The organism is Devosia sp. P1_H9, assembly GCF_056405135.1.
The window spans coordinates 1-103,280 of record NZ_JBFUCQ010000015.1; the positions used below are offsets into that span (position 1 = coordinate 1).

The window sequence follows — 103,280 nt, forward strand, 5'->3', positions numbered from 1 at the left end:
TCCGCATCGAGCAACCCTCGCGTGATAGCGGCTTGACCGGCGAACCGGTCCTTGCCGTGATGGTTTCCGCCTGAACTGCAGCGACCCGCAGCCCACCCGGTCTCCACCGCACCAACCACTCGTCATGATCTCGCTTCGGTGCAGCGGACCAGCACAGATTCGCGCGGGTGGGGAGGTGGGGGGATAGATCGGTGCAAGATTCTCGCAACGCCTTGCCTGGCCTCATGATTGTGGCTCCGCTCACCCCCACCCAACCTCCCCCGTCAGAGGGGAGGTGCCGGCTGGTGCGGGTGGGACGATGGAGCTTCAGCCGCTGTCGATCAGACCCAGTCCGGCACGCTGTCGAGCGCGATCAGTTCGGCGATCGACTTGCGCGGGCGGATGACGTGCCACTTGCTGCCGTCGACCAGCACTTCGGGCACCAGCGGGCGCGAGTTGTAGGTCGAGGCCATTACCGCGCCATAGGCGCCGGCGGACATCACGGCAAGCAGGTCGCCTTCCTTGACGCCTTCCATCTTGCGGTCCTGGGCGATGAAATCGCCGGTCTCGCAGACGGGGCCGACCACGTCGGCGGTGATCTGCGGCAGGTTGGAATGGACCACCGGCTGGATGTCGTGATGCGCCTCATAGAGGGTGGGGCGGATCAGGTCGTTCATCGCGGCATCGACGATGACGAAGGTCTTGCCGCCTTCCTTCACGTACTCGACCTTGGTGACGAGGATGCCGGCATTGCCGACGATCAGCCGGCCGGGCTCCAGCACCAGCGAGACACCGAGCGGGCCGATGTGCTTGCGCACGATCTCGGCATAGGCGGGCGGTGCCGGCGGAGCGTCCTCGTCGTGGTGATAGGGGATGCCGAGGCCGCCGCCGACATCGGCGTGGCGGATGTCGTGGCCGGCGGCCTTCAGGTCACGCACCAGTTCTGCGAGCAGCGCGAAGGCGTTGTCGAACGGCGTCATGTCGGTAATCTGGCTGCCGATATGCATGTCGACGCCGACGGCGCGGACGCCGGGCAGCGCCGCGATGCGGGCATAGACCTCGCGGGCGCGGGCGAAGGGGATGCCGAACTTGTTCTCGGCCTTGCCGGTCGAGATCTTCTTATGGGTGCCGGCATCGACATCGGGGTTGATGCGTACCGAGACCGGCGCGGTCATGCCCATGGACACGGCGACATCGCTCAGCCGCTCGAGCTCGGGCTCGCTTTCGAGGTTGAAGCACTTGATGCCGATTTCGAGGGCCCGGCGCATTTCGGCGAAGGTCTTGCCGACGCCGGAGAAGACGATGCGGTTGGGCGGCACGCCCGCGGCGACGGCGCGCTCGAGTTCGCCGCCGGAGACCACGTCGGCGCCGGCGCCTTCGCTGGCGATGAGCTTGATAACCGCCTGGTTCGAGTTGGCCTTCATGGCGTAGGCGACGAGGGTGTCGATGCCCGTGAAGGCCTCGCGCATCACCCGCACGTGGCGGCGGAGCGTCGCGGCCGAATAGACGTAGAACGGCGTGCCCACCTTGCCGGCGAGTGCGGTCAGGTCGACGTCCTCGGCATAGAGCCGGTCGTCGCGATACTGGAAATGATGCACCAAGGTCGTTCGCCCCAAAAATCTGCGCCAAGCTCTAGGCGAATAGGGCCGAAAACGGAAGTCAGACTTCTCTATGGGCCGGATAGTGATGGTCTATGCGCTCGGCCACCAGTTGCTGCAGGGCCCAGAGGTTGCGGTCGTGAACGCCGTACTCCTCGAGCTTGGTCACGGTCGACAGCACGTACTCGGCCATCGAGCCTTTCCAGCCATGGGCCTGAGCCAGTCGGTCGGCACGCTCCGCCAGGGTGAGGCCGCCGACATAGCGCGTGCTTTTGCGGTTGATAGCAAAGGCCAGGGCGGTGAGCGGCCCCTCGGCGGTCGTCACCTTGATCCAGCGGCCGGGGAAGGCATTGGGCACCATGCTCATTTCGCGGCGGACCAGCTTGTCCATGTTGGCCTTGATGGTCCCCGCCGGGATGCGGTAGGCGACGCTGCGGCAGCTGCCGCCTCGATCGAGGCACATCATCAGGCCGGGCTGTTTGGGGTTGCCTCGCCAGCGCTGGTCGAACAGGCAAAAGCTGCGGTGCCAGCCGCTGGCGACAGCGATGCGCTGCTGGTCGAACTCGGTGGCAGGGTTCCAGATCAGGGAGCTGAGGGCGAAGATCCAGAACTCACCCTGGGGCGCCGAGTCCATGATGCGCGCGACTTCGGCCTCATAGTCCGCTTCGGTCGCTGGGCGGATGCCCGGGTAGGTCGGCTGACCCGGATCCTCGATCACCGGGATGCGGGCGACATGGTCGGCGGTGAGGTGCAGGGCACGGGGTTTGCGCGGCATGGCCGAAGCCTACTCCACCCCGCCGTCGCCGTGACCGCCGGATTTCTTCACGCTGACCGGCTCGGACTTCACGCCGGTGAGGATTTCCTTCCAGCGGGCGGCCTGGGCCGCGACGTTCTCCGGCGCCGTGCCGCCGTAGCTCTTCCTCGCGGCGACCGAGCTTTCGACGCTCAGCACCTTGTGGATGCGGCTGTCGATGCGGTGGTCGATGAACTTGAAGTCCTCGATGGTGAGGCCGTCGAGCGTCATGCCCTTCTGCTCGGCCAGCGCGACGATCTGGCCGGTGATGTGGTGGGCTTCGCGGAACGGGATGTTGGCCTGCTTCACCAGCCAATCGGCGATGTCGGTGGCGGTGGAGAAGCCGGCGTTGGCCGAGGCGCGCATCTTCTCGCGGTTGGCCTTCAGGTCTTCGACCATGCCGGTCATCGCGGCGAGCGAGAGCGACAGCGAGTCGAGCGCGTCGAAGGCGACTTCCTTGTCTTCCTGCATGTCCTTGGAATAGGCGAGCGGCAGGCCCTTCATGACGATCATCAACGAGGTCAACGCACCCATGATGCGGCCGACCTTGGCGCGGATCAGCTCGGCTGCGTCGGGGTTCCGCTTCTGCGGCATGATCGACGAGCCGGTGGTGAACTTGTCGCTGAGCTTGACGAAGCCGAACTGCGGCGACGACCAGATCACCAGTTCCTCGGCGAAGCGCGAGAGGTGCATGGCGCAGAGGCTGGCTGCCGATAGCGTCTCGAGGATGAAGTCACGATCCGAGACGGCGTCGAGTGAGTTGGCGGTCGGGCGGTCGAAGCCGAGCGCCTTGGCGGTCATGTCGCGATCGATCGGGTAGGGGGTGCCGGCGAGGGCGGCGGAGCCGAGCGGGCTTTCGTTGAGGCGCTTGCGCGCATCCTCGAAGCGGCCGTAGTCGCGGCCGAGCATTTCGACATAGGCAAGCAGGTGATGCCCGAAGGTCACCGGCTGAGCGTTCTGCAGGTGGGTGAAGCCGGGCATGATGGTTGCGACTTCTTCCTCGGCGCGCTTCACCAGAGCGAGTTGCAGTGTCTTCACCTGGGCGAGAAGCGTGTCGATGGCGTCGCGGACATAGAGCCGGAAGTCAGTGGCCACCTGGTCGTTGCGCGAGCGGGCGGTGTGGAGGCGGCCGGCGGCATCGCCGATCACTTCCTTCAGCCGGCTCTCGACGTTCATGTGGATGTCCTCGAGCGAGCGCGAGAACGTGAACTTGTTTGTCTCGATCTCGTCGAGCACGGTCTTTAGGCCGGTGATGATCGCGTCGCGGTCTGCCTGGGTCAGGATGCCCACTTCCGCCAGCATGGTGGCGTGTGCGATAGAGCCGGCGATGTCCTGCTTGTAGAGACGCTGATCGAAGCCGATGGAGGCGTTGATCTCTTCCATGATGGCGTCGGGCCCGGTCGCGAAACGGCCGCCCCACATGCGATTGCTCATCTCAACTCCAACGGTAGATTCATGACCGACCAAAGCCCCGCTCCGACCCGCAGACTGCAGCCCAAGCGGGTGCTGCTGATTGCCTTGGCCAGCGCGGCGGTAGCACTAGTCCTTACCCTCGTCATTGGCAACTTCATGCCGGCGCAGGCGACGCAGTGCGATCCGCAGGTGGTGAAGGGCCAGAAGATCGACGCCGCCGCAGTCGGCGCGCTGGCGGCACTCACCGGGACCGGCGAGGGGCGCGGCTATGCCGACATGGGGTTCATGGACGCGGCGGGTGCGCCCACGACGATCGGCAGCTTTGCCGGCAAGAAGCTGCTGGTGAACTTCTGGGCCAGCTGGTGCGTGCCGTGCCGGGCCGAAATGCCGGCGCTCGCTGCCCTGGCGACCAAGTACAATTCCGACAGCTTCATGGTGCTGCCGATCAATCTCGACGTGGGCGAAAGCGGCCTCGAGAAGGCGAAGAAATTCCTCGCCGACGAGGGGCTGACGAACCTGCCGCTTTATGCCGACTCGACCTTCGATGCATTCAAGCGGCTGCAGCAGCAGGCGGTGGCGATCGGGCTGCCGGCGACGCTGCTGCTCGACGAGAAGGGGTGCGAGCTGGCGGTGCTGCAGGGCCCGGCAGAGTGGGATACGCCTGACGGGCACAACGTCATCGACACGCTGATCGGCGCCTGACGCATGGGCAAGATCCTCTGCGTCGGTGCCCTGACGATGGACACCATCTTCCGGCTGGAGCAATTGCCGGCAGGGCCGGGCAAGGTCATTCCGCTCGACGCGGTTGAGGTGGCCGAAGGCATGGCCGCGGCGCAGGCGGCGAGCATTGTGCGGCTCGGTGGCGAGGCAGCGCTGTGGGCTTCGGCCGGTGACGACGCTACTGGCGACCGGCTGGTCAAGCAGATCTCGGGCGAGGGCGTCGATTGCTCGCGGGTGCGGCGGGTGGCGGGGTCGCGCTCGGGCTTCTCGTCGATCTTCATGGATCGCACCGGCAGTACGATGATCGTGCCGCGCTACGATCCGACGCTGATGGCGCCGGCGGAGGCCGCGCCGAAGCTTGGTGGGATCGATGCGGTGATGACCGATGTGCGCTGGCCGGGTGCCGCGGCGTTGGCGCTGGTCGCCGCGAAGGCCGCCGGCATTCCGGCGATCCTCGATGCCGACATGGCGGCGCGCGAGGTGCTGGACGGATTGCTGCCGCTGGCGACGCATGTGGTGGCGTCGGAGAGTGCGGCGAAGCTGGTGACCGGGGCGGCGACGGCGGAGCAGGCGGCCGGGTGGCTGGCGATGAGCCATAAGGGCTTCGTCGCGGTGACCGCCGGGGCTGATGGTTGTTGGTGGACCGAGGGCGGCGGCATCCGTCATTCGCCGGCGCCGAAGATCGAGGCGATCGACACGCTGGCGGCCGGCGATGTGTTTCACGCCGGATTCGCGGTGGGCCTGCTGGAAGGCTGGCCGATGCGCAACATCATCGCCTTTGCCTCGGCGGCGGCAGCGATCAAGTGCACGCGGTTCGGCGGCCGGCTCGGCGCGCCGTCGCGCGCCGAGGTCGAGGCGTTTCTCGTCCGTTAGGCTGCGTTGGCGGCTTGCCGGATCGGCTTGGCGTCGGCCTTGCGGATCACCCGGCATGGGTTGCCGGCGGCCAGTACGCCCGCGGGGATGTCGCGCGTTACGACGCTGCCGGCGCCGATCGTCGTGCCATCGCCGATGGTGACGCCGCCGACGATGATGGTGCCGGCGCCGATCCAGCAGTGCTTGCCGATGGTGATCGGCTTGTTGATGCACTGGGCACCGATCAGCTTGCCGGTCTTGGGATCGCGGCGCTCGCGCTCGTTCGGATCGACGGGGTGGCCGGCGGTGAGGAACATGACGCGCGGGGCAATGGCGGTGCCGTCGCCGATGCGGACTTCGGCGCCGTCGAGGAACACGCATTCGAAGTTGATGAACACGCCGTCGCCGATGTGGATGTGCTTGCCGTACTCCCAGGTGATGGGGCTCAGCACGAAGCTTTCGCCGAAGCTACCGAGCTGATCGCGGAACATCGCGGTGCGGTTGGGCATGTCCCAGCTGGGGACGGCGTTGAGACGATCGAGCTTCTTTTTGGCCTCGACCTGCATCTCGATCAGGTTCCAATCCGGCCCCTCGTAGAGCTCGCCGGATACCATCTTCTCGTAGCCCGTCTTCATGGGGCCGAACTCCTCTTCAGCGTTCCCCCCGCTGAAGTGTTCGCTTTTGCCGTCGCCGCGACTGCCGCGCAACGGCATTTTTGCTGAATCATATGATGAGTTGGCGCTGGTGTTCAGCGAGTGTTCAGGGATCGGGCGTCGCGGCCGGACGGCTCAGACCTGCTTGTCGATGATGCGGCCGACGAACTCGTCGGAGCGTCGCTCCATGTCGCTGAGGGCGCGTTCGAGGTCGGCGCCGGTGCTTTGCGAGCCTTCGTTCACCTGCTTGAGCAGCAGCTGATGCTCGAGATCGGCGCGCTTCTTGGCGACGAGCACCTGGGCGACGCCGAGCGTGTCGGCCTCTCGGAAGGCCATGCGATAGATCGACGTATCGAGGTTCATCACCCCTCCGGCTGGTCAGGCTACTTTGTCGACCTTCGTCCCCTGGCCGGGCGGTGGAGCGGAACGCGCCACGGCATCGACCATCTGGATCAGCGACATCTCCATCTCGTGCGACTTCTTCAGCACGGCCATGGCGATCGATTGCTGCGTCCCTGCGGAGCGCGCGGCAAGCAGTTGCGATGTCAGATCCATGTTCATCCCCGAGGTTTTATGACCGGGGCGTAAACGAAACCTTCCCTCGATTGTGCCGGAATGGCGCGATCGTGAATCAATCGTTTACGGATCAGCGGCCGCCGAACAGCAGCCGCTGCCCACTTTGACCTTGTCTATGCGTGTTCGCTAGCGACCGCCGAACAGCACGACGTCGCGTCGCTTCAGCGGCACGCAGAGGGCCGCGCCCGCGATCAGGCCGCCGATATGGGCCGACCAGGCCACCGGGCTGGTGTCGCCGACGACCAGATAGAACACCTGAACCACGGCCCAGGCGCCGAGCATCCACAGCGCCGGCAAGGGCAGGGGGATCGGGATAGCCAGCCCTAGCAGCACGTACACCCGGGCGTGCGGGTAGAGGACGATGTAGGCGCCCATCACCCCGGCCACGGCGCCCGAAGCTCCGATCAGCCAGGTGTAGGTGCCCATGGCGAAGAGGATGTAGGCGAGGCCCGAGAGCGCGGCGCAGGCAAGATAGAAGAGCGCAAACTTCACGTGGCCCAGCGCGTCCTCGATATTGTCGCCGAACACCCAGAGGAACAGCATGTTGCTGCCCAGGTGCAGCCAGTCGGCGTGGAAGAACGCGTAGGTGACGAGCGAGAAGCCGTCGGGCAGGAAGGGCAGCCGATCGGGGGCATTGGGCTGCAGGAAATAGGCCGGCACCGCGGCGTAGCTCAGCGCGAACTCGTCGAAGGCCAGTCCGCTGCCATGGGCGAGCTGGATCAGGAACACCAGCACGTTGAGCCCGATGATCCCGTAATTGACGTAGGCGAATTTGATGTGCCGGACCGGATTGCGGTCGTGAAGCGGGATGAACATCAGCCGCGCGAGGACGGATCGGCGCTGAACTTTCCAGGCGTCCACAGCACGTCGGTCTCGCCGTTGGCGTTCGCCACCCGCGCCATGACGAACATCAGGTCGGAGAGCCGGTTGAGATAGACGAGTACGGCGTTGTTGACGTCCGGCTCGGCGGCGATCAGCTCGACCACCAGCCGCTCGGCGCGGCGGGTTACGGTGCGCGCGAGGTGCAGCGCCACCGCGAGCGGCGTGCCGCCGGGGAGGACAAAGCTCGTCAGCGGCTTCAGCGCCTCGTTGTAGTGATCGATCTGCTGCTCGATCCACGCGGCCTGGGCCGGTGTGATCCGCAGTGATGGCGGCGCGCCGGCCGGATCGGCGCCAGGGGTCGCGAGATCGGAGCCGAGGTCGAACAGGTCGTTCTGGATGTGGGCGAGCAGCCGGTCCAGCTTGGGCATCGAGCCGGTATTGAGGCGCGCCATGCCGATGAAGCTGTTGGCCTCGTCAACGGTGCCGAAACACTCGACGCGGAGGTCGGCCTTGGAGCGGCGCGGACCGCGCACCAGCCCCGTGGTGCCGTCGTCGCCGGTGCGGGTGTAAATCTTGTTGATCTTGACCATGTCGTTCCGCCGCGAGTCAGAGGCGTGAAGCTAGCGCAGGTGGTGTGTCAGGGCGAAGCCATTTTCAGCGTGGCTTTCCGGCGCTCCTTTAGCTACCCCGCCCGAAGAAGAACAGCGCCGCGAGGATCACCACGATGGCCACTGCCTGCGCGATAACGCGGGCGCGCATCAGTTTCTGGCTGAGATTGGGGTCGCCGCCACGGAACATGTTCCACAGCCCCATGCCGAGGATGATGGCGACCGCGGCGAGCGCGACGATGGTGATAATGCCGGTGATGTTCATTGCGGGGTCCCTGCGAGGAAGCGGCTGAGGCCCTCGCCCAGTCGGTCATAGATGGCACGAATGCGACGGCTGGTGAACAGTTCGCGGTGGGTGGTCAACCACACTTCGAGCGGTGGCGGGCGGAAATCGGGCAGGAGCGGCACCATGCCGCGTGTCTGCTCGACGATCACCTGCTGCGCAAAGCCGATACCGAGACCGGCCTTCATCAGCTCCCAGATGTTGGTCTGGCTGTCGGTGCGGACGATGAAGTCGTTGCGGCTGAGCTCGAACCCCATGCGGCGGGCGGCGCTGGTCAACAGGTCCGAGCGATCGAAGCCGATGAGGTCGTGCTCGACCAGCTGTTCGGGGCGCTCGGGGCTGCCGCGCCTGATGATGTAGCTCTCGTGGGCGCAGGTGATGATCGGACTCTCGCCAAGCTTTTTGGTGATCAGCTCGAGCTGGGTGGGGCGAAACATACGGACCGCGATGTCGGCCTCGCGCAGCAGCAGGTTCTCCGCCGAGTCGGACGGCACGAGCTCGATCGCCACCTGCGGGAAGGCTTCGCGCAAATCGCGCAGGAACGGCGGCAGCACGTAATGGCACATCACTGTGCTCGAGGTTATGCGGACCGAACCGGTCAGCGCGGCGCTGGCTCCCTCAGCGATCAACGTCGCTTCGGCCAGCGCCTGTTGCGCGGCGAGCACCGGCTCGTAGAGCTTCAGCGCGGTGTCGGTGGCGCGGAGGCCAGTGAGGGTGCGCTCGAACAGGCTCATGCCGAGTGCTTGCTCAAGTGCCTCGACGTGGCGGCCGAGAGTGGGCTGGCTGAGGCCGAGGGCACGAGCGGCCGCCGAGAGCGAGCCGTGCTCGACGACCGCGCCGAAGCTGCGCCACAACGACCAGTCTGGATCGGGCATCGTTCAAGGCCTCCGTGCCATTCAATTATGTATGGAAAGTGAACGATCTTGTCCAATTCATCAACGCGGATGTTGCGCCTACCTTGTTCGTTACCAGCAAGGAGCAAGCAAATGACCGCGCAGAAAGTCATCGTCCTCGGGATCAACGGGCATGTCGGCCACCACATCGCCAAGGCGTTCGTCGCCGCAGGGTGGGAGGTTTCCGGGTTCGGCCGCTCGAACAAGCAACCAATCGCCGGCGTCCGCTTCATCAAGGGGGATGCAGAGGATCTCCAGGCGATGCGGGCGGCGATCGGCGAGATCGACGTCGTCGTCAACGCGCTGAACCTGCCCTACCACCAGTGGGACCAGGGCCGGATGGAAGCGCAGAACCAGCGGGTGATCGCGGCACTGGGTGCCAGCAGGAAGACGCTGCTGTTCCCGGGCAATATCTACAATTACGCCGCCACCGACCGGCTGGTGACGCCGGACCTCAAGCAGCACCCGCAGACGCCGCGTGGCGAGATCCGGGTGCGGGTCGAGGCGATGTACGAGGCGGCGGCGAAGCGCGGCGACATCCAGGCGATCATCCTTCGCGCCGGCGATTTCTACGGGCCGGAGAGCACGTTCGACTGGTTCGATCTCGCCATGCTGCGCGAGGCCAAGAAGGGCAAATTCGCCATGATGGGCGTGCCTGGCGTCGGCCACTCCTGGGCCTATCTGCCGGACCTGGGCCGGGCCTTCGAGAAGCTCGCCTGGCACCGCAAGGAGTTCGGCACCTTCGAGAATTTCCACTTTGCAGGCAACTACGTGACGCCGGAGCAGATGGCCGAGGCCGCTGTCGCCGCGGCTCCGGTGAAGCTCAAGGTCGGCGTGTTCCCGCGGGTGCTGTTCAATGTGGTCGGCCTGGTCGATCCGCTGATGCGGGCAGTCAGCAAGATGGCGTACCTGTGGGAGAACCAAATGGAGCTCAGGGATGCTCGGCTGGACGCGATCCTCGGCCCGGACTTCGCGACGCCGTTCGGCGAAGCAGTCGCCGAGACCGTGGCGCCGTTCTTCAAGGAGGAGAAGCTGGCGGCCTGAGGTCGGTCCGGTACGGGCCGACCCCCACCCCTGTCCCCTCCCCCTCAACAGGGGGAGGGAGACGCCTATTGAGGTGCTGATGTTTTGATCTCCCTCCCCATTCTTAGGGGAGGGGACAGGGGTGGGGGTCGGCTAGCTCCGGGTCAGCCGGCCTAGAACCCCAGCTCCCGCCGAACATCCTCCGGCGTCCGGCCCGCCTCGCGAAGGCTCCGCAGCGATGTGGAGCCTTTCGACTTTGCGAGCTTCTTGCCCTCGTCGTCGAGGATCAGCTTGTGGAAGGTGTAGATCGGCGAGGTGAGGCCGAGCAGCATCTGCAGCAGCACGTGGATATCGGTCGAGGCCTCCATATCGCGGCCTCGGGTGACATGGGTGACGCCCTGCGCGTCGTCGTCGATCACCACGCTCAGGTGATAGCTGGTCGGAATGCCCTTGCGCTGCAGCACGACATCGCCCCAGCGCTCGGGCCGGGCGTAGCGGATCTGCGGGCGATCGATCGGGGTCGGCGCGGCGACGGTGTAGGGCAGGATGCCGGTTAGCGCCATTGCCTCGTCGGTCTTCAGCCGCCATTGCACCTCGCGGCCCTCGGCGAAGCGCTGGCTCACCTCGTCGTGCGACAGGTGCCGGCAGGTGCCCGGATAGAGCGGCGCGCCGTCGGGGTCGACGCCGGCCGACACGGCGGCCATCTCCGTGCGTGAGCAGAAGCAGGGGTAGAGCAGGTCGCGGCGCTTCAGGCGGTCGGCCTGGGCCGCGTACTCATCGAAGCGCTCGGACTGGCGCATCACCGGCGTTTCCCACTCGAGGCCGAGCCAATGCAGGTCCTCGAAGATCGCGGCGGTGAATTCCGGCTTGCTTCGGGTTATGTCGGTGTCTTCGATGCGGACGAGAAACCGGCCACCGAGGTTCTCGGCCCATAGCGCCGTGAACAGCGCCGAATAGGCGTGCCCCAGATGCAGCAAACCGTTGGGGCTGGGGGCGAAGCGGAGGACGGGTTTGAGCATGGCAAAGTGCTAGCACGTAAGGATATTTCTTTGACAGACCGTCTCGATACGCCGGAGGCATTGCAGCGCAACCTCGGCGCCCTCATCCAGCTCGATCCTCGCCTTGCCGCCATTGCCGACAGGGCAGGGTCGTTCGAGATTCGCCGCTCGCCCGGCGGCTTCGAGGGGCTGGCGCGGATCGTCACCGGACAGCAGGTGTCGACTGCCAGCGCCGATGCGATCTGGTCGCGGTTCGCGCTGCTTGAGGGGGCGCTCGATCCGGTGGGGTATCTAAAGCTCAGCGAGGAGGCGGTTCGAGGCGCGGGGCAATCCGGTAGCAAGTACCGGACACTGCGGGGGTTGGCGGAGGCGATCGCCGCGGGCAGCGTCGACTTCGCGCATCTGGCCGAGCTGCCGGCCGACGACGCCATAGCTGCGCTCACCAAGCTCAAGGGCATCGGGCCGTGGACCGCCGAGATCTACCTGATGTTCTCGGCTGCCCACCCGGACATCTTTCCGGCCGGTGACGTGGCCTTGCAGCGGGCGGCGGAGTGGGCGTTCGGGCTTGACGGCAAGCCGCCGGTGAAGGACTTGATCGACATGGCGCGGCGCTGGTCGCCGCACCGCTCCACTGCCGCATTGCTGTTGTGGCGCTACTACCGCGCCGTGCGGAACAAGGAAGGATTGTCGATCTGATGGCCAAGCTCTCCGGCCCGATGCTGCCGCCCAAAAGCGGTGGCGCCCCGAAGCAGGCAGTGATCCTGCTGCACGGCTACTGCGCCGATGGCAGCGACCTGATCGGGCTCGGCCATCACTGGGGTCCGCTGCTGCCGGAGGCGCTGTTCATCGCGCCGAACGCGCCGACGCCGTGCGCCGGCAACCCGTTCGGCTTCGAGTGGTTTCCACTCAGCGTCGATCGCATCGCCGGCCGCATCGAGGGCGCGAAGAACGCCGCGCCTGTCATCATCGAGTTCCTTACCGACCTTTGGACGCAAACCGACATCAAGCCCGCCGACACATTCCTCATCGGCTTCTCGCAGGGGGCGATGATGGCGCTGCATATCGGCACGGCGTTGCCGCAGCCGGTTCGCGGTATCGTGTCGTTCTCCGGGGCGTTCGTTCCGGCCGAGAGCTTTCCCGCTGCCGACAAGCCGCCGGTGGCGCTGATCCATGGCGACATCGACCAGGTGGTCGATCCGGCGCTCAGCCGGCAGGCGGCGACCGAACTGACGGCGGCGGGCTACGATGTCGGGCTCCACATTTCGGCCGGCACGGCGCATGGGATTGCCCCCGATGGGCTGGATTTCGCCACGTCCTTCATGCTCGCGCAAAGCACCTGAATCGACTGATCGAATCGCGCTTCACAGCGCTGTCACAGTCGGCATAGAATATTGCTGATCATGACTGGCCGCGATTCCCGATCAGGGGGCGACAAGTGACGGTACATGTGTCGCTTGAGAATAGCCCCGCTCTGGTGCTGAATGCCGATTACAGGCCACTCAGCTACTATCCCTTGTCGCTTTGGTCCTGGCAGGACGCGGTCAAGGCGATCTTTCTTGATCGTGTCCACGTCGTCTCCAATTACGACCGGGTGATCAAGTCTCCGAGCTTCGAGATGCTGCTGCCCAGCGTCGTCTCGCTCAAGGACTACGTGCGCCCGGCGCGGCACCCCGCGTTCACCCGCTTCAACGTTTTCCTGCGCGACAAATTCCAATGCCAGTATTGCGGCACGCGCGATGACCTGACCTTCGATCACGTGATCCCGCGCTCGAAGGGCGGCCGCACCACCTGGGAGAACGTGGTCGCCGCCTGTGCGCCGTGCAACTTGCGCAAGGCCAACAGGCTGCCGCGCGAGATCAAGATGTTCCCGATGCAGGAGCCGTTCCAGCCGACCGTGCACGACCTGCACAATAACGGCCGCGCCTTCCCGCCCAACCACCTGCACCAGAGTTGGCTGGACTATCTCTACTGGGACATCGAGCTGGAGCCGTAAGGCTCAGGCGGCCTTCCGGCCCTTCGACAGCATTGCGCCGACCAGCATGGCGATTACCGCCACGAGGATCAACGCGTTGTAGCCGGCAAGGGTAATGCCGAACAGGCTGAACTGGATCTTGTCGCAGGGGACGACCTTGGCGGCGTTGATGTTCGTCAGGTCCGAGAAGCTGACGTCGACGCCCGTGCCGGTGCAGGCCGTGGGGCCGGGCCAGAAGCCGTACTCGACGCCGGCATGGTAGGTCGCCATGTAGAGGCCCCAGCCGAGGACGGCAATGACGATGCCCATCGCGGTGTAGAAGACCACCCGCGGCAAGCGGTGCCACAGGATAAGGATCAGCGCCAGCAGCGGCAGGCCCCAATAGTAGGCGAGGCGCTGCTCGAGGCAGAGTTCGCACGGGACAAGCCCGCCGAACAGCTGCGAGCCCCAGGCGCCGGCGATGGTGGCGAGCGCGAGGACGAAGGCGATCGTCGCCAGAAGGCGTGGACGATCCTGAGTGAGGCTAGTGGTCACGATGACGCTCCGGTGCGGATGCGCGCCATATTCTGGGGAGCGCGCCGCAAGTCAACTTAAGCCGGGTCACGAGATCGTCACTCACGTTTCAGTCCCCTGCCGGGCCCTTGAGGCCGAGCGTGGCCATCACCGCACGGGCGTTGTCCGGGGCGTGCTCCTTGTCGGTCGAAACGAAGAACGCGAACACGTCGCGCGGCGGGGGGCTTGCCTCGGCGCCGGTCACGTAGGAACCGTCGGCGACCGGCTTGCCCTCGGACCACGCCTTGAGCCAGCCGGCCCGGGTATCGCGCTCGGCGAGCGAATAGCTCTCTTTCCCCGGTGCGCCCTGCAGGCGCGCGTAGGAGAAGTCGGCGGTCTGGTCGATATAGGGCCAGTCCTCGGTGTCGGCGACGACGAGTGCGACGTCATGAGCGCGCAACTGCTCGATGAACCGGGGATCGGCGAAGCTCTTGTGGCGCACCTCAATGGCATGGCGAACTTTGCCGATGCCGGTGGCATCGAGGAAGGGTGGGTTCTTCAGCCCATCGGCCTTGGCGGCCAGCGCCAGCAGTGCGTCCGGGGTCCGAGGCAGGAGCGCGAGGAACGCCTCCATGCGCGCCGCGTCGTAGGCAACATTGCCCGGCAGTTGCCAGCAGAACGGGCCAAGCTTTGCGCCAAGCGCCATGACGCCCGAGGCGAAGAAGTTGGCCAGCGGCTGCTCGACATCCTTCAGCCGCTTGATGTGGGTCACCAGCTGGTGGCCTTTGACGCTGAACATGAAGCTGTCAGGGGTCTGGCCGGCCCAGTTCTCGAAGCTTGCGGCCTTCTGGTGCGAATAGAAGGTGGCGTTGATCTCGATGTTGCCGAGGCGCGCGCTCGAATATGCGAGCTCGTCCTTCTGCTTCAGGCCATCGGGATAGAAGCTCTTGCGCCAGGGCTCGAACACCCAACCGGCGGTGCCGAGCCTGATCGTTCCAGCCATCGAATCCTCCGTGACAAAGTGATCGCCACTCTGCGTTGCTCCCGATTGTCAGTCCAGAGCGGCCGGCCCTAGCATGGGCGAGGCGATCGGGCTGGTGATCTACCAAGTGATGGATGACGGCTCGATGCGAGGGCTGTGGACCATCGCAGGGTAGCCCGGCACGGGCACCGAGAACCTGACGCCGCAATAGCCAGCGGCGTGGCGGCTCACATCAGAAAAGATGATTGATTGGTGCCCCCGGTCGGACTCGAACCGACAAGCCTCGCGGCGGCGGATTTTGAGTCCGCTGCGTCTACCAATTCCACCACAGGGGCAACGGCATGCCCGTACCATTGTGCCGTTTGCCGTGCAACCCTCAGGCTTCGACAGCCGCAAGCATCCGGCCGAGAGGCGAGACCTGCTGTCGCGTCAGACGATTGGCGGGACGTAGGGATAGTCGTCGGCGCGGCGGGGCGGGCGAGGTTCGGCTTCGTCGAAGCCGGTCCAGCCTTCGGCTTCCAGCGACTGGCGCCCGACCGAGGGATCGACGCCTTCGGCGTAGCGCAGGATCGCGGCGGCCGGGCCGGCGTGGGCTTCGTCGACGCGGGCGCTGACGATGGCACCGCCGCGCTTGACGTTTTCGGCCAGCACCTGGGCTTCTCTCTCGGAGACGCCGGCGCTGGTCAGCGCGCCGACGAGGCCGCCGGTCGCGGCTCCAACCCCGGCGCCGGCGATGGCGCCGACGGCAGTGGCGAACAGCCAGCCGGCAGCGACCACGGGGCCGAGGCCGGGAATGGCGATGATGCCGAGGCCGGCGAGCAGGCCACCGGCCGCACCGAGCCCGGCGCCGACTTCGGCACCGGTGGTGGCGCCTTCGCCGACGTCGTCCGGTTCATAGTCGGGCGGGGTGTTGGCGACGAAGCTGATGTCGGTGTGCGAGATGCCGGCTTCGTGCAGGGCATGCACGGCGGCGGCGGCGTGCTCGTAGCTGTCGAACTGTCCGATGATCGTGTGCATGTGACCTCCTTGTTGTCGCTACAACGAGCCAGAAGGCTTGGCGTTCCTCAACCGCCCAGTGCGAGCCGCGCGAAGAATACCGCGCCTACCCCGGCCACCATGGCGACGAAGAGGCTGCGGCTGAGCACATAGGCCACGAGCGTCACTGCTGCGGCGATGCCCTCGGCGGGACCGCCGCCAGCAATGGCGGGCGCCACGAGCGAGGCCAGCACGGCTGCCGGGATGTGCTTCATCCAGCTCGCGACGAAGCCGGTGCGGGGCAGGCGGTCAGCCAGCAGCAGTCCACCGGCGCGGATCGCGAAGGTCACCGCCGTCATCCCCAGGATGGTGATCAGGGCCTCAAGCGAGATCGACATTGGTCCTGCCTTTGCGTGTTTCAACGATCGCGCCCGCGAGGCTGCCGAGCAGGCCGCCGATGATGATGTACCAGTTGCCCGGGATCAGTTTCGCCGAGACGATGGCGGCGAGCGCGGCCACCAGCCAGGGGATCAGATCGCCCTTGCCCTTCCACATACCGAGCAGCAGGGCGAGGAAGGTGGCGGTGAAGGCGAAATCGAGGCCGTACCTGGTCGGGTCGTCGACCACCGAGCCGAGCAGGCGGCCGGCCAGCGTCGAGCCCACCCAGGCGATCCACGAGCAGAAGCCGGAGCCGATCAGGAAGGCCACCGAACCGCGCCCCTTGGCGACTTCGCCCATGGTCATGGCCCAGTTCTCGTCGGCCACCAGATAGACCGAGAAGATGGCGCGGAGCGGCGAGAAATGGGTGGTTAGCGGTCGCAGCGTTGCCGTCATCAGCAGCATGCGGAGATTGACGATAGCGGTGGTGATGACGATGGCGAGGATGGGCAGATTGCCGGGCGTCCAACTATCGAGGGCGACGAACTGGCTGGCGCCGGCGAACACCAGCCCGCTCATCAGCAGTACCTCGAGCACGCTCATTCCCGCCTGGCCGGCGAGCACGCCCCACACCACGCCATAGGCGGCGATGGAGATGGCGACAGGAAAGAACATGCGGACGCCGAGCCAAAAGTGCGCGGGTCCGCTGTGGGGGGCGGGTGCATGCATGAGCGGAAACTACCTCAGATCGAGCGCTGCGCGCGATGACATCTGGTGATTGTCTCCATTCATCACGGTGATGCCGGTTAGAGCGCGCGGGTCATGCCGCCGTCGACGAGCAGGCTCTGGCCGGTGACGTAGGACGCGTCGTCGGAGAGGAGGAAGGCCACGACCTTGGCCACTTCCTGTAGCTCGCCGTAGCGGCCGACGGGGATCTTCTGGCGGCGGGCTTCGACGGTGTCGTAGTTGTCGAGAAAGCCCGGCAGCACGGCGTTCATACGGATGCCGTTGGAGCCGTAACGGTCGGCGTAGAGCTTGGTCCAGGCCTGGAGGGCGGGCCGCAAAGCAGACGACATGGGCATGGCGAGGTCGGGAGACTTGCCGGCAAAGCTCGAAATGTTCACCGCCGAGCCATGGTTATTTGCCAGGAAATGCGGTGTCACCAGCCGCATCAGGCGGACCGGGTTGAGGACGATCATATCGAAGCCGTCCTGCCAGGCATCGTCGGCCATGGTGCCGATGTCGCCGGTGGGGACGTGGCCGGCATTGTTCACCACGGCGTCGATGCGACCGTGGGTGGCGAGCGTGGTGGTGACGAGGCGCTCGAGGTCCGCGGGCTCGGTGAGCGAGCCTCGGACGGCGGTGGCGGAGAGTTCGGCCGCAACAGCTTCGACCTGCTCGGAACGGGCGAACAGCACCAGCTCGTAGTTGCGGGACGCGAGCTCGCGGGCGATGGCGGCGCCGATGCCCTGGCCGGCTCCGGTGACGATGGCGACAGGTTTGGTCATGGGCGGCAGGCTACACGAGGTGCAGCACTTCGGTGATGAGAGTTGTTGATCGCATCTATTCGCCGTGGTGATCGGGGAGCACGACTAGACCGGTCATCATTGTTCTTGCCTTGGTCGAGCAAGGCCGGCTTGACGAGCCCGGGCGTTGACCGACGGGCAGGGCGGGTCTAGAGAACCGCCCGTGCGTTCATACCCCATCGTGCTCCGACCCGCCTGCATCTTCAGCTGAGATGTGAAGTGGCCCGCCTCGCGACCCGGTCGACAGACCGGCCGCTGGTCATTTGGGGCCCAACGCCGTCGCATACTTTACGGGTTTCGGAGTTCATTCGATGAACAATCTCTCTAGGCCGCTCTGGCAGCGGTTCCTCGTCTTCCTCGTGCCGCTGATGCTCAGCAACATCCTGCAGTCGCTGTCGGGAACGATCAACAACATCTATATCGGGCAGATGATCGGGGTGGAGGCGCTGGCCGCTGTCTCGGTGTTCTTCCCGATCATGATCTTCCTCATCTCGTTCGTGATCGGGCTCGCCTCGGGCGCCTCGATCCTGATCGGGCAGGCATGGGGCGCCAAGAACATCCTCAAGATCAAGGAAGTCACCGGCACGACGCTGACCGTCGGCTTCCTGATGGGGCTCGTCGTCGCGGTGTTCGGTGGCCTCTTCGCGCAGAACCTGATGGAGTTGCTTGGCGCGCCGGCCGATATCGTGGCGCAGGCGACGGCCTATGGCCGGATCGTGCTTATCGGCATGCCGGGGTTCTTCATCTTCCTCCTCATCACCTCGATGCTGCGCGGCGTCGGCGACACGGTGACGCCGCTGCTGACGCTGATCTTTTCGATCGGCGTTGGGCTGTTCGTCACGCCGGCGCTGATCCAGGGCTGGTTCGGCCTGCCGCAGATCGGCGTCTTGGCGGCGGCTGTGGCGTTCATCGCCGGCTTCGTCGTGGTGCTGATCTTCCTCTACTTCTACCTCAACGCCCGGAAGAGCCCGATGGCGCCGGACGCCGAGCTGTTCCGGCACCTGAAGGTGGATTTCAAGCTCCTGGGGCTGATCCTCAAGCTTGGCATCCCTGCCGGCGTCTCCATGGTGGTGTCGTCGATGTCGGCCATTGTCATCGTCGGGATCATCAACCGCTTCGGCTCCAGCGCCACGGCGGCCTATGGCGCGGTCAACCAGGTGATGAGCTATGTGCAGTTCCCGGCCATGTCGATCGGCATTGCCGCCTCGATCTTTGCCGCACAGGCGATCGGGGCGCGGCGCTTCGACGATGTCGAGAAGGTGACGCGCACGGCGCTGCTGATGAACCTCATCGTCACCGGCGCGCTGGTGCTGATCGCGCACCTGTTCTCGCAGCACCTGGTGCGGCTGTTCATCACCGACGAAGAGGTGGTGCAGGTTGCCGAGCGGCTGCTGCACATTGTGCTGTGGAGCTGCCTCGTCTTCGGCTGGGGCTCGGTGTTCTCGGCGGTGATGCGGGCCTCAGGCGACGTGTGGATCCCGATGGCGCTGTCGCTGGCGGCGATCATCCTCGTCGAGGTGCCGGCGGCGCTGACGCTCAGTCACTTCTTCGGGCTCGACGGGGTGTGGTGGGGCTACTGCCTCAGCTTCACGGCGCTGCTCACCTTCCAGGCCACCTACTATTGCGGCTGGTGGCGGAAGAAGGAAATCACGGCGCTGGTCTAGCCACATTTATGCCCCTTGACTTAGAGCGCGCTCGAACTCCTAGCCTTGGGCGCGTCGTGGCAAGGAAGGCATTATGAAGATCGGTGAACTGGCCAGGCGTTCGGGACTTACGGCGCATACGATCCGCTACTACGAGCGGATCGGGCTCCTCCCCTACGCCGACCGGGACCAATCGAGGCAGCGCGACTACGACGCGTCGATCCTCAACTGGATCGAGTTTCTCGGCCGCCTGAAGGCGACCGGGATGCCGATCCGGGACATGCTGCACTATGCAGGCCTCCGGGAGCGCGGCGCCCCAACAGAAATGGAGCGCCGCGAGATGCTGGAAACGCATCGCGAGCGCGTTCGCGCCCGTCTCGCCGAACTCACCGATTGCCTTGCCATCCTCGACACCAAGATCGCCGGCTATGCCGGCACTACGAAGAGGATGAAGGAATATGACGCAGTACTCCCAGAGCGCCGAGAACGGCCTACAACTACGCGCCGGGCAAACGCCGGGCGGTGACAGTGGAGCCATCGACATGAAGTCGCGAAAACTCGGCGCGCACCTCACCGTTTCAGCAGTCGGGCTCGGCTGCATGGGGATGAGCCATGCCTATGGCGGGCAGGACGAAGCTGATGCGATCAGCACGCTGCACCGGGCGGTGGAACTTGGCGTGACGTTCTTCGATACGGCCGAGGTCTATGGCCCGTGCGAGAACGAGATCCTTGTCGGCAAGGCGCTGAAGCCATTTGGGGACAAGGTGGTGATCGCCACCAAGTTCGGCTTCCGCATCGACCCGGCCAAGACCGGTACGGATGCCATGGCGGGGGTCGATGGGCGGCCCGAGCATGCGCGTGAAGTGGCCGAAGCCTCGTTGAAGCGGCTCGGGGTCGAGGCGATCGACCTGTTCTACCTCCACCGCCTCGACCCGCAGGTGCCGATCGAGGACACGGTCGGCGCCATGGCGGAGCTGGTCCGTGAGGGCAAGGTGCGGGCGCTGGGCCTGTCGGAGGTGGGTGCCGATATCATCCGCCGGGCGCATGCCGTCCATCCTATCTCGGCGCTGCAGAGCGAATACTCGCTGTGGACCCGCGATCCGGAGGGCGACATTCTCGACGCCTGCCGTGAGCTTGGGATCGGCTTCGTGCCGTTCAGCCCGCTCGGTCGCGGCTTCCTCACCGGCAAGATCCAGAAGCCGGAGGATTTCGGCGACGGCGATTTCCGGCGCACACTGCCCCGCTTCAGCCCCGAGAACATGGCCGCCAACGCCTCGCTGGTGAAGCTGCTGGAGGAGATGGCTGCCGACAAGGGCGTGACGGCGGCGCAACTGGCGCTCGCCTGGGTCATCAACCAGGGCGATTTCATCGTCCCCATCCCTGGCGCGCGGCGGATTGCCCACCTCGAGCAGAACGTCGCTGCGGCCGGCATCGTGCTGTCGGCGGATGAGCTCATGACGCTCGGTGAACTGCTGTCGCCGGAGAAGTTCGCCGGCAAGCGATATGGCGATAGCGGCGCGTGGGTGGCCAAGCGCTAGGCTAGTGCGCCGGGCGAGCCAGTACGTCCCAGGCGGCCATGGCGCCGTCGATGACACGATCAAGGGCGGCGCCACCGGCGCCGTCCCGCGCCTGGAGGGCCAGGCCGTTCAGTACCGTAGTGTAGAACTGCGCCATGCCATCGGCATCGGCGCCCTCCGGCACATCGCCATCGATCATCCCCTTCCTGATCCGCGCTGCGAACGAGCCCGTCGAGGCGTTGCGCAGCATCGCCAGATGCGCTCGAACTTCGGCATTCTGCGGCGGACCGACGGCGGCCGCGAGCACGATCATGCAGCCCGAGGGGATGCTGGGATCGGTGTAGGTCTCGGCGTTGCTGCGCAGCAGGGACTCAATCGCGCCACGTGCGGTGGGCACGTCGCCGAGGGTCGGCCCGTAGGTGCGGATGTAGAGATCGAGTGCCTCGTAGAACAGCTGCTCCTTGTGGCCGAAGGCGGCGTAGAGGCTCGGCTTGCCGATGCCCAGGGCCTCGGCCAGGTCGCCGACCGAGGTGCCCTCGTAGCCGCGCTCCCAGAACAGGCGCATCGCCTTGTCCAAGGCGGCATCTCGATCGAACTCGCGGGGGCGGCCTGCCAAAATCGGGTTTCCGAATGATTGTCTACCGATCAGTATAAAATTCTTGACGCTGCATCGCAACCGTCATAGCCAATTGTGTACCGATCGGTAGAAAATGGAGATCCGATATGACTGACCTCGAACTGTCCGGCCGCGTGGCGCTCGTCACCGGCGGCAGCCGCGGCATCGGCGCGGCCACCGTGCTGGCGCTGGCCAAACAGGGCGCCGACGTCGCCTTCACCTTCCAGCGCAACGGCGAGAAGGCCGGCGAGATCGAGCAGCAGGTGACGGCGCTCGGCCGGCGTGTGCTCGCGATGCAGGTCGATTCGGCTGATCCGGACGCGGTGATCGCCGCCGTTGACCGGACCGTCGAGGCATTCGGGCGGATCGACATTCTCGTCAACAATGCCGGCACCGGCACCGGCGGGCCGTTCGGCGACGTTACGGTCGAGACCTTCGACCGGCTGTTCGCGATCCACGCTCGCGCGCCGTTCTTTGCGGCGCAGGCTGCGGCAAAGCATATGGGGGCGGGCGGGCGGATCATCTCGATCGGCACCAACATGGCGAGCCGCGTAGCCGGTCCGGGGCTCAGCCTCTATGTCGCCAGCAAATCGGCGCTGGGTGGCATGACGCGGGCGCTGGCGCGCGAGCTGGGGCCGCAGGGCATCACCGTCAACACGGTCGATCCGGGCTCGACCGATACCGACATGAACCCGGCCGATGGCCCGATGGCGCCGTCGCAGATGGGGCTCAACGCGCTCGGCCGCTTCGGCGCTGCGGAGGATATCGCCGCGGCCGTGGTGCACCTTGCCGGCCCGGGCGGGCGCAGCATCACGGGCACGTCGATCCTCGTCGACAGCGGCTTCAACGCCTAGCGGTTCGCCCCCAGCGTTCGAGCCAATCGACTGCGAACGCCACGATCTCATCGGCGGGGACGAGCACCGAGCTCGCCTCGCCGATCTTGCCGCGCTTGCCACGGCCGGTGGCGAGGAATTCCTCGACTATGCCGGCAAAATAGTCGTCGGCGAGGCCGTCGGGTGGGTCCGACGTGTCGAACTCCTCGAACCAGCGCCAGACTTTCTCGCCATCGACGAGGATCGGCGCCTCGTAGCGGAGGATGCGCTTGTTGGGGAAATCGGCCAGGTGCTCGGCGTGGTGCAGCAGCGTCATGGTGTCGAGCGGCGCGCCGAGCATCAGCACCTTGCCCTTGGCCTCGACCAGTTTGCCAAGCGGCGACCGCGGGCCATAGCCATAGTCGAGCGCGTGGTCGGCAGTGAACCATTCGGCCTCGCCGCCGATCGCCGCCATCGAAGCGCCGGGGCTCGCGCTGCGCAGCGCGCCTGGCGTGGTGCGGATCAGTTCAGGCCAGAAGCCGTTGTCGCGGATCGAGCGTGAGCGCAACGGATCGAATGCCGGGATATGCTCGCGCATCGCCGGATCGTCGCGGATCTCGTCCTCGAGTTGCCAGTCGGCATAGCCGAGTACGGTTCCGGCTGGGCCGATGACGTCGCGCATCGCGTCGAGGATGTCGTCGGGGCCGCCCACGATCTTACCGACCTTGCGGAGTGCGGCGTGCACCAGCACGGCGTCGCCGTCGGCAAGGCCGATGGCTCTCAGGTCCTCAGCGAGGCTCGAACGGGTCGAGACCCGGCTGCTCACCTGGCGGCGCCGGCGTAGCGCCGCTCCGGCGGGAGCTGCTCGGTGGCGCCTTCATGTATCGCGTCATATTCGTGGCGGGCGCTCTGCACCTCGCCCTGGTGCTCGGCGGCCCAGTTCCACAGCGCATCGAGCGGCTCGGTGAGGGTGCGCCCGAGATTGGTCAACTGGTATTCGACGCGCGGCGGGATTTCGGGGAACACCGTGCGGGTGACGAGGCCGTCGCGCTCGAGATTGCGCAGCGTCAGGGTCAGCATGCGCTGCGAAATGCCGCCGATGGCATGACGCAACTCGTTGAAACGCATGGTCTTGCGCGTCAAATAGCCGACGATCATGACGCTCCACTTGTCGCCGATGCGATTGAGGATATCGCCCATGGCGTTGCAGGTTTCGACTTTTTCCGGGGAACCGAGGGCCATCGGAGTGCCTTCCAGTTGAAATTGTTGGTTACCAATATAGACGCAGTTACCGTTTGTGCCTAGGGGTAGGCCCGGATGTAGCCGAGTGCGGGAGAAGCGTATGTCGTCACGGATCGAAACCCTGGCCGATGAACTGACGCTGGAGGAGCAGGTGAGCCTGCTCTCGGGCGAAGATTTCTGGTCGCTGCCGGCAATTGAGCGGCTGGGCATCGGCAAGCTGCGGGTCACCGACGGGCCGAACGGCGCCCGCGGTGGCGGTTCGCTGATCGGCGGGGTGAAATCGGCGGCGTTCCCGGTGGGGATCGCGCTTGGCGCCAGCTGGAATGTGCGGTTGCTCAATGAGATCGGCACTGCGCTGGCCGATGAAGTGAAGTCGAAGGGCGCGCATGTCAGCCTCGCGCCGACGGTGAACCTCCATCGCTCGGTCAGCAACGGTCGCAATTTCGAGTGTTACTCGGAAGATCCGATCCTCACCGCCAGCCTTGCAGTCGGCTACATCGAGGGCCTGCAGGGGCAGGGCGTCTCGGCGACGATCAAGCACTTCGTCGGCAACGAATCCGAGATCGAGCGCACCACCATCAGTTCCGAGATCGACGAGCGCGCGCTGCGCGAACTCTACCTCGTGCCGTTCGAGTGGGCGGTGAAGAAGGCCGGAACCTGGGGCATCATGAGCTCGTACAACAAGCTCAACGGCACCTACACCAGCGAGAACCCGTGGCTGCTCGACCAGGTGCTGCGCAAGGAGTGGCACTACGACGGCATCGTGATGTCGGACTGGTTCGGCTCGCACTCGACCGCCCCGACGGTCAATGCCGGGCTCAACCTCGAAATGCCTGGCCCGGCGCGCGATCGCGGGGCGAAGCTGGTGGCTGCGGTGGAAGCGGGCGAGGTATCTCGCGAGACGTTGCGGAGCCGCGTGCTCGATATTCTCAGGCTGATGGAGCGCACGGGTGCGCTCGACGATCACAGCGAATGGGTAGAACGGGCCGATGATCGCGCCGAGCATCGGGCGCTGATCCGGCGCGCCGGTGCCGAGGGCGCGGTGCTGCTGAAGAACGCGGGCGAGGTGTTGCCGCTCAGCGGCGAGGGCAAGATCGCGGTGATCGGGCCCAATGCCAAGGTGGCGCAGATCATGGGCGGCGGCAGCGCCCAGCTCAACCCGCACTACCGGGTGTCGCCGTGGGACGGACTGGTCGCGGCGATGGGCGAGGATCGCCTGAGCTATGCCGCGGGCGCTGGCAACAACCGCTTTGAGCCGCTCCTTCGCGGGGCGCTCGCGGTCGACTACTTCGCCAGCGAGGACCTGAGCGGCCCGGCCGTGTTTTCCGAGACGCTGGAGGAGGCGCAGACCTTCTGGATTGGCCGGGTGGCCGACGGCAAGGTCGATCCGCTGCATTTCTCGGCGCGGCTGACGGGGACGTTCACGCCCGAGGCCAGCGGCGAGCATCGCGTCGGCATCTACAGCGCCGGGTTCTCGCGCGTCTTCGTCGACGGCAAACTGGTGGCCGATGCGTGGACCAACTGGACCAAGGGCCGCACCTTCTTCGAAGAGGGCTGCGACGAGGTGGTGGGCACCATCCGGCTCGAAGCCGGCCGTTCCTATGACGTGGTGATCGAGTTTGCCACCAAGGCTTTCGCGACGCTGGGGCTCGCCGCCTTCGCCGCCGGCATCGGTCTGCCGCTTGGGGACGTGGCCATCGCTGAAGCCGTCGCCGCGGCGCGGGATGCCGAAACGGCGCTGGTGTTCGTGGGCCGCAATGGCGAGTGGGACACCGAGGGCAGCGATCTCGGCTCTATCGTGTTGCCGGGGCGACAGGATGAACTGATCGCGGCGGTGGCGGCGGTGAACCCGCGCACCATCGTCGTGCTGCAGACCGGCGGGCCGGTCGAGATGCCATGGCTCGGCGACGTCGCGGCGGTGCTCGAGGCCTGGTATCCGGGGCAGGAGGCGGGCAACGCCATCGCCGATGTGCTGACCGGCGCTGCAGAGCCCGGTGGCCGGCTGCCGCAGAGCTTCCCGGTCAAGTGGGCGGACAATCCGACCAACTCGCAGGATCGCGAGATCTATCCCGGCCTCGACGGCAAGGTGCGTTACGAGGAAGGCGTGTTCATCGGCTATCGCCACTACGACCGCCACGGCATCGCGCCGCTGTTCCCGTTTGGGTTCGGGCTTGGGTACACGAGCTTCGCGGTGTCGGATCTGGGGGTGGATGCGAGCCGGTTTGAGGCCGCCGGCAAGGTCAGCGTCTCGGTGACGGTGGAGAACACCGGCCGCCGTGCCGGCTCGCAGGTGGTGCAGGTCTATGTGTCGGCGCCCGACGCTTCGGTGGCGCGGCCGGAGAAGGAACTGAAGGCGTTCGAGAAGGTGCACCTCAGCCCCGGCGAGCGGCAGCGGGTGACGCTGGAACTCGATGACCGGGCCTTCGCGTACTATCGGACGGAGGCGCAGCACTGGCTGGTCGAGCCGGGGCGGTACGTGGTTCGGGTGGCGCGGAGCGCTGGAGATGCGGGGCTGTCGGCAGAGGTCGTGCGGCAGGACAGGATGTTGCTGCCGGTGTGAGGATCTCCCTCCCCATTCTTAGGGGGAGGGACAGGGGTGGGGGTCGGTTCGCGCCAGCCCCCGGTTCCCTCACGCCGCCTTGCCGTACTGTGCGGCGTGCATGCCGACATAGTATTGCAGGTTGTCGTCCGCCAATCCCAGCCCGTCCATCACCGCGACCATGAAGCTCACCGGCGACACGCCCGCCGCGGTTACCACCTTGCCGTCGGTCACCGCCGCCGGGGTGTCGCGGTACAGCGCCTTGCCCTTGTAGCCGGTGGCATCGAGATAGCCGTCGCCGTTGCTGGTGTGGCGGATGTGGTCGAGCAGCCCGGCCCTGGCGCCGGCCACCGTGCCGTCGCAGATCAGCCCGATCAGCTTGCCCTCAGCCTTGGCGGCAGTGAGCAGCGGCGCCATATCCGGAGCCTCGGGCGTCTGCCAGATGGCACCGCCGCAGACGATGACCGCGTCGTAGTCGGCGACGTCGACCGCTTCCAGCGCCAGCTGCGGCGTGACCGTCATGTTGCCCGACGAGGTCACGGGCTTGCCGCCGGGGGTCGCGTACTTGGTCTCCACCTTGTAGAAGCTGTGCGCCACGGCGTTGAGCAGCGTGGTCTCCCAATCGGCGAAGCCTTCGGTGAGGATGGTCAGGATGGTGGTCATGTCGTTTCTCCTTGTTCGATGCGAGAAGGCTAACGCCACGCGGCACCGGTTTTTGTCAGCAGCGGTCGGAAACTGAATGGCTAAGCGGTCCGAACGGTTGCTCAACCTGATGCAGGCGCTCCGCCGCCGGCGCCGTCCGGTGACGGGCGCGGTGCTGGCCGAGGAGATGGGCGTGTCGCTGCGCTCGGTCTATCGCGATATCGAGACGCTGAAGTCTATGGGAGCGGCGATCGACGGCGAGGCGGGCGTCGGCTTTCAGCTGCGGGCGGAGCATTTCCTGCCGCCGCTGATGTTCACCGACGAGGAGGTCGAAGCGCTGGTGCTTGGCCTGCGTGGGTTGATCTACGGTCCCGACAGCGAGATGGCGGCGACGGCGCGTGATGCCTCAAGTAAGATCGAGGCGGTGCTGCCGCCCACCAAGCGCGACGAGATGCTGTCGGTCGGGCTGTTCGTCATTCCACCGCGCGAGGTGGACGAGGCCAACCCGCTGGCGCGCCTGCGCCGGGCCCTGCGCGAGGAGAAGCAGGTCTGGCTCGGCTATCGCGACAAGAGCGGCGCGACCAGCGAGCGCACGGTCTATCCAGTGGCGCTGGGCTACTTCGAAGGGCACCAGACGCTGGTCGCCTGGTGCACACTGCGCAATGACTTCCGCAACTTTCGCGTCGACGGCATGACGGCGCTCGAACTCCTCGACGCCGGACTACCGGAACCGCGCCGAACCCTGTTCCATCGCTGGTCCAGCGCCCGAAATCTGCCGGATTTGACCTAGATGGGAAGCCGCCTTGCTTCAAAATCATTTGAGCAGCAGCCGGCGGCAGTTGAGCGGCGCAGAGCGCGTTGCTAGAACCCTGCCGACGCCGGGACCATTGCACTTCGGAGGCGCCTTGCTCGCGCAGTTTCGCCGGCGCATCGTCGCCAGCCTGTTGATCATCCTCGCCGTCCTCGGGACCACTCCCGCATGGGCCACTCCGCTGCTGCTCGTCGACGCCGACACCTTCGAGGTGCTGTACGCCGAGGATGCCGGCGTGCCGTGGCACCCGGCCTCGCTGACCAAGCTGATGACCGCCTATGTGGCCTTCGCCGCCATCAAGGCGGGCAAGGTGACGCTCGACACCAAGGTGAAGATCTCGAAGAACGCCTGGAACCAGGCGCCGAGCAAATCCGGGCTGAAGGTCGGCTCCTCGGTGACGATGAAGGACGCGCTCTATATCCTCGTGGTCAAGTCGGCCAACGATATGGCAGTGGCCGTCGCCGAGACCGTCTCGGGCTCGGTGCCGGCGTTCGTCGAGGAGATGAATGGCATGGCGGAGGCCATGGGCCTGTCGGCCACCCACTTCGTCAATCCGCATGGGCTGCACAACGAAGGCCAGGTGACCTCGGCGCGCGATCTCGCCATCCTGGCGCTGATCATCCGGCGCGATTTCCCGGAATATCTGCCGATGTTCGGCACCGAAGCGGTGCGGCTAGGCAAGGCCAAGCTCGAATCCAACAACGGCCTGCTCGAGCATTTCGCCGGCACCACCGGCATGAAGACCGGGTATGTCTGCTCCTCGGGCCTCAATATCGTGGCGACGGTGGAGCGCGGCGGCCGCTCGATGCTGGCCGTGGTGCTGGGCGGCTCGTCGGCGCGCGAGCGCAATGAGATGACCGCCGAGCTGTTCCTGCGCGGCCTGTCCGGCGCGATCAGCGGTACGGGGCAGAACGTCGTGCAGCTCAAGAACATCGCCTCGCCTCCGGTGGACATGCGGGCGCAGATCTGCGGCAAGAAAGCCAAGGCCTACGTGGCGGAGCGCCAGGCGGCGTTCCCGATGGGCCTCAAGGGCCATCCGAGCTATCTCACCGACAAGATCGACGGCGTGGTTTACTCCGCGACTGATCTCGGCATCATGGTCGACGATGTGCCGCTGCCGCGCCCGCGTCCGGCCTGGGCCCCGGCCGCCGTAGCGCTGGCCGACGACTGAGCGAACGCTCAGCCCTTCACGATCTCAAAGCGCATGATTTCGGCCTCGCTGCTCACCGAGCAGGCGTGGCCGTTCTGCCTGCAGAAGAGAGGGATATCGATCTTTGCCATCGGATCGGTGGCGAGCAAGACGAACGAAGCGCCCGTCGCCAGCTGCGACAGGCGCTTTTCCATTTTCAGCACCGGAAGCGGGCATTTCAGCCCGCGGCAGTCGATGGTCTCGATGTCAGTCGTCAAGCACCAGCACCCAGTAGACGCCGTGCGTCGAGTTCGGGTCGTAGGCGACGCCGAGCCCGGCGCGCTTGGCGGTCGGATCGGCGATCGCCCCCGCATCCGCCGGCACGGCGCGCCAGCCGGAGAAGACCTCGGCGAAGGTGGTGTAGCCGGCGCTGAGCCGCATCACCACGGCGCCGGGCGGTAGGGCCGGCTGGGCCCCGCTCTTGGCGTAGTTGGTGGCCAGTGTCTGCGCGGTGCCGTCGAGCACGGTGTCGCCGCGCACATCGGCAGCGCCCTGGGCGCGACGGAAATCGTTGAGCAGGAACAGCGCCTCGACCCGGTTGAGCTTGGCGCCCGGCTGGTTCATCGGCGCGGAAAGGCCCGGCGACAGCTGACCCCCGCCGCCACCCATCGAACAGGCCGCGAGACCCGCGGCGAGCACCGCGGCAAGCGCGATGCGGGGGAGGGTGGTGTGACCCTTCGTGATCATGGCGTCGGACTCCTTGCACGGCCGGAGAAGTCCGGCATGGCCTCATGCAGCTGGTGACCCCGATGAGATTCGAACTCATGGCCTCAGGATTAGGAATCCTGCGCTCTATCCTGCTGAGCTACGGGGTCGCCGCTTGCCACATAGCAAATGCCGGGCGCGGTGCAAACCACCGTTCCGGCGGAACAGGTCGGCACGGCATATTCCTCCCCATCCGCCAGCCGCCGGTGGGGCCGTTCGTCGCGTCTTGAAAGCGATGGCAGGCGTGCTACTCACGCCCGGCCTGCGATGGCCGCAGGGTTTCAGGATGCACCGATGAGCGACAAGATTTCTGCCGAACTGTTTCTGGCCGACGAGAAGAAGGCGTGGTTCAAGCACGACCGGTTCGGCATGTTCATCCATTGGGGCATCTATGCGCTCGCGGCCCGGCACGAGTGGGTGAAGAACCGCGAGGAAATCGACGACGCGGGCTACCAGAAGTACTTCGAGAACTTCGATCCCGATCTCTACGATCCGAAGGAATGGGCGCGCCGGGCCCGTGAGGCGGGGATGAAATACGTGGTGCTGACGGCCAAGCACCATGACGGGTTCTGCCTGTGGGACAGCCAGGCGACCGACTACAAGGCGACCAACACGCCTTACGGCAAGGACCTGCTCAAGCCGTTCGTCGAGGCGTTCCGGGCCGAGGGGTTGAAGATCGGCTTCTACTACTCGCTGCCCGACTGGCACCATCCCGACTTCACCATCGACATGTACCACCCGCTGCGCAACCGCGAGGATGCGGCTGAGCTGAACGCCGGCCGCGACATGACGCGCTATGCCGCCTATCTGCGCCAGCAGGTCACGGAGCTGCTCACCGGTTACGGCAAGATCGACATCATCTGGTTCGACTTCAGCTATCCGGGCCGCACCTACAAGGGATTGCCCGGCAAGGGCCGCGACGACTGGCAGAGCCTCGAGCTGTTGAAGCTGGTGCGAAAGCTGGCGCCCGACATCATCGTCAACAACCGGCTCGATCTCGAGACCGACGTGCCGGACATGATCACGCCCGAGCAGTACACGCCGCGCACCCCGCCGATGGTCAATGGGCGTGAGGTGACGTGGGAGATGTGCCAGACGTTCTCGGGCTCATGGGGCTACTACCGCGACGAGGAGACGTGGAAGAGCCCGGAGCAGCTGATCCAGATCCTGATCGACGGCGTGGCGCTGGGCGGGAACCTCTTGATGAATGTCGGGCCGACCGGGCGCGGCACGTTCGATCACCGCGCCATCGATGCGCTCGACGCCTATGCCGGCTGGATGAAGCTGCACAGCCGCGCCATCTACGGGGCCGGCCGTTCCAGCTACACGGCGCCAGATGGCTGCCGCTATACCCAGCGCGGCAACCGGCTCTATCTCCACATCTACAACTGGCCGAACCGCTACCTGCATCTCGACGAGCTGGCGGGCCGGGTCAAGTTCGCGCAGCTCCTCAATGATGCGAGCGAAGTGCAGTGGATCGGCGCCCACACCGATCCGCATTTCGTCCCGCCGGTCGGCCAGACCACGCTGACGCTCGACCTGCCGGTCAAGAAGCCCAACGTGGTGGTGCCGGTGGTGGAGCTGGTGCTGAAGGAGGACTGATCCGGGCGGAACTTCAGTTGGCCGCTGCAGTTCCTACAGTCCGGGCGCGACGGATGTGACCCAAGGAGAGCAAGATGAAGCGCACTGCCACTGCCAACTGGACCGGGACGCTCAGGGATGGGGCGGGGACCCTGGACGCGCCGAGCGGCGCATTCACGAGCCTGCCCTATACCTACAAGGGCCGCTTCGTCGATGAGTCGGCGCGGTCCGGCACCAATCCGGAGGAGCTGATTGCGGCGGCGCATGCGGGGTGCTTCGCCATGGAGTTCGCGCAGACGCTCGCCGACAACAACACTCCGGCGGAGAACCTCAAGGTCGAAGCGGCGGTGACGCTCATTCCCGGCACCGGCATCACCGGCAGCGCGCTGACGCTGGAGGGCAAGATCCCCGGGATCGACAACGCGACGTTCCAGGAACTGGCCGAGAAGGCCAAGGCGAACTGCCCGGTGTCGAAGGCGCTCGGCGCCATCAACGTCACGCTCGAGGCGCGGCTGGTCTGAGCCTCAGGCGTGGCGCCAGTCGGGCCACGCAGCGACCGAATGGACACGCCGGGTGGTGCGGCTTTCTTCGCCGAAGGGCGCGACCTCCCACTTCCAGCGCAACCCGCTGCGCGGCACCGGCCGGCCATGCAGCAGGTCGGCGCTGTCCAGCACCACGCCGTGGCGGTTGAACACCCGGTAGTCGAGGTCGGTGATCAAGGTGACCGGGCAGCGGAGGCCGGCCAGCCGGTCAAGGTGGCCGTCGACGATGGCCCGCTGCCGGCCATCGGCTGCGGCGCGCGCCAGCTGGCTGACGAGGCTGATCGAGATGACCCAGTCGAGATCGTCGATCGCATCGAGAAAGCCGAGCGCGTGGGCGTCGTGTTCGGTGGACAGATCGCGCCAGTCGCAGGTGACGTTCGGGTAGCGATCGGTGCGGGGGCGGATGGTCGAGAGGTGGGCCTGGTCCACCAGAACCACCCGCTCGAAGGTGCGCGCCAGGGATTCGACAGGCACATCGAAGAGCGGGCCGGAGCCGAGCACCACCACTGTCCGCCGCCGATCGAGATCGTCGATGGTGGTGTCGATCAGGCCGCGCGAGTTCGCGAGGTGCGGGGCCCAGGCGCGGGTCTGGCGCTGGCCGCGCGCCCACAGCCCGATGGCTTCCCCCAGATGGCGGCGGAACGCCGGAGGCGTCGCGCGGTAGCTCGCAGCATAGACCAAGAGTTCGGCGAGCATCGGGTCAGCGTCCGGCAGCAGAATCGGCGTGATCGTAAGGGGAAGTGGCGACGGTGCAACATTCGTTGTTGCTCTGCGACGTTGTGGAAGAATTTCGCCGCAATTTAGTGCAGTTTGCCTTGTCGTCGGATGGGGCCAAATTTGCTTGCTTGGAACGTGCTCAGAATTGCCGCGGCCGCGGTGCTTATCGCCATGCCGCTGAGCACCCTTGCCCTGGGCTGCGATGGGCTGGTCGATGGCCCCAAGGGTGTCGTCGCGTCGGTTACCGATGGCGATACCGTGGTGCTCGATACCGGCGTGGTGGTTCGCCTGATCGGCACGCAGGCGCCCAAGCTGCCGCTGGGTCGCGAGGATTTCGAGGCCTGGCCGAAGGCCGAGGAGTCCCGCGCGGCGCTGGAAAAGCTGACGCTGGGCAAAACGGTGCGGGTGCGCCACGGCGGCGAGCAGGTCGATCGGCATGGCCGGACGCTGGGCCAGCTGTTCGTGCTCGATACGCCGGAGCTGTGGGTGCAGCAGCGGATGATCGCCGATGGCTGGGCTCGGGTCTACTCGTTCCCCGACAATCGTGCATGTCTGCCACAGTTGCTGGCCGCCGAGGGTTCGGCGCGGCTGATGAAGCTTGGCATCTGGGCCGATCCCTACTATCTCGTGCGGCGGGCGGACCGGCCGGCAGATTTGGCCGGGCGCCTGGGCCACTATGAGCTGGTGGAAGGCCGGGTGCTGCTCGCCGATGAGGCACAAGGGCGCATCTACCTGAATTTCGGCCGATCGTGGAAAGAGGACTTCACCGCCGTGATCGACAGGGCGGCGGTCAAGCTCTTCTCGCGTGCCGGTCTCGACCCACTCAAGCTCGAGGGTGCCCTCGTGCGGATCAGAGGCTGGATGGACGACGTTGATGGCCCGCGGGTCGAAGTCACCCATCCCGAGCAGATAGAGGTTCTCCTCGCTCCATGAGCTCGCGTTCGATCATCAGGGTGTTTGGCGTTCCGCTCGCCGCGGTGTTGCTGGCGATTGTCGCGGCGTGCTCGAGCCTGCCCGGCGTCACGGTCAGCCGCACCGAGGGGCAGAACGCGCCGGTCGTCGCCTCGGATGATCCCGAGGAAGATGCGATCGGGGCGCGCGAGCATCCGCGTATCGTCGCCTCCTATGGCGGCATCTATTCGGACCGGCAAGCCGAGATCATGATCGCGCGGATCGTCGGGCGGCTGCTCGCCGCGGCCGATCAGCCGAACCAGAAGTTCACCGTCACCATCCTCGACACCGCCGAGGTCAACGCCTTCGCGCTGCCGGGCGGCTATGTCTATGTGACGCGCGGCATCCTGGCGCTCGCATCGGACACCTCGGAGATCGCGGCCGTGCTGTCGCACGAGATCGCGCACGTGACGCTGAAGCATGCCCGCGCCCGCACCAACCGGGCGCGCACCAACGAGATCGTCGACAAGGTGGTGACCGGCGTGTTCGGCGCCGATAGTGCCACCGACCAGGCTTCGAACCGCTCGAAGATGTCGCTCGCGGCGTTCAGCCAGCAGCAGGAACTGGCTGCCGACAAGGAGGGCATCCTGACCTCCGGCCGCGCCGGGTACGATCCGCATGCGGCGGCCCGCTTCCTCGGCGCCATGGGCCGGTTCGCGCATTTCTCGGCGGGCGACGCGGATCAGGAAGGCGACTTCCTTTCCTCGCACCCCTCGACCCCCGATCGCATCCAGAAGGCGATCGAGACGGCGCGCGCCTTCTTCGGCGCCCCGGGGCTCGGCGAAACCGATCGCGAGGGCTATATGGCCGGCATCGAAGGCCTCGCCTTTGGCGACAGCCCGGCACAGGGCGCGGTGGTCGGCCGCCGTTACATCAATCCGACGCTGAAATTCACCTTCGAAGTGCCGTCGAACTACACGCTGCAGATCTCGAAGGGCGCCGTGGTCGGCGTTGCCGGCGAAGGCGAGGCGGTGCGCTTTGACAGTGCCGAAGTGCCGGCATCGATGGGGCTCGAGGATTATCTCAAGTCGGGCTGGATCGCCGGGCTGCAGCCGACGACGGTGAAGCGCGAAAGCGCCAACGGTTTCGACATGGCGACCGGCGTGGCCGTCACCCCGCAATGGAACTTCCGTGTAGCGGTGGTGCGCAACGATGGCCGGGTCTATCGCTTCATCTTTGCCGCCAAGTTCGACAGCCCGGCCTTCACCCAAGCCGCCGAAGCGACGCTGAAGAGCTTCCGCGCCGCCACTGCCAAGGATCTCGGGCTGGTCAAGAAGCTGGTGGTCCGCACCATCACGGCCGGCAGCGTCGACACGGCGGACTCGCTGGCGCGAAAGATGAACGGCCTCGGCCGCGGCACCGACCTGTTCTACATCCTCAACAACCTCTATCCGGGCGATACCCTGGTCGCCGGACAGAAGTACAAGGTCGTGACCGTCGAATAGCTGCTGTCGCCAAGCCGGCGGCGCTCGCGGGAATCCTCCGGCACATCTTCCGGGTGGCCCGAGCCGATCGCCTAGATCAACCCGGCATCCCGTGCCGCGGCGCTGGCTTCGGTGCGGGAGTGGGCGCCGAGCTTGCCCAGCATCGCCGCAACGTGGTGGTCGACGGTCTTGGGCGAGATCGCCAGTTGCGCGGCGATGCGCTTGCTGGAGAGGCCGCGGTCGACCAGCAGCAGCACTTCCATCTCGCGCTGCGTCAGCCCCAGCCGGTTGTCGCGGGTCGACTGGCGCGGGCCCTTGCCGACATTGCTGATGCCGCTGCGCCGCATATGGCGACGGGCTTGCTCGGCAAACGGGTTGGCGCCCAGTTGCTCGAAGATCTGCAGCGCCTGCCGCTGCGCCGCCTCATCGCCGCCGAGCAGCGCCAGGGCCCGATCGAATGGTGCGCCGATCTCTGCCCAATAGTCGGCGGCGGCGGCCCAATCGCCCGAAATTTCGGCTCGGAACGGCGTCGCCAGCCCGGTGAGGTCGCCAAGCCGTGCATCGGGCTCGAGCCGCCAGCGCCACAGCAGCAGTTCGCCATGCACCGTGGGTGCCGAGGTCATGCCCAGCGCCTTGTCGAGCAGCGCGAGTGCCTCGGCGCGGTTGCCTCTGCCGAGCCAAGCGCGCTCGGCGAGAATTGCGGCGAAGGGCGCTAGCCGTTGCAGTTCCATATTGGTGTCGAGGAAGCGTCGTGCCTCCTCGAGCAGCGGATCGAGCGCCGGGTCGCCGCGTCTCATCCGCAGCCGCGCCAGTGCCAGCACAGCGGTGATCCGCATCAGCCCCTGCGCCTGCTCGTCGCCGATCACCGGCAGCGCCGCCTCGGCCGCCTCCTCCCACAAGCCCTGGCGCAGCAGCACCTCGGTGAGCCAGCCGCGCATGTAGTAGTGCCAGGTGTCGAGGTCGCGATCGGCGCAATAGACGATGCCGGCCTCGAGCACGCGGCGGGCATTGTCGTAGGCGAGCAGGTTGACCTCCATGCAGCCGAGGTTGGTGTAGGCCCGGGCGGCATGCTCCTGGTAGTTGTGCGCCAGCGCGATATCGAGGCTCTTTTCGAGGTCGGCGCGGCCGATCGCCGGCTCCTGCCAGATACGGGCGGAGCCCATGTTGTTGAGCGCGTGGGAGATGATGTCGGGGCGCCCCAACACCTGCCCGAGCGCGATGGCGGCACGCCCGTGGCGCAAGGCGCCGTCCAGTTCGTCCGCCAGCATGGCGAGGTGGGCGAGGTTGGAATAGGCCATCGCCAGCTCGGCACCGGGTGTCTCGGTTTCCAAGAGCGCGATGGCCTCATTGCCATAGGCATCGGCCGCGGTACGGTTGCCGGCGAGATAGCTCAACCGTGACAGCCAGCGCAGGCTGTCGCCTTCCATCAGCCGGTCGCCGAGCTGCCGATAGATGGCGCCGGCCTGCCGTTGCGCTGCGATAGCCTGCTGAATGCGGCCGATCAGCTGGCACTCGAAGGCGTAGCGCCCGTGAATCGCCGCTTGCTCCTCGAGGCTGAACCCGTCGATCAGCCCCATCATTTCCTCGTAGTGCGCCGCCGCCTCGCGATGCGCACCGCTGCGCGAAGCCTCGTGCGCCGCCTTGGGTGCCAGCTGGCGCAAGGCAGCTGCGTCGCGCGCCTGGGCGGCGTGGTGGGTGAGCCGGGCGCCCGGAATGTCGTCCCGGCCGCGCAGCAGCGCCAGCACGGCGGCATTGAGGCTTTCCCGCCGGTGCGTGGGGAGCGCCGCCTCGATGGCACGGCGGGCGATTTCGTGGCGGAAGGCGTAGCCATCGCCGCTGCCGTCGAGCATGCCGCCCTCGACGCATTCGGCCAGCGCCTCGCGTCCGCCCGGGCCGAGCAGGTCGACGAGAATTGCGGTCTCGGCGCGTCGAGGAAATACCGAGACGGCATCGAGCGCCTCGCGGGCGCCGATGCCCAGCCGCTCGGCGCGGGTGAGGGTGGCATCGCGGAGGCTGAGCGACAGCTCGCCACCGGCGCGCAGCAGCTCCGTGACGAAGAAGGCATTGCCGACCGTGGCGCGATAGATGGGGCCGGGTTCGAGCCCGGTATGCTCGGCCAGCGTCGCCACGGCGGTCTCGCTCAGCAGCGGCACGTCGATGCGGGTGATGTGGTCGGAAGCGATATCGCCGAGTGCGCGGCGCAGACGCCGCTGCCCTTCCACCGCTTCGTTGCGGGCGGTCAGCAGCATCAGGATCGGGCTGCCGGCGATGCGGCGGCCGAGATAGCGCACGAGGTCGAGCGTGGCGTCGTCGGCCCAGTGCAGGTCCTCGATGACGAGGATAGTCGGCTCCATGCCGAACAGCGCCAGTGCTTCGGAGAATAGCGGGACGCGTTCTCCCTGCTCGCCCAGCCGATCGAGCGGCCAGTGTGCATCGCGCGCGAGGTCGTAAAGCGGCGCGAGCGGGGCCGGTACCGTGAGGTCCTCGCAGGCGCCGCGCAGGATGCGCGCCGCGCCGCCCGCCGTTTCGATGAAGGCGTTCACGAGGGCGGTCTTTCCGGCACCGGCCTCGCCGACTGCGGCAACGACGCGGCCTCGTCCGGCCGCGGCTTCCGCCAATTGCAGCCGCAACGCAGCAAGCTGCGCATCACGTTCGAGCAGGATCATCCCTGTAATCCCTCCGGTCGCGATCTTACCCGAAGGGTAGAGTCGTCATACGTCGTATGAATAACACCGCCCGCGGTCAATTATTCCATCGCGTCGAAACGTGGGTAATTGGCGGCGCCAATCTGGGTAATCAAGCCGATAGAGCGATGCCCCGCATGGGGGCATGGTCCGCCACCGGCCGCCGAAGCGGGGGCCGAAACGTGAAGGACCATGAAATGCCGCGCTATGTCGTTGAACGCAGTTTTCCCGAAGGCCTGATCATCCCGATCGATGAATCAGGCGCCACCGCCATGGGCGGTGTGGTTTCCCGCAATGCCGAACGAGGCGTCACCTGGGTGCAGTCGTTCGTCTCGCCGGACAAGAAGCAGAGCTTCTGCATCTATGATGGCCCGTCGCCCGAGGCGATCCGGATGGTCGCGCAGAAGAACGCCCTGCCGGTCGATCGCATCACCGAAGTGCGGGTCCTCGACCCCTATTTCTATCGCTGACCGATGCCGGGCACGGAGTTCTCCGTGTCTCCGTGCCGGCGCCGCTCGGCGTGTCCTTGGAGCCGGTCTGGCATTCGCCCCCCGGCACATGACCGGCTCCGAGGAGCCAATCCCAACAGGAGCAAGCCGCCGACCGGCTCGACATGTGATGTCGGCCGCCGCCGCCGGTTTGGCCGCATCAGAAGAGACTCAACCATGAAGACATCAACCCTTCTCAAAGCCCTCGCCGTCACCACGGCGCTCTCGGTCGGCGGCGCCAATGCTCACCAGTCGGACGGCGGCGGGCTGCTCATCGGCTCGGCCATGGCACATGAAGCCGCGGCGCATGCCGACCTGCCCAACCCGCTCGCCGACAAGGTGCGCGCCGCCAACGAGCGGTTCCAGGATGTCGCGGTGGCCAAGGGCGAGGGCTACGCGCCGATTCCCTGCGTCAGCGGCATCGAGGGTGGTGCGATGGGCATCCACTTCGTGTCGGAAGCAGCGCTCAAGGACGACGCCATCGACATCGCCCATCCGGAGGCGGTGATGTACGAGCCGCAGGCCGATGGCACACTGAAGCTGATCGCCGTCGAGTACATCACCACCAAGGGGCCGGCCAATCTCGATGGGCACCTGTTCAGCTTCACCAATGCCCCCAATCGCTATGGCCTGCCGGCGTTCTACGAGCTGCACGTGTGGGCTTGGCGGCACAACCCGACCGGCACCACCGCCGACATGAACCCGGACGTCTCCTGCGACGCGGCGGCCGTGCAGTGAGGCAGGCGGGGAGGGCTGGCTGAGCCCTCCCCGCGACTCAAGCCGCTCAGCGGTCGATGCGCGCCGCGTTTTCCCCCGAGTAGCGAGCGCCCTGCAGGACGATCCCTGAGGTGGCACTCTCGATATCGGCCAGATCGGCGGCGCTCAGTTCGATCGATGCCGCGCCATTGTTCTCGACAAGCCGGTGGAGCTTGGTCGTCCCCGGGATCGGCGCGATCCACGGCTTCTGCGCCAGCAACCAGGCCAGTGCGATCTGCGCCGGTGTGACCTTCCTCGCCGCGGCAACCCGCACCACGGCATCCACCATGGCCTGGTTTGCGGCGCGGTTCTCGGCGTCGAAGCGGGGCACCGTGTTGCGGAAATCGGTGCTGTCGAACTTGGTGCTGGTGTCGATCGCGCCGGTGAGGAAGCCCTTCCCCAGGGGGCTGAACGGCACAAAGCCGATGCCCAGTTCCTCCAGCACCGGGATGATCGCCTCTTCAGGCTCCCGCCACCACAGCGAATATTCGCTTTGCAGCGCTGTCACCGGCTGCACCGCATGGGCACGGCGGATGTTCTTCACCCCCGCCTCGGAGAGGCCGAAGTGTTTCACCTTGCCCTCGGCGATCAAGTCCTTGACCGCACCGGCGACGTCCTCCATCGGCACCTCTGGATCGACGCGGTGCTGGTAGAACAGGTCGATGCGGTCGGTGCGCAGCCGCTTCAGCGAGGCCTCGGCGACCTCGCGGATATGCGCCGGCCGGCTGTTGAGGCCGCTGCCGCTACCCGTACCGTCGAGATCGAAGCCGAACTTGGTGGCAATCACCACCTGATCCCGGATCGGCTCCAGCGCCTCGCCGACCACCAGCTCGTTCTTTCGCCGCCCATAGACTTCGGCGGTATCGAAGAAGGTCACGCCCTGGTCGAACGCCGCCCGGATCAGCTTGATCGCGTCCGGCGTCTCCATCGGCTGGCCGTAGGACTGGCTGATGCCCATGCAGCCCAGCCCGATGGCCGAGACTTCGAGACCGGCATTTCCAAGTTTGCGCTTCTGCATTTCGTGCTCCTTGTTGCGGGGTTGGGTCAGACGCGCAGCAGCGTCTTGACGATGCGCCGCTCCTCTATGGCTGGCGGCGCGGCCATGGGGCTACTTCAGCTGATTGCCGCTGCTGCCTCGGCGTCAGCTTCGGCCTCAGCCTTGGTCTTGCGGTGCTGCAGATGCGAGTTGACTGCGACCGTCGCGCCCGCAGCGATTACCAGCGCCATGCCGACGAGGCTCCAACTCTCCGGCACGTGGCCGAAGACCAGCCACCCGAGCCCGCTCGCCCAGACCAGGTGCAGGTAGTTGACCGGCGCCAGCATCGAGGCCGGCGCTTGCTTGTAGGCGGCGGTGAACAGGAAGTGACCGAGCGTCATCAGTCCGCCCAGCAACACCATCAGCGCGATATCGAGAGCAGCAGGGCTGAACCCACGAATATCGGGCAGGGCCAGCACGCAGAACACCAGCGCGCCCACCCAGGTGGAATGGAACAACATCGAGATCGTCGTCTCGGTCCGGCTGAGATAGCGCGTGAGGAGGTGGTAGCTGGTCGCGAGGCCGGCATTGACCAGCGCCAACGCCACCCCGATCGGGTCGAGGCTGCCGCCGGGCCTGACGATCAGCAGTACGCCGAGAAAGCCGATGGCGGCGCCCATCCAGCCGATTGCGCTGACCCGCTCGCCGAGCAGCGGCACCGCCAACAGCATGACGGCAAACGGCGCCAGGTAGATGATCGCCACCGTTTCGCCGACCGGCATCAGCCGCAACGCCCAGCCCAGTGTCAGTGACGCAGCAGCAAGGCAGAGTCCGCGCAGCACGACCAGCCACAGGCGTTCAGCCTGCCACAGGCGCGTGCGAAGGCGGGGCCAGACGATGAGCGCGAGCAGTACGAGATTGACCAGGTACCGCATGGCCATGACCATCGGCACCGGATAGAGCATCGACAGGTGCTTGGTCACGACGTCGCCCACGCCGAATGCCAGGGTGGCGAGAGCCACGAGGCCAATCCCGACAAGCGGCCGTCCCGCAGTAGTAAGATCCGCCATGTGGCTGCCTCTCCATCGAGAGCCAACATTATCGCTTGAGCCGATAAGCGAAAAGCAGTCATTATTGGCATGATCCCATGAGTGGAACTCATCAATGCCGCGCGAAGACATCAGCGACCTGATCGCCTTCCTCGCCGTCGCGCGAGAGCTGAGCTTCACCAAGGCAGCGGCGAAGCTCGGGGTCTCGCAATCGGCGCTCAGCCACACTATCCGCAAACTCGAGACCCGGCTTGGGCTGCGGCTGTTGATGCGTACCACGCGCAGCGTTTCGCCGACCGAGGCCGGCCAGCGCCTGCTGCTCAACGTCGGCCCCCGGTTCGAGGAGATCGAGGGCGAACTCGCGGCCCTGAGCGAACTCAGAGAAAGGCCGGCGGGTACGATCCGCATCACCGCCGGCGAGCACGCCGTCAATTCGGTGCTCTGGCCCAAGCTCGCGGCGTTCCTGCCGGCCTACCCCGACATCAATGTCGAGGTCAGCACCGACAACAGCCTGATCGACATCGTCGCTCGCCGCTTCGACGCCGGCGTGCGGCTGGGCGAGTCGCTCGCCAAGGACATGATCGCGGTTCGCATCGGCCCCGACTGGCGCTTCGCCGTCGTGGCCGCGCCGTCCTACTTTGCGGGGCGCGCGCAGCCCGAGACGCCACAGGAGCTAACCGGACACCGTTGCATCAACCTCAGGCTCCAGACCCATGGCGGGCTCTATGCCTGGGAGTTCGAACGGGATGGGCACAAGCTCAGTGTTCGGGTCGAAGGACAGCTGGTGTTCAACAACACCACCCAGATCCTGCCGGTAGCGCTCGCGGGTCTTGGCCTCGCCTGCATTCCCGAGGACCTCGCCGCCCAGCATATTGCCGAGGGCCGGCTGGTGCGCGTGCTCGAAGACTGGTGTCCCTCATGGGGTGGCTACCACCTCTATTACCCGAGCCGCCGGCAGTCCTCGCCGGCCTTCGCGTTGCTTGTCGAGGCTTTGCGGCATCGCGGCTAGCCAGGCGCGCCGGCTCGCCGCCGCCGTGAATGTTGATCACCGGCCGCAGCCAATCGCATCTCGCAAGTCTTGCGGCGGCGCCTGTCGTCGCCTACCTGTTGAGTTACGACATCATGTTGGCTTGCAGTGCGCAGGTCGCCACGCCAACCTGTCGCAGCATACGGGACATCACCATGGATATTGATCCGATTCTGCCGTCGATCGTCGCGGTTCGCGCCACGATCCCTGACGATGCCTTCACCGCCGCCGGGCTGGGCACGCTCAGGGAAGGCAGTGGCGTGGTCATTCGCGAAAATGGGCTGGTGCTTACCATCGGCTACCTGATCACCGAGGCCGAAGAAGTCTGGCTGACCACGCAGGATGGGCGCGTCGTGCCCGCCCACGCGCTCGCCTATGACCAGGTAACGGGCTTCGGTCTGGTGCAGGCGCTGGGGCCGCTCAATCTGCCGGCGCTGGAACTGGGCGAGAGCGCCAAGGTGCATCTGGGCGACGCGGTGGTGTTTGCCGATGGCACCGGGCAGTCGATCCGCGCCAGCATCGTCGCCAAGCAGGAATTCGCGGGCTACTGGGAATATCTGCTGGACGAAGCGATCTTCACCTCGCCGGCGCACCCGTCATGGGGTGGGGCGGCGCTGATCGGGGCCGACGGCAAGCTCCTTGGTATCGGCTCTCTGCGGCTGCAGATGATGCGCAGCGGCGAGGCCGCCGAGATCAACATGATCGTGCCGATCGACCTCTTGCCGCCGATCCTCGACGACCTGCTCGCCCGCGGCCAGGCCGACCGGCCGCCGCGCCCATGGCTCGGCGTGTTCTCCGCCGAGGACGATGGCGACGTGGTGGTGATGAGCGTCGCCGAAGGTGGCCCGGCCGCCGAAGCGGGTATTCGCCGCGGCGACATCATCTCCGATGTGCGTGACAGCGAAGTCGAAGGCCTCGCCGACTTCTACCGCAAGCTGTGGAGCAGCGGCCCTGCCGGCGCGGAACTGCCGATGCGCGTCGTCCGCGACGGCCGCGAGACCTGGGTCCGGGTAAAATCCGCCGACCGCAACCTGTTCCTCAAGAAGCCACAGCTGCAGTAACCGGCGTCGAGACGCCAAGGCGGCCCTGGGAACGAAAAAGGCCGGTCGCGAGACCGGCCTTTTCCCATTCGATCTGCAGCTGCTGCTTAGGCGGCGGCTTCCTCGGCGTCGGCGGCGTCCGATTTCGGACCGCGGCGCGGCGACTTGGCGAGGTTCTTTTCGATCAGCTGCACGGCCTCGGTGAGGGTGAGCTTGTTGACGGCCGCCACTTCGCGGCTCATCCGGTCCATCGCCTGCTCGAACAACTGGCGCTCGGAATAGGACTGCTCGGGCTGGTCGTCGGAGCGGAACAGGTCGCGGACGACTTCCGAGATGGCGATCAGGTCGCCCGAATTGATCTTGGCTTCATATTCCTGGGCGCGGCGCGACCACATGGTGCGCTTGACGCGCGCACGGCCAGTGACGGTGTCCAGAGCCTTCTTGACCTCGTCCTCTTCGGCGAGCTTGCGCATGCCGACGGACTTGATCTTGGCGACGGGAACGCGAAGGGTGAGTTTGTCCTGCTCGAAAGAGATGACGAACAGCTCGAGGGTCATGCCCGCGACTTCCTGTTCCTCGATCGAGGTAATCAGACCGACGCCGTGCGCCGGATAGACGATATACTCGCTCGTCTTGAATCCAAGCCGCTGCTGAGGCTTCTTGGTGACCATAAAGGGATACTCCTATTAACGCCGCCGCCGGACTGCTCTTCGCGGAGAGGCTGTCCTGGTTGTTGCTCGTTCGCCCGTCCGAATAGTAAGCAAAGACCCTTCGCGCACTCTGCCGGTCCGCGCGACCGGTTGACTGCGCCCCCATAATTGCTGGTGTCAAAAAAAAGGGTGCCTAGCGGCACGCATTGGATGACGGGCAAGCTCCATTCGTTTGAGGAGCGTAGCACAAAATTTCAGCAAAATCAAAAGTTGCGAATCAAGGCTGCCGGAACCCGTTCAGGTTCGGCTCATAAGCCATTCATCGGCAGGGCAAACCCGGGGCGAAACGGCGGCCAATCGGCCTCGGCGGGCGGCGTTAGTCGCCCTCGCCGGGCTCTTCGGAGAAGTATTTCTCGAACTTGCCCTCGACCCCGTCCCATTCCTTGGCGTCGGCTGGCGCATCGCGCTTTTCAGTGATGTTGGGCCAGGCGGAGGCGTATTTGCTGTTGATCTCCAGCCACTTGTCGAGGCCGCCCTCGGTATCGGGCTTGATCGCCTCAGCCGGGCATTCGGGCTCACAGACGCCGCAGTCGATGCACTCGTCGGGGTGGATGACGAGCATGTTCTCGCCTTCATAGAAGCAGTCGACGGGACAAACCTCGACGCAGTCCATGTACTTGCACTTAATGCAGTTGTCCGTGACGATGTAGGTCATTCTTCGCGAGCGTTCCTGCTCAAGTTTCTAGGGCCGCTGGGTCTTTCAGCCGGGCGCGCGCGGCAGGCGCTACGCCTCGGGCCGTGCTAGCCCTTTTTGTCCGCTGCCGCAAGGGACAGGGCTGTCAGGCTTTGTCGGATCGGACGCCAAGCCATCACACTTATCCCCTCAACCGACGCCCCGTGGCATTCTGCCGCTGGCACGGTGGTGAGCAAGGGGCGGTCAAGTGTGGCAGATGGACGAGAAAACGGAACGAACTGAAATGACGCCGAAGTGAACGATCCGACATCGGAACGTTCAATCTGCGTCGTCCTCGTCGTCCCGTAGCCGATCGGTCTCGCGCCGTTCCTTCTTTGTAGGGCGGCCGCTGCCGGGCTCCCGCTCCGCATGTGTCGCCAGCTTTTCCTCGCGCGGTGTCGGCGGGGGCGAAAGGTCTTCGTAGAGCAGGGCGGCTTCTGGGGCTGGGCCGCGGCGAGTGCCGGGGTCGAGGATGCGCCAGACCAAGAGGCGGGCGTGGACCGTCATGGTCAGCACATCGCCGGCTCCGACCTTATGGTCGGAGCGGTCGGTGCGTTCGGAATTGACCCGGATGGCGCCGGTCTCGATCAGCTTCTGCGCCAGGGTGCGGGATTTCACCGCACGCGAGAAGAACAGCCACTTGTCGAGCCGTTGCTTGTCCAATGGCTATTCGGATTTGGGGTTCCGGAGCGCTGCAAGCGCGGCCCAGGGCGAGTTCGGATCCAGCACGGCGGGCTTACGGTCCTCGCGCGGCCGGTGTTCCTTCCAGTCCTCGCGGGGCTTGTCGAAGCGCTTGCCGCCGCCGCTGGGCTTGCCCTTGTTCTCGAACGGCTTGCTGCCATTGCCCGGACGCTGGCCGTCGCGGCGGCCCTCGAAGCGCGGACGGGCCGGCTTGTTGTCGCCTGGGGTAGCGGCGTCGCCACCCTGCGGACGGTCGGGACGGCGGAAGTTGCGCTGCGGGCGCTCAGCCTTCTCGGCACCTTCGGTCGAGGCTTCGGCACCGTCGGCGCGCTGGCCGCGCCGCGGTCCGGCGTGACGGGCATTGTCCGGCCGGCGGCCGGCCGGGAACCAGATCTCGTCGAATTCGGGCTCGGCGGGCTTGGCGTCTTCGGCCGGAGCCGGGGCGCCGAGATCGGCGGTTGCCGCCTCGACGGCTGCGACTTCGGCTGCGGGCGTGGCTTCGACCGTGGGGGCGCTGCCTTCCACGGCATCGACCGCGGCGGCATTGACCTCCGCATCCACGGCGTCGGCAGCGGCAGGATCGGCCTGCGCCGCGGTCGTGACAGCCTCGACCGTCTCGGACGTGGTTTCGGTGATCGTCTCGGTGGTCACCGCCTCAGGGGCAGGGGGCGCAACCTTCGGCGTACGGCGGACGCGATAGCCGAGCGAATTGAGAATCGACGCGAAATCCTCGCCGGCGGTACCGAGCAGCGAGGTCATCTCGACGGTGACGCGGAAGCCATTGCCCTCGGCGGCGCCCGGAGGCAGTTCGCCCTTGTGGGTGACCGGGTTCAGCGCGATCAGCGGCCGGATAATATCGGCGAGGCGCTCGAGGATATCGACGCGCACCGCGCGGCGCCCGGCGACCTTGAAGCCAGCGAGCTCATAGAGCTTGGTGTTCACTTCGGGGTCGATGAGGAACGAGGTACGGCCCGAAAGCACGATCTGCGGCAGGTCGGCTACGCCCGGCTGGCGCACGCCGCCATGCTTCAGCGCATAGAGGATCAGCGCCAGCTCGCGCGGAGCAGGCTTAAGGCTCTGCGGCACGTAGATGTGGTAGGCGCCGAACTTTACACCGAGCTTGCGTAGCTTGCCGCGCACGTCCTGGTCGAGGCCCTTGACCTCTTCGGCCACGGCGCTGCGCGGCAGGATGCCGAGGTTCTCGTAGAGCCGGTAGGCAACGCCGCGAGCCGCGCCCTCGAGGTCGGCCGGGGCTTCCAGCGACAGCACGCTTTCAAGCTGGGTGTTGATCAGGTGGCGGAGCCACAGGTTCAGCCGGTCCTGCACCCGCTCGAGGTCGGGGCCGGAGAGGCTCTCGTCGGCGAGGATGAGCAGCCGCGGGGCGAACAGGTTCTCGCCCTCGGCGAGGTTGGCGACCACCTGGCCGCGCCAGCGGACATAGCCGTCGGTCGCCAGCACGAACTCTTCGTTCGGGGCGCCGGCGACGCGCTCGGCGCGTTTGGCGATCTCGGGGGCCACGACCTGGGCGGCCGCACCGGCCACGCCCTTGGCGTCGCCGCCTTCGGACCGGGCGAGGGTAAAGCGGAAGCCTTCGATGGAGCCGATCAGGTGACCTTCGAGGCTCACTTCGCCGCGGTCGTTAATTTCAGGCGATACCATATGCTTGTCTCTCAGGTGGCGCATCAGCACCGAAGTGCGACGATCGACAAAACGCTGCGTCAGACGCTCGTGCAGGGCGTCGCTCAAGCGGTCCTCGATGTCCCGGGTCTTTTCGCGCCAATGTGCGGGGTCTTCAAGCCAGTTCTTGCGGTTCGCGACGAAGGTCCACGTGCGGATCTGCTTGATCCGGTTGCTCAGCGTGTCGATGTCGCCTGTCACATTGTCGCAGAACCGCACCTGCTCGGCAATCCAATCGGCGTCGACACGGCCGTGCCGCATCAGGTCGGAATAGATCCGGGTGATGATTTCTCCGTGCTGCGCCGGCGAAATATCGCGGTAATCCGGGATGCCGCAGCACTCCCACAGCAGCCGCACCGCCGCCTCGCCCTTGGCTGAGGCCCCCGCTTCGTTGCGGGCGACGAACTCCAGCGCGTGCTGGTCGGTGGCGATCGGTACCCGGGTCAGGGCCTTCAGCTTTGGCGTCTGGTCGAGGCTGGCACGCAGGTCCTCGATCGAGCGGAAATCCAGCTCGGCGTTGCGCCATTGCACCACTCGCACCGGCTCAAAGTCGTGTGTTTCGAGCCGCTTGACCAGTTCTTCGTCGAAATCCGGGGCATTGCCGGTGACGCCGAAGGTGCCGTTGTGCATGTGGCGGCCGGCGCGGCCGGCGATCTGGCCGAACTCGGCCGGGGTCAATTGGCGGGTCTGGTGGCCATCGAACTTGTGGTCATCGGCGAAGGCGACGTGGTGCACGTCGAGATTGAGCCCCATGCCGATGGCGTCGGTGGCGACGAGGAAATCGACATCGCCGTTCTGGTACATGTCGACCTGGGCATTGCGGGTGCGGGGGCTCAACGCCCCCATCACCACGGCGGCGCCGCCGCGCTCGCGCCGGATCAGCTCGGCGATGGCGTAGACCTGGGTGGCCGAGAAGGCGACGATGGCCGAGCGCTTGGGTTGGCGCGAGATCTTCTTCGAGCCGGCATAGAGCAGCTCGGAGAAGCGCGGCCGGTGGATGATCTCGGCATCGGGCAGCAGCGCGCGGATCAGCGGCGTCATGGTCGCGGCGCCGAGCAGCAGCGTTTCGTTGATGCCGCGGGCATGCAGCAGGCGGTTGGTGAAGACGTGGCCGCGGTCGAAGTCGGTCGCCACCTGGATCTCGTCGATCGCGACGCATTCGACCGGCACGTCGAGCGGCATGGCCTCGACCGTGCACACCCAATAGCGCGCCTTGGCAGGCACGATCCGCTCCTCGCCGGTCACCAGCGCCACGTGCTGGGCACCGATCCTGTCGACCACCTTGTGGTAGACCTCGCGAGCCAGCAGCCGCAGCGGCAGGCCGATCATCCCCGAGCGGTGCGCCAGCATCCGCTCGATGGCGAAGAAGGTCTTGCCAGTGTTGGTGGGCCCAAGGATCGCCTTGAGCGAGGAGGCGGAAGCGGGAGTCATTGCGCCCTATTTAGGTGATCGAACGCCAACAAACGAGTGTCTCGTGGCGGAACAATATCTCCATCCGGTCGCCCGGCACGTTAACCACTGGCACGAACAGGGAACAAACCGGAAAGGAATCGGTTGCGACTCGGAAATCCGCGTTTGTTCCCCACAGCATATGGTAGGTGTGGCATGGGCTGAACCGCTAGGAGCGCGGCTTTCGTATGGCAGTGGGCGATATCCCCGGAGATCCCGTTCAGGAAGGTTGCGAAAGCGTTAATTCCGACGGTTTTCGAGGCAGAATCAGCCAAGTGTGAACGGGGCGTAAAGCCCTAGGCCGCAAAGATTTTTTGCGGTTTCACAGGTCGGGGTCCGGAATGCCGGGGTGTGTCGCGCCGATCTTGGCAAAATAGCCGTTGACCGTGCCGGAATGACACGCAGATTTTGGTAACGCCCCGTTAACCATGATTTCCGCCGCCCGGCCGGCGACCCCGCTTGGAGGCGTGCCGGCACGAGGGACCACGGTCTGTTGCCGGTGGTCCGGGGCGCGGAAATAACGAGCCGTTGGAGGGAGAATGTGGCAACGCGATTGAACGCGTGCTGAGGCAAGGGTTTAGCTGCCGTTCATCGCCGGGGAGCGGCTTTTCGCCTACTCGGTGAGTTCGGTGAGAACCACCGACAGGTCGCCGGCTTCGGTGGTTACCAGTGCGCGGTAGGGGATGTAGTAGCCCGCGGTTTTCAGCGGCGCGAACCAGATGAGGATGCGCTCGTTCTTGGCCAGGTAGGTGGTGATCTCGTTGTTGGTGTAGTGGCCGGAGATCGGGGTGTAGTGGACGCTGCACAGCACCAGCGGACCTTGGTAGCCGGTGCGCTTGGAGGTCGCGCTGTCGTCCTTCACGTATTTCAGGCTGAGGTTGAACCGCTCGACGCCGGTGAAGATCGGCATCTGGCGATTGCACAGTTGCCCGTCGAGCGCCGCTCCTTTCAGCACGAACGGCGCCAGCATGTCGTTAGCGGTGGTGAGGTGTCTCCGCTCGATCGCCACCCGGTCGATATTGTTGACGATCGGCGGGGCGACAATGAACGAGGCGACGGTGCCGCCGGCATAGGTGATGGCGGAGGTGAAATCCTCGCCGCCGGCGCGGGTCAAGAGGTCGAACTTCTGTGACCGGAGGCCCTTGTCGCCAGAGCTGCCTGTCGAGGTGGCCTTGGCGGAGCCGCTCGCCACCAGCTGCGCCAACCCGGTAATCTTGGCGTCGAGCACCAGCGAATAGGCCGAGCCGTCATCGGTGAGGTTGATACGGACATTGGCGACATGCGTGCCGCCCATCGTTACCATATACTCGGCGCGCGCCTTGATCTCGGCGGCAGCGACGGGCAGGGACAGCAGCCCTAGACCGAGGGCGGCAAATCGCAATGCTTGGCGGAAACCGGCGCTCAACACGGGAACGGACCTCTGACGGCGTCGCCAACTAAAGCGAATCAATATCGCGGCCAAAATGCCGGGGGAACGCCGGACTGGCAAGGCGTTCGGCGTTCACAAGCTTGACGAGAGGGGCCCAGTTCTCTATGGAGGCCCCGCAATCAAGAACAGACTCCAGCCCGTTGCGAGGGGAATAATCCCCCGCCGAGGGCCTTTTGACAGGATAACACTATGGCTCGCCGCTGCGAACTCACCGGTAAGGGCGTGATGACCGGAAACAAGGTGAGCCACGCGCTCAACCGTACCCGTCGCCGCTTCCTCCCCAATCTCCTCAACGTTTCGCTTCTGTCGGATACGCTCGGCCGCGCGGTCAAGCTGCGCATCTCGGCGAACGCGCTGCGCACCGTCGAGCACCGCGGGGGCCTCGATGCCTTCCTGCTGAAGGCCAACGATGCCGAGCTGTCGCCGGTGGCGCTGGCCGTCAAGAAGGAAGTGCGCGCCGCTCTCGCAACGGCGTAAGCAGCTTCCAACAGAGTTTCGGCCGCGCGCTCCCCGACGGGAACGCGCGGTTTCGTTTTTCCGCCCCGGTCTGATGCCGGCCAGCGGGTTACATAGAGGTGCAGGATATGCTCGCTCGTTTCGTTGCGGCGATTGCCGCCATGGTCGTGGTCGTCACCGCGTCCAATATTCTCGTGCAATACCCGGTGCAGGCCGACCTCGGCCCGATCCATCTGGGCGATCTGCTCACCTGGGGCGCCTTTACCTACCCCTTCGCTTTCCTCGTCACGGACCTCACCAACCGGCATGACGGCCCTAACCGGGCCCGCATGGTGGTGGTGGTCGGCTTCGTCGTGGCGCTGGTGCTGTCGGTGTTCCTCGCGACGCCGCGTATCGCCATTGCTTCGGCCTCGGCGTTCCTCATCGGGCAGCTGCTCGATATCTCGGTGTTCTCGCGTTTGCGGGCCAGCCGCGCCTGGTTCCTGCCGCCGCTCGCCGCTTCGCTGTTCGGCTCGCTGCTCGATACGGCGATCTTCTTCACCATCGCCTTCGCGCCGGCGCTCGGCTTTATCGATGGTCTGTTCGGCATGAAGGACGGCTCGCTCGGCTTCGGCGCACCCTGGCTCGGCGTCGGTTCCGAAGTGCCGCTATGGTTCTCGCTGGCGACCGGCGACTTCCTGGTGAAGTTCCTTGCGGCGCTACTGCTCTTGGCGCCCTACCGGATGCTGATGGGCAAGCTGATGCCGCTGCCGCCGCTGAAAGCAGCGGCCTAGGCCGGCCAGCGACTCAAGTGTTCGTGGACGATCCACCAGCGGTCGCCCACGCGCCGCAGCACCGTGGTGCCGCGGCCCGAGCCCGAATCGCGCTTGCCGTCGACCGTGATCTCCCAGTTGAAGCGGTAGATGCAGGCGGCGGCGCTGTCGCCCTCGGCGATCCACTCGAGCTCGTCGAGCCAGTAGCGTTCGCTGGGTCCCATCACCTGCCACGTCGCCTCGAACGCCGCGCGGATGGCGGCCATGCCGCTATGGGTGCCGTTCGAGAACCAGAACGTGGCGTCGGGCGCGATGAGGTCGATCAGGAGATCGAAATTCTGGCGGTTGATGCGGTCTTCGTAAGCCTTGAGCACCTCCCTGGCCGACATCGCATCCTCCTCAGTCCGGCAGGCTGAACTCGAGGAGCAGGTTGCGCTCCCAATCATTGAAGTTGTTGTCTGAGACCAAGGTGATGCGGGTCGAGCCGTCCGGCGCGGCGTGGACGGCAAGCGCTTCCATGTTGTCGATGTCGCCGCCGGCGGCGTGCAGCAGTACTTCGCCCTTCATGTGGGCGCCGGCCTTCACCTCTGCCGCGGGAATGCGGACGAGCCGCATCTGGAAGGCGAGGAGGGCAACGCCGCGCTCGAGTACCAGCAGATCGCCGTTGGGCATGAAGGCGCAGTCGGTCGGGTTGGTGCCGTCGCCGGAGATATAGCTCAGCGGGCCCTTGTCGTTCTGACCCAGCAGGTAGGCCGAGTGCTGGCCGTCATCGTCGATGATGCCTTCGGTCAAGAGCAGGGTCGAACCGGCGATCGGCGAGGTGTCCGGGGCGATGCAGACCGCCTCCAGCGTCTCGTTGGTGCGGGTATCGCTCAGCCACTTGGGGATGGTCACTTCGCGGGCGGCGCCCTGCGGGATGCCGTCGACCAGGGTGAAATCGGCGACGCGCGTGAGATTCTCGAAGCCGACGCGCACGGCGCTCGGCTTGCCCTCGCGGTTGATCACCGCCAGCGCCTCGGCGTCGCGCGTATAGGCGCGGGGCAGCTCGGTGCCCTTGGAGTTCTGGATCGGCTCGACCTTGACGCCGATCAGCCCCATCGGCCGCGCCGCCTCGTCATAGAGCAGTTGGCCGGAAACGAAGTTGCCGCGGTCGGACACCATCACCAGCCGCCCGTCGGGGCCGGTGACGCCGAGACCGGAAAGACCGCCGAAGGTGTCGGTCTGGCTCTGCATCTCGATGCCGCCGCGCCAGATAAGGCCCTGCACGCGCTGGCCGATGCCGGCCCCCATGAAGGTCGAGAGCGGCACCGAGGTGACGGTCTCCTCGTCGGCGCGGGCGCCCAGCCCGGCCGCTGCCAGCAGTGCGGCGCCAGCGCTTGCGATCAGCAGTGCCGCTCCGGCGAGACGCGAGGCACGCCGTGAGCTGGTCATCCGTATCGGCTCTTGCGGAAGGCCCCGGGAGGTTCTTCGTCGAACAGCGAGGCGAGCTCGTCGGTCAGGGCCCCTGCCAGTTCCTCGGCATCAAGCAGTGTCACGGCGCGGCGATAGTAGCGAGTAACATCGTGGCCGATACCTACCGCCACCAGCTGCACGGCGGAGCGGGTCTCGATGTCTTCGATCACCTGGCGCAAGTGGGCCTCGAGATAGTTGCCGGCGTTGACGCTCTGGGTCGAATCATCGACCGGCGCACCGTCCGAGATCACCATCAGGATGCGGCGATTTTCGGTCCGCCCGAGCAGGCGCTTATGCGCCCACTGCAGCGCTTCGCCGTCGATGTTCTCCTTCAGGAGCCCCTCGCGCATCATCAGGCCGAGATTGCGCCGCGCGTGCCGCCAGGGCTCGTCGGCAGCCTTGTAGATGATGTGGCGGATGTCGTTGACGCGGCCGGGATTGGGCGGGCGCCCGGCCTCGAGCCAGGCCTCACGCGACTTGCCGCCCTTCCAGGCGCGGGTGGTGAAGCCGAGGATCTCGACCTTCACGCCGCAACGCTCGAGCGTGCGGGCGAGGATGTCGCCGCAGATCGCCGCGATGGTGATCGGGCGGCCGCGCATCGAGCCGGAATTGTCGAGCAGGAGCGTCACCACAGTGTCGCGGAAATCGGTGTCGCGCTCGACCTTGAAGCTCAGCGCCTGCAGCGGGTCGGTGACCACGCGGGTGAGGCGCGCCGTATCGAGCAGGCCTTCCTCGAGGTCGAACTCCCAGCTGCGGTTCTGTTGCGCCATCAGCCGCCGCTGCAGCTTGTTGGCAAGCCGCGCCACGGCGCCGGCGAGGTTCTCGAGCTGCTTGTCGAGCAGGGCACGCAGCTGGTCCAGTTCCTCCGGCGGGCAGAGGTCCTGGGCCCGGACTATCTCGTCGAACTTCTGAGTGAAGATCTTGTAGTTGAAGACGTTCTGGAACTCTTTGGCATTGGCGCCGGGCGGTGGCGGATTGGGCTGGTCCTCGCCCGATTCTGAGCTGTCGTCCTCGTCGGTCTCGGAGAAATCCATCTCCGCGCCTTCGACTTCGCCTTCCTGCTCCGACTGCCCGGGGGTCTGGTCCTCGTCGGCCTCGGCGTCCTCGCTCTCCCCCTCGCCCTGCTCGGGATTCTTCTCGTCGTCCTGGCCGCGCTCGGGCTCCTGGTCGTCGCCCTGTTCCGAATCGTCACTCTCGCCGTCGTCGAGATCGCCGTCGGGCACGAGGCTCAAATCGCGCAGCAGCTGCCGGGTCGCGCGACTGAACAGGTCCTGGTCCTCGAAGCGGGTGAGGAGCGTGGTCAGCGAGTTGCCGGCGCGCTCCTCGATTTCCTTCTTCCACAACTGGACGATGGCGTTGCCCGAGGGCGGAACCGTCACGCCGGCGACGCGCTCGCGCAGGATCAGCCCCAGCGCCTCGGCGAGCGGGGCGTCGGCCTTGTCGCTGACTTCGGCGAAGTTCTGCCGGAACAGCCGGTCTTCCAGCATCTCATGGATATTGCCGGTCATGCCGGGCATGCGGATGCAGCCCAGCGCCTCGACGCGCGCCTGCTCCAGCGCGTCATAGGCGGCGCGGGCCTCGGGCTCGGCCGGGGCGCGCTTGCGGTGCGTTTCGGGGTCGTGGCTGGCGAGCCGCATGGCCATGGCGTCACCTTGCCCGCGGGCGATGGCGATGTCGCGCTGCGTCGGCAGGCGCGGGAGATTCGCGAGCCGCGCCTTGTCGGCGGTGAGGATCGGGCGGTCGGCCGAGAAGCTCACCTCGAGATCACGCTTGCCGCCAATGGCGCGCACCGCGGCGCCCATCGCCGATTTGAACGGGGCGGTGGTGTCGGGCTTGTTCGGCTTACTGCGCGGCGGAGGGGCCATGAGACGGGTCCGGATACGGGGCTAGGCGGTGGTGGGGGCGAGGCTGGTCGCCATCAGCAGGAACATTGGCTGATAGCGTTCTTCGGCCCATTCAGGGTGCGCGGCAATATCTGCATCGGTCGCACTCCACTCGTCGATATGGTCGAGCTTGAGGCCGTTGCGCTGCAGGGTGTTGATCGTGGTCGAGATCAGGCGGTGGTATTTGACCACACCATCGGCGATCCAGTTGGTAAGGCGCTCGCCTTCGCGCAGATAGTCGTCGACGATGCCGAGCAGGTGCCCGTCGGCGTCTTTCATGAAGTCGGGATTGGCACGGGCGGCGAACACCGGGTGCTCCATCGAGAAGACGAAGTGCCCGCCGGGCTTCAGAGCTGACCTCACGCGCGATGCGAACGCGTCGAAATCGGCGAGGTAGTGCACGGCGAGCGAACTGAACACCAGGTCGAACGCGGCACGCGGCGGCTCGTAGCTTTCGAGGTCGGCGCGCTGGTAGCGGATCGGCAGGCCGGGGCCGCGACGCTGCGCGTCCTCAAGCATCTTTTCGGAGAGGTCGACGCCCAGCACACCGGCGGCGCCCTGTTCCACCGCATAGCGGCAGAAGGCCCCGAAACCGCAGCCGAGATCCAGCACCTGCGCGCCCTTGAGGGGCGGCAGCATCGCCTTCAGCGACGGCCATTCTCCGGCGCCAGCCAGACCCTCGCGAGAGCGGGGAAACTTGCTGTAGCCTTCGAAGAACGCCGGATCATCATAGATGTTCTGGGCCAAACCGTCCGTCCCGGACCTTAAGCGGTCACCGCCAGGTTGGCTGCCGATTCCGGCAGGTCTTCGCCGAACACCCGCTGGTAGAACTCGGCCACCACGGGGCGTTCGAGCTCGTCGCACTTGTTCAGGAAGGTCAGCCGGAAGGCGAAACCGAGGTCGCCGAAAATCTCGGCATTCTCGGCCCAGGTGATCACCGTACGCGGGCTCATCACCGTCGACAGGTCGCCGTTGATGAAGGCCTGGCGGGTGAGATCGGCAAGCCGGACCATGTTGGACACGACCTTCTTGCCCTTGTCGCCGGTATAGGCCTTGGCCTTGGCGAGCACGATCCCGACTTCCTTGTCGTGCGGCAGGTAGTTCAGCGTGGTGACGATCGACCAGCGGTCCATCTGGCCCTGGTTGATCTGCTGGGTGCCGTGATAGAGGCCCGACGTATCGCCCAGACCGATGGTGTTGGTGGTCGAGAACAGCCGGAAGGCCGGGTGCGGGGTGATGACGCGGTTCTGGTCGAGCAGCGTCAGCCGGCCCTGCGTTTCCAAGACGCGCTGGATCACGAACATCACGTCAGGGCGGCCGGCGTCGTATTCGTCGAACACCAGCGCGATATTGTTCTGCACCGCCCAGGGCAGGATGCCGTCGCGGAACTCGGTGATCTGCTTGCCGTCCTTGACCACGATCGCGTCCTTGCCGACGAGATCGATGCGCGAGACGTGCGCGTCGAGATTGACGCGGACCAGCGGCCAGTTCAGCCGCGCCGCGACCTGCTCGATATGAGTCGATTTGCCGGTGCCGTGGTAGCCCTGCACCATGACGCGGCGGTTGAAGGCAAATCCCGCAAGGATCGCCAGCGTGGTGTTGCGGTCGAACAGGTAGTCCGGATCCAGCGGCGGCACATGCGGATCGGTTTCCGCATAGCCCATGACCTTCATGTCGCTGTCGATGCCAAAGGTCTCGCGGACGGAATATTGCTTGTTCGGCAGATTGTTGAATTCAGGCATTTCACGAGGCTCGCGGAAGGAAATAGGTCAAGACGGCTGCCTTGGCGGTTGCCGGCTCTATAGCAGCATCGGGTGCGGCGCGGTAGGGCCGCGCGACAATCTGGCGATGGGCGGCAAGGCGACTGCTGACGCTGATTTGCCCCAAAGCGGCGGGACTTGCCGGTCGCCATTGGCGCGGCAAATACCGCCATAACAAACATTCATCCCTCGAAGGGCGTCAGCGCCCGACGAAGCCCTTGGATTTGAGGTGCGAATAGGCGGCGATGATGGCGCGCAGCCGGTCCTCGGAGCTCTTGTCGCCGCCGTTGGCGTCGGGGTGGTGGACCTTCACCAGCGCCTTGTAGGCCGCCTTGATCGCGTCGGCCTTGGCGTAGCCCTTGAAGCCGAGCGTCTCGAGCGAGCGGCGGTCCTGCTCATGCAGCGGTTTCACCCGCTCTTCGGCGGGGGCGCGCTGCTGGTGGCGGGCGTAGCGGGCGAACACGCCGAAGGGGTCGTTTACCCGCTTGGCCGTCGGATCGCGCGGGGCGCCGCGCGGCATGCGCGGGCCGGTATTGGCGCCGGCCTTGGCGCCGAAGCCCCAGCTCGGACGTCCGTCGGTCTCCTTTTCGCGCGTTACCTGCGCTTCCATTTCCTCGGGCTTCATGCCGGCGAAGAAGTTGAACACCTGGTTGTAGTGGCGCACGTGCTCGAGGCAGAAGTGGTGATACTGCCCCACGGCGCGGTTGCCCTTGGGCGCCTTGTAGAGGCCGGGCTGGTCACACCCCTCCCATCCGCAGGCCGGCACTTCGGCGCGCGCTTCGGGTTCCGGGTGCCGTGATCGGATCCGGATGCGGTCAAAATACTTGGAATCCAGCTTCATCAATCCTAGTTACGGGGCTACGGCCACGCCTCAAACTGAACCGGTATCCATATGTCCGTTCGCGACGCGATTGCAGAAAAACTTTCGGTCAAATTCACGCCGACCCATCTTGAAGTGATCGACGAGAGCGAGAAACATAGGGGTCACGGTGGTTATCGCGAGGGCGGAGAGACGCATTTCCGCGTCCGCATCGCCTCTCCCGAGTTCGCCGGCAAGTCACGCCTCGCACAGCATCGTGCCGTGATGGAGGCGCTCGACGCCGAACTCAAGTCCGGCGTCCATGCGCTGGCCGTCGAGGTAGTCAGCTCCCCGTCCGGCCATCAGTGATCATTTGGATGACGCTGATATGGGTTGCGCGATTGCGGTCCGCAACTCCGGCGATCTGATGGCATCGGCTTAGCCCCCACGCTGCAATCGAAAAGTCTGGCGATTGGAACTCGGCCGGTCGCTTTGCGGCCAAAGCCGGGCGGCGCCGTGGCGAGCCGCCGCTTTGTCTTCGAAATATCGCCCAAGGTCTTGCCTAGCACTCGTTCTCGCAGACAGACTTGGAGGGCGACATGTCCACTCTAAAGACGGCGGCCCTGGTGGCCGCCTTGACGCTATGCGCGGTGCCCGCGTTGGCGGCAGAGAGTAATTTACAACTGATCATCGGCGGCGAGGCCTACGACGGCCCCCCGAAGTTCGAGGTCACGTTCAACGGCAAGGTGCTGGGCGAGGGCGCGGTGAACGCGGCAATCGACACCGCGACGGCCGGGCGCTTCGCCGACGCGGCGGACAAGACCCCGTACGTGCAGAGCTTTGCCTTCGATATCCCCGAGGACGTGTTCAAGCCGGGTGGCGAAGTGCGGGTCCGGCTGGTGAACGAGGCTTATGGCGGCGACGGTTCGAACCGCGATCGCAATCTCTATCTGGCCGCGGTGGCGGTGAATGGCCGTGCCGTGACGGTGTCGGGGCTTTCGACCCAGGGCACGTCGGCCGATACCAAAAACGAGCTGCTGGGTGAGTTCCTGGTGCTGCGCGACGGCAATGTCGAGGGCGTATCACGCGCACCGACCGGCGGCTGGCCGCTGCCCGACGCGACGATCGCAGCCGTGCAGCCAACGCCGGAAGCAGTAACGACTGAGGTTGCCGCAGTAGCCGAAGTCGCCGAGGAACCGGCGCAGACCGCAACGAAGCCGCCGGCTGCCGTGACGGCGCTGCGGCTGCCGGAATCGGCGGCCGAGGACAAGGTGATCGACGAGAAGCCGGTCGAAACGGCGAGCCTTGCCGCGACCGCGGCTCCGACGGGGAACGCCACCTGCAATCGCGACGAACTCTACAACGTCGTCGGCTTCAACGAGAATTCGAACGACCTGACGCCCAGGCTGATGGAGCGGCTCGACCAGATCATCGCCGATATCGGCGAGCAGGAGTGCAAGGTGCTGGTCACCGGCTATTCCAGCCGGCAGGGCAACCACGCGACCAATGCGCTTTTCGCCATCGAGCGGGCTCAGAACGTCCTGGCCTATCTGAAGCAGGCCGGGCTCAAGTTCGAGAAGGTCTCAGCCGCCGGCGCCGGCGCCACCGAGCAGTTCGGGGATACGTTCTATGCCAATCGCCGGGTGGTCATCTCGGTCGCGCCGTAAGGGGGAGGGGCGGGCCGTGGCGGCGGCCCGCTTCACTATTTCGCGGCGAGCTGCGTCAGCCGATCGGCGAGGCCGTTGAGTTCCCAAGCCCGGGCGAGCTTCGCCGCCTCGCCCCAGGTCGGGGTGACGTCGGGGATCGGCGGCAACGGCGCGGTGGTCACCATGGTCGCGATGCGCTTGTAGAGCCGCAGATCGTCGGACTGAGCCGGGAAGCGGTTGTCGGCGATCATCGCCTCGAGGTCCGGGTAGCGTTTCAAGAGGCTTGCCGCGGTCGCTTCGCCGACGCCTTTGGCGCCGGGGATCTTGTCCGATGGGTCGCCGCGCAGCGCGATGAAATCGGGCACCTGGCTTGGCTCCACCTTGTAGCGCTCGCGGACGCCATCGGGATCGATGCGGGCCATCTCACCGCCCTTGGCCGGCTGGAGGATCGTCGTCCGCTCGGAAGCCAGCTGGTAGGCGTCGCGATCGCTGGTCGCGACCAGCGTGGTGCCGCCATCCCGTTCTTCCATCGCTACGGCGGTCGCGAGGAAGTCGTCGGCCTCGAAGCGTCCCTCCTTGCCGATGACGAAGCCGCAGGCTGTCACGAACTCCGGCAGCACGTCGAGCTGGTCGACGATCTCGTCCTCGAAGATGCGGCCACCCTGGTAGGTCGGGAACTCGAGAGCGCGCCAGTTGGGCACCGCGAGCGTATCCCAGCCCACCACCACCGCGCGTGGCTTCTCGGCTTCATAGAGCCGCAGCAGGTAGTTCGCGAAGCCGACGATGGCGCCGCCGCCGCGGTTGCCGGCACGCCGGATGGTCTTGGGCAGGCCGTGATAGGCGCGATGGGCGAACGAGTCGCCATCGATGACGAGCAGCGGGCGGCGGTCGGACATCAGTTTCCCCTCGTGTCGCCCGTTCCGGCGGATGTTCAGGCGGTCCGCATGTCCTCAAGGTAGGCGCGGACCGTGGCTGGGTCGACGTTCTTTTCGATGAAGGCCTGGCCGATGCCGCGGGTGAGGATGAAGGTCAGCGCCCCGCGCACCACCTTCTTGTCCTGCGCAATGGCGTTCATCAGGTAGTCGGTGTCGGGCAGGTCGCCCGGAATATCGGCGAGGCGGGTCGGCAGGCCCGCAGCAGTCAGGTGCTGGGCGATGCGGCCGGTATCCTGGCTGGGCGAGAGGCCGAGTTTCGCCGAGAAGCCGTGTGCCAGCACCATGCCGATGGCAACACCCTCACCATGCAGCAGCCGGTCGGAATAGCCGGTGGCCGATTCGAGCGCGTGGCCGAAGGTATGGCCGAGATTGAGCAGGGCCCGGACGCCGGTTTCCTTCTCGTCGGCGAGCACGAAGCGGGTCTTGGCGGCGCAGCAGCGGGCCACCATTTCGCCGCGCAGCGCCGCGTTGCCGGCGAAGATCTCGCGGCGATTGTCCTCGAGCCAGAAGTAGAACGGCTCGTCGTCGATCAGCCCGTATTTCACCACCTCGGCATAGCCGGCGGCGAACTGGCGTGGCGGCAGGGTATCGAGCGCATCTAGATCAGCCAGCACCAGTTTTGGCTGGTGAAACGCACCGATCAGGTTCTTGCCGTGCGGCGAGTTGATGCCGGTCTTTCCGCCGACGGACGAATCCACCTGCGCCAACAGCGAGGTCGGGATCTGGACGAAATCCATGCCGCGCCGGGCTATCGCCGCGGCGAAGCCGGCGAGATCGCCGATCACCCCGCCGCCGAGCGCCAGGATCAGGTCGCCGCGTTCCAGCCGGGCCGCGAGAATGCCTTCGACCACTTCGCCCAGCCGTGCGAACGACTTGGTGGCTTCGCCATTCGGCAGCACGATCGTCGCATAGCTAACGCCGGCCGCGTCGAGTGAGGCGGTGAGTCGCGGCAACTGTGCCATGGCGACTTCGGTGTCGGTGACGATGCCGAAGCGACGGCCGGGGAACTTGGCCTTCAGCACCACGCCGGCGCTGTCGATCAAGCCGCTGCCGATCAGGATGTCGTAGGCACGCTCGCCCAGCGGCACGTGCGCGGTGGTCGGCTCAGCCATCGGACTTCTCATTGCTCAAATGGTCCAGCAGGGCGTCGATAACTTCGCTTGCCACTTGGTCCTGCGGCACGTCGCGCGAGACGATGGTGACATCGGCCTCGGCGTAGATGGGGTAGCGCGCCTCGATCAGCTTCTGCAGCGTTTCGCGCGGGTTGGCGGTCTTCAGCAGCGGCCGGTTGGAGCGCCGCGAGACGCGCTGGAACAACAGCTCGAAATCCGCCTTGATCCACACCGAAATCGCCGAAGCCTTCACCAGGCTGCGGGTCTCGGCATTGACGAAGGCGCCGCCGCCAGTGCCGAGCACGATATTCTCGTCCTTCAGCAGCCGGGCGATCACCTTGACCTCGCCGGCGCGGAAATCAGCCTCACCATGGGCGCGGAAGATGTCCTCGATGGTCATGCCGGCGGCCTTCTCCACCTCCTCGTCGCTGTCGACGAAGTGGCGGCCAAGGCGTGCGGCAAGGCGGCGGCCGACCGTGGTCTTGCCGGCGCCCATCATGCCGATGAGGACGATCGGGCGGTGCCCGAGGAGCCGCAGCAGATCCTCGCGCCGGTCGTCGCGTGTGGTCGTGCCGTCGCGTGACATCGCATTTCCTCGCTCGGCGGGTTTGAACCGTTAGGGCGGCATAAAGTCAATGCCCGCTATGGTTCGCCGCCATGGTTAGCGCACCCTTGATCGCGTCCAGCAAACAAGGGAGACTGGCCTTTGCGTGACAAAAGCGGATTGCCATGCCGACTCTCATTCGTCTGATCGTTATCCTGCTGGTCCTGGTCGGGCTTGGCTACGGGGCCATGTTCGCGCTCGTCGCGATCGTGCAGCCACGCGACAAGGACGTGACCATCCGGATCCCGGCGCGCGACCTGATGCCCTCGGCGCAGCGCGACCCGCTGGTGCGCCGCGAGATCAATACCACCCGCACGCCCGAGGCGCCCGCCGCCGAGCCGGCGCCGGCCGTGGAGACGCCGGCCGCAGTGCCGGCAGCCGAAGCTCCCGCCGGTGATGGCGAAGTGGTGACGCGGCAACAGGGCGTCGAATGAGCGGCGCTCATCTGGTCGAAGCGTTCCTCGAGATGATGAGCGCCGAGCGCGGCGCTGCCAAGAACACCATAGATGCCTATCGTCGCGACCTCGGTGACTATTGCGGCTTCCTCAGCCGCCGCGGCACCGGCCCCACCGCCGCCGGCCGCGAACAGGTGACGCAATACCTGGCGTTTCTCGAAGCCGAGGGCATCGCCGCCTCATCGAGCGCGCGAAAACTCTCAGCCATCCGCCAATTCCACAAGTTCCTCGCCGCCGATGCGGTGCGCGCTGACGATCCCACCCGAATCATCGCCTCGCCCAAGGCACGGCGCGGTCTGCCCAAGGTGCTCTCGATCGCCGAGATCGATCGGTTGCTGACGGTCGCGGAGGCGGAAGTCGAAGCGCCCGAGGCCAGCGACGCAGCGCGCGCCATGTCCGCCCGGCTCTATCTGCTGCTCGAACTGCTCTACGCCACCGGCATGCGCGTGTCGGAACTGGTCGAACTGAAGCGTGCGGCGGTGATGCGCGATGCGAGCTTCCTCACCGTGCGGGGCAAGGGCGGCAAGGAGCGGATCGTGCCGCTGACCGACCGCGCGCGTGACGCGGTGAAGGCTTATCTCACGCGGCTCGAGCCCGGCATCTGGCTGTTTCCGGCCGGGGGCGAGAGCGGCCATCTGAGCCGGCAGGTATTCGCCCGCGAGCTCAAGGGCCTCGCCGCTCGTGCCGGCATCGCGGTGGCGCGGGTATCACCGCACGTGCTGCGCCATGCCTTTGCCAGCCACTTGCTGGCGGGCGGCGCTGATCTGAGGGTGGTGCAGACGCTGCTCGGGCACTCCGACATCTCGACCACGCAGATCTACACCCACGTGCTCGACGAGAAGCTGAAATCGCTGGTCGAAGCCCATCACCCGCTGGCCGAGCAAGGCTAGCCGCGCTTCTCTCCGGTCATTCCGTCCAGCCGGAGCAGCAGGTCATCGAGGGCGCGCAGTACATCGCTCATCAGCATCGGTGGTTTTGGCGCGGGCGCCGGTGGCGGGTCCTGCCAGAGCGACCTGACCTCGGCCAGCCGCTCCTTGCGTCGGCGGCGCGCCGCCTTGGCTTCGGCGAGGGTGCGGCGCGTGGCCTGGTCGGCGGCATCGAGGGTGAACAGTTGTTCGCAGCTGGGGCACCAAGCCGATCCGCCCGGCCGTACGAGCTTGGCATTCTCGAGGAAGTGGCTGCTGCAGCGGGGGCAACCGACGCTTACCAAGGCATAGGTGGTCATGGTCGAAGGGTGGTTCCGGTCTTTCGCCTCCAGCGTTGTCACGAAAGCGTCATGCAATGGTTAACGCGGCGTCACGCGGCAATCGAACGCATGGGACAACGCTTCACCAAGTCTGGGCTCGGCGCTTGACTCGGCGGGCCGGCATCGCCACTTTCCGGCCACTTTGGGGCGCGAGTTGACGCCCTTTCTCCTCCTTGAGCATTTGCCGTTCGACGAAACGGCAAATGCTTCGGGTACTTACTTTGGTCGCGCTTTCGAACCGGAAAGGTCTACAACTTTTCCTGAAAGCGCTTAGCTGGCGGGTTGGATGCAGTCCTATCTCGATTTCGAAAAGCCGGTGGCCGATCTTGAAGGCAAGATCGCCGAGCTCAAGTCCCTCGCCACGGCCGACCAGGCGGTGTCCATCGACGAAGAGGTGACCCGGCTTTCCGCCAGGGCCGACGAGGCGCTGGTCGATATCTACAAGAAGCTGACCCCGTGGCAGAAGACGCAGGTGGCGCGCCATCCGCAGCGCCCGCACTTCTCGGACTACGTCAAGACGCTGATCAGCGAATGGACGCCGCTCGCCGGCGACCGCAAGTTCGCCGAGGATCCGGCGCTGCAGGCCGGCTTCGGGCGCTTCAACGGCCAGCCGGTCGCCATTCTCGGGCAGGAAAAGGGCTCCAACACCGAGGGCCGGCTGAAGCACAATTTCGGCATGGCGCGGCCCGAGGGCTACCGCAAGGCTGTCCGCATCATGGACATGGCCGATCGCTTCGATATCCCGGTGATCTCGTTCGTCGACACCGCCGGGGCCTATCCCGGCATCGGCGCCGAGGAACGCGGCCAGGCCGAGGCGATTGCCCGCTCCACCGAGCGCTGCCTCGAACTGGGCGTGCCCAACCTCGCGATCATCATTGGTGAAGGCGGTTCGGGCGGCGCCATCGCCATTGCCACCGCCAACCGGGTGCTGATGCTCGAAAACGCCATCTACTCGGTGATCTCGCCCGAGCCGGGTGCGGCGATCCTGTTCCGCGATGCGGCGCGGGCTCCCGACATGGCGGCGGCGCAGAAGATCACGGCTCCCGATCTCCTGTCGCTCGGCGTGATCGACGGCATCATCACCGAGCCGGCCGGCGGCGCGCACCGCCATCACGCAGAGGTGATGGCCTCGACTGCACACGCTATCGGCACGTTCCTCACCGACTTCCCGGGCAACCGGGGCAGGCTGGAGGTGCGGGAACACAGGCGCGACAAATTCCTCGCCATCGGTACCAATTTGAGTTGATCGGCGCCCCAACCAAGGGCATGAAGCCAATAGTAAACGGGCTGTTAACCATGCCGGCTTACCACATGGTAACCGTCCGCTCGTAACCCGTTCCTTCGGGCAGACAAGCATTTCGGGTAGCTGACTTTGGGCAGAACGCTCCGTTCCATCCTCTTTCTTGGCGCAGCACTCGGCGTGGCGGCGTTGCTTGCCGGCTGCGGCGGGCTGAAGCCGGGCAACGCCAAGGCGATGGCGCCGCTGAAGCAGGAAACCGTCAGCCGGCTCGCGGGGCTCGGGTCCTCGCCGGCCGCGCCGATGATGATCCGCATTTTCAAGCAAACCTCGGAACTCGAGGTCTGGAAGCAGACGGGCAGCGGCGCGTTCAAGCTTTTCAAGACCTACCAGATCTGTGCCTGGTCGGGCGATCTCGGCCCCAAGGTCAAGGAAGGCGACCGTCAGTCGCCCGAGGGCTTCTATACGATCACCCCGGGCCTGATGAACCCGAACTCCAACTACTACCTGGCGTTCAACACCGGCTTTCCCAACAAGTTCGACCGCGCCTATGGGCGGACCGGCTCGGACCTGATGGTGCATGGCGATTGCTCGTCGCGCGGCTGCTACTCGATGACCGATGAGTCGATCGCCGAGATCTATGCCCTGGCGCGCGAGACCTTCAAGGGCGGCAACGCCTCGTTCCAGCTGCAGATCTTCCCGTTCCGGATGACGGCGACCAACCTCGCCAAGCATGCCGACAGCCCGAACATGAGCTTCTGGAAAGACATCAAGGAAGGCTACGACCGCTTCGAGATTTCGAAATCGCCGGTCTCCTGGGATGTCTGCAACAAGGAATACGTGTTCGACGTGCCCGGCGGCGCATCGCTCGACGCGCTCGCGGCGTGCCCCGTGACCGTCGCGCAGAACGTCCCGGACTCGGTCAAGTCCAAGATGGCGGCCGACGACGCTGCGATGCAGCAGGAAGTCGCCTCGCTTGCCGACAAGGCAGCCAAGACGGCTGCCGATGCACAGAAGGCCGCCGAGGCGGAAGCTGCGGCAAAGGCGCGCGGCGAGGCGATCGGCGGCTTCATCGGTGGGCTGTTCGGTGGCGGCGACGTTGCCGGCGTCATCGACCCCGGCAAGGTGCCGCCGATTCCACTGCCGCGCCTGCACCGCGCCTAGCAGCATCTTGCGATGCGGCCCCGGCGCCCCCATCTCGGCATGGTCGTTGCGATCGGGGTGTTCCTCGTGGCGGCCATCCTTGTAGGGCGTTTCGTCCTCAGCGAACGAACGGGAGTTCGAGACATAGTCACCGAGCGCGTCTATGACCGCACCCAGTTCCTCGCTGAACTCAAGACCGCCGGGTTCGCGCTCGGCGACGCAGCGCATGTCCGCATCTACAAGCGCGAGCACAAGCTGGAACTCTGGATGAAAGCCGCCAACGGACGCTTCGCGCTGTTCCGCGACTACGACATCTGCAAGTTCTCCGGTGATCTCGGCCCCAAGCTCATGGAAGGGGACAAGCAGTCGCCCGAGGGCTTCTATCGTGTGGCCACGAGCCAGCTGAACCCTAATTCCCGGCACCACCTCAGCTTCAATCTCGGCTTTCCCAACGCCTTCGATCGCCAGCTCGGCCGCACCGGCTCTGCGCTGATGGTGCACGGCGGCTGTTCATCGGTCGGCTGCTACGCCATCACCGATGCCAGCGTCGACGAAGTCTACGCGGTGGTCGAAGCGGCCTTGGCCAAGGGTCAGGAGGCCGTCGACGTGCATGTCTTCCCGTTCCGGATGACCGCCACGGCGCTCGCTGCCGAAGGCGGCAACACCTGGGCGCCGTTCTGGCGTAACCTCAAGGCCGGCTACGATCTGTTCGAAGGGTCGAACCTGCCGCCCAAGGTTGGCGCCTGCCGGGGCGAATACCGCTTCGGCGAAGACGCGGAGGGGCCGGAATGCGCCGTTATCGCCGCCTGGTCCTGATCGACCGGCTGATCCCGTTCCTCGCCGCCATTGTCGGGCTGGTGGCGCTCGCCGGCGCCGTCGCCGTGCAGCTCAATACCGATGCCAAGACCAAGGCGATCGGCGACGCTGTAGCAGAGCTGCGGACGTCGGTGGACGCGCTCGGCCAGCGCGCCGAAGCCGTGGCCACACCCGCAGACGACGGCACTGCCGCGGCGCTGCTGGCGCTGCAGGACCGGATGGTGAAGCTCGAGGGCGAGTGGTCCACCCGGCAGGCGGCCGTGACTGCCGCCGCCCAGGCCGCTCCCGCCCCGCTGGCTCCGGGCGCCACCGCGCCGACGGAAACGGCAGCGGCCGATCCCAACCTGCCCACCACCGACTGCATTCCGCTCGGCACTCGCTTTATGGTGACGCCCGGCGAGACCTATCCGATCTGCCAGTCGAAGGCGGTCATCCGCACCGGCCTGATCACCGCCGACACCGTCTCGATCGACGGCATCGGACAGATCGTCGAGACCGGCTTCGGCGCCATCGCCGGCACGAGCTGTACCGTCATGGTGTTCTCCGCCGACGAAGCCGGCTTCGCCGAGATGCGGGTCACCTGCACCTGAGTTTCAGCAAGATTGCAGATGCGCCGCTCCTGACGACCGGCTAGAGCTAGCAGCGGGCGTTCGCCCGAGCCCCCCGCCACGAGCCGATCTTGTCCTTACCCGCCGCCGCCCGCGTCCCGCAATCCGCCTCGCTCAAGGGCATGGCCCTCGGGCTCGCCGCGTACTCCCTGTTTGCCGTGCACGATACGCTGGTCAAGGGCGTCATCCACGACCTGCCGGTGACCCAGATCCTGTTCGTGCGCAGCGTCATCATCACGATCATCTGCCTCATCGTCGGCCGCCGGCAGCTGGTCATCGGGCTGATCAGATCGCCGAACAAGCCGATGCTGCTGTTGCGCGCCGTGCTCACTTTGGCGGCGTGGTGCATGTACTATCCCGCCGGGCGCCAGCTGCAACTGGCCGAGATGACGACGCTCTACTACGTCGCGCCGGTGATCACGGTCGTCCTTGCGGTGATCTTCCTCAAGGAGCAGCTGACCCTTGCGAGGGTCGGCGCCTCGGCGATCGGGTTTTTCGGCGTCGTCATCGCCGCCAACCCGGCAGGGCTCAGCATTGGCGTGCCGGCGTTGATGGCGCTGGGCGCGGCGTTTCTCTGGGCCGTGGCGATGATCCTGATGCGCACCATCTCGAAATCCGAGAGTTCGCTGGTCCTCGTGTTCTCGATCAACGTGTTCTACGTGGTGGTTCTCGGCGCCATTTCGCTGCCGTTCTGGGTGGCCATGGATGCCAGCGAGATCGCCGTGGTCGTGGCGACAGGCTTTATCGGCGCCGCCGCCCAGTATGCGCTGATCGATGCGGCCCGCGCGGTGCCAGCCAGCGTGCTCGGCACCGTCGAGTACAGCGCGCTCTGCTGGAGCTTCATCTTCGGCTTCCTGTTCTATCAGGAGCAGCCGGCGCCGGTGGTGTTCGTGGGCGCCGGGCTGGTCATTGCCGCGGGACTGGTGCTCGCCTGGAGCGAGCGTCGCCCCAGGCGTCGGGTGGTGGATGCGCCTTAGACGGCAGGCGCCGCAAGTTCGAGGCTCTGGGTCATGCCGGTATCGATGAACTGCTTGAGGCTTCCCTTGATCAGCGAAGTCCAGGCGTCCGAGCAGGTGTCGTAGCACTCGACGGCCGGCTTCAGGCCGACATGGGTGAAGACCACCTCCGTCTTGTCGCCCTTGCTGGCGATGTCGAAGATGATGGTGGTGCCGACCCACTCGGTCTTGTCTTCGACGAAGCTGAGCGTGCCTTCCACCACCTGCCAGGCGACTCGCTTATTCGGCACCATCTCGGTCACGACCTGCTTGGAGTAGTGGAAGTCCTTGTAGCGATAGCTGAAAACGTCGCCGATGTTGCTGGTGCCGCCCTCGAACTCGCCGCTCCACCAGGCGCGCGGGTCGTTGATGGCGGCGAAGGCCGCTTCGGGGCTCTGGTCGACGGTGAACGAGGTGGTGAAGCTTGGTTCGGACATGGCGTGGTCTCCTTGGTTGGGAAGCTTGGGCTCGTCGGCAGTGAGCTCAGCGCCGACATTGGGCTGGCCGGTGCCAGAGGTGATGAGGTTCTTGAGGCTGCCGCGGATGTAGGTGCCCCAGGCGTCGTGGCAGACGTCGTAGCACTCGTGGTCGGGCTGCAGCCCGATGTGGGTGAAGGTCAGCCGAGCGCCTTCGCCGACCGCCTCGATGTCGAAGTCGATGGTGGTATCGACCCACTCGGTCTTGTCGGCGATGAAGCTGAAGTGGTTGTCCAGCACTCGCCAGGCGACGTGCTTGCCCGGCACCGACTCGATCACCTTGAGGGTGCAGCGGTGGAGATCGCGGGCGTGGTAGTACCAGACGTCGCCGAGGGCGGTGGTCTTGCCCTCCACATCGTCGGACCACCAGCCGCGCACGTTGTTGATGGCGGCAAAGACAGCCTCGGGGCTCGCTTTGACGGTGATCGAGGTGGTGTAGTTCTTGTCGGTCATTATCGTTCTCCTTGGGATTGGGTGAGGCGGGCTGCGTCAGCTGGCGTTGCGCTGGCGGACCCTGGCCCACAGCCGGCGGGCATCGCCGTCGAGGGCGTCCTCGACATCGCTACGCTCTAGGCCGATATCGGTGAGCTGGACCGCATCGAGGCTGGCGAGCTTGAGGATGGTCCGGCGGCGGGCCTGCCACGTGGCGAGGCGAACCGTCAGTTTGATCAGGCCGCCGATGACGCTCGATTGGCGGGACTTGTCGGCTGCGATTTCATAGAGTTCGAGGGTGGTCATGGCTGATCTCCGTCGGTTCCATTTCGGTGAGGGGAACCTAGGCGGCGGCCAGTCAGGGGTGAGAGTGACAAGTGTGACGGGATTTGAATGGACTCGCTGATCACCGCGGCAGCGCGGGCGCTGGGGGCCGGCGATCCACTCGGGGCGCTGAAGCGCGTGGCGCTGCGCGACGATGCCCCGGCGCTGGCGCTGCGTGGCATCGCCATGGCGCAACTGGGCGACCTCGAACGGGCCAAGGCGCTGCTCAAGGCGGCCGGCAAGGCGTTCCATGCACGCGAGGCGGTGGCGCGGGCGCGCTGCGTGGTGGCCGAGGCGGAGATAGCCCTGGTGTCGCGCGATCTGTCCTGGCAGCCTAGGGCATTGGAGACCGCCCGCGCGGCGCTCGAGGCCCACGGCGACAGGGTGAACGCGGCCCACGCCGCCAACCTCGCGGCACGCCGGTCGTTGTTGATCGGGCAGGTGGACGAGGCGGAGCGGACGCTGGCGCAGCTCGATCTCGACCGGCTGCCGCCGGCGACTGTCGCGGTGCATCAGCTGGTGAGCGCAGGCATCGCGATGCGGCGGGTGCAGACCGGGCCGGCGCGGGTGGCGTTCGACCGGGCGCTGGCGGCGGCGCAGCAGGCCGGCATTCACTCGCTGGTCGCTGAGATAGAGGTCGACGCACGGGTGCTCGACGGGCCGGCGGCGCGGCTGGTTGCGGGTGGCGGCGAGCGATCGCTGACGCTGGCCGGCGTCGAACAGGTGCTGTCCTCCGGTGCACTGGTGGTCGATGCGACGCGCAACGTGGTCCGGCAGACGGGGACGATCATCCACCTGGCGACACGTCCGATCCTGTTTGCGCTACTGCGCACCCTGGCCGAGACCTGGCCGACGGATGTGTCGCGAGCCCGGCTGATCGCCGAGGCGTTTCGTGGCAAGGAGGCGGACGAATCGCACCGCGCCCGGCTGCGGGTGGAAATGGGGCGGCTACGCGCCGAGCTCACTGACATCGCCGAGATCAACGCCACCATGGGCGGCTTCGCGCTGGCGCCGCTCGCGGCAAGTGAAGTCGTGGTGCTGGCGCCGCCGGTGGAGGATCAGCACGCGGGCGTGCTGGCCCTGCTGGCCGACGGCGAGGCGTGGGCGAGCTCCGCTCTTGCTATCGCGCTCGGCACCAGCCCGCGCACCGTGCAACGGGCGCTCGAGCAACTGGCGGAGGCGGGCAAGGTGCAGTCGTTCGGTCGCGGCCGGGCGCTGCGCTGGATCACCCCGCCGGTGCCGGGTTTCCCGACGGCATTGTTACTCCCGGGCCCGCTGCCGGGCGACTAGATGGTTGCGTCGGAAGCAATTCAACGAGAGGCTGGTCCGATGAAGCATGCGCATGCCGAGATTGTTCGCGAGTACGGTCCGTTCCCCGGTGTCGACTCGGTGGCCGGGGTCACCTTCGACGGCACCAATGTGTGGTTCGCCTCGGGCGACCGGATCAACGCCTTCGATCCTGAGAGCGGCGAGCCGGTGCGGACGATCGAGGTTGCGGCGCATGCCGGCACGACCTTCGATGGTGAGCACCTCTACCAACTCGCCGAGGACGTGATCCAGAAGATCGACCCGCGCAGCGGACGCGTCGTCAAGACCATTCCCTCGCCGGGTGGCGGCTCGGGCCTCGCCTGGGCGGAGGGTTCGCTGTGGGTCGGGCAGTATCGCAGCAAGCAGATCCTGCAGGTCGATCCCGAGACCGGCGCAGTGCTCAGGACCATCAATTCCAATCGCTTCGTCACCGGCGTGACCTGGGCGGACGGCGACCTCTGGCACGCCACGCTCGAGGATGGCCAAAGCGAACTGCGGCGCGTCGATCCGCACTCGGGCGAAGTGCTGGAACAGCTCGACATGCCGCCCGGAGCTGGTGTCTCTGGCCTCGAATCCGACGGCGGCGACCGGTTCTTCTGTGGCGGCAACAATATCGGCAAGGTGCGGGCGGTCCGCCGTCCGAAGCGCGAACCCGCTACCGCCTGACGTTTCCCGCGAAAGGAAATCGGCCGGTCCCGCGAGGAACCGGCCGATTGATTATTCAGTCCTGCGACAGCGTCAGAACGCGCCGTGGCAGTGCTTGAACTTCTTGCCCGAGCCGCAGGGGCAGGGGGCATTGCGCGACACGCCGACCAGCAGCTTGGGGTCGATCGGCTTCAGTGCCGGGTCGGCCTCGATCACATCGGCGCCGGCAGCGGCGCCAGCCGCGGCGAAGGCGGCAAGGCTGGGTGCCGGCCCGAGGGCGCGGGGCATGGTGCCGGTGAAGTCGCTCTCGGCATCGTTCTCGCCGGTGGTCGGGTCGATATGGATTTCGTCGAGACCGTCGAAATTCGGCAGCGGCGGCGTTGGCTGACGCATCTGGATTTCGACGTGGCTGAGCTGCGTCGTCACCAGTTCGCGGAGGCTGGTGAGCAACTGCTCGAACAGTTCGAACGCCTCGCGCTTGTATTCGTTCAGCGGGTCGCGCTGGGCGAGGCCGCGCCAGCCGACAACCTTGCTGAGGTGATCGAGAGTGACGAGGTGCTCGCGCCACAAACCATCGATCGACTGCAGGAGGATCGACTTTTCCACCTGGCGCATGATGTCGGGCGAATAGCGGGCGACCTTGGCAGCGGCGAATTCGTCGGCGGCCTTGATGATGCGCTCGCGCACGTCCTCGACGTCGATGCCTTCCTCATGCGTCCAGCTCCCAACCGGCAGATCGACGTTGAGGTAGGTCTTGCCGGCAGCTTCGAGCTGCTCGATTTTCCACTGCTCGGGGTACGAGCGGTCGGGGATGGCCTTGGCGATGATGTCGTCCACCACCTGGTGGCGCATCTCGGCGACTGTCTCGGCGACGTCCTCGCTGTCCATCAGCTCAAGACGTTCGGTGAAGATCGCCTTGCGCTGATCGTTCATCACGTCGTCGTACTTCAGGATGTTCTTGCGGATGTCGAAGTTGCGGGCTTCGACGCGGGCCTGGGCGCGCTCGATAGCCTTGGTGACCCACGGATGGGTGATCGACTCGCCCTGCTCGAGGCCGAGCTTGCCCAACATCGAGTCCATCGACTCGACCGGGAAGATGCGCATCAGGTCGTCCTGCAGGCTCAGGAAGAACTTCGAATGGCCTGGGTCGCCCTGGCGGCCGGCACGGCCGCGCAGCTGGTTGTCGATGCGGCGGCTCTCGTGCCGCTCGGTGCCGACGATGTAGAGGCCGCCGGCGGCCAGCACCTTGGCCTTGTCCACGGCGATGGTGCGCTTGATCTCTTCGATCGCCGCTTCGCGCTCGGCGCCTTCGAGGCCCTGGGTCTCGCGCTCGATGCGCATCTCGAGGTTGCCGCCGAGCTGGATGTCGGTACCGCGGCCGGCCATGTTGGTGGCGATCGTCACCGCACCTGAAACACCGGCGTCCGCGACGATCTGGGCTTCCTGCTCGTGGTGACGGGCATTCAGCACCGCGATGTCCTTGATCCCCTTCTGGCGCAGCAGTTCGGCCAGCATCTCGGATTTCTCGATCGAGGTGGTGCCCACGAGGATCGGCTGGCCACGCGTGCGGGCATCGACGATCAGGTTGGCGATCTCGTCGAACTTCTCGGCGGCAGTACGGAAGATCGCGTCGTCTTCGTCCTCGCGCCGGACCGGCACGTTGGTCGGAATCGAGGTCACGGTCAGGCCGTAGATGTCGCCGAATTCCTCGGCCTCGGTCGCCGCCGTGCCGGTCATGCCGGCCAGCTTCTTGTAGAGGCGGAAGTAGTTCTGGAAGGTGATCGAGGCGAGCGTCTGGTTCTCGGCCTGGATCTTGACGTGTTCCTTGGCCTCCAGCGCCTGGTGCAAGCCTTCCGAATAGCGGCGGCCCGGCATCATGCGGCCGGTGAACTCGTCGATGATCACCACTTCGTCGTTGCGGACGATGTAGTCCTTCTCGCGCTGGAACATCTTGTGAGCGCGCAACGCCGAGTTGAGGTGGTGCACAAGCGCCACGTTCTCGATGTCGTAGAGGTTCTCGCCCTTGAGCTGGCCGTTCTCGATCAGGGCCGCCTCGAGCTTTTCAATGCCCTGGTCGGTGAAGGTGGCGGAGCGCTGCTTCTCGTCGATCTCGTAGTCGCCCTCGCCGAGGACCGGAATCAAGAGGTCCGCCATCTCGTAGAGCGAGGAGCGGTCGGCGGAAGGGCCGGAAATAATCAGCGGGGTGCGCGCTTCGTCGATGAGGATCGAGTCCACTTCGTCGACGATGGCGTATTCGTGGCCGCGCTGTACCATCTGGTCGCGGCTGTATTTCATGTTGTCGCGCAGGTAGTCGAAGCCGAACTCGTTGTTGGTGCCGTAGGTGATGTCGGCGGCGTAGGCGGCCTTGCGCTCGGCGTCGTCGAGACCGTGGACGATGATGCCGGTGGTCATACCGAGGAAGCGATAGATCTGGCCCATCCAGGCCAGATCGCGGCGCACCAGGTAGTCGTTGACGGTGACGAGGTGCACGCCCTTGCCGGGCAGGGCATTGAGATAAACCGCCAGCGTCGCCACCAGGGTCTTGCCTTCACCGGTCTTCATCTCGGCGATGGAGCGGTTGTTCAGCACCATGCCGCCGATCAGCTGCACGTCGAAGTGGCGCATGCCGAGCACGCGTTTCGACGCCTCGCGTACCGTGGCGAAGGCCGGCTCCAGGATATCGTCGAGGGTCTTGCCCTCGGCCAGCAGGGCCCGGAATTCAACGGTCTTGGCCTTCAGCTCGTCGTCAGTGAGCTTTTCGAACTCAGGCTCCAGCGCGTTGATCGCGGCGACCCGGGGCAGGTACTTCTTCACCTGCCGATCATTGGCCGAACCGAAGATCGCCTTGGCGAGCGCAGCGAGCACCATTCTATGTCCTTTGATTTCTTGTCCGGGGCGGCCTTTGGCCGAACCATGTTCCCGGCAGGGCGGCGGGTCCTCACCCGTCAACACTCTTTGAAGTGGTGCGACATGTAAGAGCGGGTGTTTTGCTTGTCAACGGAACGCAAATGGGCGAAACCTCCCCCGCCGCGGGCCGGGGGCTCTGCGCCATACGAGGAGAATTCCCAATGAACGACCACGCCCCGCGGGGTTTCCACAAAGTTCTGAAGACCCTGGCCGGCACTTTGTTGCTGGGAACGGCTCTCAGTCTTGCCCCCGTCGCCGCATTCGCGCAGGACGCCGCAGCCGCCGCTCCGGCCGCCCCCGCGGCCACCCCGGAAACCGTCGTCGCCACCGTTGGCGACCTGACGATTACCGAGGCGGACCTTACCTTTGCCGCCGAGGATCTGCAGCAGGAGCTGCAGCAGGTGCCGCCCGAAGAGCGCCGCGCCTTCCTCGTCACCGTGCTGATTGACATGAAAGTGATGGCCAAGGCGGCAAAAGAAGCCGGCATGGCCGATACCGACCTGTTCAAGCGCCGCATGGCCTACCTCGAGGATCGCTCGCTGCGCCGCGACTATTTCACCCAGAAGGTCGCCGCTTCGGTCACCGAGGACTCGATCAAGGCGGCCTACGACCTGTTCGTGAAGGACTTCAAGCCGGTCGAGGAAGTGCACGCGCGCCACATCCTCGTTGCCACCGAGGAAGAGGCAAAGGCCATCAAGGCCGAACTCGACGGCGGCAAGCCGTTCGAAGTGCTGGCCATGGAAAAGACCACCGACCCGTCGGGCAAGCAGAACGGCGGCGACCTGGGCTTCTTTTCCAAGGGCATGATGGTCCCCGAGTTCGAGGCAGTGGCGTTTACGCTCGAGCCGGGCAAGATTTCCGACCCGGTGCAGAGCCAGTTCGGCTGGCACATCATCAAGGTCGAGGAAAAGCGGATGAGCTCGCCGCCGCCGATCGAGCAGGTGCAGCAGCAACTCGGCCAGCAGGTGATGTTCAAGGCGTTCGACGAGTCCGTCGCAGCGCTTAAGAAGGACCTGAAGATCGACATTCCGGATGCCGCGCTCGCCGAAGGCGTCAAGAAGCAGTCGGCGCCTCAGGCCGAAGGCGAAGCCGGCACCGCGCCGTAAGGCCTCCCTGCACCGCAACGTCATTGAGAACCCCGGCCCTGGCCGGGGTTTTCTTATGCGACGAGGCCGCGGACCAGGATGGAGGTGACCTTGTCGATGATGTCGGACTGGTTCGCGAGCCGGTCGGTCAGCAGCAGCTTCCAGGCATAGGCCGACATCAGGTCGGAAGCCGCCAGGCTGTCGGCATCGGCGCGCATCTCGCCGCGCGCCTTGGCACGCTCGAATATCGAGGCGGTGTGTAGGGTTCGCTCGACCGAATAGGCCTGCAGCGCCTCGGCCGCCTTCGCGTCCGCCTGGGCTTCGGCAATCAGCGAGCGGTATACCCCGCCGGTGTTGCCGGACCAGAAGCGCACCAGTTCGGTCAGGAAGGTGCGGATATCGCCTTCGAGCGTCCCCGTGTCCGGGTCTGGCATGCGTGAGCTTTTGAGCCGGGTGTAGACGTCGAGCAGCAAGTGCGCCTTCGATGGCCACCAGCGATAGATCGTGGGCTTGCCGGCGCGGGCCCGCCGCGCCACTGCCTCGATCGAGAAGCCAGCGTAGCCGGACTCGCAGAAAATCTCTTCGGCCGCCGCAAGGATCGCCTCGTGGCTATCCGGGTTGCGGGCGGCGCCGATGGACTTTCTTGGCTGGCTGTCGGTGGTGGTGGACATGTCTCTCACTGGTGCCCTGTGGGCGATGCATGGCTGGAATACACCAAATAGCGACGTGCATCCACTTGAACGTTACGTACCGTTTCGTTATGTAACGAGCCGTACCGTTTATATGGGATATCGAAATGACCGTTCAATCCACCGCCGCCAGCGCAGTCGCTTCCACCAAGCCCGCGGGTCCGACGCTCGCCATGCGGACCCGGCTGGCACTGCTCACGCTCGTCGCCGTCTATCCGGTGATCACCGGGCTCATCTACCTCGTCGCACCGTTCACCGAAGGCTGGCCCGTGTGGGAGCGCAACTTCATCGTCGCGCCACTGATGGTGATCGCGATGGTCTACTTCATCATTCCGACGATCCAGACGCGTTTCAGCCGCTTTATTGCGACCGGCAAGCGCTGAACCGATCGAACTGATTGCGACTTGCTTCAGATCGAGGCTTGAGGCAAACGGATGGGCCTATTGACGCCGTATAGGACGCAACATGGCCCATCCCGTCTCTCCCCTCGCGCCCAAGACTTACCCGGAACTGCCGGATGTCGCCGGAGTTCGGTTCGCGACGGCCGAAGCCGGGATCAAATACAAGAATCGTACAGACGTTCTGCTCGTCGCCATGGACGAAGGAACTGTTGTTGCCGGTGTCCTCACCCGTTCGAAGTGCCCCTCGGCCGCCGTCGACTGGTGCCGGCAGAACCTCGGGGGCGGCAAAGCCCGCGCGCTGCTGGTCAATTCGGGCAACGCCAACGCCTTCACCGGCCAGAAGGGCCGCGCTTCGGTAGCGCTGTCGGCTGAGATCGTCTCCAACGCGCTGGGCGTCGCCCCGGCTGAAATCTTCCTCGCCTCCACCGGGGTGATCGGCGAGCCGCTCGATGCGCAGAAGTTCGCCGGCGTCACCTCCGACATGGCGATGCGCCTTGCGCCGGGGCCGTGGATGGATGCCGCCAAGGCAATCATGACCACCGACACCTTTGCCAAGGTGGCCACCGCCACCGTCGAGTTCGACGGCGTGCCAGTTGTGATTTCCGGAATCGCCAAGGGCTCGGGCATGATCGCCCCCGACATGGCGACCATGCTGAGCTTCGTGTTCACTGACGCACCGATTGCCGCCGACGTGCTGCAGGGCCTGCTGCAGCCGGCGATCGACACCAGCTTCAACTCAGTGACTGTCGACAGCGACACCTCGACTTCCGATACCTGCCTGGTCTTCGCCACGGGCAAGGCCGACATCGCGCCGATCTCTTCCGCCACCGATCCCCGTGCGGAGGTGTTCGCCGAGGCGCTGGCCGACGTGCTGCACGAACTCGCGATTCACGTGGTGCGCGACGGCGAGGGCGCTACCAAGATGGTCACCGTCACCGTCGAGGGTGCCAGCAGCGACAAGAGCGCGTTCCGCATCGCCCAGTCGATCGCCAACTCGCCGCTGGTCAAGACCGCAATTGCCGGCGAGGACGCCAACTGGGGCCGCATCGTCATGGCGGTGGGCAAGGCCGGCGAGCCGGCAGATCGCGACAAACTCGAGATCAGCTTCGGCGATATCCGCGTCGCCACCCAGGGCGAGCGCGACCCCGCCTACAATGAAGCCGCGACCAGCGCCTACATGAAGAACGAGGATATCGAGGTGCGCGTCGGCCTCGGCCTCGGCGCTGGAACGGCGACCGTTTACACCTGCGACCTGACGCACGGCTACATCACTATCAACGGCGATTACAGGTCCTGATGGTCCCGCTCAGCGTCAGTCAGATCGAGGGCGCGACCCTCACGGCATGGCCGGCCCTCAAGCAGGCGCAGGATGGGCTGTGGCAGTGGCGCTATGCACGCGGCTATACCAAGCGCGCCAACTCCATCCATTGCCTCGATCTGAGCGATGGCGGCTATGCGGAACTGCGGCTGATGCGGCTCGCCGAGCTGTCGAAGCGCCACCGCATCCCGCCGGTGTTTCGCGTCACCCCGCTCACCGCGCCCGAGATCGTCGAGGTCCTGGATGGGCTGCTGTGGGAGGAGTTCGAGCCGAGCCTCGTGATGGCGATGGAGATGCCGGACGAGGATTTCCCGCTCGATTTCCATGCCCGCTATTTCGAGCCGACCGATCCCGAATGGATCAAGGCTCAGTCGCATATGTCCGGCTACGACCAGTCGACCATGGATGCGCTGACCGCCATCCTTGGCGGCATCGCCTGCGAGGCCAAGGGCGTCCTCGTCTATCACAAGGCGGGCCTGCCGGTGGCCGCGGCGCTGTCGGCGGTTGCCAGCGGCATCGGCATCTATCTCAACGTCGTCACCCATCCGAGCGCCCGCGGCATGGGCTATGGCCGGGCGGTGATGGGCGCGGCGCTCAACTGGGTGCGCTCGATGGGCGCTACCCACTCGGCCATCCAGGTGCTGGCCAACAATGCGCCGGCGCTGAACCTCTACGGCTCGCTCGGCTTCGGCGAAGTCTACCAGTACATCTACCGGCGTGCGCCCGATTGGGGTCGCGGGTGAGGATCCAGCTGGTCGTCGCCTGCGCGCTGATCGATGCCGATCGGCGGGTGCTGATCGCGCAGAGACCACAAGGCAAGCAATTGGCGGGCCTGTGGGAATTCCCCGGCGGCAAGCTCGAGGAAGGCGAAAGTCCTGAAGCGGCGCTGATCCGGGAACTGGAAGAAGAACTCGGTATTTCCACCCAGAGCGCGTGCCTTGCTCCGTTAAGCTTTGCATCCCACTCTTACGAAAACTTTCATCTTCTGATGCCACTTTACGTCTGCCGGAAGTGGCAGGGCGTCCCTGAAGCTCGCGAGCATGCCGCCCTGAAATGGGTGCGCCCGCAGGCTCTGCGTGACTTTCCCATGCCGCCGGCCGATGAACCGCTGATCGCGCCGCTCTGCGATCTGCTCTGAGGGTGGTGATGACGGGTCTTTGTGCACAGGTCAGGTGCTTTGTCAGTGACGAGAGCGGGGCCACCGCTATCGAATACGGACTGATCGCCGGCCTCGTCGCCGTGGGTATGCTGATCGCGTTGACACTGACGGGCGGCAGCGTGAGCACGCTGTTCGACTATGTCTCCAGCCGCTCGGGCGAGCAACTCGACAACATCGAAGGTCTCTAGCTCTTTCCCAACACGTCCTTGAGTCGCACCGTGGCGCTGCCCGGGCGCAGCGGCTTCTGCTGGCTTTCATGCGGGGCCCAGCCGCTCAGCCAGATGATCTCCAGCGTCGCCCGCACCCGGCCATCGGGATCCCCCGCAAGTTCTGCATAAGCGGCCGAGGCCGCGGCCAGCAACGACTTCGTCGCCATTCGCCCGGGCCGATCGGCCAACGGGTTCTGCGCGCCCATCCCCTTCAGCTCCCGCATCAATCGCAGCGCATCGGCATAGCGCACCGGGTAGGTCTCGAGATCAGTCACCGGCAGCGCATAGCCCGAACGCTGCAGCAGCCCGCCGGCATCGGCCAGCGGGATGAACGGCGCGACCCGGGCAAAAGCGCCACCCGAAGCCTCAGCATCGGCGCGCAGGAATGCCTGCCGCAGCTCGGTCAGGCTGTCGCCCCCGAGCGCGGCGGCGATCATCAGCCCGTCGGGCCGCAAATGCGCGCGGATGCGGGCGAGGAAGCCCGGTACGTCGTTCGTCACCTGCAGGTCGAACAGCGAGACGATGAGGTCGTAGTCCTCGCGCGGCAGCAGCAGAGCCTCGGGGTCGACCAGCGGTGCGTCGTCAGAGCCAAGCACCGTCGAGACCCGCTCGAAGGCGAACGCGCCGCTGGCCGAGCGTCCCATCAGCGGCAACCGCGAGCCATCCGGCGCCATGATCAGCGCCTGCTCGAAATCGCGCGATACCGTAATCAGCCGCGACGCCAGGTCGTCGAGCGCCAGCTGGGTGACGAAATCATCGGGCTCGGCCGGACGCCGCCCCAGGTGTTCGGCGATCAGCGTGCGGTCGAAAACCTTCGGGGGCAGGGCCATAGTCAATCCGCGCTCGGTCTCATAAGCTCGTGGGCGTTATGGAATTGGGGCTGGGCAAAGTCAAAGCGGGATCGGCTGCTATGGTGCGGCTGGGAGGCGCTTTGCTCGATCTGGTCTATCCGCCGACCTGCCTCGATTGCGGCGCGCCGACCGCCGTGCATTCCGCACTCTGTCCGCGGTGCTTTGCAAAGCTTCGGCCGATTTCAGCCCCCTATTGCCCGGTATTAGGCCTGCCATTCGAGGTCTCGCTTGGCCCCGACGCGCGTTCCGCCGAAGCCATCGCCGACCCGCCGCCCTTCGACCGGGCCCGCTCGGCGGTGCTCTATAACGAGGTCGCCCGCGCCATCGTCAGCCGCCTCAAGTACGGCGACCGGCCGGAACTCGCCGGGTTCTGCGCCCGGCTGATGGCGCCGGCAGGCTCCGAATTCTGGGCTGAACAGCCGGTGCTCGTGCCGGTGCCGCTCCATCGCTGGCGGCAGTTCGAGCGGCGCTACAACCAGTCCACCGAGCTGGCCCGCGCCCTCGGCCGGCTCACCGGATTGCCCGTCGATACCGGCCTCGTCGCCCGCACCCGCCGCACCCGCCAGCAGGTCGGGCTCTCCGCCGATGCGCGCCAGCGCAACGTCGCCGGCGCCTTCACCGCGCACCCGGAGGCGTTGCGCCGGCTCAAGGGGCGCGGCGTGGTGCTGGTCGACGACGTGATCACCACCGGCTCGACCGTCAAGGCCATCACCCGGGCGCTGAAGCGGGCCGGGGTGATCAAAATCGATGTGATCTCGTTCGCACGCGTTGTGACAGGCGCCGAACTCCCCATATAGAACTCAACAAATCCCAGCGCTTCTGTAGGTGAGATGAAAAAGGTAGAAATTTATACGACCCAATGGTGCCCCTATTGCCACGCAGCCAAATCGCTGCTGGACGAAAAGGGTGTCAGCTACGAGGAAGTCGACGCCGACGACCCGGAAATCCGCATGGCGATGGTGCAGCGCGCCCATGGCCGCCGCACCGTGCCGCAGATCTTCGTGGGGGAAACCCATGTGGGCGGCTATGATGACATGGCGGCGCTCGATCGCGGCGGCCAGCTCGATCCGCTGCTCGCCAGCTAGGACGTGAAGATGCGCGTTGCCGCCCTGCAGATGACTTCGGGCACCCAGCCGGGTCCCAATCTCGATCAGCTCGAGCAGCTGGCTGCCGAGGCTGCCGGGCAGGGCGCGACCTATCTGCTATCGCCGGAGGTAACGGTAGTGTTCGCCGAGAATCGGGATGGGCTGAAGTCCGTTGCCGGTCTGTGGGAGAACAACCCGGCCATCGCCCGCGCCAGCGGTATCGCGAAGAAGCTCGGGGTGAGTCTGCACCTCGGCTCGCTCGCCGTGGCGCTGCCAGACGGGCGCTTCGCCAATCGGTCGGTGCTGTTCCGGCCTGATGGTTCGATCGCTGCGACCTACGACAAAATCCACCTGTTCGACGCGACGCTTCCCGGCCTGAAGCAGTACCGCGAGAGCGAGACCTATGCCGGTGGCGATGCCGCCGTCGTCACCGATGCGCCGGGCTTCAAGCTCGGCATGACCATCTGCTACGACGTGCGCTTCCCGGCGCTGCATCGCGCCTTGGCGGAAGCCGGGGCGCAGGTGATCTCGGTGCCCGCCGCCTTCACCGTCCCCACCGGCGAAGCGCACTGGGAAGTGCTGCTGCGCGCCCGGGCCATCGAGACCGGCTCATGGGTGATCGCTGCGGCACAAGCCGGCACGCACGAGAACGGGCGCTCCACGTGGGGCCATTCGATGATCATCGACCCCTGGGGCAAGATCGTCGCCGAGCTCGGTGGCGATGGTCCGGGCATCGCGATTGCCGACATCGATCTATCAGCAGTGGATGAAGCGCGCGGGCGCGTCCCGGCGCTTGCCAATGCCCGTCGGTTTTCGCTAACCCTCGACGCTTCGGGCCCCACGGTATTCGCCCGAGAGGACGTATCCGCGTGATCAGTTATTCGCTCGTCTGCGACAGATCCCACAAGTTCGACGCCTGGTTCAAAAGCGCCGAGGCCTATGACGAGCAGGCTGGGCGTGGCATTGTCACCTGTCCGATCTGCAACTCGGTGCGGGTGGAAAAAGCGCTGATGGCGCCGGCCGTGTCGCGCATGAACTCCGACAAGGTGTCGCTGTCGAGCGGCCATCCGCAGCAGGCCGAGATTCGCGAGATGCTGCGCGTGATGCGCAAGAAGGTCACTAGCGAGGCCGACTATGTCGGCGACAAGTTCGCCGAGGAAGCCCGCAAGATCCACTTCAAGGAAGCCGACCCGCGCGGCATCTATGGCGAAGCGACGCGCGACGAGGTGGCCGAACTGATCGACGACGGCGTCGATTTCCTGCCGCTGCCACATGTGCCGGACGAGGCGAACTAGCGGGCCAGGTACTCGCGCGCCAGCGAGCGGGCGCGGTGGAGCCGCGCCTTGACCGTCTCGCGCGTCGCATCCAGATGGGCGCCGATCTCGTCGATGGTCAGTTCCTCCAGGTCGCGCAGGATGAGAACCTCCCGATAGTGTGCCGGTAGTGACTGGATGGCTGAAGCCAGGTCGAGCCGCAATTCGTGATCCGGCCGCACGGCGAAGTCGACATGGTTCTCGATGACCTCCAACGGCGCGCTGCGGCCGAAGCCACGCCGGGCAAGCCTGATACATTCATGCCGCACCACTGCAAACAGCCAGCCCGAGAAGGCCGAGATAACACGCAGGCTGCCGATGCGGCGGTGCAACAGACAAAGCGCATCCTGGACGGCGTCGTCGACATCAGCGGTTTGGCAGGCGGCGCGGGCGTAGCGGCGGATGTCCGGCTGGGCCGCCGCGAGCAGCGACGTGATCGCGGCGGCGTCGCCGTTCCGAGCGGAAGCGATGAGGTCCCTTGGCGGCATCAGGTCTTGTCGACGGGCTTTCGGCCGATCATGGCGCAGGCCGGGCAATAGCCGAACACGCCGGTCAGCGCCACATAGAGACCCGTAGCGGCGACGGCATATCCCGGCCAACCGATCAGATAGAGCAGCCCGCCTCCGATCATCACCGTCCCGGCAATCAGACGGACGAGTTGCTCCCAGGCCCAGACATTCTTGCGATAGAACATGCGTCACTCCTTGCTGCATCGCAGAACAAGAGGGCCGGCGACGGCAGAACGGTGCGCGTGATCGCAGGTTTATTTCGCTGAACGGCGCCTAACTCGTGCCGTTCAGTAGCGGTTCAAGGCCTCGGACGCAGATTTGCCTCCAGAGACGGCGCGCAGGCGCCACCGAAGGAGGATAGAATGCACCATTCAACCCTGACCCCGGCCACCACCACAACCGGTGGCGCCATCCGCGCCGTGATGAGTGACGCCGCGTCGGCCGCCCTCAAGGCACTGAAGCCGTTCGACTTCGCGGTGGAAGACGCATTGGACCGCACCTATGGCGCCGGCCGCTGGTTCCTCTACTGGGACGAAGACCTGTCGGGTCATCCGATCCGCGGCACCATCACGCTGGCCTACGGTCGCGACACTCTGGTGGTCGGCTGATCAACCGTGATCAGGCTGCAGGCTTTGCCGCCAGCACCATGTAGTTGACCCCGAGATCGCGGCTGGGCCGCCACTCGTCCGCCAGCGGATGGAACACCACGCCGGTCTTGTCGATGACCTTCAGGCCATTGCGGGCGCAGAGCGCCGAGATCTCGTCCGGCGTCAGGAACTTCCGGAAATCGTGGGTGCCCTTGGGCAGCCAGCCAAGAACCCGCTCCGCCCCGATGATCGCAAGCGCATAGGCGCGCGGCGTCCGGTTGATGGTGGCGGTGAACAGCAGGCCGCCCGGCTTCACCAGGCTGGCACAGCTCTTCATGTAGAGCGGCACGTTGTCCACGTGCTCCACCACTTCCATGTTCAGCACCACATCGAACCGCTCCCCCGAAGCGTCCAGCGCTTCGGCCGTGGTAGCGCGATAGTCGATATCGAGCCCAGATTGCTTCGCATGCAGTTCGGCGATGCGGATGTTCTTCTCGCCGGCATCGACGCCGACCATTGTCGCGCCCAGCCGGGCCAGCGGCTCGCTCAGCAGCCCGCCGCCGCAGCCGATATCGAGGATGCGCACGCCCTCGAGCGGCCGGCGCACCGTGCTGTCCTTGCTGAACTGCGCGATCACCTTGTCGCGCACATAACCCAGCCGCACCGGGTTGAACTTGTGCAGCGGCTTGAACTTGCCCTTCGGATCCCACCATTCGTCCGCCATGGCGGCAAACTTGGCGATCTCGTCAGGATTGATGGTCGTGTCGGTCATGGGGAGGTTATCGGTCCGCGCCGTGGCGGAAACAAGAGGTGCGGGCGTCGCAGTGGGTGTAGCTGCTCACGCCACCCACCGGCGTCATTCCCGCGAAGGCGGGGACCCAGTGGGATGCTTCAGTGCCAGCGGGTGTCGAGACATCGCACTAGGTTCCCGCCTTCGCGGGAATGACGCCGGCGACAGACTTATCCCCGCCGTTTTGCTCCATGCGATCCTCGCCCCATTCCTTCACTCGGGCGGCGGTCGCGACGAACGAACGGTGGGGGATGTCGGTGCCGTGGGAGTCGTCCCGTGGCGGCCGCGACTATGGGCACCCGGCCACGTCCGTGCTTAGCGCACGGCGTCGCGACCGCTTCCTCATAGTCCCCGCAAAAACTCCGACTGGTTCGGCGAGGCGACGGCCTTTCATTTGCGGACTACCCGCGTGGCCAAAGCCTCGCCGGACCCCGCTCGATCTTTGAATCTACCGAAGCCGGGAGGCTGTCGGGCGCGTAGGTGTGTCCGGATGACATCGAGCGTGAGGCGACACGCAACTGAGCACCCGTTCGTCCTGTTGATAACCCGGCCCGTTTGTGGCATGTCCCCGCGCAATTCTGAGCGTACCGGCGGGTTCCGCCACAAAATCGGGGTAGGGGCCTTGGGCCGTATCGTAGTCAAGTTCGGCGGCACCTCGGTCGCCTCGGTCGAGCGCATCCGTCAGGCGGCGCTGCATGTGAAGCGTGAGGTCGACGCCGGCAACGAAGTCGCGGTGGTGGTGTCGGCCATGTCGGGCAAGACCAACGAGCTGGTCGGCTGGGTCAATGACGCATCGAAGCTGCATGATGCGCGCGAGTACGACGCGGTGGTCGCCTCCGGCGAGCAGGTCACCGCGGGCCTGATGGCCGTGGTGCTGAGCGAGATGGGCATCCCGTCGCGCTCGTTCCAGGGCTGGCAGGTGCCGATCAAGACCGACGACGCGCATGGCGCGGCGCGGATCATGGAAATCGATCCGACCGAACTCGAAAAGCGCTTCGCCGATGGCGTAGTGCCTGTGATCACAGGCTTCCAGGGCGTAGCCCCGTCGGGCCGGGTCACAACGCTCGGCCGTGGCGGCTCCGATACCAGTGCGGTGGCCGTGGCTGCCGCTGTGAAGGCCGATCGCTGCGACATCTACACCGATGTCGACGGCGTCTACACCACCGACCCGCGCATCACCCCCAAGGCGCGCCGCCTCTCCAAGATCTCGTTCGAAGAGATGCTGGAAATGGCCTCGCTCGGCGCCAAGGTGCTGATGATCCGCTCGGTCGAGATGGCGATGGCGCATAAGGTGCGCCTCACCGTCCGTTCCACTTTCGACGATCCGAATGCGCCGCAGATCGCGCCGGACGGCACGCCGGGGGTTCCCGGCACAATCGTATGCGATGAGGAAGAGATCATGGAAAAGCAGATCGTTTCGGGCGTCACCCTGGCACGGGCCGAATCCAAGATCACGCTGCGCGACGTCAAGGACCGGCCGGGCGTCGCCGCGGCGATCTTCGGGGCGCTGTCGGATGAATCGATCGTTGTCGACATGATCGTGCAGAACGTCTCCGAGGATGGCTCGACCACCGACATCACCTTCACCGTGCCCGATGCCGAGCACGACAAGGCAGTGAAGGCGCTGAAGGCCGCGGGCGAGGCCGGGCGCTTCGAATACCGCGTGCTCAACACCGCCAAGGGCGGGGCCAAGGTGTCGGTGGTGGGCGTCGGCATGCGCAATCATGCGGGCGTTGCGGCCTCGATGTTCAAGGCGCTGGCCGACAAGTCGATCAACATCCAGCTGATCACCACCTCGGAAATCAAGACCTCGGTGCTGATCGATGACGAATATGCTGAGCTTGCGGTCCGGGCGCTGCATACGTATTACGGGTTGGACAAGCAGGACGCCTGAGACGCTTTGACCCCGGTCGCGGCGCCCAGGCGATAGGGCGGCGCCGGGGCCGCCAGGCGGGAATCATGGCCACAGCGATCAGCGGGCCGCGCGTGCTTTTGAAGCAGCTGCGCGAAACCATGGCGGAGCCGCTGGCTTCGCAGGCTCGGCTCGACAAGATCGTCAATCTCATTGCCGACAACATGCACGCGGACGTCTGTTCGTTCTACGTGCTGCGCGATGACGGCGCGCTCGAGCTGTTCGCTACCCGCGGCCTCGAGGCGAGCGCCGTTCACATGACGACGCTGCGGCTCGGCGAAGGCCTTGTCGGCCTGATCGCGGCGCAGGCCGAACCGCTTAGCCTCGATAATGCGCCGGCCCACCCGGCCTTCGCCTATCGCCCGGAAACCGGGGAAGATCCGTTCCAGGCCTTCCTGGGCGTGCCGGTGCTGCGCGCCGGCCAGACGCTTGGCGTGCTGGTGGTGCAGAACCGCAATTCGCACAGCTACGGCGAAGACGAGATCGAGGCGATGCTGACCACGGCGACATTGCTCGCCGAGATGATGTCGACCGCCGATTTCGATGCGCTGATCAAGCCGGGCCAGGACATCGACCTCCGCCGCCCACGCCATTTCGACGGCACCGGGTTCACCGACGGCGTGGCGCTCGGCAAGGTGGTGCTGCACGATCCGCGCGTCGTCGTCACCAATTTCGTCGCCGAGGACACCGAGGTCGAACTGGGGCGGCTGCGCGAGGCGCTCGACCGGATGCGCCTCTCGATCGACCAGATGCTGAGCCATGGCGACATGCAGTCGTTCTCGGATCATCGCGAGATCCTCGAGAGCTACCGGATGTTCGCCAACGATCGCGGCTGGGTCGACCGGCTGACCGAGGCAATCGACAACGGCCTCACCGCCGAGGCGGCGGTCGAGCGGGTGCAGAACGATACCCGCGCGAGGATGATGCGATCGACCGATCCATACATCAAGGACCGCCTTCACGACCTCGACGACCTCGCCAACCGGCTCCTCCGGGTGCTGACCGGCAATGGCGGCGGCATGGGCAAGAAGGACCTGCCCGACAACGCCATCCTCGTCGCCCGCAACATGGGTCCGGCGGACCTGCTGGAATACGACCGCACGCGGCTGCGCGCCGTGGTGCTGGAAGAAGGCGCGGCGATCTCGCACGTCGCCATCGTCGCCAAGTCGCTCGGCCTCGTCGCCGTTGGGCAGGCCGAGAACATCGTCTCGATGTCGGAATCGGGCGACGACATCATCGTCGATGGTGCGGCGGGCACAGTCTACCTGCGGCCGACTCCGGATATGATCCAGGTCTATGTCGACAAGGTGCGGCTGGGGGCCAAGCGCCGCGCCCACTACCTGGAGCTGAAGGACAAACCGGCGGTCACCCGCGACGGTCACGAGATCACGCTGCTGCACAACTCGGGCATCGTCGCCGACCTGCCGATGCTGCAGGACACGGGCGCCTCGGGGGTCGGGCTGTTCCGCACCGAACTGCAGTTCATGATTGCCTCGCGCCTGCCGCGGCTGAAGGAACAGGTGGAACTCTATTCCGAGGCGATCCGCCTCACCGAAGGCAAGCCGATCGTCTTTCGCCTGCTCGATATCGGCGGCGACAAGGTGATCCCGTATTTGCGCTACGAGGCCGAAGAGAACCCGGCCATGGGCTTCCGTTCGCTGCGCCTGGCACTCGACCGGCAGGGGCTGTTGCGCATCCAGATCCGCGCGCTGTTGCAGGCCGCCAATGGCGGGCCGATGAAGATTCTCGTCCCGATGGTCACCGATGCCTGGGAGTTCCGGCAGACCCGACTGGTGGTCAACAAGGAAGTCGAGCGCATGAAGCATGCCGGCCAGCCGGTGCCTTCGAAGCTCGAACTGGGCGCGATGATCGAGGTGCCCTCGCTACTGTGGGAACTCGACCAAGTGCTGCCAGAGGCGGATTTCGTCTCGATCGGCTCGAACGACCTGGTGATGTTCCTAACCGCGGCCGACCGTGGCAACAAGCGCGTCGCCAAGTCCTACGATCCGATCGCGCTGCCGCGGCTGCGCGCCCTCAAGCACATCGTCGATATGGCCAAGCGCTACAACGTGCCGCTGACCATGTGCGGCGAGCTCGCCGGCAAGACCGTCGAGTCGCTGGCGTTGCTGTCCATCGGGATGACCAAGCTGTCGATGAGCCCGCCTTCCATCGGTCCGATCAAGGAAATGATCCTCGGCACCGAACTCACTCCCATCCGCAATTCGGTCTCCGCCGCCCTCCTCGAAGGCGCGCATGGCCCCAGTATCCGCGAGCTGCTGCTCGATTGGGCGGGGCGGCAGGGCCTGGTGATCTAGGTATCAATGGCCTCCCTCCCGCAGGACAAACTCGACGCCCTCACCAAGCGGTTCGACTCTATCGAAGCAGCGCTGGCCTCCGGCCCGGCTGCCGAGCAGTTCGTGAAGCTGAGCAAGGAATATGCCGAGCTCGAGCCGATGGTGCGGCCGATCCAGGCCTACCAGAAGCTGCTGGCTGACCTCGAATCCGCCGAGGAACTGGCCGGGTCCGGCGACAAGGAAATGGCCGAGATGGCCAACGCCGAGATCAGCGAGCTGAAGCCGAAGATCGAGCAATCGGTCGCGGAGATTCGCATTCTCCTGCTGCCGAAGGACGCGGCCGACGAGAAAAGTGTGATCCTCGAAGTGCGCGGCGGCACCGGTGGTGATGAAGCGGCGCTGTTCGCCGGCGACCTGCTGCGCATGTACCAGCGCTACGCGGACCTCCAGGGCTGGAAGTTCACGCTGATGGAAGAGAGCCCGGGCGAAGTCGGCGGCTACAAGGAAGTGGTCGCCAACATCACCGGCAAGGGCGCCTACGCCAAGCTCAAGTACGAATCGGGCGTGCACCGGGTGCAGCGCGTGCCGGCCACTGAAACGCAGGGCCGCATCCACACCTCCGCCGCCACCGTCGCCGTGCTGCCCGAGGTCGAGGAGATCGACATCGACATCAAGGCCGAGGATATCCGGATCGACACCATGCGGTCGTCCGGTGCTGGCGGCCAGCACGTCAACACCACCGACTCGGCAGTGCGCATCACCCACTTGCCGTCGGGCATCGTCGTCACCGCTTCGCAGAAGAGCCAGCACCAGAACCGCGCCACTGCCATGAAGGTGTTGCAGGCGCGGCTCTATGAAGAGCAGCGCAACGCCCGGGACAGTGCCCGCTCCGAAGCTCGCAAGGAGCAGGTAGGCTCGGGCGACCGGTCGGAACGCATTCGCACGTATAACTTTCCTCAGGGACGAGTAACCGATCACCGGATCAATCTGACGCTCTACAAGCTCGACAAGGTGATTGCGGGCGATGCCCTGGAGGAGCTGATCTCGGCCCTCATCACCGAACACCAGGCGGCGCAGCTCGCCGCCATGGAGGGGATTTCCTGACACTCAGCGTAGGGGCAGCATGGCGAGGGGTACGCGACCTGTTCCGGCGGGCCGGCATCGACACGGCGGAACTCGACGCCCGGCTATTCGCTGAAGCGGCCTTCGACATGGACCGGTTGGAGCTGGTCAACCGCGAGCGCGAAGAGGTACCGGAAAAGCAGCTGAAGGCGCTCGAAGCCTTTGCCGCGCGGCGCCTCAAGGGCGAGCCGGTGGTGCGAATCCTCGGCGAGAAGGAATTCTGGGGCCTGAGCTTCAAGCTCAACGCGGCAACGCTGGTCCCGCGACCGGAGACCGAACTCCTGGTTGAGCGCGGGCTGGAAGTCATCGGTGCCCTCGACAAGCCCCGCATCCTCGATCTTGGCACCGGTACCGGGTGCATCCCGATTTCGTTGCTGACCGAGTATTCCGACGTTGTCGGTGTCGCCGTCGACCTCTCCGCCGAGGCGCTGGAGATGGCCCGCTTCAATGCCAACCGGCACGGCGTCGGCAGCCGGCTGACAACGCTCAAAGGCTCGTGGTTCGATCCGCTGGAGCCGGGCGAGCGGTTCGACCTCATCACCTCGAACCCGCCCTATATCGAGACCGCGGAGATTGCCGGCCTGATGCCCGAGGTGCGCGAGCACGATCCGCGGCTGGCGCTCGACGGCGGTCCCGATGGACTTGCCGCTTACCGGGCGATCGCCGCCGAGGCCGGATTGTTCCTCGCACCCGAGGGCGTGCTGCTGCTTGAAATCGGCTCCAGCCAGGGCGTGGCGGTGAGCGACATCTTCGTCGGCGCCGGCTTTGCCGAGGTCGAAGTAGCGCGCGATCTTTCGGACCATGACCGCATGATTGTTGCCAGGCTGAACCTTGGCTCTTGAGTATCCGCGAGGAGCGCCCATATTTTGTGCTTGGAAAGCCGGGGCGAACCAGATAGGTTCCCGGTGCTGTCAACGGTGCGAGCAGATCGCGCCAAGGTGACGGCCACCCGCTCATCGGCGAAGCTGCATTTAGCAGTGTTCGATTCTCGGACGAGGAACCGAGGCGCCTTGATGAGCAACAAGTGGTTCAACACGCGATAGCTCAGGCACCGCTGGAACGAGACCGCCCGCGCCCAATTGGCGCCTGTGGCCCCCGGTGCTGATGTCCCCAATGTTGCCTTCAGTATTCTTTTCCAAGGCTTGAAAAGAGACGATGAGACCTAACAATCAGCAGAACAACAACAAGAACCGCTCCCGTGGCCGGAACAACAATGGTGGCCGCAAGCACGGCAACCCGTTGAGCCGCAACTACGAGAGCAATGGCCCCGACGTGAAGGTGCGCGGCAACGCCTCGCACATCGCCGAGAAGTACCTGCAGCTCGCTCGCGACGCGCAGTCCTCCGGCGACAGCGTGATGGCCGAGAATTACCTGCAGCATGCGGAGCACTACTTCCGCATTCTCAGTGCTGCTCAGCCGCAGCAGGGTCAGCAGCGCGACCAGTTCGGCCAGCCGACCAACGAGGACGATTACGACGACGATTTCGAGCCGATGAACGATCGGTTTGCGTCGCCAGAACCGCGCCAGTTCAACCAGCAGCCGCAACAGCAGCACGACCAGCAGCAGCAACCGCAGCAGCAGCCGATCCCCGGCAGCGAGCCGGTGGTGATGGCTGTCGTCGAGACTGCCGCGGCTGCGCCGCAGGCCGAGGGCGATGCACCGCAGGCCGAAGGCGAACCACGTCGTCGCGATCGCCGGCCGCGCCGCCGGTCGCGCGGGCAGGGTGGCGAAGGCGGGGCCGATCCCGCTGGTGCACCGCAGCCCGACGTCGGCGAGCTGCCGGCTTTCCTGACGGCCGGCAACACGCCGGCTGAGTAAGCCGAGACGCCTTGGAAAAAACCATGAAGGCCGGGATCGCTCCCGGCCTTTTGTTTTGTCCGGCGCTCCCTATATCTCCGTCGAGACCGGGAAGCGCCGCCGAGCGGGCACCCGGTCCTGATCTGGCTTGGTCGATTCCAACTGCGATTTCGTTTGAGCCAAATCAACGCTTCAGGCGTTGGATGCGTGCCTCACTCAGGGCGGGTCCGACGTGCCAGACGAGGAGAGTTGAATGAATATCGAGAAATACACCGAGCGCGCGCGCGGCTTCATCCAGAATGCGCAGCAGCTGGCGCTCAGCAATGGCCACCAGCAGTTCGCACCGCTGCACCTGTTGAAGGTCCTGCTGGACGACGACGAGGGCATGTCGGCCGGTCTCATCACCAAGGCCGGCGGCGACGCCAAGATTGCGCGGGCCGAAACCGAAGCGGCGATGGCCCGCATCCCCAAAGTTTCCGGCGATGCCGGGCAGCTGTATCTCAGCCGTGAACTGGCGCGGGTCTTCGATACGGCCGAAAAGGCTGCGCAGAAGGCCGGCGACTCGTTCGTTACGGTCGAGCGGCTGCTGCTCGCCCTGGCGGTCGAAAAGGATATCGACGCGGGCAAGATCTTGGCCTCCGCCGGCGTCACCCCGCAGGGACTGAACGAGGCGATCAACGAGATCCGCAAGGGCCGCACCGCCGATTCGGCGTCGGCCGAGAACAGCTATGATGCGCTGAAGAAATACGCCCGCGACCTCACCGAGGCGGCCCGCGAGGGCAAGATCGATCCGGTGATCGGCCGCGACGAAGAGATTCGCCGCACGGTGCAGGTGCTGAGCCGCCGTACCAAGAATAACCCGGTGCTGATCGGCGAACCCGGCGTCGGCAAGACCGCCATCGTCGAGGGCCTCGCCATTCGCATCGTCAATGGCGACGTGCCGGAATCGCTCAAGAACAAGTCGCTGCTGTCGCTCGACATGGGCGCGCTGATCGCCGGCGCGAAGTATCGCGGCGAGTTCGAGGAGCGGCTGAAGGCCGTGCTCAACGAGATTTCCTCGGCCGATGGGCAGATCATACTGTTCATCGACGAGATGCACACGCTCGTCGGCGCCGGCAAGACCGATGGCGCGATGGACGCGTCGAACCTGCTGAAGCCGGCGCTCGCCCGCGGTGAACTCCACTGCGTCGGCGCGACGACGCTGGATGAGTACCGGAAGCATGTCGAGAAGGACGCGGCCCTGGCCCGTCGCTTCCAGCCGGTGTTCGTCGATGAGCCGACGGTCGAGGACACGATCTCGATCCTCCGCGGACTCAAGGAAAAGTACGAGCTGCATCACGGCATCCGCATCTCCGATTCGGCCATCGTTGCCGCCTCGACGCTGTCGAAGCGCTACATCGCGGATCGGTTCCTGCCCGACAAGGCAATCGACCTGATCGACGAGGCGGCGGCGCGGCTGCGCATGGCGGCCGAATCGAAGCCGGAGGAGCTCGACGAGCTCGACCGCCGCATCATGCAGCTGAAGATCGAGCGCGAGGCGCTGAAGAAGGAAACCGACGAGGGTTCGAAGACCCGGCTCGGTCGCCTGGAGCAGGAACTCGCCGACCTCGAGGAGCAGGCCAATGCGCTGACCACCCGCTGGCAGAATGAGAAGCTGCGCATGCAGGGGTCTCAGAAGCTCAAGGAAGAGCTCGACAAGGCCCGCACCGATCTCGAACTGGCACAGCGGCAGGGGAACCTCGCGCGTGCCGGCGAGCTGGCCTATGGCGTGATTCCGGATCTCGAGAAGAAGATCAAGCTGGCAGACGACCCGAATGGCGACGGCAAGCCGGACAATCCGATGGTCGAGGAAGTGGTAACGCCGAGCCACATCGCTGGTGTCGTGAGCCGCTGGACCGGCATTCCGGTCGATCGCATGCTCGAAGGCGAGCGCGAGAAGCTGCTGGCCATGGAAACCGAACTGGGCAAGCGCGTCATCGGCCAGGCTGAAGCGGTTGAAGCGGTGGCGAAGGCCGTTCGCCGCGCCCGCGCCGGGCTGCAGGATCCGAACCGGCCGATCGGCTCGTTCATGTTCCTCGGGCCAACCGGTGTCGGCAAGACCGAGCTCACCAAGAGCCTCGCGCAGTTCCTGTTCGACGACGAGCACGCGCTGGTGCGGCTCGATATGTCGGAGTTCATGGAAAAGCACTCGGTCGCGCGCCTGATCGGCGCCCCTCCGGGCTATGTCGGCTATGACGAGGGCGGGGTGCTGACCGAGGCGGTGCGGCGCCGGCCCTACCAGGTCGTGCTGTTCGACGAGATCGAGAAGGCGCATCCGGACGTGTTCAATGTCCTCCTCCAGGTGCTCGACGACGGGCGGCTGACGGATGGGCAGGGGCGGACGGTGGATTTCCGCAACACGCTGATCATCATGACCTCGAACCTCGGCTCCGAGTATCTCGTCAACCTCAAGGACGGCGAATCGGTGGAACTGGTGCGCGGCAAGGTGCTCGACGTGGTGAAGGCCTCGTTCCGGCCGGAGTTCCTCAACCGGATCGACGACATCATCGTCTTCCACCGGCTGCAGCGCGACCACATGGGTGCCATCGTCGATATCCAGCTTGGCCGCTTGCGCGGGCTGCTCAAGGAGCGGGATATCTCGCTCGAGCTCACTCCGGCGGCACGCGAGTGGCTCGCCAACGAGGGGTACGACCCGGCCTATGGCGCACGACCGCTGAAGCGGGTGATCCAGCGCGAGGTGCAGGATCGTCTCGCCGAGGAGATCCTCGCCGGCCGGGTCAGCGACGGGCAGACCGTCGTGGTCGATGGTGGCGACAGCGGCCTGTTCCTCAGGGCCGCGGGTGTCGAACAGCCCGGCATCGACGCCGCGGCTTAAGAGTCTGGGGCCGGCCGAAGGGTCGGCCCTTCTTATTCTGGACGCTGAGCTTGTGGCGGGACTGGCAGAGGCCGCAAATTTTAGTACGGCTTCATACAGAGCAGACTGGGCGCTTTCACTTCAGTTCCAGCGGGAACCATACAAGAACAAATATGGAACAAAACGAGCGAAAGCGCGGCTGGTAGGGGTCGTGAGATCGATGATGTTGAATTTCCAAGCATAGACGAGGTTAGCAGTCGTCAGTTCTTTGCCGATGCACTTGGCCGGCACCTCTTCAGCTTCAGTCGGACCTCGTGACGCGACCCGCGGAGCAGGGCCCGGCTCCCGGATCGGCAGCGAATTCGCAGAATGGCTATGGCTGCTGCAGGGCCGGTTCGACGCCGTTCATCATGTCGATGAGCAGCCCATAGACCAGCGCCGGATTGCCGGTCGGCTGGTGCGGGTCGATCAGGTCGTGTCCCAGTCCCAGCGTCAGCGGCAGCGTTTCGACATTCACCGTCGCCCCGTGCTTTTGCCAGTCCGCCACAAGGTCCTCCGCCAGCGGGTTGCTGACCGCGTCGTCGGCTTCGTTCAGCAGCATGGCGATGCCGGATCCCAGCGGTGCCTCGTGGTGCGCGGCCTCCATCACCGATTCGCCCAGCCGCATCGCCTGCGCCAGTCCGTGAGTAGCGAAGCGGGGATAGGCATAGGTCATGCCCGGCGGGTTCTGCTGGGTCTTGGGGTCCCACCACACCATCATATTGGGCAACAGCAGCAACAGGTTGGTTGCCGCCCGGTTGGCCCATTTGGGCAGGACGTGCGGGCCGAAGAACGGCGCCATCGAAATCGACTGGTCGGCATCGGCGCGATACTGCGCGAGCCACGACGAGAGAATGCCGCCGGCCGACAGCCCGGTGATTACCACCTCGTCGCCCAAGCCCTTGGCGATCGCCATGGTCTCATTGGCCTCGGCGACCAGCTGTTCGGCCGTGAGGTCGGCGAGCGCCAGACTCAACTGGTCGGCATCTCCATGCTGCGGCATACGGGGCACGTAGACGTTGTAGCCGAGCGCGAACAGCTGCGGCGCCAGTTTCTCTGCCTGTGCCGGGCAGTTGGTCAGCCCGTGGAAGAACACCACGACGCGCTTCACCTTCTCGCCATGCGTCAGCAGCTGCGACAGGCAGCGCGGGTTGAGCGGCAGGGCCGCTTCGCGTTGCCGGACTGCGTCGAAGCCGGCAAGGGACTGCTCGTACGCGACGGGCTGTGCGTCGGCGGGCGCCGCGCCGGTCAGCCCAGCGGTGTTGAGCGGCATCAGCGTCAGGAAGGTGAAGCTGCCGACGAGAAACAGCACGGTGAGCAGCGCCAGCGTGCCAGCCAGTCGGGGGATGGTGCGCCAGAAGCTGCGACGTTCGGGGCGCGCATCGGGCGACCTGCGGTGCAGCACCCAGACCAAGGCCACGCCAACCACGGCGAAGGTCAACGTCGCGGCGAACCCCGTCGTTACAAGCGTGACGACGATTCGGACGAGCACGTTGCCGGTGCGGCTCTGGTAGCTGAACATGTCCTGCGGCTCGCGCCAGCCGCGCTGGAAGATGTCGGCCAGCACCAGCACCACTGGGTAGGACAGGAAGGCGACGAGCACACCGGCCGCGGCTCCGCGCATCAGGGTGAAGCGGTGCCCGCGCGCCAGCAGCAGCCACCAGCCGAAGCGTCCGGTTAGGAACACGCCCGCAAACAGCGTGGTCCAGGTGACCTCGCCCTTGGTATTGTCGACGAGCTCGAGAATGCGGACGCCGGTGAGCGGCACGGCGACGAGCGCGGCGAGCGCAAAGACGATGCCGGCGATCAATGTCCACCAATGGTGGGCGGCGTGGCGTGGTGGCGTGTTGTTCGGCTGGTCGCTCATTTCGATCTCTGACATCTTGGGAACGACCCTGCGCCGCAATATCTTGCAGTAGAGTGTAGCATCCGATTGCAGGGAATATCTCGGCAATTTGGTATGCACGCCGGTGCTGTAATCGCCTGCGCAATGACGGTAAAATTGCGCGGCCAATATTGATCGGTTGTCGGCAGCAACGCTGCAAGTCTAGTGCGTCCAGAGATCCGAGCGGCCAGCTCCGGAGGATGATGTGCAACTCCCCAGATGGCTCCTGCGGCTGATCGGCCTGTTCTCCGAGATGGGTCTGGTGGTTGGATCCATCCTGTTCTCGCTGGCCTTGACCCCCTCGCTGCTGCCCCGCGGCGCGCTGATCCAGGGCATGCTCTCCGGATGCGCCTTCGCCATCGGCTACGGCATCGGGGTGTTCCTCGAGTGGCTGTGGGACTACATGGGGCTGAAGCTGCCGGACTCGAAATACACCGCCTGGCTCAAGCTGGTCGTGGCGATCGGCTGCATCATCCTGATGGCCGTCTGCCTTTACCAGACCACCGGCTGGCAGAACTCCGTCCGCGCGGTGATGGGGATGTCGCCGGTCGAGAGCGGGCACCCGCTCTGGGTGCTGCTGATCGCCCTCGTCCCGGCCGCCATCCTGATCGTCATCGGCAGGCTGCTGGTCTACGGCGTCAGTTTCGTGTCGCAGTGGCTGGTGCGCTATGTGCCGCGCCGGGTGGCGATGGTGGGCAGTCTGGTGGTGGTCGGTATCGTCGTCACCACTCTGTTCAACGGGTTGCTGCTGCGCGGGGCGCTGCGCGCCGCCGATGAGTTCTTCCTCCGGCTCGATAGTATTGCGGGCCAGTTCGGCACGCCGCCGGCCGGTCCGCTGCAATCGGGCAGTACGCAATCGCTGATCGACTGGAGCACCATCGGGCGCGATGGCCGCATGTATGTCGCTTCCGGCCCAACCAAGGCCGATATCGAGATGGTCATCGGGCGGCCGGCGCTGGAGCCGCTGCGTGTGTCGGTCGGGCTGCGCTCCGCCGACAGCATCGAGGAGCGGGCGGCACTGGCATTGGCCGAGATGAAGCGAGTCGGCGCGTTCGATCGCGCCGTGCTGGTGGTGATCACGCCGGTCGGCACCGGCTGGGTCGATCCGGCCGGCGTGGATACGCTCGAATACCTGATGGCAGGCGATGTCGCATCGGTGTCGCTGCAATATTCCTATCTGCTCAGCCCGCTATCGCTCATTGTCGAGCCGGACTACGGGAGCGACGCTGCGCAAGCGCTGTTCAACGTCGTCTATGCGTACTGGACGACGCTGCCGCATGATCGGCGGCCGCGGCTTTACCTCAACGGCCTGAGCCTCGGCGCACATGCCTCGCAGGCCTCGACGCATTTCTTCGACGTGCTGCAGGATCCGTTCCAGGGCGCGCTGTGGGTAGGGCCGCCCTACACCAGTGGTATCTGGCGCTGGGCCACCAACAACCGCCAGCCGGGCTCGCCCGAGTGGCTGCCGCGCTTCGGCAACGAGACCACCATCCGCTTCAGCAACCAGGGCGGCGGGCTCGAAGTCCCCGGCATCCCCTGGGGGCCGATGCGCATCGCCTTCCTGCAGCATGCCAGCGACCCAATCGTGTTCTTCAGCTTCGACGCGCTGCACCGGGCGCCGGACTGGCTGAAAGGCGAGCGGGCGCATGACGTCTCGCCGATTCTCAACTGGTACCCGCTGGTCACCTTCCTGCAGCTGGGCATGGACATGGCGCTGGCGCTCGACGTGCCCCCCGGCTACGGCCACAACTACTCGGGTTCCGACTATATCGATGCGTGGCGTGCGCTGGTTGAGCCGCCCGGCTGGGACGACGCGGCGATCGAGAAGCTGAAGCTGGTGGTTGCCGAGCGCCTCGCGGCGGTTCATCCGGACAAGGCCGTGACCAAGTGACGAACCGGCAGGCTGCCGGACAATGGTGGTGGACGCTGGTTGCCGCCGCCATCTTCGGTCTCGCTGCCGTGGTTGCCGCGCCGGTTATCGGTTTCGACGTGGGCGGGCCGCTCGGGGTGGAGATGTCACCGGGCGGCTGGATCAGCACATTTGCCGGCACGTTTCTCACCGGCTATCTGGCGTGGTGGACTGTCATCGGCTGGCCGCGACGCCTGTCGCTGGCGCGCGGCGCCTTTGCCGGCATGCTGGTGGGGTTGTTCTCCTATCCGATCGTGCTCGGCCTCGCCGATCTGCAGAGCAGGCCGATTGAACCCCCCGCTTTCGCCGAGCGCGGCTTCGGCGTCCTGGAACTCGCGATCCTTACCCTGTTGACCACCGGCTTCGCCGCGGCCCTGATCATGGCCGGAGCCGGAGTGCTGACCGCGCTGCTGTTGCGGCCGGTCTATCCACGGACAGCGCCGCGGCCGATACCGTGGCTGGCCAAGCTCGGCGCGGCTGTTCTGACCATGGTCGCCCTGGCGCTGACCGCCGGCTTCATCCGGCTCTCCCAATTGCCACTTGATGCCGAAAGTCTCGCCGAGAATCGTCCGTCCACCGCGCCGGTCGCTACCTACGACGCGGCAGTTGCCGCATTCGCCGCCATCGAGGCCGACGAGGCAGCACGGCCGTTGCACCCAGGCTGCCGTTCCCGCCTCCTCAGTCACGGTGCGAAAGTCGCCGGCGTGGTGGTCTACCTGCATGGTCTCACCAACTGCCCGCTGCAGGCGGAGGAACTGGCGCAGCAGCTGTTCGCGCTTGGCTACAACGTCTACCTGCCGCGCTGGCCGGGCCATGGCGAGGCCGACCAGATGGCGCTGGCGCTGGTCGATCTCGATGCCGAGACCATGGTGGCGAGCACCGACGAGGCTATCGACCTCGCGCATGGGCTCGGCGACGAGGTGACGGTCATCGGCATGTCGGCCGGCGGGGCGATGACTGCCTGGGCGGCGCAATACCGGGCCGATGTGGCGCACACAGTGGCGGTGTCGCCTTTCCTCGGCCCGCATTTCGTGCCGCCCTGGGCCAATCGCGCCGCTGCCAACCTGCTGCTCATGATGCCCAACACGATGCTGTTGTGGAACCCGCTCGAGCCCGAGGGATCGCCGGGCATGGAGCACTCCTATCCGCGCATCCCGACTCACGCGCTGGCGCAGTTCATGCGGCTTGGCGAGGTCATCGGCGACGGAGCGCGGGCCGATCCGCCGCGTGCAGCCGGGCTCGGCATGCTGCTGAACGACGCCGATTTCGCAGTGAACAACGAGCTGGCGCGCCAGCTGATCGCGGCGTGGCGGAGCAGGGGCAGCACGGTGGACGTCGAGGTGCTGCCGCGCTCCGACCGGCTGCCGCACGACCTGATCGACCCCCGCATGCCGGGGGCCAGGACCGAATTGGTATACCCGCTGCTGCTCGAAATGCTGGCCCGTCAACCACCCGCCAGCCGATAAGTTTGACCGCGGGTCGATTGCCAGCAGGTTCGGGGTGCTATAGGAACAAAAAGAGAACAGGAGTGTCGAAGATGAAGCAGCGGTACCAGATCGACTACCTCGAGTTCCCCTCCACCAGCGTGCAGAACAGCCATCGCTTCTTCGCCGAGGCCTTCGGCTGGGCGTTTACCAGCTATGGGCCGTCCTACGAGGCGATCAACGATGCGGGGATCGATGCCGGCATCGACTCAGGTGAGGGGCGGACCGAAAAGCCCCTGGCCGTGATCCGCACCGAGGATCTCGAACTGGCCGAGCGCGAAGTGCTGGCGGCGGGGGGCGAGATCACCAAGCCGGCCTTCGATTTCCCGGGCGGTCGGCGGTTCCACTTCCGCGAACCGGGCGGCAACGAACTCGCCGTATGGATCGAGAAGGCGTAGGCTCCCGGCCAGTCAGAGGGAGCCGGGGATGAACGACGTCAAATCAAGTGCCGCGCCGGCCACCTTCTGTCCGGCCGGGAATCGTATCTATGTGCTCGTCGCGGCCATCCTCGCCTCTTCGATGGGATTCATCGACGGCTCGGTGCTGTCGATCGCCACCCCGGCCATCAGGGCGGATCTCGGTGCGACGCTGGCCGACGCGCAGTGGGTGTCGAACGCCTACATGCTGTTTCTCGCCTCGCTGCTGCTGATTGGCGGCGCGGCGGGCGACCGCTTCGGGCTCAGGAACGTCTTCGCGATCGGCATCGTGCTGTTCGTCGTCGCGTCGCTGGTCTGTGCGGTGGCGCCGAACCCGACCTTCCTCATTATCGCTCGAGCCGTGCAAGGACTCGGCGCAGCTCTGATGGTGCCGGGCAGCCTCGCGATCATCGCCAAGGCCTATCCGCGCGAAGAGCGTGGCAAGGCGATCGGCCTCTGGTCGGCGTTCTCGTCGCTCACCACGATTCTCGGGCCGGTGATCGGCGGGTTCGTGCTCACCACGATGGGCGACTGGAGTTGGCGGCTGGTGTTCGCCATCAACCTGCCGCTCGGTGGTATCGCGCTGGCGTTGCTGTTCCTCAAGGTTCCAGCCGATCAGCCGGAAGAGGGCAGGCGGCTCGACCTGGTCGGTGGCGCGCTGATCACGGTGGCGCTGTTGCTCATCGCTTTGGGCCTCACCGGGACGGGTGGCAACGCGCCGATGCTCAGCCACATCCTCATCTATTGCGGCATCGGCATCGTCGCACTGGTCGGTTTCATTGTATGGGAGGCGCGCAGCAGTGCGCCGATGCTGCCGCTGCACCATTTCAGGAACGCCGCCTTTTCCGGAGCGCAGGGGCTGACCTTCACGCTCTACTTTGCGCTCGCCGCCATCAGCTTCTTCCTGCCGATGACATTGATCGGCGGCTGGGGTGTCACGGCAGCCGAGGTGTCGATCGTCTTCCTGCCGCTCGGCATCGCGCTCACCCTCTTGTCACCTTACGCCGGCCGGCTTGCCGACAAGGTGGGGCCGGGACCGATGATTGCCGGCGGCGCTGCCATCGTGGCGCTTTCCTTTGCGCTCCTGGGTCTCCTTGCGCCGCTGCAGAACATCTGGATCGCGGTGCTGCCGCAGACCATCCTGCTGGGCATCGGCATGAGTGCGGTGGTGTCGCCGCTCTCTACCGCCGTGATGACCTCGGTCGAGGATCGAGATACCGGCCTTGCGTCGGGGGTCAACAACGCGGTGGCGCGCGTCGCCGGTCTCCTCGCCGTGGCGCTGATGGGCGGGGTTGCGGCCTTCGTGTTCGAGCGCTCGCTGGGGGGCTTTGCAGAATTGCCGGTGTTCTTCGGCATGCAGCCCGACGTACCACTTGCCGCCGATGCAGAAACGGCGCGTCAGGTCGCCAACAACGCCGCCTTCGGCGCCGTCGCCTACGGCAACGCCGCGCTGGCACTGCTGTCGGCGGTCATCGCCTGGTTTACCCAGGAGAACAAACTGAAGAAGAAGGCCGGATAGGCGATGCGCAGGCGCGGGAGGCCTCCCAGCTACCGGGGCATTCCCGCCGCGATGGCGCCTCGGGCGCGAAAAACGGAGTCTCCGCTTTCGCGTGACGCCGGGGATGTGGAGAGGACCGGGGGCCGCCAGGCCTAGTTCAGCGAGGCCACCGTCATCGGCGCGGCGTCGCGCTTCATCAGGTCGCGGATCTGGGCGATGGTCTGCTCGAAATTGCCCTCGTACTGGGCGGCCAGCGACTTGTCGCGCGGGAGCTTGACGCTCAGCGGATCGACGAAGCGGCCGTTGACCTTGATCTCGAAGTGCAGGTGCGGGCCAGTGGAGTTACCGGTCGAGCCGACATAGCCGATGATCTGGCCCTGCCGCACCTTGGCACCCGGCTTCATGCCGTCGGCGATGCGGCTCATGTGGCCGTAGCCGGTCTCGAAGCCGTTGACGTGCTTGAGCTCGACATACTTGCCATAGCCCGAAACCCACTGCGCCTTCTCGACCACCCCGTCGCCAGAGGCATAAATCGGCGTGCCGGTCTTCGAGGCGAGGTCGACGCCGGTGTGCATGCGGCGCGACTTGAAGATCGGATGGACGCGGTTGCCGAAGCGGCTGGCGAGACGCCCGCCACCCTGCAGCGGCCGCCGGGTGAGGAAGCGCTTCCCGGTCTCGCCGTCCGGATCGTAGAAATCGACGGTGCCGTCATCGGTGCGGAAGCGGAACAGCTCGCGCGTCGTGGTGCCAAGCTTCAGCCCCACATAAAGCAGTTCCTGGTGTCCGGTCGCGTCCTTCTCGGTTTCGAGAATTTCGATGGAGTCGCCGGCGCTGATGCGCTTGGTCAGGTCGATGTCGTAAGCGAACATCGCGACGATGCGCGAGGTGATGGCGTCGTCGATGTCGTGCTTGCGCGCCGTTTCCCAGATCGAGCGATAAACGGATGGCAGGTTGTTGACGTTGATTTCCTCGGTGTCTTCGTCCGGGAATTCGATCTTGGGGGGCTCGAGGCCGAGCACATAGCTGCCGCGGTCGGTCAGCGCAGCGGTGGCCGCGTGCTTGATCTCGCCGGATTTGGGATCGGGGAAGTAGATGCTGAGGCGATGCGGAATCAGCGTCTGCGAGTTGCGCGACGGGCCCATCAGGATACGCAGTCGCGCGCCACCCGGCACGTTGGTCGATTGCAGCACGTTCTTCAGCGTCGCCGAAATCATCTCGTAGGTCTGGGGGTCGAAACCGTTCTTCAGCAGCGGGTCCTTCAGCGAGCCCGCCTCACGCACTGTGACGACGCGCTCGGACCGGCCCAACCCGGCTTCCTCCGCCAGCTTGGTCTTGGGAAGGATGCTGACATTTTCCGCGACGCCCGAGAGCCCACCATCGGTGACGACACCGAGATCGCGGACGCCGGTGTCGGGGGCGGCATAGGCCAGCGCCACTTCACCTTCGCCGCCGCCTTCGGCAAACAGATTCTCCACCGTCAGGCGTACGAAGTCGGAAGCGCTCTTGTCGCTGATGGCTGGAGCGGGAACGAAGGTCGCGGGCAGGGCGGCGGTCTTGATCTGGACCTCGCCTTCCACCTCGGCGCCGTAGATCTCGGGGTTGGCGACATCGTCGTCGTCGCTCACCACCGGTTGGCTGGCATCGATCATCGCCACGGGGTCGTAGTCGGGAATATCGCCCGAGAGCGCGGTCGCGGCGGTGGCGAGCGTCGCGCGGACGCGGACGAAAGGTTGCTTCCGGATCAGGGCGCGGCCATCGACGGTCTCGCGGATCGAGGCCTCGACGATCTCGAGCTCCGACTGGGTCTTGGCCACCGGACGAATGCGATCGCCCTTGACCTGTGAATCGGCGGGAGCCTCGGCTGGCTTGGTGATGAGCTGCAGCGCCTCGTAGGCGGTGGAGAACGTGTCCTGGCCCTCGAACGACACATAGAGGGCGGCGCCCATCAGCAGCACCGAGGTGAGGCCGGTCATCACCGTACCGGTGAGCCAGGCGAAGCTCAGTTCGCGGCCATGCGGAATCTCACCATCGGTGGATTGCACGGTCAGTGCCGGACCGTCCTCGAAGCCACTGGCCTTGAGAAGCGCGGCGGTGCGATTACGCTGTGCTGGGTTCAACCCTGTTCGCCTGCTGCCTGATGCCGAAGCCCTACGCCCCTTGGCCAGAAGCAGTGCCGCGCACTCACGCGCGAGTCAACTCACTGGCCACGGCTCTTGGTGGGAGGACAATGCGGCAAAACTAGGCCTCGGACCTGATAGGGCAGGGAGAGCTGCAGCGAGTCACCAGCTGGCACGGGCGATCGCGAGGCCATCTCGGCAATCGGCGAAAGGAATCTCGCACCAGTTCAGGCGCAGATTTCGCGCCGCACGGAGATTTCCACAGGCCCAAGACCCACCCGAAGTTCCCTTGAACAAGCTGATTGCGAACCCCAGATGACAGTGTCCGCGCGCGCGTGCTATATACCCACGTGTACGGGTTGGATGGCGGTCCGGCCCGGTGCCGGCGAAAATGTCAGATTCGTCATCTTGGCCGGTTGACACCCCAAGGGGTCACCCATATAACCCGCCAATCGCTGAAGACCGCGGCGCCGGAAACGACGCCAAAGACTGAAGCAAGCCACTGAAATTGCAAAGAAATTAGCGATTTCAGGTTTTCAAAATTCGGGCCTTCCGGAAGCTGAAAACAGGGTGTTGACAGGCTAGGGCGCCTCGAATACAACCCGGCCTCGCTGACGACGCCGAGCACTTGCTGCTCCCACTGTTCAGCGTTTACTGAAAGGGCAGAGCCGCTGCCGGGCAACCGGAAGATAGGTTTCTGTTCTCTAGGAATTTGGAAGCCTAGCTTCCACCGACGCCGCCGTCGAGAGACGCATCCGGGGTCAGTTCTTTGACATTGTGAAGATTGGAAGAAAGAGAAACGTGGACGGCGAGGTTCTTGCGGTCTGATCGAAAGATCGGGCAAATAGACTTCGACGGTA

107 protein-coding genes and 2 tRNA genes are annotated in these 103,280 nt (G+C 65.8%); 55 read left to right on the forward strand and 54 right to left on the reverse strand.

Features of this window, described 5'->3' with window-relative positions; genetic code table 11:
- Positions 1-320 precede the first annotated feature (320 nt).
- The 3 genes from lysA to argH all read right to left on the reverse strand — a co-directional run bounded on the left by lysA (position 321) and on the right by argH (position 3,804).
- Positions 321-1,577, reverse strand: a complete 1,257-nt coding sequence (gene lysA, locus AC1DYL_RS20955) for a diaminopimelate decarboxylase (RefSeq protein WP_477174707.1) — start codon at positions 1,575-1,577, stop codon at positions 321-323.
- Between the two features lie 61 nt (positions 1,578-1,638).
- On the reverse strand, positions 1,639-2,352 hold the full coding sequence (locus AC1DYL_RS20960) for a gamma-glutamylcyclotransferase (RefSeq protein WP_477174635.1): 714 nt from the start codon (positions 2,350-2,352) through the stop codon (positions 1,639-1,641).
- A gap of 9 nt (positions 2,353-2,361) precedes the next feature.
- Entirely contained in the window at positions 2,362-3,804 is a 1,443-nt protein-coding gene (argH, locus tag AC1DYL_RS20965) for an argininosuccinate lyase (RefSeq protein ID WP_477174636.1), read from the reverse strand.
- 21 nt (positions 3,805-3,825) lie between these two features.
- Between argH and AC1DYL_RS20970 the strand changes: the two genes are divergently transcribed.
- The gene (locus tag AC1DYL_RS20970) at positions 3,826-4,485 is read left to right on the forward strand and encodes a TlpA disulfide reductase family protein (protein WP_477174637.1); all 660 of its coding nucleotides are present in this window, start codon (positions 3,826-3,828) and stop codon (positions 4,483-4,485) included.
- Between the two features lie 3 nt (positions 4,486-4,488).
- The gene (locus tag AC1DYL_RS20975; RefSeq protein WP_477174638.1) at positions 4,489-5,376 is read left to right on the forward strand and encodes a PfkB family carbohydrate kinase; all 888 of its coding nucleotides are present in this window, start codon (positions 4,489-4,491) and stop codon (positions 5,374-5,376) included.
- Here AC1DYL_RS20975 and AC1DYL_RS20980 read toward each other — a convergent pair.
- The 7 genes from AC1DYL_RS20980 to AC1DYL_RS21010 all read right to left on the reverse strand — a co-directional run bounded on the left by AC1DYL_RS20980 (position 5,373) and on the right by AC1DYL_RS21010 (position 9,172).
- Positions 5,373-5,990, reverse strand: a complete 618-nt coding sequence (locus AC1DYL_RS20980) for a sugar O-acetyltransferase (protein WP_477158753.1) — start codon at positions 5,988-5,990, stop codon at positions 5,373-5,375. The two genes, AC1DYL_RS20975 and AC1DYL_RS20980, sit on opposite strands and share 4 nt — an antisense overlap.
- A gap of 153 nt (positions 5,991-6,143) precedes the next feature.
- Complete coding sequence (locus tag AC1DYL_RS20985) at positions 6,144-6,371, reverse strand: hypothetical protein (RefSeq protein ID WP_477147984.1); 228 nt, start codon at positions 6,369-6,371, stop codon at positions 6,144-6,146.
- Between the two features lie 15 nt (positions 6,372-6,386).
- The gene (locus AC1DYL_RS20990) at positions 6,387-6,563 is read right to left on the reverse strand and encodes a hypothetical protein (protein ID WP_477147983.1); all 177 of its coding nucleotides are present in this window, start codon (positions 6,561-6,563) and stop codon (positions 6,387-6,389) included.
- 147 nt (positions 6,564-6,710) lie between these two features.
- Entirely contained in the window at positions 6,711-7,400 is a 690-nt protein-coding gene (locus AC1DYL_RS20995) for a rhomboid family intramembrane serine protease (protein WP_477158752.1), read from the reverse strand.
- Positions 7,400-7,996: a cob(I)yrinic acid a,c-diamide adenosyltransferase gene (locus AC1DYL_RS21000; RefSeq protein ID WP_477158751.1), complete on the reverse strand. Its 597-nt coding sequence runs from the start codon at positions 7,994-7,996 to the stop codon at positions 7,400-7,402. The genes AC1DYL_RS20995 and AC1DYL_RS21000 overlap by 1 nt, the downstream gene beginning before the upstream one ends.
- 88 nt (positions 7,997-8,084) lie before the next feature.
- Complete coding sequence (locus AC1DYL_RS21005) at positions 8,085-8,279, reverse strand: twin transmembrane helix small protein (RefSeq protein ID WP_477147980.1); 195 nt, start codon at positions 8,277-8,279, stop codon at positions 8,085-8,087.
- Positions 8,276-9,172 (reverse strand): LysR family transcriptional regulator, encoded by an 897-nt coding sequence (locus AC1DYL_RS21010; protein ID WP_477174639.1) that lies wholly within the window; start codon positions 9,170-9,172, stop codon positions 8,276-8,278. The genes AC1DYL_RS21005 and AC1DYL_RS21010 overlap by 4 nt, the downstream gene beginning before the upstream one ends.
- Before the next feature lie 111 nt (positions 9,173-9,283).
- On the opposite strand from AC1DYL_RS21010, the gene AC1DYL_RS21015 reads away from it, so the two are divergent.
- Positions 9,284-10,234, forward strand: a complete 951-nt coding sequence (locus tag AC1DYL_RS21015) for an NAD-dependent epimerase/dehydratase family protein (RefSeq protein ID WP_477174640.1) — start codon at positions 9,284-9,286, stop codon at positions 10,232-10,234.
- A 152-nt stretch (positions 10,235-10,386) separates the two neighbouring features.
- On the opposite strand, the gene gluQRS is transcribed toward AC1DYL_RS21015, so the two are convergent.
- Entirely contained in the window at positions 10,387-11,232 is an 846-nt protein-coding gene (gluQRS, locus tag AC1DYL_RS21020) for a tRNA glutamyl-Q(34) synthetase GluQRS (protein ID WP_477174641.1), read from the reverse strand.
- Between the two features lie 30 nt (positions 11,233-11,262).
- On the opposite strand from gluQRS, the gene AC1DYL_RS21025 reads away from it, so the two are divergent.
- The 3 genes from AC1DYL_RS21025 to AC1DYL_RS21035 all read left to right on the forward strand — a co-directional run bounded on the left by AC1DYL_RS21025 (position 11,263) and on the right by AC1DYL_RS21035 (position 13,204).
- Positions 11,263-11,907 carry a DNA-3-methyladenine glycosylase family protein gene (locus tag AC1DYL_RS21025; RefSeq protein WP_477174642.1) on the forward strand — a complete coding sequence of 215 codons (645 nt, stop codon included), beginning with the start codon at positions 11,263-11,265 and terminating at the stop codon, positions 11,905-11,907.
- The gene (locus tag AC1DYL_RS21030) at positions 11,907-12,551 is read left to right on the forward strand and encodes an alpha/beta hydrolase (RefSeq protein ID WP_477174643.1); all 645 of its coding nucleotides are present in this window, start codon (positions 11,907-11,909) and stop codon (positions 12,549-12,551) included. Before AC1DYL_RS21025 ends, AC1DYL_RS21030 begins: the two co-directional genes overlap by 1 nt.
- 95 nt (positions 12,552-12,646) lie before the next feature.
- Entirely contained in the window at positions 12,647-13,204 is a 558-nt protein-coding gene (locus AC1DYL_RS21035) for an HNH endonuclease (RefSeq protein WP_477147974.1), read from the forward strand.
- Between the two features lie 3 nt (positions 13,205-13,207).
- Here the strand turns inward: AC1DYL_RS21035 and AC1DYL_RS21040 are convergent, their stop codons facing one another.
- From AC1DYL_RS21040 to AC1DYL_RS21070, 7 genes are all read right to left on the reverse strand, one after another.
- Positions 13,208-13,717, reverse strand: coding sequence for a disulfide bond formation protein B (locus AC1DYL_RS21040; protein ID WP_477158746.1), 510 nt, complete (start codon positions 13,715-13,717; stop codon positions 13,208-13,210).
- A gap of 88 nt (positions 13,718-13,805) precedes the next feature.
- Positions 13,806-14,678, reverse strand: a complete 873-nt coding sequence (locus tag AC1DYL_RS21045) for a DUF72 domain-containing protein (protein WP_477174644.1) — start codon at positions 14,676-14,678, stop codon at positions 13,806-13,808.
- Between the two features lie 229 nt (positions 14,679-14,907).
- Positions 14,908-14,992, reverse strand: a tRNA-Leu gene (locus tag AC1DYL_RS21050).
- A 94-nt stretch (positions 14,993-15,086) separates the two neighbouring features.
- Positions 15,087-15,674 (reverse strand): hypothetical protein, encoded by a 588-nt coding sequence (locus AC1DYL_RS21055; RefSeq protein WP_477174645.1) that lies wholly within the window; start codon positions 15,672-15,674, stop codon positions 15,087-15,089.
- A gap of 47 nt (positions 15,675-15,721) precedes the next feature.
- The gene (locus tag AC1DYL_RS21060; protein WP_477174646.1) at positions 15,722-16,030 is read right to left on the reverse strand and encodes an AzlD family protein; all 309 of its coding nucleotides are present in this window, start codon (positions 16,028-16,030) and stop codon (positions 15,722-15,724) included.
- Entirely contained in the window at positions 16,014-16,685 is a 672-nt protein-coding gene (locus tag AC1DYL_RS21065) for an AzlC family ABC transporter permease (protein WP_477174647.1), read from the reverse strand. The genes AC1DYL_RS21060 and AC1DYL_RS21065 overlap by 17 nt, the downstream gene beginning before the upstream one ends.
- Positions 16,686-16,816: 131 nt before the next feature.
- On the reverse strand, positions 16,817-17,518 hold the full coding sequence (locus AC1DYL_RS21070; RefSeq protein ID WP_477174648.1) for an SDR family oxidoreductase: 702 nt from the start codon (positions 17,516-17,518) through the stop codon (positions 16,817-16,819).
- Between the two features lie 329 nt (positions 17,519-17,847).
- On the opposite strand from AC1DYL_RS21070, the gene AC1DYL_RS21075 reads away from it, so the two are divergent.
- The 3 genes from AC1DYL_RS21075 to AC1DYL_RS21085 all read left to right on the forward strand — a co-directional run bounded on the left by AC1DYL_RS21075 (position 17,848) and on the right by AC1DYL_RS21085 (position 20,717).
- The gene (locus AC1DYL_RS21075) at positions 17,848-19,200 is read left to right on the forward strand and encodes an MATE family efflux transporter (RefSeq protein WP_477174649.1); all 1,353 of its coding nucleotides are present in this window, start codon (positions 17,848-17,850) and stop codon (positions 19,198-19,200) included.
- A 73-nt stretch (positions 19,201-19,273) separates the two neighbouring features.
- Positions 19,274-19,705 (forward strand): MerR family transcriptional regulator, encoded by a 432-nt coding sequence (locus AC1DYL_RS21080; protein WP_477174650.1) that lies wholly within the window; start codon positions 19,274-19,276, stop codon positions 19,703-19,705.
- Between the two features lie 16 nt (positions 19,706-19,721).
- On the forward strand, positions 19,722-20,717 hold the full coding sequence (locus AC1DYL_RS21085) for an aldo/keto reductase (protein WP_477174651.1): 996 nt from the start codon (positions 19,722-19,724) through the stop codon (positions 20,715-20,717).
- A gap of 1 nt (position 20,718) precedes the next feature.
- Here the strand turns inward: AC1DYL_RS21085 and AC1DYL_RS21090 are convergent, their stop codons facing one another.
- Complete coding sequence (locus tag AC1DYL_RS21090; protein ID WP_477174652.1) at positions 20,719-21,312, reverse strand: TetR/AcrR family transcriptional regulator; 594 nt, start codon at positions 21,310-21,312, stop codon at positions 20,719-20,721.
- A gap of 107 nt (positions 21,313-21,419) precedes the next feature.
- On the opposite strand from AC1DYL_RS21090, the gene AC1DYL_RS21095 reads away from it, so the two are divergent.
- Positions 21,420-22,166 (forward strand): SDR family NAD(P)-dependent oxidoreductase, encoded by a 747-nt coding sequence (locus AC1DYL_RS21095; protein ID WP_477174653.1) that lies wholly within the window; start codon positions 21,420-21,422, stop codon positions 22,164-22,166.
- Here AC1DYL_RS21095 and aac(3) read toward each other — a convergent pair.
- Together aac(3) and AC1DYL_RS21105 are read right to left on the reverse strand one after the other, a co-directional pair.
- The gene (aac(3), locus tag AC1DYL_RS21100; RefSeq protein WP_477174654.1) at positions 22,156-22,950 is read right to left on the reverse strand and encodes an aminoglycoside 3-N-acetyltransferase; all 795 of its coding nucleotides are present in this window, start codon (positions 22,948-22,950) and stop codon (positions 22,156-22,158) included. The two genes, AC1DYL_RS21095 and aac(3), sit on opposite strands and share 11 nt — an antisense overlap.
- Positions 22,947-23,366 carry a winged helix-turn-helix transcriptional regulator gene (locus AC1DYL_RS21105; RefSeq protein ID WP_477147961.1) on the reverse strand — a complete coding sequence of 140 codons (420 nt, stop codon included), beginning with the start codon at positions 23,364-23,366 and terminating at the stop codon, positions 22,947-22,949. Before AC1DYL_RS21105 ends, aac(3) begins: the two co-directional genes overlap by 4 nt.
- A gap of 100 nt (positions 23,367-23,466) precedes the next feature.
- Between AC1DYL_RS21105 and AC1DYL_RS21110 the strand changes: the two genes are divergently transcribed.
- Positions 23,467-25,926, forward strand: coding sequence for a beta-glucosidase H (locus AC1DYL_RS21110; RefSeq protein WP_477174655.1), 2,460 nt, complete (start codon positions 23,467-23,469; stop codon positions 25,924-25,926).
- 69 nt (positions 25,927-25,995) lie between these two features.
- On the opposite strand, the gene AC1DYL_RS21115 is transcribed toward AC1DYL_RS21110, so the two are convergent.
- Positions 25,996-26,568, reverse strand: a complete 573-nt coding sequence (locus tag AC1DYL_RS21115) for a DJ-1/PfpI family protein (RefSeq protein WP_477174656.1) — start codon at positions 26,566-26,568, stop codon at positions 25,996-25,998.
- A gap of 76 nt (positions 26,569-26,644) precedes the next feature.
- Here AC1DYL_RS21115 and AC1DYL_RS21120 point away from each other — a divergent pair, with 76 nt between their 5' ends.
- Both AC1DYL_RS21120 and AC1DYL_RS21125 read left to right on the forward strand, forming a co-directional pair.
- On the forward strand, positions 26,645-27,337 hold the full coding sequence (locus AC1DYL_RS21120; protein ID WP_477147958.1) for a helix-turn-helix transcriptional regulator: 693 nt from the start codon (positions 26,645-26,647) through the stop codon (positions 27,335-27,337).
- A gap of 115 nt (positions 27,338-27,452) precedes the next feature.
- Positions 27,453-28,529, forward strand: coding sequence for a D-alanyl-D-alanine carboxypeptidase family protein (locus AC1DYL_RS21125; RefSeq protein WP_477174657.1), 1,077 nt, complete (start codon positions 27,453-27,455; stop codon positions 28,527-28,529).
- An 8-nt stretch (positions 28,530-28,537) separates the two neighbouring features.
- Here AC1DYL_RS21125 and AC1DYL_RS21130 read toward each other — a convergent pair whose 3' ends face one another.
- The 3 genes from AC1DYL_RS21130 to AC1DYL_RS21140 all read right to left on the reverse strand — a co-directional run bounded on the left by AC1DYL_RS21130 (position 28,538) and on the right by AC1DYL_RS21140 (position 29,362).
- On the reverse strand, positions 28,538-28,765 hold the full coding sequence (locus AC1DYL_RS21130) for a sulfurtransferase TusA family protein (protein WP_477158733.1): 228 nt from the start codon (positions 28,763-28,765) through the stop codon (positions 28,538-28,540).
- On the reverse strand, positions 28,755-29,234 hold the full coding sequence (locus tag AC1DYL_RS21135) for a CAP domain-containing protein (protein WP_477147955.1): 480 nt from the start codon (positions 29,232-29,234) through the stop codon (positions 28,755-28,757). Before AC1DYL_RS21135 ends, AC1DYL_RS21130 begins: the two co-directional genes overlap by 11 nt.
- A 51-nt stretch (positions 29,235-29,285) precedes the next feature.
- A tRNA-Arg gene (locus AC1DYL_RS21140) sits at positions 29,286-29,362 on the reverse strand.
- A gap of 184 nt (positions 29,363-29,546) precedes the next feature.
- Between AC1DYL_RS21140 and AC1DYL_RS21145 the strand changes: the two genes are divergently transcribed.
- Both AC1DYL_RS21145 and AC1DYL_RS21150 read left to right on the forward strand, forming a co-directional pair.
- A complete protein-coding gene (locus AC1DYL_RS21145) occupies positions 29,547-30,854 on the forward strand; it encodes an alpha-L-fucosidase (RefSeq protein ID WP_477174658.1) in 1,308 nt (435 codons plus the stop codon).
- Between the two features lie 74 nt (positions 30,855-30,928).
- Complete coding sequence (locus AC1DYL_RS21150) at positions 30,929-31,354, forward strand: OsmC family peroxiredoxin (RefSeq protein WP_477174659.1); 426 nt, start codon at positions 30,929-30,931, stop codon at positions 31,352-31,354.
- 3 nt (positions 31,355-31,357) lie between these two features.
- On the opposite strand, the gene AC1DYL_RS21155 is transcribed toward AC1DYL_RS21150, so the two are convergent.
- Complete coding sequence (locus AC1DYL_RS21155) at positions 31,358-32,071, reverse strand: hypothetical protein (protein ID WP_477174660.1); 714 nt, start codon at positions 32,069-32,071, stop codon at positions 31,358-31,360.
- A gap of 141 nt (positions 32,072-32,212) precedes the next feature.
- Here AC1DYL_RS21155 and AC1DYL_RS21160 point away from each other — a divergent pair, with 141 nt between their 5' ends.
- The gene (locus AC1DYL_RS21160) at positions 32,213-33,025 is read left to right on the forward strand and encodes a thermonuclease family protein (RefSeq protein WP_477174661.1); all 813 of its coding nucleotides are present in this window, start codon (positions 32,213-32,215) and stop codon (positions 33,023-33,025) included.
- Positions 33,022-34,488: a M48 family metalloprotease gene (locus AC1DYL_RS21165; protein WP_477174662.1), complete on the forward strand. Its 1,467-nt coding sequence runs from the start codon at positions 33,022-33,024 to the stop codon at positions 34,486-34,488. Before AC1DYL_RS21160 ends, AC1DYL_RS21165 begins: the two co-directional genes overlap by 4 nt.
- Positions 34,489-34,559: 71 nt before the next feature.
- On the opposite strand, the gene AC1DYL_RS21170 is transcribed toward AC1DYL_RS21165, so the two are convergent.
- Positions 34,560-37,133, reverse strand: coding sequence for a helix-turn-helix transcriptional regulator (locus AC1DYL_RS21170; protein ID WP_477174663.1), 2,574 nt, complete (start codon positions 37,131-37,133; stop codon positions 34,560-34,562).
- Between the two features lie 215 nt (positions 37,134-37,348).
- Between AC1DYL_RS21170 and AC1DYL_RS21175 the strand changes: the two genes are divergently transcribed.
- Positions 37,349-37,621 carry a DUF4242 domain-containing protein gene (locus AC1DYL_RS21175; protein WP_477147948.1) on the forward strand — a complete coding sequence of 91 codons (273 nt, stop codon included), beginning with the start codon at positions 37,349-37,351 and terminating at the stop codon, positions 37,619-37,621.
- 303 nt (positions 37,622-37,924) lie between these two features.
- The gene (locus AC1DYL_RS21180; RefSeq protein WP_477174708.1) at positions 37,925-38,377 is read left to right on the forward strand and encodes a hypothetical protein; all 453 of its coding nucleotides are present in this window, start codon (positions 37,925-37,927) and stop codon (positions 38,375-38,377) included.
- A gap of 46 nt (positions 38,378-38,423) precedes the next feature.
- Here the strand turns inward: AC1DYL_RS21180 and AC1DYL_RS21185 are convergent, their stop codons facing one another.
- Positions 38,424-39,413: an aldo/keto reductase gene (locus AC1DYL_RS21185; protein ID WP_477174664.1), complete on the reverse strand. Its 990-nt coding sequence runs from the start codon at positions 39,411-39,413 to the stop codon at positions 38,424-38,426.
- A gap of 95 nt (positions 39,414-39,508) precedes the next feature.
- Positions 39,509-40,441 (reverse strand): DMT family transporter, encoded by a 933-nt coding sequence (locus AC1DYL_RS21190; RefSeq protein WP_477174665.1) that lies wholly within the window; start codon positions 40,439-40,441, stop codon positions 39,509-39,511.
- Between the two features lie 94 nt (positions 40,442-40,535).
- Here AC1DYL_RS21190 and AC1DYL_RS21195 point away from each other — a divergent pair, with 94 nt between their 5' ends.
- Positions 40,536-41,429 carry a LysR family transcriptional regulator gene (locus tag AC1DYL_RS21195; protein WP_477174666.1) on the forward strand — a complete coding sequence of 298 codons (894 nt, stop codon included), beginning with the start codon at positions 40,536-40,538 and terminating at the stop codon, positions 41,427-41,429.
- A 173-nt stretch (positions 41,430-41,602) separates the two neighbouring features.
- Entirely contained in the window at positions 41,603-42,508 is a 906-nt protein-coding gene (locus AC1DYL_RS21200) for a S1C family serine protease (protein ID WP_477147944.1), read from the forward strand.
- 86 nt (positions 42,509-42,594) lie between these two features.
- Here AC1DYL_RS21200 and AC1DYL_RS21205 read toward each other — a convergent pair whose 3' ends face one another.
- From AC1DYL_RS21205 to AC1DYL_RS21225, 5 genes are all read right to left on the reverse strand, one after another.
- Complete coding sequence (locus AC1DYL_RS21205) at positions 42,595-43,158, reverse strand: CarD family transcriptional regulator (RefSeq protein WP_477147943.1); 564 nt, start codon at positions 43,156-43,158, stop codon at positions 42,595-42,597.
- A 355-nt stretch (positions 43,159-43,513) separates the two neighbouring features.
- A complete protein-coding gene (gene fdxA / locus AC1DYL_RS21210; RefSeq protein WP_477147942.1) occupies positions 43,514-43,852 on the reverse strand; it encodes a ferredoxin FdxA in 339 nt (112 codons plus the stop codon).
- Between the two features lie 297 nt (positions 43,853-44,149).
- The gene (locus AC1DYL_RS21215) at positions 44,150-44,533 is read right to left on the reverse strand and encodes an RNA-binding S4 domain-containing protein (RefSeq protein WP_477174667.1); all 384 of its coding nucleotides are present in this window, start codon (positions 44,531-44,533) and stop codon (positions 44,150-44,152) included.
- A 3-nt stretch (positions 44,534-44,536) separates the two neighbouring features.
- Positions 44,537-47,659 carry a helicase-related protein gene (locus AC1DYL_RS21220; RefSeq protein WP_477174668.1) on the reverse strand — a complete coding sequence of 1,041 codons (3,123 nt, stop codon included), beginning with the start codon at positions 47,657-47,659 and terminating at the stop codon, positions 44,537-44,539.
- A 631-nt stretch (positions 47,660-48,290) separates the two neighbouring features.
- Positions 48,291-49,082 (reverse strand): DUF3108 domain-containing protein, encoded by a 792-nt coding sequence (locus AC1DYL_RS21225; protein WP_477174669.1) that lies wholly within the window; start codon positions 49,080-49,082, stop codon positions 48,291-48,293.
- A 213-nt stretch (positions 49,083-49,295) separates the two neighbouring features.
- Between AC1DYL_RS21225 and rpmB the strand changes: the two genes are divergently transcribed.
- Positions 49,296-49,583: a 50S ribosomal protein L28 gene (gene rpmB / locus AC1DYL_RS21230; protein WP_477147938.1), complete on the forward strand. Its 288-nt coding sequence runs from the start codon at positions 49,296-49,298 to the stop codon at positions 49,581-49,583.
- Positions 49,584-49,690: 107 nt separating this feature from the next.
- Positions 49,691-50,335, forward strand: a complete 645-nt coding sequence (locus tag AC1DYL_RS21235) for a queuosine precursor transporter (RefSeq protein ID WP_477174670.1) — start codon at positions 49,691-49,693, stop codon at positions 50,333-50,335.
- Here the strand turns inward: AC1DYL_RS21235 and AC1DYL_RS21240 are convergent.
- From AC1DYL_RS21240 to AC1DYL_RS21265, 6 genes are all read right to left on the reverse strand, one after another.
- The gene (locus AC1DYL_RS21240) at positions 50,332-50,703 is read right to left on the reverse strand and encodes a YybH family protein (protein ID WP_477174671.1); all 372 of its coding nucleotides are present in this window, start codon (positions 50,701-50,703) and stop codon (positions 50,332-50,334) included. The two genes, AC1DYL_RS21235 and AC1DYL_RS21240, sit on opposite strands and share 4 nt — an antisense overlap.
- A gap of 10 nt (positions 50,704-50,713) precedes the next feature.
- Complete coding sequence (locus AC1DYL_RS21245) at positions 50,714-51,745, reverse strand: esterase-like activity of phytase family protein (protein ID WP_477158719.1); 1,032 nt, start codon at positions 51,743-51,745, stop codon at positions 50,714-50,716.
- Positions 51,742-53,631 (reverse strand): cobaltochelatase subunit CobT, encoded by a 1,890-nt coding sequence (gene cobT / locus AC1DYL_RS21250; RefSeq protein ID WP_477174672.1) that lies wholly within the window; start codon positions 53,629-53,631, stop codon positions 51,742-51,744. Before cobT ends, AC1DYL_RS21245 begins: the two co-directional genes overlap by 4 nt.
- Before the next feature lie 21 nt (positions 53,632-53,652).
- Positions 53,653-54,396: a class I SAM-dependent methyltransferase gene (locus AC1DYL_RS21255; protein WP_477147933.1), complete on the reverse strand. Its 744-nt coding sequence runs from the start codon at positions 54,394-54,396 to the stop codon at positions 53,653-53,655.
- 17 nt (positions 54,397-54,413) lie between these two features.
- Positions 54,414-55,391, reverse strand: coding sequence for a cobaltochelatase subunit CobS (cobS, locus tag AC1DYL_RS21260; RefSeq protein ID WP_477147932.1), 978 nt, complete (start codon positions 55,389-55,391; stop codon positions 54,414-54,416).
- A 217-nt stretch (positions 55,392-55,608) separates the two neighbouring features.
- A complete protein-coding gene (locus AC1DYL_RS21265; protein ID WP_477147931.1) occupies positions 55,609-56,250 on the reverse strand; it encodes a J domain-containing protein in 642 nt (213 codons plus the stop codon).
- A 51-nt stretch (positions 56,251-56,301) separates the two neighbouring features.
- On the opposite strand from AC1DYL_RS21265, the gene AC1DYL_RS21270 reads away from it, so the two are divergent.
- Together AC1DYL_RS21270 and AC1DYL_RS21275 are read left to right on the forward strand one after the other, a co-directional pair.
- A complete protein-coding gene (locus AC1DYL_RS21270) occupies positions 56,302-56,577 on the forward strand; it encodes a BolA family protein (RefSeq protein WP_477147930.1) in 276 nt (91 codons plus the stop codon).
- 230 nt (positions 56,578-56,807) lie between these two features.
- Positions 56,808-57,875: an OmpA family protein gene (locus tag AC1DYL_RS21275; RefSeq protein WP_477174673.1), complete on the forward strand. Its 1,068-nt coding sequence runs from the start codon at positions 56,808-56,810 to the stop codon at positions 57,873-57,875.
- Between the two features lie 35 nt (positions 57,876-57,910).
- Here the strand turns inward: AC1DYL_RS21275 and AC1DYL_RS21280 are convergent, their stop codons facing one another.
- The 3 genes from AC1DYL_RS21280 to AC1DYL_RS21290 are packed head-to-tail and all read right to left on the reverse strand — an operon-like array spanning position 57,911 to position 60,487.
- Positions 57,911-58,750 carry a 5'-3' exonuclease gene (locus tag AC1DYL_RS21280; protein ID WP_477174674.1) on the reverse strand — a complete coding sequence of 280 codons (840 nt, stop codon included), beginning with the start codon at positions 58,748-58,750 and terminating at the stop codon, positions 57,911-57,913.
- 35 nt (positions 58,751-58,785) lie between these two features.
- Positions 58,786-59,901 (reverse strand): 3-dehydroquinate synthase, encoded by a 1,116-nt coding sequence (aroB, locus tag AC1DYL_RS21285; protein ID WP_477174675.1) that lies wholly within the window; start codon positions 59,899-59,901, stop codon positions 58,786-58,788.
- The gene (locus tag AC1DYL_RS21290) at positions 59,894-60,487 is read right to left on the reverse strand and encodes a shikimate kinase (RefSeq protein ID WP_477147926.1); all 594 of its coding nucleotides are present in this window, start codon (positions 60,485-60,487) and stop codon (positions 59,894-59,896) included. The genes aroB and AC1DYL_RS21290 overlap by 8 nt, the downstream gene beginning before the upstream one ends.
- A 143-nt stretch (positions 60,488-60,630) precedes the next feature.
- Here AC1DYL_RS21290 and AC1DYL_RS21295 point away from each other — a divergent pair, with 143 nt between their 5' ends.
- A complete protein-coding gene (locus AC1DYL_RS21295; RefSeq protein ID WP_477147925.1) occupies positions 60,631-60,939 on the forward strand; it encodes a hypothetical protein in 309 nt (102 codons plus the stop codon).
- Positions 60,936-61,850, forward strand: a complete 915-nt coding sequence (locus AC1DYL_RS21300) for a site-specific tyrosine recombinase XerD (RefSeq protein WP_477174676.1) — start codon at positions 60,936-60,938, stop codon at positions 61,848-61,850. The genes AC1DYL_RS21295 and AC1DYL_RS21300 overlap by 4 nt, the downstream gene beginning before the upstream one ends.
- Here the strand turns inward: AC1DYL_RS21300 and AC1DYL_RS21305 are convergent.
- On the reverse strand, positions 61,847-62,185 hold the full coding sequence (locus tag AC1DYL_RS21305) for a hypothetical protein (protein WP_477174677.1): 339 nt from the start codon (positions 62,183-62,185) through the stop codon (positions 61,847-61,849). The two genes, AC1DYL_RS21300 and AC1DYL_RS21305, sit on opposite strands and share 4 nt — an antisense overlap.
- 307 nt (positions 62,186-62,492) lie before the next feature.
- Between AC1DYL_RS21305 and AC1DYL_RS21310 the strand changes: the two genes are divergently transcribed.
- From AC1DYL_RS21310 to AC1DYL_RS21330, 5 genes are all read left to right on the forward strand, one after another.
- Complete coding sequence (locus AC1DYL_RS21310) at positions 62,493-63,452, forward strand: acetyl-CoA carboxylase carboxyltransferase subunit alpha (protein ID WP_477174678.1); 960 nt, start codon at positions 62,493-62,495, stop codon at positions 63,450-63,452.
- Between the two features lie 126 nt (positions 63,453-63,578).
- The gene (locus AC1DYL_RS21315; protein WP_477174679.1) at positions 63,579-64,607 is read left to right on the forward strand and encodes a L,D-transpeptidase family protein; all 1,029 of its coding nucleotides are present in this window, start codon (positions 63,579-63,581) and stop codon (positions 64,605-64,607) included.
- A 12-nt stretch (positions 64,608-64,619) separates the two neighbouring features.
- A complete protein-coding gene (locus AC1DYL_RS21320) occupies positions 64,620-65,402 on the forward strand; it encodes a L,D-transpeptidase family protein (protein ID WP_477174680.1) in 783 nt (260 codons plus the stop codon).
- Positions 65,375-65,992, forward strand: coding sequence for a hypothetical protein (locus AC1DYL_RS21325; protein ID WP_477174681.1), 618 nt, complete (start codon positions 65,375-65,377; stop codon positions 65,990-65,992). The genes AC1DYL_RS21320 and AC1DYL_RS21325 overlap by 28 nt, the downstream gene beginning before the upstream one ends.
- Before the next feature lie 89 nt (positions 65,993-66,081).
- Entirely contained in the window at positions 66,082-66,987 is a 906-nt protein-coding gene (locus AC1DYL_RS21330; protein ID WP_477174682.1) for a DMT family transporter, read from the forward strand.
- Here AC1DYL_RS21330 and AC1DYL_RS21335 read toward each other — a convergent pair.
- Together AC1DYL_RS21335 and AC1DYL_RS21340 are read right to left on the reverse strand one after the other, a co-directional pair.
- Positions 66,984-67,934, reverse strand: coding sequence for an SRPBCC family protein (locus tag AC1DYL_RS21335; RefSeq protein ID WP_477174683.1), 951 nt, complete (start codon positions 67,932-67,934; stop codon positions 66,984-66,986). The genes AC1DYL_RS21330 and AC1DYL_RS21335 overlap by 4 nt on opposite strands.
- Before the next feature lie 36 nt (positions 67,935-67,970).
- A complete protein-coding gene (locus tag AC1DYL_RS21340; RefSeq protein WP_477174684.1) occupies positions 67,971-68,219 on the reverse strand; it encodes a DUF1127 domain-containing protein in 249 nt (82 codons plus the stop codon).
- Between the two features lie 87 nt (positions 68,220-68,306).
- On the opposite strand from AC1DYL_RS21340, the gene AC1DYL_RS21345 reads away from it, so the two are divergent.
- On the forward strand, positions 68,307-69,527 hold the full coding sequence (locus AC1DYL_RS21345) for a helix-turn-helix domain-containing protein (RefSeq protein WP_477174685.1): 1,221 nt from the start codon (positions 68,307-68,309) through the stop codon (positions 69,525-69,527).
- A 39-nt stretch (positions 69,528-69,566) separates the two neighbouring features.
- On the forward strand, positions 69,567-70,211 hold the full coding sequence (locus tag AC1DYL_RS21350; protein ID WP_477158710.1) for a Vgb family protein: 645 nt from the start codon (positions 69,567-69,569) through the stop codon (positions 70,209-70,211).
- 72 nt (positions 70,212-70,283) lie between these two features.
- Here the strand turns inward: AC1DYL_RS21350 and secA are convergent, their stop codons facing one another.
- Complete coding sequence (gene secA / locus AC1DYL_RS21355) at positions 70,284-73,058, reverse strand: preprotein translocase subunit SecA (RefSeq protein WP_477174686.1); 2,775 nt, start codon at positions 73,056-73,058, stop codon at positions 70,284-70,286.
- A 200-nt stretch (positions 73,059-73,258) separates the two neighbouring features.
- On the opposite strand from secA, the gene AC1DYL_RS21360 reads away from it, so the two are divergent.
- Positions 73,259-74,203, forward strand: a complete 945-nt coding sequence (locus tag AC1DYL_RS21360; RefSeq protein ID WP_477174687.1) for a peptidylprolyl isomerase — start codon at positions 73,259-73,261, stop codon at positions 74,201-74,203.
- 53 nt (positions 74,204-74,256) lie between these two features.
- Here the strand turns inward: AC1DYL_RS21360 and AC1DYL_RS21365 are convergent, their stop codons facing one another.
- Positions 74,257-74,853 carry a TetR/AcrR family transcriptional regulator gene (locus AC1DYL_RS21365; protein WP_477174688.1) on the reverse strand — a complete coding sequence of 199 codons (597 nt, stop codon included), beginning with the start codon at positions 74,851-74,853 and terminating at the stop codon, positions 74,257-74,259.
- Between the two features lie 125 nt (positions 74,854-74,978).
- On the opposite strand from AC1DYL_RS21365, the gene AC1DYL_RS21370 reads away from it, so the two are divergent.
- The 5 genes from AC1DYL_RS21370 to AC1DYL_RS21390 all read left to right on the forward strand — a co-directional run bounded on the left by AC1DYL_RS21370 (position 74,979) and on the right by AC1DYL_RS21390 (position 77,937).
- Entirely contained in the window at positions 74,979-75,254 is a 276-nt protein-coding gene (locus tag AC1DYL_RS21370; RefSeq protein WP_477174689.1) for a hypothetical protein, read from the forward strand.
- Positions 75,255-75,336: 82 nt separating this feature from the next.
- Positions 75,337-76,569, forward strand: coding sequence for a bifunctional glutamate N-acetyltransferase/amino-acid acetyltransferase ArgJ (gene argJ / locus AC1DYL_RS21375; protein ID WP_477174690.1), 1,233 nt, complete (start codon positions 75,337-75,339; stop codon positions 76,567-76,569).
- On the forward strand, positions 76,569-77,333 hold the full coding sequence (locus AC1DYL_RS21380) for a GNAT family N-acetyltransferase (protein ID WP_477147908.1): 765 nt from the start codon (positions 76,569-76,571) through the stop codon (positions 77,331-77,333). The genes argJ and AC1DYL_RS21380 overlap by 1 nt, the downstream gene beginning before the upstream one ends.
- Positions 77,330-77,728 (forward strand): (deoxy)nucleoside triphosphate pyrophosphohydrolase, encoded by a 399-nt coding sequence (locus tag AC1DYL_RS21385; RefSeq protein ID WP_477147907.1) that lies wholly within the window; start codon positions 77,330-77,332, stop codon positions 77,726-77,728. Before AC1DYL_RS21380 ends, AC1DYL_RS21385 begins: the two co-directional genes overlap by 4 nt.
- 8 nt (positions 77,729-77,736) lie before the next feature.
- On the forward strand, positions 77,737-77,937 hold the full coding sequence (locus AC1DYL_RS21390) for a Flp family type IVb pilin (protein ID WP_477147906.1): 201 nt from the start codon (positions 77,737-77,739) through the stop codon (positions 77,935-77,937).
- On the opposite strand, the gene AC1DYL_RS21395 is transcribed toward AC1DYL_RS21390, so the two are convergent.
- Positions 77,934-78,788 carry a malonyl-ACP O-methyltransferase BioC gene (locus tag AC1DYL_RS21395; protein WP_477147905.1) on the reverse strand — a complete coding sequence of 285 codons (855 nt, stop codon included), beginning with the start codon at positions 78,786-78,788 and terminating at the stop codon, positions 77,934-77,936. The genes AC1DYL_RS21390 and AC1DYL_RS21395 overlap by 4 nt on opposite strands.
- Before the next feature lie 80 nt (positions 78,789-78,868).
- On the opposite strand from AC1DYL_RS21395, the gene AC1DYL_RS21400 reads away from it, so the two are divergent.
- From AC1DYL_RS21400 to AC1DYL_RS21415, 4 genes are read left to right on the forward strand one after another with little or no spacing between them, the layout of a single operon-like run.
- Complete coding sequence (locus AC1DYL_RS21400) at positions 78,869-79,606, forward strand: ComF family protein (RefSeq protein ID WP_477174691.1); 738 nt, start codon at positions 78,869-78,871, stop codon at positions 79,604-79,606.
- A gap of 33 nt (positions 79,607-79,639) precedes the next feature.
- On the forward strand, positions 79,640-79,894 hold the full coding sequence (gene grxC / locus AC1DYL_RS21405) for a glutaredoxin 3 (protein ID WP_477174692.1): 255 nt from the start codon (positions 79,640-79,642) through the stop codon (positions 79,892-79,894).
- A gap of 3 nt (positions 79,895-79,897) precedes the next feature.
- The gene (locus tag AC1DYL_RS21410) at positions 79,898-80,767 is read left to right on the forward strand and encodes a carbon-nitrogen hydrolase family protein (RefSeq protein ID WP_477174693.1); all 870 of its coding nucleotides are present in this window, start codon (positions 79,898-79,900) and stop codon (positions 80,765-80,767) included.
- Positions 80,764-81,189 carry a DUF1178 family protein gene (locus AC1DYL_RS21415; protein ID WP_477147901.1) on the forward strand — a complete coding sequence of 142 codons (426 nt, stop codon included), beginning with the start codon at positions 80,764-80,766 and terminating at the stop codon, positions 81,187-81,189. The genes AC1DYL_RS21410 and AC1DYL_RS21415 overlap by 4 nt, the downstream gene beginning before the upstream one ends.
- Here AC1DYL_RS21415 and AC1DYL_RS21420 read toward each other — a convergent pair.
- Together AC1DYL_RS21420 and AC1DYL_RS21425 are read right to left on the reverse strand one after the other, a co-directional pair.
- A complete protein-coding gene (locus AC1DYL_RS21420) occupies positions 81,186-81,695 on the reverse strand; it encodes an RNA polymerase sigma factor (protein WP_477174694.1) in 510 nt (169 codons plus the stop codon). The two genes, AC1DYL_RS21415 and AC1DYL_RS21420, sit on opposite strands and share 4 nt — an antisense overlap.
- Positions 81,695-81,901 carry a YgaP family membrane protein gene (locus tag AC1DYL_RS21425; RefSeq protein ID WP_477174695.1) on the reverse strand — a complete coding sequence of 69 codons (207 nt, stop codon included), beginning with the start codon at positions 81,899-81,901 and terminating at the stop codon, positions 81,695-81,697. Before AC1DYL_RS21425 ends, AC1DYL_RS21420 begins: the two co-directional genes overlap by 1 nt.
- A gap of 177 nt (positions 81,902-82,078) precedes the next feature.
- On the opposite strand from AC1DYL_RS21425, the gene AC1DYL_RS21430 reads away from it, so the two are divergent.
- Positions 82,079-82,324 carry a hypothetical protein gene (locus AC1DYL_RS21430; protein ID WP_477147898.1) on the forward strand — a complete coding sequence of 82 codons (246 nt, stop codon included), beginning with the start codon at positions 82,079-82,081 and terminating at the stop codon, positions 82,322-82,324.
- Between the two features lie 10 nt (positions 82,325-82,334).
- On the opposite strand, the gene ubiG is transcribed toward AC1DYL_RS21430, so the two are convergent.
- Positions 82,335-83,075 carry a bifunctional 2-polyprenyl-6-hydroxyphenol methylase/3-demethylubiquinol 3-O-methyltransferase UbiG gene (gene ubiG / locus AC1DYL_RS21435; RefSeq protein WP_477174696.1) on the reverse strand — a complete coding sequence of 247 codons (741 nt, stop codon included), beginning with the start codon at positions 83,073-83,075 and terminating at the stop codon, positions 82,335-82,337.
- A 640-nt stretch (positions 83,076-83,715) separates the two neighbouring features.
- On the opposite strand from ubiG, the gene AC1DYL_RS21440 reads away from it, so the two are divergent.
- From AC1DYL_RS21440 to clpB, 6 genes are all read left to right on the forward strand, one after another.
- The gene (locus AC1DYL_RS21440; protein ID WP_477152308.1) at positions 83,716-84,987 is read left to right on the forward strand and encodes an aspartate kinase; all 1,272 of its coding nucleotides are present in this window, start codon (positions 83,716-83,718) and stop codon (positions 84,985-84,987) included.
- A gap of 65 nt (positions 84,988-85,052) precedes the next feature.
- Positions 85,053-87,320, forward strand: coding sequence for a phosphoenolpyruvate--protein phosphotransferase (gene ptsP / locus AC1DYL_RS21445; protein WP_477174697.1), 2,268 nt, complete (start codon positions 85,053-85,055; stop codon positions 87,318-87,320).
- A gap of 6 nt (positions 87,321-87,326) precedes the next feature.
- Positions 87,327-88,403, forward strand: coding sequence for a peptide chain release factor 1 (prfA, locus tag AC1DYL_RS21450; RefSeq protein ID WP_477174698.1), 1,077 nt, complete (start codon positions 87,327-87,329; stop codon positions 88,401-88,403).
- Positions 88,400-89,263: a peptide chain release factor N(5)-glutamine methyltransferase gene (gene prmC, locus AC1DYL_RS21455; protein ID WP_477174709.1), complete on the forward strand. Its 864-nt coding sequence runs from the start codon at positions 88,400-88,402 to the stop codon at positions 89,261-89,263. The genes prfA and prmC overlap by 4 nt, the downstream gene beginning before the upstream one ends.
- Before the next feature lie 313 nt (positions 89,264-89,576).
- Complete coding sequence (locus AC1DYL_RS21460; protein ID WP_477174699.1) at positions 89,577-90,239, forward strand: DUF4167 domain-containing protein; 663 nt, start codon at positions 89,577-89,579, stop codon at positions 90,237-90,239.
- 232 nt (positions 90,240-90,471) lie between these two features.
- A complete protein-coding gene (gene clpB, locus AC1DYL_RS21465) occupies positions 90,472-93,093 on the forward strand; it encodes an ATP-dependent chaperone ClpB (protein ID WP_477174700.1) in 2,622 nt (873 codons plus the stop codon).
- A gap of 352 nt (positions 93,094-93,445) precedes the next feature.
- Here the strand turns inward: clpB and AC1DYL_RS21470 are convergent, their stop codons facing one another.
- Positions 93,446-94,978, reverse strand: a complete 1,533-nt coding sequence (locus tag AC1DYL_RS21470; protein ID WP_477174701.1) for an alpha/beta hydrolase — start codon at positions 94,976-94,978, stop codon at positions 93,446-93,448.
- Positions 94,979-95,201: 223 nt separating this feature from the next.
- On the opposite strand from AC1DYL_RS21470, the gene AC1DYL_RS21475 reads away from it, so the two are divergent.
- The 4 genes from AC1DYL_RS21475 to AC1DYL_RS21490 all read left to right on the forward strand — a co-directional run bounded on the left by AC1DYL_RS21475 (position 95,202) and on the right by AC1DYL_RS21490 (position 100,324).
- Positions 95,202-96,887, forward strand: coding sequence for an alpha/beta hydrolase (locus tag AC1DYL_RS21475; protein WP_477174702.1), 1,686 nt, complete (start codon positions 95,202-95,204; stop codon positions 96,885-96,887).
- On the forward strand, positions 96,884-98,371 hold the full coding sequence (locus AC1DYL_RS21480; RefSeq protein ID WP_477174703.1) for an alpha/beta hydrolase: 1,488 nt from the start codon (positions 96,884-96,886) through the stop codon (positions 98,369-98,371). Before AC1DYL_RS21475 ends, AC1DYL_RS21480 begins: the two co-directional genes overlap by 4 nt.
- A gap of 71 nt (positions 98,372-98,442) precedes the next feature.
- A complete protein-coding gene (locus tag AC1DYL_RS21485) occupies positions 98,443-98,787 on the forward strand; it encodes a VOC family protein (protein ID WP_477174704.1) in 345 nt (114 codons plus the stop codon).
- A 28-nt stretch (positions 98,788-98,815) separates the two neighbouring features.
- Positions 98,816-100,324 (forward strand): MFS transporter, encoded by a 1,509-nt coding sequence (locus AC1DYL_RS21490; RefSeq protein ID WP_477174705.1) that lies wholly within the window; start codon positions 98,816-98,818, stop codon positions 100,322-100,324.
- Between the two features lie 131 nt (positions 100,325-100,455).
- Here AC1DYL_RS21490 and AC1DYL_RS21495 read toward each other — a convergent pair whose 3' ends face one another.
- Positions 100,456-102,420, reverse strand: coding sequence for a M23 family metallopeptidase (locus tag AC1DYL_RS21495; RefSeq protein WP_477174706.1), 1,965 nt, complete (start codon positions 102,418-102,420; stop codon positions 100,456-100,458).
- Positions 102,421-103,280: the final 860 nt, after the last annotated feature.

Coding starts and splice junctions, on each gene's coding strand:
- AC1DYL_RS20960 (WP_477174635.1), bottom strand. CDS start 2,352: ATGCCGCGCAAACCCCGTGCCCTGCACCTCACCGCCGACCATGTCGCC.
- argH (WP_477174636.1), bottom strand. CDS start 3,804: ATGAGCAATCGCATGTGGGGCGGCCGTTTCGCGACCGGGCCCGACGCC.
- AC1DYL_RS20970 (WP_477174637.1), top strand. CDS start 3,826: ATGACCGACCAAAGCCCCGCTCCGACCCGCAGACTGCAGCCCAAGCGG.
- AC1DYL_RS20975 (WP_477174638.1), top strand. CDS start 4,489: ATGGGCAAGATCCTCTGCGTCGGTGCCCTGACGATGGACACCATCTTC.
- AC1DYL_RS20980 (WP_477158753.1), bottom strand. CDS start 5,990: ATGAAGACGGGCTACGAGAAGATGGTATCCGGCGAGCTCTACGAGGGG.
- AC1DYL_RS20985 (WP_477147984.1), bottom strand. CDS start 6,371: ATGAACCTCGATACGTCGATCTATCGCATGGCCTTCCGAGAGGCCGAC.
- AC1DYL_RS20990 (WP_477147983.1), bottom strand. CDS start 6,563: ATGGATCTGACATCGCAACTGCTTGCCGCGCGCTCCGCAGGGACGCAG.
- AC1DYL_RS20995 (WP_477158752.1), bottom strand. CDS start 7,400: ATGTTCATCCCGCTTCACGACCGCAATCCGGTCCGGCACATCAAATTC.
- AC1DYL_RS21000 (WP_477158751.1), bottom strand. CDS start 7,996: ATGGTCAAGATCAACAAGATTTACACCCGCACCGGCGACGACGGCACC.
- AC1DYL_RS21005 (WP_477147980.1), bottom strand. CDS start 8,279: ATGAACATCACCGGCATTATCACCATCGTCGCGCTCGCCGCGGTCGCC.
- AC1DYL_RS21010 (WP_477174639.1), bottom strand. CDS start 9,172: ATGCCCGATCCAGACTGGTCGTTGTGGCGCAGCTTCGGCGCGGTCGTC.
- AC1DYL_RS21015 (WP_477174640.1), top strand. CDS start 9,284: ATGACCGCGCAGAAAGTCATCGTCCTCGGGATCAACGGGCATGTCGGC.
- gluQRS (WP_477174641.1), bottom strand. CDS start 11,232: ATGCTCAAACCCGTCCTCCGCTTCGCCCCCAGCCCCAACGGTTTGCTG.
- AC1DYL_RS21030 (WP_477174643.1), top strand. CDS start 11,907: ATGGCCAAGCTCTCCGGCCCGATGCTGCCGCCCAAAAGCGGTGGCGCC.
- AC1DYL_RS21045 (WP_477174644.1), bottom strand. CDS start 14,678: ATGGCTGGAACGATCAGGCTCGGCACCGCCGGTTGGGTGTTCGAGCCC.
- AC1DYL_RS21055 (WP_477174645.1), bottom strand. CDS start 15,674: ATGCACACGATCATCGGACAGTTCGACAGCTACGAGCACGCCGCCGCC.
- AC1DYL_RS21060 (WP_477174646.1), bottom strand. CDS start 16,030: ATGTCGATCTCGCTTGAGGCCCTGATCACCATCCTGGGGATGACGGCG.
- AC1DYL_RS21065 (WP_477174647.1), bottom strand. CDS start 16,685: ATGTTCTTTCCTGTCGCCATCTCCATCGCCGCCTATGGCGTGGTGTGG.
- AC1DYL_RS21070 (WP_477174648.1), bottom strand. CDS start 17,518: ATGACCAAACCTGTCGCCATCGTCACCGGAGCCGGCCAGGGCATCGGC.
- AC1DYL_RS21075 (WP_477174649.1), top strand. CDS start 17,848: ATGAACAATCTCTCTAGGCCGCTCTGGCAGCGGTTCCTCGTCTTCCTC.
- AC1DYL_RS21080 (WP_477174650.1), top strand. CDS start 19,274: ATGAAGATCGGTGAACTGGCCAGGCGTTCGGGACTTACGGCGCATACG.
- AC1DYL_RS21085 (WP_477174651.1), top strand. CDS start 19,722: ATGAAGTCGCGAAAACTCGGCGCGCACCTCACCGTTTCAGCAGTCGGG.
- AC1DYL_RS21095 (WP_477174653.1), top strand. CDS start 21,420: ATGACTGACCTCGAACTGTCCGGCCGCGTGGCGCTCGTCACCGGCGGC.
- AC1DYL_RS21105 (WP_477147961.1), bottom strand. CDS start 23,366: ATGGCCCTCGGTTCCCCGGAAAAAGTCGAAACCTGCAACGCCATGGGC.
- AC1DYL_RS21110 (WP_477174655.1), top strand. CDS start 23,467: ATGTCGTCACGGATCGAAACCCTGGCCGATGAACTGACGCTGGAGGAG.
- AC1DYL_RS21115 (WP_477174656.1), bottom strand. CDS start 26,568: ATGACCACCATCCTGACCATCCTCACCGAAGGCTTCGCCGATTGGGAG.
- AC1DYL_RS21120 (WP_477147958.1), top strand. CDS start 26,645: ATGGCTAAGCGGTCCGAACGGTTGCTCAACCTGATGCAGGCGCTCCGC.
- AC1DYL_RS21135 (WP_477147955.1), bottom strand. CDS start 29,234: ATGATCACGAAGGGTCACACCACCCTCCCCCGCATCGCGCTTGCCGCG.
- AC1DYL_RS21145 (WP_477174658.1), top strand. CDS start 29,547: ATGAGCGACAAGATTTCTGCCGAACTGTTTCTGGCCGACGAGAAGAAG.
- AC1DYL_RS21150 (WP_477174659.1), top strand. CDS start 30,929: ATGAAGCGCACTGCCACTGCCAACTGGACCGGGACGCTCAGGGATGGG.
- AC1DYL_RS21155 (WP_477174660.1), bottom strand. CDS start 32,071: ATGCTCGCCGAACTCTTGGTCTATGCTGCGAGCTACCGCGCGACGCCT.
- AC1DYL_RS21165 (WP_477174662.1), top strand. CDS start 33,022: ATGAGCTCGCGTTCGATCATCAGGGTGTTTGGCGTTCCGCTCGCCGCG.
- AC1DYL_RS21170 (WP_477174663.1), bottom strand. CDS start 37,133: ATGATCCTGCTCGAACGTGATGCGCAGCTTGCTGCGTTGCGGCTGCAA.
- AC1DYL_RS21175 (WP_477147948.1), top strand. CDS start 37,349: ATGCCGCGCTATGTCGTTGAACGCAGTTTTCCCGAAGGCCTGATCATC.
- AC1DYL_RS21180 (WP_477174708.1), top strand. CDS start 37,925: ATGGCACATGAAGCCGCGGCGCATGCCGACCTGCCCAACCCGCTCGCC.
- AC1DYL_RS21185 (WP_477174664.1), bottom strand. CDS start 39,413: ATGCAGAAGCGCAAACTTGGAAATGCCGGTCTCGAAGTCTCGGCCATC.
- AC1DYL_RS21190 (WP_477174665.1), bottom strand. CDS start 40,441: ATGGCGGATCTTACTACTGCGGGACGGCCGCTTGTCGGGATTGGCCTC.
- AC1DYL_RS21195 (WP_477174666.1), top strand. CDS start 40,536: ATGCCGCGCGAAGACATCAGCGACCTGATCGCCTTCCTCGCCGTCGCG.
- AC1DYL_RS21200 (WP_477147944.1), top strand. CDS start 41,603: ATGGATATTGATCCGATTCTGCCGTCGATCGTCGCGGTTCGCGCCACG.
- AC1DYL_RS21205 (WP_477147943.1), bottom strand. CDS start 43,158: ATGGTCACCAAGAAGCCTCAGCAGCGGCTTGGATTCAAGACGAGCGAG.
- fdxA (WP_477147942.1), bottom strand. CDS start 43,852: ATGACCTACATCGTCACGGACAACTGCATTAAGTGCAAGTACATGGAC.
- AC1DYL_RS21220 (WP_477174668.1), bottom strand. CDS start 47,659: ATGACTCCCGCTTCCGCCTCCTCGCTCAAGGCGATCCTTGGGCCCACC.
- rpmB (WP_477147938.1), top strand. CDS start 49,296: ATGGCTCGCCGCTGCGAACTCACCGGTAAGGGCGTGATGACCGGAAAC.
- AC1DYL_RS21235 (WP_477174670.1), top strand. CDS start 49,691: ATGCTCGCTCGTTTCGTTGCGGCGATTGCCGCCATGGTCGTGGTCGTC.
- AC1DYL_RS21240 (WP_477174671.1), bottom strand. CDS start 50,703: ATGTCGGCCAGGGAGGTGCTCAAGGCTTACGAAGACCGCATCAACCGC.
- AC1DYL_RS21245 (WP_477158719.1), bottom strand. CDS start 51,745: ATGACCAGCTCACGGCGTGCCTCGCGTCTCGCCGGAGCGGCACTGCTG.
- cobT (WP_477174672.1), bottom strand. CDS start 53,631: ATGGCCCCTCCGCCGCGCAGTAAGCCGAACAAGCCCGACACCACCGCC.
- cobS (WP_477147932.1), bottom strand. CDS start 55,391: ATGCCTGAATTCAACAATCTGCCGAACAAGCAATATTCCGTCCGCGAG.
- AC1DYL_RS21265 (WP_477147931.1), bottom strand. CDS start 56,250: ATGAAGCTGGATTCCAAGTATTTTGACCGCATCCGGATCCGATCACGG.
- AC1DYL_RS21270 (WP_477147930.1), top strand. CDS start 56,302: ATGTCCGTTCGCGACGCGATTGCAGAAAAACTTTCGGTCAAATTCACG.
- AC1DYL_RS21275 (WP_477174673.1), top strand. CDS start 56,808: ATGTCCACTCTAAAGACGGCGGCCCTGGTGGCCGCCTTGACGCTATGC.
- AC1DYL_RS21280 (WP_477174674.1), bottom strand. CDS start 58,750: ATGTCCGACCGCCGCCCGCTGCTCGTCATCGATGGCGACTCGTTCGCC.
- aroB (WP_477174675.1), bottom strand. CDS start 59,901: ATGGCTGAGCCGACCACCGCGCACGTGCCGCTGGGCGAGCGTGCCTAC.
- AC1DYL_RS21290 (WP_477147926.1), bottom strand. CDS start 60,487: ATGTCACGCGACGGCACGACCACACGCGACGACCGGCGCGAGGATCTG.
- AC1DYL_RS21295 (WP_477147925.1), top strand. CDS start 60,631: ATGCCGACTCTCATTCGTCTGATCGTTATCCTGCTGGTCCTGGTCGGG.
- AC1DYL_RS21300 (WP_477174676.1), top strand. CDS start 60,936: ATGAGCGGCGCTCATCTGGTCGAAGCGTTCCTCGAGATGATGAGCGCC.
- AC1DYL_RS21305 (WP_477174677.1), bottom strand. CDS start 62,185: ATGACCACCTATGCCTTGGTAAGCGTCGGTTGCCCCCGCTGCAGCAGC.
- AC1DYL_RS21310 (WP_477174678.1), top strand. CDS start 62,493: ATGCAGTCCTATCTCGATTTCGAAAAGCCGGTGGCCGATCTTGAAGGC.
- AC1DYL_RS21320 (WP_477174680.1), top strand. CDS start 64,620: ATGCGGCCCCGGCGCCCCCATCTCGGCATGGTCGTTGCGATCGGGGTG.
- AC1DYL_RS21325 (WP_477174681.1), top strand. CDS start 65,375: ATGCGCCGTTATCGCCGCCTGGTCCTGATCGACCGGCTGATCCCGTTC.
- AC1DYL_RS21335 (WP_477174683.1), bottom strand. CDS start 67,934: ATGACCGACAAGAACTACACCACCTCGATCACCGTCAAAGCGAGCCCC.
- AC1DYL_RS21340 (WP_477174684.1), bottom strand. CDS start 68,219: ATGACCACCCTCGAACTCTATGAAATCGCAGCCGACAAGTCCCGCCAA.
- AC1DYL_RS21345 (WP_477174685.1), top strand. CDS start 68,307: ATGGACTCGCTGATCACCGCGGCAGCGCGGGCGCTGGGGGCCGGCGAT.
- AC1DYL_RS21350 (WP_477158710.1), top strand. CDS start 69,567: ATGAAGCATGCGCATGCCGAGATTGTTCGCGAGTACGGTCCGTTCCCC.
- secA (WP_477174686.1), bottom strand. CDS start 73,058: ATGGTGCTCGCTGCGCTCGCCAAGGCGATCTTCGGTTCGGCCAATGAT.
- AC1DYL_RS21360 (WP_477174687.1), top strand. CDS start 73,259: ATGAACGACCACGCCCCGCGGGGTTTCCACAAAGTTCTGAAGACCCTG.
- AC1DYL_RS21365 (WP_477174688.1), bottom strand. CDS start 74,853: ATGTCCACCACCACCGACAGCCAGCCAAGAAAGTCCATCGGCGCCGCC.
- AC1DYL_RS21370 (WP_477174689.1), top strand. CDS start 74,979: ATGACCGTTCAATCCACCGCCGCCAGCGCAGTCGCTTCCACCAAGCCC.
- argJ (WP_477174690.1), top strand. CDS start 75,337: ATGGCCCATCCCGTCTCTCCCCTCGCGCCCAAGACTTACCCGGAACTG.
- AC1DYL_RS21380 (WP_477147908.1), top strand. CDS start 76,569: ATGGTCCCGCTCAGCGTCAGTCAGATCGAGGGCGCGACCCTCACGGCA.
- AC1DYL_RS21390 (WP_477147906.1), top strand. CDS start 77,737: ATGACGGGTCTTTGTGCACAGGTCAGGTGCTTTGTCAGTGACGAGAGC.
- AC1DYL_RS21395 (WP_477147905.1), bottom strand. CDS start 78,788: ATGGCCCTGCCCCCGAAGGTTTTCGACCGCACGCTGATCGCCGAACAC.
- AC1DYL_RS21400 (WP_477174691.1), top strand. CDS start 78,869: ATGGTGCGGCTGGGAGGCGCTTTGCTCGATCTGGTCTATCCGCCGACC.
- grxC (WP_477174692.1), top strand. CDS start 79,640: ATGAAAAAGGTAGAAATTTATACGACCCAATGGTGCCCCTATTGCCAC.
- AC1DYL_RS21420 (WP_477174694.1), bottom strand. CDS start 81,695: ATGCCGCCAAGGGACCTCATCGCTTCCGCTCGGAACGGCGACGCCGCC.
- AC1DYL_RS21425 (WP_477174695.1), bottom strand. CDS start 81,901: ATGTTCTATCGCAAGAATGTCTGGGCCTGGGAGCAACTCGTCCGTCTG.
- AC1DYL_RS21430 (WP_477147898.1), top strand. CDS start 82,079: ATGCACCATTCAACCCTGACCCCGGCCACCACCACAACCGGTGGCGCC.
- ubiG (WP_477174696.1), bottom strand. CDS start 83,075: ATGACCGACACGACCATCAATCCTGACGAGATCGCCAAGTTTGCCGCC.
- ptsP (WP_477174697.1), top strand. CDS start 85,053: ATGGCCACAGCGATCAGCGGGCCGCGCGTGCTTTTGAAGCAGCTGCGC.
- prfA (WP_477174698.1), top strand. CDS start 87,327: ATGGCCTCCCTCCCGCAGGACAAACTCGACGCCCTCACCAAGCGGTTC.
- AC1DYL_RS21460 (WP_477174699.1), top strand. CDS start 89,577: ATGAGACCTAACAATCAGCAGAACAACAACAAGAACCGCTCCCGTGGC.
- clpB (WP_477174700.1), top strand. CDS start 90,472: ATGAATATCGAGAAATACACCGAGCGCGCGCGCGGCTTCATCCAGAAT.
- AC1DYL_RS21470 (WP_477174701.1), bottom strand. CDS start 94,978: ATGAGCGACCAGCCGAACAACACGCCACCACGCCACGCCGCCCACCAT.
- AC1DYL_RS21485 (WP_477174704.1), top strand. CDS start 98,443: ATGAAGCAGCGGTACCAGATCGACTACCTCGAGTTCCCCTCCACCAGC.
- AC1DYL_RS21490 (WP_477174705.1), top strand. CDS start 98,816: ATGAACGACGTCAAATCAAGTGCCGCGCCGGCCACCTTCTGTCCGGCC.